Below are 114,249 nucleotides of genomic sequence, written 5' to 3'. Positions count from 1 at the left end.
ACCCGCAGTTGTCGAAGCCGACTGGCTCGCTCCCGGAAGGCTTCGCTGGTGGGTTCCAGCGGGTTGGTGCCACCGGCGTGGTGCACCATCACCGCAAGCAGCTCGGGGATGCGCTCAGTCAACTCTTCGTGGAGGGACTCGGTGATGTCCTCGCCGGGGTCGTTGTCTCGGCGTACTACGGAGACCTCGAACGTGGGGATGTCCAAAGCTTTCGCGATGTTGCCCTTGTCGCGGGCGAGCACCACGAAAGGTACCTGCCCGGCGAACCGCGCCCTGTAGCCGACGTAACGACCGTCGTCATGACGGCAATCGCTGCGATGACGGTGCACCAGGCGCGACCCCAGCTCGCACAGGACCTCGAAGTGGGCAGGGACCTGGTCGGCTGACTGCTGTCGTGCGAGGGACTCGTAGATCAGCCGGTGAAGACCGACAAAGGATTGGTGCGCTGTGCCGGTGGTCAGGTCGACCTCGCCACGCTCGAGTGCCGAGCGCAGGTCGTCGTGCAAGGAGAGCAGCCGCGATGGGTCGGCGTCGTCAAGGCTGTGAAGGTCGCACAGTGTTCGCAATGGCGTGGACCATCCGGTGACGTCGACCAGCGGCAGATGCTGCAGCGGGCTGGTTCGCATGGCGTGAGTGTCCAGGCCGCGGAGGTCCGCCCATGCTTGGTCGGAGCTGTGGCCGTCGACCGGTACGCCGGCGCGCGTGGTCGGCAGCCATCGTTGGCGCCGGAGTTGAAGCGCGAGGGTGCTCGGCCGCCGTTCTCCATCCCGAGTTCGATAGGTGCCCCGGTGACGGTTCCCCTGGTCAGTTGTGCAGCTTGGGCACAGCGCCGACGCCTGGGTCAGCGAGGTGTAGACGGGTGCACCGTCGGCCAGCGCAGCAGACATGTCGACTCGCGTCTGGTGGTCTCCCCGCTCAGGTCGCCAAAGCAGCCGTGCGTCTTCGGTCACCGTGATGTTGCAGTGGCCCGTGCCGCTCCACTGCCACACATCGAAGTTCCATTCAGCGTCGGCCTCCTCGGGCGCGAGGGACTCCCGGAGTTCCGGCCAAGGCCATGTCCGGTCGGACACGGCGCGCCCACTTTCGTGGCCCTCCAGCGGTGGCACCTCCCAGCAGCCGAGCCGCAGGAGGAAGGCGAACTGCTCAAGTGGTTCGCGTCGGGCGTCACTTGACTCGGTCTCTTGGGCCTCGTCGACGTCGCCCAACGGTTCGGTCGGTTCTGCCGAAGAATCGATCTCGTCCGTGTCCTCGTCCGTCTCATAACTGAGGGTGTCGGGGATCGACGTTGTCGGCAGGAGTGAGAGGACGGCCTCTGGAGGAGCCAGCAGCGAAGCATCGCTCGGCGCCAGTCGGTGGAGCCGCCGCAGTGCAGTAGCGCGCCGGGCGCCATCGGCGTACGAGAGATGGGCCTCCACCCAGTTCGCCCAGTCGGCCCCAAACGCCAACGTGCCGGCCGGTTGCCAAGTGCCATCCCGTGCCGGGAGAGGTACGCCGGCCAGGTTGCGTTCGCGGCGCTGCCGCTGGCGGGCGTTTTCGTCCTGGCGGGCCCGACCGGGCTGCAGCCAGAACCACTGGTGCGTGCCGAAAGTGAGTGAGTTGTTGCTGCTGGAAGCGGTGCTGAAGTCAGACCGTCGTTCGCGGGTGAGGAGGTCCCACAGGAACCGCACCAGCCGCTCCCGGTCGTGGTCGGTGGTGAGCGCGTCGTCGGGGATGTTGAGCCGGTCCAGCACCGCGTCGACGGTGAAGGGTCGGATCCCGAGCGCCTCTGCGCGGGGCCGAGTCTGGTCAGTCAGCAGCCCTTCGGCGAGGAACTCTACGTCGAGCACCTCCGGCGGGTCCAAAGGGGTGTCGCCGCTCGCTCCAAGTCGGGCCATGACCGACACCCCGCGCTTGCCCGCAGCCGAGCCTTCGGGATTGGGCACGGGGACGAACTCCCGCCGACCGTCGGGACGTGCCACCGGCACGAGGCGTGCCTCTTCGTCGCCGAGCAATTCCCTCAGGAGCTCGTCGGCCGGCTTCGGGTCGAACCGGCGCAACGCATCAGCGAGGTCAAGCAGCGCCAGGAAGTGCTGGTCGGCCTGTGCGTAGGTTGGCCAGGGGTGGTCCTGCCCCGGGCGGAGAACGACGTGCAGGGCCGGCCACAGGTCGTCAGCGCTCTCGCGGCGGTCCGCCAGGAAGCGATGCGTCTGCTCCGAGAGGTCGGGGTGGGCGATCTCCCGCTGTGAGCGTTCACGCAGGTAGGAGGCCGGGAAGACCCGGAGCAATGCTTGGGTCACTGCCTGGTTGGCTGGGAGCAGGTCTCGTGGCGCAACGGCGTGCGGAGCGTTCTCACCTGGGGCGCCGGGAAGCCAGGCGACATCGTCGAGACCGGCCAGGACGCGATCGTGGAAGTGTCGCGCCAGCTTCGCCTCAGGTGCAGGGGTGGCGGTGATGAGTTCCGTGAGGGCGACGAGGTCGATGTCAGGGCGGCTCGCGAGGTTGCCGACGGCGTGCACGACCAGGTCGGCGAGCGCGTCGAGGATGGCCCGATTGTGTTCGGCTGAGCCGGCAAAGAACCCGGTGCGAGCGGCGTCGACCTCGAAGTAGCCGTGCAGCAGGAACGGCAGGCCGGACCCGATCCTCGTAGGGAAGAACAGGTGGAACGGCGACGAGGACTCGACGTCACCGTGGGCGTGCACGGGTCGAGCAGAATCGTCGGCGTCCAACCGGATCGCGGTGGCGACCTCGGAGGCAAGCTCAGCGCCGTCAGCGTACTGCCGGTGGTAGCGCACCCACCGAGAGCTGCACACGCCGTTGCGCGTGATCGTGACCGTGTCGGCCGTAGTGTCGTTGCTGTGGTCTCCCGGCTCGGTGGTGACAAGGATGTCCTCGGCCGTCCCAGCGACGCGGTTCTCGATGCGGACACGGTCGAAGATGCCGAGAAGCACCAGGATCTGATCGCTGACGTCGCCGAGGGCGTCGCGCACCTTGGCCAACCAGACCTGCGTGTCACCTAAGGCGGGTGAGTGCGGGAGACGTACGACGGTGTCGTAGCCATGGCTGCCGAGTTCGGTCACGGCTGCCGGTGGTGAGTCCACCCAGGTGGGGTAGCGCAGGACGGGAACGGCCTGCAGGCAGTCCTGCTGGAACTCGTCCTGGTCGGCAACCCAGGTGTCCCAGTCAGGGGTCTGTTCGAGGATGAGCTCGCGCGCTCGAGCCGCGTCGAAGCGCACGGCCAACGTAGGTTCACCTTCGAAGAAGGTGGAGTAGATCTCCGGTGTGGCGGAGACCTCTAGGGTCGACTTGAAGCCGATGCCCTTGTGGCCGATGGCTTCGCCGGCCTCCTTCGGGGACAGGCCGATCTGGCCGAGCGACTCAAGGACGATCTGGGCGGGGAACGGGACGCCTCTGTTGGCGACGATGAGTGCCGGGCTCTCGTCGATCACCACGACCAGCTCGCACGTCGAGCCGTCAGCGTGTGCATCTCGCCAAGCATCGGCGGCGTTCTGCAGCAGCTCGATGAGGAACCGACCGTGGTACTCCTTGCCGAGGAGACGTTCTGCGCGGGCGAAGGACCAGGTGTCCTGAGCCTTGGACTTGGAGGTGTGCTGGGCACGCTCCAGGACAGCCTCCTCGATGGTCCGGCGCGCAGCCGCGCTCTCGCTGGTCCTCACGGCATTCCTCTCAGGACGCGGTTCAGTACTTCTGCTGAGACCGGGCCGTACCCTGATCAGCCCACGGCGAGGTGCCAGCGCCCACTGAGACCCTCAATCTGCCAGAGTCCGGCAGGTGAGGGGTCGGGGTGTGGGGCATCTCCCCTCCTACCGACACCGACAACACGCTCCGCCAGCGCCGAGTCCGGCCGCGCCAAGCGCAGCCTGCTGGAGCGCTACGACCACGAGTTCGCATTCCGCGTCACGGTCGCCGAGGCTGCCAAGGCCGGCGGCGAGCTCGTGCGCCCGCTCCACGTCAGCGAGTGCGGCTGGTGCGTGTGGCAGGAGTACTGCACCCAGATCGCCGGACCGGACGACGCCTCGTTCGCGATCCGCACCGGTCTGCCGACCGCGCAACAGTGGCGGTACCTGTACGACCTGGGTAAGTCCACCGTCGCCGACCTGGCCGCGTCCGGGGACGAGCTCCCGACGGGTTGGTCGGCTCGCGACACCCAACCTGGGGCGATGGCCGAGGAGAAGTACCGCCTCCTGGTGCGGCGGGCCCGGATGGCCCAGGCCGGTGTCGCGTTCGAACCGCGCGGTGAGTGGCCGCAGGTCCCGTCGGCGGACGTCGAGGTGGACTTCGACATCGAATGGGACTTCGAGAACCTCATCTACCTGTGGGGCCTACGCGTGCGGCAGGGCCAGGACGACACCACCGCCGTATTCGACCCGATCGTGTCCTACGACCCGCTGGACACCGAGGGCGCCGCGCACCTGGCGGAGGAGTTCGCTGCCCGCCTCGGCCGGGTGATCACGGACGCCGAGGCCGCAGGGAAGTCGGTGACGGTCTTCCACTGGTCGTACCCCGAGCGCAGCATGACCAGCAAGTACCCCAGCGTCGACGAGCTGCTCGAGGGGCGCTCCTTCGACCTGCACGCCTGGTTCGCGGGCCACTTCCTCACCCGAGACGGCACGTCCCTCAAGGCGGTCGCGCCGATCTTCGGCTTCCACTGGGCCGTGGACGACGCCGGCGGCGCCGAATCCCAGATCAAGATCGACCTCGCCCGCGCCGGCGGCGACGAGGGTCGGGCGGCTGTGCAGTGGCTCGCCGCGTACAACGAGTCCGACGTCTCGGCCCAGGCCGCGATCAGGGACGGGCTCCGGCGTGCATCCCCTGCGGCACGGGCTTAGGTGATCAGTTCCAGTTGGCTGTCGCGCTTGAGGACGGTGACCCGACTGGAAAGCTCCGAGAGCGCCGCGACCGTAGCCAAGTCCAGTTCCTTGGCGCTGTCGTAGGCGGTCACAATCTCGAACTGGCCCGGCGTGAAGGCGCCGTCCGCGAGGGCCTGCTCGATCGTGGTCGGGTAGATCCTCGCCACACTCGGGTACTTGCGGACGAGCATGTTGAGCATCGGCTGGCTCGGGTCAACGCCGGCGTACCGATCAGGTGTGGTCAGGCCCAGGTCCAACACGCGACCCGTCCCACACCCGACATCCAGGACGGACGTCGGGTACTCGCTCTTGAACGGAGCGACCACCTCGCTGAGCGCCCGGGCCTCGGCATCCTCGATTGGGTGCCACTCGTCGTAGCTGGTGGCGATCTCGTCGTAAGGGGTGCGGATGCAGGAGAGGGTCGAGGGCGCGTTCTGAACCCCATAGAGCCGCTCGGTGGTCGCTTGGTTGATCAGGGTGGTGTCGCTCAGATGCTTGTCCATGGTCCACCACTTCAGCCGCCCGTCGGGGCTGGTCAGGTAGATGCTGGTCATGGAGTAGAACTTCGCAGGCTGGCCGAACGTGTGAATCACGTGCGCCGCCCGGATGAAGTCTTCACGGGTCATGCCCGCGGTGCGGTTCAACACCACGTAGCTGTGCGGCGCGGTCGCGGCGTACGTGTTGGCGAACGTCCACTCCACGTTTGCTGCGAGGGTCAGCCACCAGTTCAGGTCGTCTTGGTTCGTCATCGGCTGTTCCATCTCCTTGCGCTGAGACCACCCTGCCCGCGACCACCGACACCACCCACCCGACTGGCCCCGCGAGCGAGGGACTCGCGCGTGCCTCATGTGGCCGGACGGACAGGAGTTGTCTCCTGCGTCACGGCAGCACCGGGGCGCTTCTCGACGGGGACTTGGCCGGTGACGCCGGATGGTGCACCGGAGACGTTGGCTTCATGGCGCGTTCCGAGCCTCGCGGTGGCGGCCATTCCCCCCGGAAGTGGGTCTCCTATTGGGCACATGTTGCGCACGGGCGGCGATGCAAAATGGCCCTTGACCGCGTTGTTGCAGTTCAAGGGCCCGTCTGCAACTGTCGGGGTGACAGGATATGAAGCTGCCACACGAGCGCGGCCCGACGAGCGGCTGACGCGCTCCGCGAAAGCCTGTCATGGGACAAGCCCCAACACTCCCTTGCGGAGGTCAGCCGCTCTGATCGTCCAGCGCGGCGTCGCCGGCGTTCTTGCGCACCGACTCAATGCCCTTCAGGGCGCTGGCTCGGGACTCGTACGCCTCGCCCGTGGCGATGATCTGCCCATTGCTGGCCTTGAGCCGGAACCGGAACTTCCCGGCAGCGTCCGTGTAGAGCTCGAACTTCCCTGCCATCACGTGCCTCCTTGCTCGAGATGAGGTGCCACGTCGAAGGCTAGAGGGATCCGCCGGCGCATCTCATGCGCCCCGCCGCGAGGACGTCCTGCGGTGTGTGGGGGTACCGTTGTTGGCGCTTGTTAGCAAAGTGTTAGCAAGCGCCAATTCGGAGGAGTCGCGATCGTGGTGCTGAAACGCCGTGGCCTGCGGTTTTGCTGGTGGCCAGGGGCGGGGTCGAACCGCCGACCTTCCGATTTTCAGTCGGACGCTCGTACCAACTGAGCTACCTGGCCGGACGAGACGACCAGCCGGATCTCTCCGACCGCTCCGCCTCGGAGCGACCCCGACGGGACTCGAACCCGCGACCTCCGCCGTGACAGGGCGGCGCGCTAACCAACTGCGCTACGGGGCCTCGTGAAAGGCCTTGCTACGTATCCCCAACGGGATTCGAACCCGTGCTACCGCCGTGAAAGGGCGGGGTCCTGGGCCGCTAGACGATGGGGACCCGACCTCGACCGGGCCTCAAGGTCGCGCGGCTCGCAGCGCTCGGATCCGTCGAGGACTCCGAAAGCATAGGGGACAGTCCGGCCACGGCCAAAACGAGGCCGGACCCACCCGGCATCCCCGCGAAGTCAGGAGCATTCCGCCCGCTCAGGGGCGGAACCGGCCCTGAGCCGACGGAGTGCTCCTGACTCCGCGCGGGGGTGGGGGGAGGGTCAGCCCAGGCGGCGGAAGGCGTCGCGAACGAACGCCACGGCATCCGTCTCAGGGATGCCGGCCGCGCGGGCGGTGCGAGCGAAGTCACCGGCCGCGAGCCGCACCTCGGCGTCAACCGCCCCCGAACCGGCATCCGGTGACACGACCGTGCCGAGCCGCCCCCGGGTGAGCACGAGCCCGGCCACCTCGAGCTCGCGATAGGCGCGGGCGACGGTGTTGACCGCCAGCGCGAGCTCGCCGGCGAGCGCCCGGATCGGCGGCAGCCGCTCGCCGACGGGCAGCCGCCCGTCCCCGATCGCCTCCGCGAGCTGCCGGCGCACCTGCTCGAAGGGCGGCTCGGCGGATGCCGGGTCGACCCGGAGCAGCCCACCCATCGCCTCGGTCGTCGGTCCTGCCATCGTTCCTCCACCCACCGTCAGGGGTTCGCCCACGCGAGGAGGCGGTCGGCATCCCACGTCGTCACGATGCGTTCCGCCGGGACGCCGAGCCGCTCCGCCCGCTCGCACCCGTACGCCTTCATGTCGAGCTGGCCGGGGGCGTGCGCGTCCGAGTCGATGGCGAAGAGGCACCCGATCTCGAGCGCGAGCAGCACGAGCTCGTCGGGTGGGTCGCACCGCTCCGGGCGGCTGTTGATCTCGACGGCCGTGCCGTGCTCGGCACAGGCCTCGAAGACCGCCCGGGCGTCGAACTCGGACTGCGGCCGGGTCCCGCGCGACCCCTCGACGAGCCGTCCGGTGCAGTGGCCGAGCACGTTGACGCGCGGGTTCGACACGGCCGTCACCATCCGTGCCGTCATCGGGCCGGCGTTCATCCGCAGCTTGCTGTGCACGGATGCCGTGACGAGGTCGAGGCGGGCGAGCATCGCCTCGGTCTGGTCGAGCCGGCCGTCGTCGAGGATGTCGACCTCGATCCCCTTGAGGAGGCGGAACGACCCCCCGAGGGAGCGGTCGATCGCGTCGACGATGCCGACCTGCTGGGCGAGGCGCTCGGCGGTGAGGCCGTTGGCGACCCGCAGCTGCGGGCTGTGGTCGGTGAGGACGAGCCAGTCGTGGCCGAGCTCGATGCCGGTGAGCACCATCTCGTCGATGGGGGAGCCGCCGTCGCTCCAGTCCGAGTGCAGGTGGCAGTCGCCGCGCAGCGCCGCGTACAGGTCGCCGCCACCCTCGACGAGCGGGCCGCCCGCCTTGTCCTGGAGCGAAGCGAGGTACGCGGGCAGCTCCCCGGCGAGCGCGGCCGTGATGACGCCGCTCGTCGACCTCCCGATGCCGGGCAGCTCCTGGAGGGTGTCGGCCTCGGCGCGCTCGACCAGATCGGCGCCGTCGAGGGTCTTGAGCGTCTTCACGGCGTTGCGGAACGCCTCGACCCGGTAGGTGCCGGCCCGCGTGCGCTCGAGGAGGAAGGCGACCCGGCGCAGGGCCTCGATCGGGTGGACCGGGGCCTCGAGCGGCTCGAGTATCGCGACCATGCGAGTCGGCCTGGCGCTCAGAGGATCTCGCGCAGGGCGGTGACGAGCCGGTCGATGTCGCCCTCGGAGGTGTACGGGGCGAGCCCGACCCGCACTCCGCCGGCGTCCCCGAGGCCGAGGTGGCGGGAGCACTCGACGGCGTAGAAGTGCCCGGCGGGGGCGTTGACACCGCGCTCGGCGAGGAGGCCACCGATCTCCTGTGGGTCCCGGCCCTCGACGGTGAACAGCAGGGTCGGGGTACGGGCCCCCGCGTTGCTGTGCACGACGACTCCCGGCAGCTCGCGCAGCGCCGGCTCGAGCACGGCGAGGAGGGCTCGCTCGTGCGTGTGGACGGCCCGCATCGCGCGCTCGATGCGTTCGCGCCGGCTCGGGGGACCGTCCGGGGCCGGCTCGTCGCCGAGGTCGGCCAGGCCGGCGATGAAGTCGACGGCCGCGGTGGCCCCCGCGAGGATCTCGTACGGGAGGGTGCCGAGCTCGAAGCGCTCGGGGACGTCGTCGGTCGAGGGCAGCAGCTTGTCGGGATGGAGGGTCTCGAGCAGGTCCGGGGAGGCGGCGAGCACCCCGCAGTGCGGGCCGAGGAACTTGTACGGCGAGCAGGTCCACACGTCGGCCCGCAGTGCGGTGAGGTCGACCGACGCGTGCGCCGTGGCATGCACGCCGTCGACCCAGTGGAGGGCGCCGACCTCGTGGGCGAGGTCCGCGACCTGGCACACCGGTGGGCGGGTGCCGATGAGGTTCGAGGCGGCCGTCGTCGCGACGAGTCGGGTCCGCTCCGAGAGGACGGCCGCGACGGCATCCTGCTGGAGCTCACCGGTCGTGGGGTCGAAGTCGACCCACCGCACGGTGGCGCCGACCGCCTCGGCGGCCTGCACCCACGGGCGGATGTTCGAGTCGTGGTCGAGACGGGTCACGACGACCTCGTCGCCCGGGCCCCACTCCTTGGCCAGCGCCCGGGCGAGGTCGTAGGTGAGCGCCGTCGCGCTGCGACCGTGGACGACTCCGCGCGGGTCGACGCCGAGGAAGTCGGCGTAGGCGGAGCGGAAGTCGCGCACGACGTCGTCCGCCCGCCGCTCCGAGGCGGTGACGGTGCCGCGGTTGGAGATGGCGCTCGTCAGGGTGTCGGCGACGGCGCGACCGACGCCCTCGGGCACCTGGGTGCCGCCGGGCCCGTCGAAGTGGGCGGCACCCTCGCGCAGGGCGGGGAAGTGGGAGCGGACCGAGGCGACGTCGAACGGCATACCGGCATCCTGCCCCACCCCGCGACGTCCGGCGGGTCGGGCCCTCCAACCCCCGACCTGCCGGACGCCCGGCTCGGCCCCGCCGGGCGTGCGGAGGGGGCGGGTACGGGGAAGGGGGTCACCAGGAGGTGTGCAGCGGGCGTCCCTCCGCGAACCCGGCGGTGCTCTGGATGCCGACCGTCGCCCGCTCGTGGAACTCCTCGAGGGTGCGGGCTCCGGTGTACGTGCAGCTGCTGCGCAACCCCGCGACGATCTCGTCGATGACGTCCTCGACGCTCGGACGCGCCGGGTCGACGTACATCCGTGCCGAGCTGATGCCCTCCTCGAACATCGCCTTGCGCGCTCGCTCGTAGGCCGTGTCCCCCGCCGTGCGGCCCCGCACGGCCCGCGACGAGGCCATCCCGAAGGACTCCTTGTACTGCCGCCCCGCCTCGTCGGTGTACAAGTCGCCGGGGGACTCGAGCGTGCCCGCGAACCACGAGCCGATCATGACGTTCGAGGCACCGGCGGCGAGGGCGAGGGCGACGTCGCGCGGGTGGCGCACCCCGCCGTCCGCCCACACGTGCTTGCCGAGCTCGCGTGCCGCCGACGCACACTCGAGCACCGCGGAGAACTGCGGCCGCCCCACGGCGGTCATCATCCGGGTCGTGCACATCGCGCCGGGGCCGACCCCGACCTTGACGATGTCGGCGCCGGCCGCAACGAGGTCGCGGGTGCCCTCCGCCGACACGACATTGCCGGCGACGACAGGGACCGGCGGGTCGAGGGAGCGCACCGCCTTGAGGACGTCGAGCATCTTCTCCTGGTGGCCGTGCGCCGTGTCGATGACGAGCGCGTCGGCGCCGGCGTCGATGAGGTCGGAGGCCTTGGCCGCGACGTCGCCGTTGATGCCGACGGCGGCGGCGATGCGCAGCGCCCCGGACGGGTCGGTCGCCGGCGTGTAGAGGTGGGCGCGCAGGGCGCCGGCCCGGGTGAGGATGCCGACGAGCCGGCCGTCCGCCGCGACGACGGGCGCGAGGCGGCGCCGTGCGTGCGAGAGGGTGTCGAACGCCGACTCGACGTCGACCCCGTCGTCGAGGGTCACCATGTCGCGGACCATGACGTCCTCGAGCTGGGTGAACCGGTCGACCCCCGTGAGGTCGGTCTCGGTGACGATGCCCACCGGGCGCTCGCCGACGGTGACGAGGGCCGCGCCGTGGGCCCGCTTGTGGAGCAGGACGAGGGCCTCGCCGACGGTCGTCGTCGGGTCGAGGGTGATCGGGGTGTCGTAGACGAGGTGGCGCGACTTCTGCCAGGCGATGACGTCGCGGACGATCTCCGCGGGGATGTCCTGGGGGATGACCGTGAGCGCGCCCCGCCGGGCTGTCGTCTCCGCCATCCGGCGGCCCGCGATCGCGGTCATGTTCGCGACGACGAGCGGGACCGTCGTGCCCGTGCCGTCGACGGTCGACAGGTCGACGTCGAGCCGGCTCGCCACCGACGAGCGGTTCGGGACCATGAAGACGTCGTCGTAGGTGAGGTCGAGCTGGGGTTGGAGGTCGTTGAGGAAACGCACGGCTCCCAGCGTAGGCGCGGCGGGCGTGGGAGGCGCGTGGCCGGCATCCGGTGGGGTGGGCCGCGCGGTGCTCGTCGCGCGGCGCCGACCGTCGAGGGCGGCCGGCGAGCCCTCACGCTGCCCGGCTCCCCGGCTGGCCCCCCGATGGGGGGGCGTACAGCACCCGTTTCTGACGTGAAGGGATTCCTTTCGTTCTGAAAGGAACGTTGGAAGGTGGTCCGGACGTCATTTCGCGCGATGCAATTCCTTTCGCTCCGAAAGCAGTACTGGCGGGTTACCCCCGAGGGCCGCGGCCGGTTGCGACGGGCAAGGCCTCGGCCGGCGCCCTGCGCCGCAGCCCGCGGTCGGCGAGGCGACAGCGTGCGTCGGTGCTTCCGCACGCGCGGCCCGGAGCGGCCGAGGGGATGGGGGAGGATCGGCGGGTGAGCCTCATGGTCCCCTCTCCCGCGGATGCCGCCCGACGGTCCGGGCTGCGCCGGATGCGCGTCGTCGCCCTCGCCCTGCTCGGCTTCGCCGCCGTCGTCTTCCTCGCGACACTGCGCCTCGACCACGACGGGGTCTGGGGCTACGTCAACACCGCCGCGGAGGCTGCGATGGTCGGCGCGCTCGCCGACTGGTTCGCGGTGACGGCCCTGTTCCGGCACCCGCTCGGGCTGCCCGTGCCGCACACCGCGATCATCCCCCGGCGCAAGAACGAGATCGGGCGCAACCTCCAGGAGTTCGTCACCGAGAACTTCCTCACCGAGGAGATCGCCCGCGAGCGCCTCGCGGCGGCCCGGGTGGGGCAGCGGGTCGGCGCCTGGCTCGGGGTGCCGGGCCACCGCCGTCGGGTGCGCACCGAGGTGGTGCGGGTGGCGCGAGCCGGCCTCGGCCGGATGTCCGACGACGAGGTGCGCGCCCTCGTGGCCGACTTCCTCGTGCCGAGGCTCGTCCGGGAGCCGGTCGCCCCGATCGCCGGCACGCTCCTCGAGGGGATCGTCGACGAGCAGACCCACCACGGCCTCGTCGACCTCGGGCTCGAGCAGCTGCGCGAGTGGCTCGCCGACAACCCGGGCACGTACGCCGCCGTGCTCGGCGAGCGGGCGCCGTGGTGGTCCCCGCCGTGGGTCGACGAGAAGGTCATCGGCTGGACGTACCAGCAGGTGCTCGCCTGGCTGCGCGACATCCACGACGACCCGCGGCACCCCGCGCGGCAGGCGTTCGACGACCTGCTCAGGCGGCTCGCCGCCGACCTCCAGACCGACCCCGAGGTCATGTCCCGGGCCGAGGCCCTCAAGGAGCGGCTGCTCACCCACCCCCAGGTGCCCGAGACCGCCCTCGGCCTCTGGCAGTCGTTCCGGGCCGCGCTCACCGCCGCCATGGACGACGAGGGCTCGTACTTCCACACCCGCGGCGACGAGCTGCTCGAGCACCTGGGCCGCCACCTCGTCGAGGACGAGGTGTGGCGCGGGCGGCTCGAGGCCCGGCTCGGCGAGGCCGTGTCGTTCTTCGTCAACACCTACGGCAGCGAGCTCGCCGAGGTCATCTCCGTGACCGTCGACCGCTGGGACGGCAAGGAGGCCGCCGAGCGGATCGAGCTGCACGTCGGGCGCGACCTGCAGTTCATCCGGATCAACGGCACGATCGTCGGGGCGCTCGCCGGCATCGGCATCCACGCGCTCGCCCAGGTGGCCGGGTGACGCCTGCGCGGACGGTGAGCCGGGCCGGGAGCAGCGCGTCGGATGCCGTCAGCGTGTCGGATGCCGTCAGGCCGAGGAGGGCTCGCCGCGCACCCGGCGCTCGCGGGCGGTCGAGGTCAGCTCGGCCACCGCACCGACGAGGTCGGCGCCGAGGTGGCGCACCCCGACCTCCTCGATGACCCGAGGGGTGGCCCCGCGCCCGGCGAGCCACACGGGGTACTCCTCACCGAGCCGGCGCAGCGCCGAGGCGTGCGCGCGGAACCCGGACGGACGGCGGCAGGCGAGGACGACGGCATCCGCGTGGGTGATCCGGGCGGCGGCGGCGATCGAGTGCAGGGGCGTGTCGGGGCCGAGGTAGCGCACCCGCCAGCCGGTGCGCCCGAGCAGCACGCCGAAGCTGAGGAGGACGATGTCGTGGAACTCGCCGGGCGGGCACGCGAGCACCGCGACCGGTCCGCTGCCGACGCCCCAGGTCAGGGACAGCGCCCCGAGCCGGCGGCGCACGAGGCTGCTCGCGAAGTGCTCCTGGGCGATGCCGATCCGGCCGAGCTCCCACAGCTCGCCGACCCGCGCGAAGAGGGGGAGGAGCACGTCGACGATGGCGCTCTCGACGGACCGTTCCGTGAACGCGGTGTCGAGCACGGCGTGGGCGCGGTCCTCGTCGAGGGCGGTGACGGCGTCGAGCAGCTGGGAGACGAGCATCGGCGGGGAGGCCCGCAGGGCGGCGGGGGCAGCCCCGTCGGTGGAGCCGTCACCGGATGCCGTGCGGTCGCCTCGGGAGCGGCCCTCGCCATCCGTGGTGCCGAACGCGGCTCCGGCGTCGTCGTGCTCGGACCCGTCGCCCGGCTCGCTCGCCCGCTCGGCGGCGAGCACCCTCCGGGAGGCCTCGACGGCGCTGACGCCCTGGTCGCGCAGGGCGATGACCGCGCGGACCCGCCGCTCGTCGTCGTAGCCGTAGAGGCGGTACCCACCGGCTGAGCGGACCGGTCGAAGCAGGCCGTAGCGGCTCTCCCACGCGCGGAGCACGTGGGTGCTCACGCCCACCTTGGCGGCGAGCTCACCGATCCGCATCGTCGGCGGTACAGAACTCCTCACGTCAGGTACGGTAGACCCGGCGACGTACTTTTGACAAACATTTGACGAAGGTGTCGAGGGGATTCGCCCCCCGGCACCGCCACCCCCACCCACCGGAAGGACCGAGCCATGACCACGACGACCGCTCCGGGGCCCCGGTGACCGGCCCCCGCCGCGCCCTCGTCACGGGCGTCACCGGCTACATCGGCTCGCGGCTCGTCCCGCGGCTCCTCGACGAGGGGTGGCGGGTGCGGGTCCTCACCCGGGACGCCTCGAAGGTCGCGGAGCGCACGTGGCTCGACCGGGTGGAGGTCGTCGAGGGCGACGCCGCGTCGGAGGGCACCCTCGCCCGCGCGCTCGCCGACGTCGACGTCGCCTACTACTTCCTGCACTCGATGGACGGCGCGGGCGGGTTCGTCGAGCGCGACCGGCGCCTCGCCGAGACCTTCGGGCGGTGCGCGCACGAGGCGGGCGTCGGCCGCATCGTCTACCTCTCCGGCCTGCACCCGCACGGGGAGGAGCTGAGCGACCACCTCGCTTCGCGGGTCGAGGTCGGCGAGATCCTCATGGCGAGCGGCGTGCCGACGGCGGTGCTCCAGGCGGCGGTCATCCTCGGCTCCGGCTCGGCGTCCTTCGAGATGCTGCGCCACCTCACGACCCGCCTGCCGGCCATGGTGACCCCGAAGTGGCTCGACAACCGGATCCAGCCGATCGCCGTGCGCGACGTCCTGCACTACCTCGTCGGTGCCGCCGACCTGCCCGCCGACGTCACCCGCACCTTCGACATCGGCGGCCCGGAGGTGCTGACGTACCGCGAGATGATCAACCGGTTCGCAAAGCTCGCCGGGCTGCGCCCGCGAGTCATCGTCTCGGTCCCGGTGCTCTCCCCCTACCTCGCGAGCCAGTGGGTCGGGCTCGTCACCCCGGTTCCCACCGGGGTCGCCAAGCCGCTCGTCGGCAGCCTCCTCCACGAGGTCGTGTGCACCGAGCACGACATCGACGACCTCGTCGGCCCGCCCCCGGGCGGGCTGCTCGGCTACGACCGGGCCGTGTCCGACGCGATCGCGGGCGACGGCGTCGTGCCGCGCCCCGAGCCGGGCACGACCGACCCCGCGCGGATCACCGCCGCCGACCCCGACTGGGCAGGGGGCGCCCGCCGGAGCGGGTCGTGAGCCGCACCACCCGGTGGAACGTCGTCTCCGAGCTGCGGTCCTTCTTCCGCGCGACCCTCGTCGACCCGGTCCCGCGCGACCACACCGAGACCGACGAGGCGTTCCGGCGCCGGCGGCTCGTCGCGGCCGTGACGCTGCTCGTGGGGGCCGTCGTCCTCGCCTTCGCGCTGCGCATCGAACCGGGCGACCCGACGTTCTACGGGGCGACCTTCGCGCTGGCGGGCGTCTGGGCCGGGGGCGCGTTCCTGTCCGGGCCGTTGCACCTCGGCCGAGCGCACACCCGCGACGGGTCCGGGTCGAGCCGAGCCGTCGTGCAGTCGCTCGCGCTCGGCACCATGCTCCTGGCCCTGTTCATGGCCGGCGCCGTCATCGTCGCCCGCATCCCCGTGCTGCGCGAGCCGGTCCAGGAGCTGCTCGACCACGCCCGGGTCGGCTCGCTCGCCCTCGTCACCGTCATCACGGTCGTCAACGGGGTCGCCGAGGAGCTCTACTTCCGCGGTGCGCTCTACGCCGGGGTCGGGCGCAGGCACGCCGTGGCGGTCACGACGGTCGTCTACGCCCTCGTCACGGCGGCGGCCGGCATCCCGCTGCTCGTCCTCGCCGCGGCCCTCGTCGGCCTCGTCGTCGCCTTCCAGCGGCGGGTGACCGGCGGCATCCTCGGCCCGGTCGTCACGCACCTCACGTGGTCGCTCGGCATGCTCTACCTGCTGCCCCCCGTCCTCGACCGCCTGTCGTGAAGGGCCTGCGATGACCTCCGTGCTGTGGATGCGCCGGGACCTGCGCCGCCGGGACCACCCCGCGCTCCTCGCCGCGCGCGACGCGGCGGGCGACGGCGACCTCGTCGTCGCGTTCGTCGTCGACCCGCGCCTGTGGGAGGGCGGCGGAGCGGCCCGGCGCGCCTGGCTGGCCGCGACGCTCGAGGCCACCGACGCCACCTTCGACGGGGCCCTGACGCTGCTCCACGGCGACCCACGGCGCGTCGTGCCCGAGCTCGCCGCCCGGGTCGGGGCGTCCTCGGTGCACGTCTCGCGCGAGACGACGCCGGTCGGCCGCCGGCGCGACGCCGCGGTCGCCGCACGGCTGGGCGAGGCCGGCGTCGAGTGGGTCGAGACGGGCACGCCGTACGCCGTCGGGCCGGGCCTCGTCGTCAACGGCTCGGGCGACCCCTACAAGGTGTTCACCCCGTTCTCGAGGGCGTGGCGGGCGCACGGCTGGCCCGACCCGGCGCCCACCCCGCGCGAGCTCCCGCTGCGGCACGCGCGCGACGACGACGACGCGACCGCCGCCGTGCGGGCCGCGCTCGCCGCCCCCGACCTGCCCGAGCCCCCGCCCGCCGGGGAGGAGGCCGCCCTCGCCCGGTGGCGAGCCTTTCGCGACGGCGCGCTCACGGCTTACGGCGACGACCGCAACCGACCCGACGTCGACGGCACCTCGCGGCTCTCGCCCTACCTCAAGCTCGGTGTGCTGCACCCGCGCACGCTGCTCGCCGACCTCGCCGGCCACGCCGACCCCGCCGGGCGTCCGGACCGGGGGAAGGGGGCGCACACCTTCGAGACCGAGCTGGCCTGGCGCGAGTTCTACGCCGACGTGCTGTGGCACCAGCCGCACACCGCGTGGCACGACCTGCGGCCCGAGATGTCGCGGATGCGCTACGACGAGCCCGAGGACGCCGTCGAGGCGTGGAGGGCCGGGCGAACCGGCTACCCGATCGTCGACGCCGGCATGCGCCAGCTGCTCGCCGAGGGGTGGATGCACAACCGGGTGCGGATGATCACGGCGAGCTTCCTCACCAAGGACCTCCACGTGTGGTGGCCGCTCGGAGCCCGGCACTTCCTCGAGCACCTCGTCGACGGCGACGTTGCGTCGAACAACCACGGGTGGCAGTGGGTCGCCGGCACCGGCACCGACGCCTCGCCCTACTTCCGGGTCTTCAACCCCGTCTCGCAGGGACGGCGCTTCGACCCCGACGGCGACTACGTGCGGCGGTGGGTCCCCGAGCTGGCCCACGTGCCGGGGGCGGCGGTCCACGAACCGTGGGAGGTCGCCGACGGGTACGCCCACGGCTATCCCGAACGGATCGTCGACCACGCCGAGGAGCGCCGCGAGGCCCTGGCCCGGCTCGAGGCCGCGAAGGCCTGACCGCCGCCCGGCATCCCCCCGACCCCGGCCCTGCCCCCACCCCGACCTCGTGCGAGTTGCGTACGGTTCTCGCACCCCGGGGGCCGCGGGAACCGTGGGCAACCCGCACGAGGTCGGATCGAGGCGGATGCCGTGTCCAAGGTTTCCGCCCGTCCCCGCACCCTCGGTTGTGGAAAGCGAAACGACCTCCCTACACTTCTTCGACGAGGGGAGTACTTCCCAAGCTCGCGCCGGTCAGTACGACCACCACGACGGTGGTTCCGGCGAGGCGCCGCCCGGCATCCCCGTGCGGTGAAGGAGACCTCAAGACCGTTGTCCTGTCTTGAGGAGCCCCATGTCCCCCCTGTCCGTCCTCGCTGCCGCGGAGCCCGCGGCCGCACAGCCGTCGATCGGCACCCCCACCCTGTGGGCTGTCACGATCGGCGCGGTGCTGGCCCTGTTCGCCCTCGACTTCGTGCTGACCCGCAAGCCGCACACCGTCTCGATGCGCGAGGCGGCCGGCTGGTCGGCGTTCTACGTCGGGCTCCCGCTCGCCTTCGGCGTCTTCGTGTGGCAGCGCTACGGCGGCGACCGTGGCCTGGAGTACTACACCGGCTACCTCGTCGAGAAGTCGCTGTCGGTCGACAACCTCTTCGTCTTCATGCTCCTGCTCGCGGCGTTCGCGGTGCCCGACCACCTCAAGCAGCGCGTGCTGCTCATCGGCGTCGCGGGGGCGCTGCTGCTGCGCGGTGTCTTCATCGCGCTCGGCGCCCAGCTCATCTCGATGTTCTCCTTCACCTTCCTCGTCTTCGGCGCGATCCTGCTGCTCACCGCCGTCAAGGTCGGGCGCGACGCCGTGACGCACCGCGACCACGCCGTCGACATCGGGCAGCTGCGTACCGTGCGCCTGCTGCGTCGCTTCCGGCCGGTCACCGCCGACTACCGCGGCACCCGGATGACCGTCATCGAGAACGGCCGTCGCGCCTTCACCCCGCTGGCCCTCGTCGTCGTCGCGATCCTCGGCACCGACATCGTCTTCGCCGTCGACTCCGTGCCCGCGGTCTACGGCATCACCGGCGACCCGTACCTCGTCTTCGCGACGAACGCCTTCGCCCTGCTCGGCCTGCGGGCGCTCTACTTCGTCCTCGAGGGCGCCCTGGGGTCGCTGCGGCACCTCGGCCACGGGCTCGCAGCGATCCTCGCGTTCATCGGCGTCAAGCTCGTGCTCCACTGGGCGCACGGTGTGTGGGCCTGGGTGCCGGAGGTCCCGACCCTGCTCTCGCTCGGCGTCATCGTCGGCATCCTCGCCCTCGTCACGACGACGAGCGTGCTCGCCAACCGGCGTGAGCGTCGGCGGGCGGATGCCGTGCCACCGGTCGAGCGCGCCGACTCGCCCGAGCCGGTGGGTGCGTCCGAGCGGGGCTGAGGCCCGGGACCGTGGAGGGGCCGGGTGCACGGATGTGCCCGGCCCCTTCCCGGGTGCACGGATGTGCCCGGCCCCTTCCCGGCGTCACGGATGTGCCCGGCCCCCTCCGGGCGTGCTCCGCGGCGGATCCGGAGGCCGGCGTGGGTGGTGCGTCGACGTCCGGCGTCCGTAGGTTGGAGGCATGACCGACGCCCTCCCACCGCCGCACGTCGTCGACACCGCAGCCTGCACCGCCGAAGTGCACGACCAGGGGGCGCAGGTCGCTCGCTGGGCGCCTGCCGGTGCGGGCCCGGTGCTCTACGTGAGCTCCGCGGCGACGTTCACCCCGGGCCGCTCCATCCGCGGTGGGGTGCCGGTGTGCTGGCCGTGGTTCGGGCCCGGACGCGGCGCCGCCATGGAGCCTGCGCACGGCTTCGTCCGCACCTCGCCATGGGAGCACGTCGACCGCGCCGACGACGGTGGCGAGGTCACCCTCACCCACCGCATCACGTCGGCGACCGCCACCTCACCGCACTGGCCGCACCCCTACAGCCTCGAGCTCCGCAGCCGTCTCGGCCACGCCCTCGAGCTCACCCTCACGACGACGAACACCGGCCCCGCCCCCATCGACCTCGAGGAGGCCCTGCACGCGTACCTCGCCGTCGGTGACGTGCGAGAGGCGACCGTCGAGGGCCTCGACGGCAGGTCCTTCTTCGACAAGGTGGCCGGCACCGAACGAACGCACCACGGCCCCCTGACCTTCGACGGCGAGACGGATGCCGTGTTCCGCACGAGCGAACCGGTCACCGTCGTCGACCCGGTGCTCCGCCGGCGCCTCGTCGTCACGACGGAGGGCGCAGCGAACGTCGTCGTGTGGAACCCCTGGGACGCCAAGGCCGCGGAGGTGCCGGACATCGGCGCGGGCGAGTGGACCTTGTTCGTCTGCGTCGAGGGGGCCAACGCGCTCGACAACGCCGTGACGATCGCACCGGGCGAGTCGCACACCATGACGTATCGACTGGAGGTCGAGCCGCTGTGACCGAGATGCACTCCGTCGGAACCGGATCCGCCGCTGCCCCCGCCCCCACCACGGCCTCGTGGCTCGACACGCCAGCGCACCGGTCCTGGCTGCAGGCACGCTTCGCCGACGTCCTCACCTTCGCCCTGCCGTCCATCCTGCCGGGCGGGGGCTTCGCCTACCAGGCCGTCGACGGCTCGCCGATGCCCGGACGACGGCCCCAGCTCTTCCTCACGGCGCGGATGGCGTACACCGCCGCCATCGGTGTGCGACAGGGCATCCCCGGGTCGGGTGAGCTCCTCGACCACGCCATGGACAGCCTCGCCGGCCTCCATGCCGACCCGGAGAACGGAGGCTGGCTCACGGAACCGGGCACGGTGACGCGCAAGGCGACGTACGACCACGTCCACGTCGGCCTCGCGTCGGCGACGGCCCTCACCGTCGGGCACCCTTCTGCCACAGCCCTTCTCGAGCAGGTGGTGGCTGTCGTCGACTCCCGACTCTGGGACCCGTCGACCCAGACGCTCCTCGAGTCCTTCGCCCCCGACTGGTCCGACTCGGAGGACTACCGCGGCGCCAACGCCAACATGCACGGCCTCGAGGCGTTCATCGCCATGGGGAACGCCACCGGCGATGCCGTGTGGCACGAGCGTGGCCTGGCGATCGCCGACCGGCTCATCAACAGGGCTGCCCGGGAGCGAGGCTGGCTGCTGCCCGAGCACTTCACCGCCGACTGGCAGGTGCTGCCCGACTACAACCGCGAGGAGCCGCTGCACCCCTTCCGCCCGTTCGGTGCGACGTTCGGCCACTCGCTGGAGTGGGCGCGCTTCCTCCTCCAACTCGACGCCTCACCACTCGTCGGCTCACCCGGCTGGCTGCTCGAGGGCGCCGACGCCCTGACCCGGCGCGCCCTCGACGGCGGCTGGGCCCTCGACGGCCGCCCGGGGCTCGTCTACACGGTCGACTGGGACGGCACCCCCGTCGCCGACGTCCGGCTGCACTGGCCGGTGTGCGAGGGCATCCAGACCTCCTCGATGCTCCTGCGCCGCACCGGCGACCAGCACTGGGAGCACTGGTACCGCCGGCTGTGGGACCACGCCGCCCGGTACTTCATCGACGAACGCGGCGCGTGGCGCAACGAGCTCGACGAGGGCATGCGCCAGGGCGACCGGGTGTGGCCGGGCCGCCCCGATGTCTACCACTGCGGAGGTGCCCTCACGACCCCGCTCGAGGCGTGACCGACGCCCGAGGCCGACCGCCGACGTCGCCGGTGACGGAGGGTACCTCGAGCGCCGAACGATCGGCACGGCATCCGACCGCCCGATGAGCAACGTCTCCGCTGCTGCGCCTTTCCAGCATCCACCCGCCACGAGACGATGGACGATGATCGGGCCGCTCCCTCCGGCCTGGGCGAGGACCGTCATCGTGGACCACGAAGCCCTGCTCTCGCGCCCGCGCGGCGCTGCGGTGGCGGCCGCCGCCGTGACTGCGGCCGGCTATGCCGCCCTCTACTCCCTCGGCCGCACGTCAGGGTCCACTCGCGCGGAGCAACGGCGCACCCTCCCGGGCGACGACCTCATCGACGGGCCGACCCTCGTGACGAACCACGCCGCGACGCTGCCCGCACCCCCGGATGCCGTGTGGCCGTGGTTGACCCAGGTCGGCTGGCACCGCGGCGGCTGGTACACGCCGCGCTGGGTCGACCGGCTCCTCTTCCCGGGCAACTGGCCAAGCGCGGACCACCTCGACCCAACCCTCCTGCGCGACCTCGCGCCGGGCGACACCGTTCCCGACGGCCCGCCGGGCACGGCCGAGTTCGTCGTCGAGGTCGCCGACGCCCCGCACGTGCTCGTCCTCCACTCGCGCACCCACCTGCCGCCCGGCTGGACCGTCGTCACCGTCGTCGAGCTGGTGATCGCCGTCGCCGCGCTGCTGCTCGACCTGCTCCTGCCGGCCCTGGTGCTCGCGGTGCTCGCGGGGATCTCCCTCTTCGTGCGCCGCGAGGGGCCGGGCACGCTCGGCTTCCACCACCTGCACCCGCCCCGCGTCGTCAACACCGTGGGGCTCTTCTTCTTCTACCTCGTCGGGCCGGCCCAGGCGCGCTGGTGACGGCGGGTCGCCTCGATGAGGGTCGTGAGGCGGTCGCGGATCTCCTCGAGCTCGGACAGCTCCAGGCCGAGGCGCTCGATGACGGCCGGCGGAATGCCCTCCGCCCGACGGCGCAGGCGTCGGCCCGTGGGGGTGAGCGAGACCGCGACGACGCGGTCGTCCCGGGGGTCCTTGCCCCGCACGACGAGTCCGCTCGCCTCGAGGCGCTTGAGGAGCGGTGAGAGCGTGGCGGGCTCGAGGCTGAGCCGGTCGGCGAGCTCGGACACCCGCAGCGGCTGCTGCTCCCAGAGGGCGAGCATGACGAGGTACTGCGGGTGGGTCAGCCCCAGGGGCTCGAGCAGTGGGCGGTACAGGCCGATGACGTTGCGCGAGGCCACGGCGAGCGCGAAGCAGACCTGGCGGTCGAGCGCGAGGAGGTCGGCGGCATCCGGGCTCGGTGGGCCGGTCGGGGTGGTCACGAATTTCATCCTAGCGACCGTACGCGATAAGTTCGTGCCCTAACCATTCGCGCACGAACCGTCTGGAGGCAGCCGTGGCAAGGGCCGACCGCGAGGGACTCTCGCTCGGGTACCGGATCATGTACCGCATCAAGTACGCCGGGCTCCACGTCTTCGGGCCGGCGCAGCTCGGCACCGAGGCCGACCCCCAGGCGCGCCTGAAGCGGCAGCGTGAGGCCAAGGTTGCAGCCGCGCGGGAGGCGAGGCTCCAGCGCGAAGCGGGCCGGCCACCGCGGGGCTGACGCGACGCGAGAGTGCACGGCGCGGGGTGCAGGGCGCGAGGGAGTGTCAGGGGCGCGGGGGAGCGCGCGTTCGGCACCGCCCGGGTTGAGAGACGGGCGCGTGGCCGGCGTCAAGGGTGCCAGGGGCGCGGGGGAGCGCGCGTTCGGCATCCCGGGTTGAGGAACGCGGAGGGTCTGGCCGGGGTCAGGGTGTCAGGGGCGCGGGGGAGCGCGCGAACGGCATCCCGTGTGTTCCGTGTGCGCCCCGGCGCTCGAGGCTCGGAGCCCTGGTCACGGCATACCCGAGCGACAGCCGGCGTTGGACCGGACCGTCCCCCACCCCCACACCGAGAGGTCGCCATGACCACCAGCACCCCCCAGCCCACCGCAGCGCCCCGTGAGGTGCGGCTCGTCTCGCGCCCCGTCGGGTGGCCGACGCACGCCGACTTCGAGCTCGCCGAGAGCCGGCTGCCCGACCTCGCGGACGGTCAGGTGAGGGTGCGCAACACGGTCATGTCCGTCGACCCCTACATGCGGGGCCGGATGAGCGCCGCGAGGTCCTACGCGGCGCCCTACGAGCTCGGTGAGGCGATGACCGGCGGGGCCGTGGGGGTCGTCGAGGAGTCGAGAGCGAAGGGGTTCGCCGTCGGTGACCACGTGCTCCACAGCCTGGGCTGGCGCGAGGTCGCCATCCTCGACGCGACGTCCGGGCGCAAGGTCGACCCGGCTCTCGCGTCCGACTCGGCGTACCTCGGGGTGCTCGGCATGACCGGCCTGACCGCCTACGTCGGCCTGACCCGGATCGCCGAGGTCCGGCCCGGCGACGTCGTGTTCGTCTCCGGTGCGGCCGGGGCCGTGGGCAGCGCGGCCGGCCAGATCGCCAGGGCGCTCGGGGCCAGCCGCGTCATCGGCAGTGCCGGGTCGGCGGAGAAGGTCCGCCACGTCGTCGAGGACCTCGGGTTCGACGCGGCGTTCAGCTACCGGGACGGCCCGGTCTCCACCCAGCTGCGCGAGGCGGCGCCCGACGGCATCGACGTGTACTTCGACAACGTCGGCGGCGAGCACCTCGAGGCGGCCATCGGCTCGCTCACCGTGGGTGGCCGGATCGCCGTCTGCGGGATGATCTCGGTCTACAACGACACCGAGCCGGCGCCCGGCCCGCGCAACCTGTCCCGCCTCATCCAGACCCGTGGGCGCATCCAGGGCTTCCTCGTCGGTGACCACTACGACCTTGCCGGGGAGTACGCCGGACGCGCGGCCCAGTGGCTCGCCACCGGAGCGCTGCAGTCGCGCGAGACGTTCGTCGACGGCATCGACCACGCTGTCGACGCCTTCCTCGGCGTCCTCAGGGGTGAGAACACCGGGAAGATGGTCGTCCGCCTCTGAGCGGGGGAGACCCCCTGCCGTCGACGGTGCGGTCATCGCCCGGCTGAGCCCCCCTGTTGGGGGTGACGATGACCTCAACGGCGAGGCCGGCACCTGGGGTGCTCGTGATCCTCGGCGTGCTTGTCTGCGCTGTCCGGGAGGGGGAGGTCGATCATGCCCCGGTGCTGGGTGCACCGCCCGCTCGCGCTTCCCGCTGCCCTGTGTCACTCTGCAAGGACTACCCGTTCGGGGGGTGACCAATCTCGGGGGGGACGCGGATGCAATCCTATTCACGACGAGCGGCGGGGGCGGTCATCGCCGCGCTTGCTCTCATTGCGGGGCCGGCCGTGCAGGGCGCGACCGCTGGCCCATCCGACCGGGCACTGGCCATGGTCGAAAAGCACACCGGCAGAACGGCTGTGACTCTTGAGGAGAGCGGCCTGTCCCTTGGGGGCCACGTGGTCAAGCCGGCCACGGACCGGCGCACGTTCGTGCAGTACGACAGGTCCACGGCCGAGGTGTCGCTCATCGCGGAGCTCGACGAAGGCCAGTCAACGGCGACGTTCGCTGACCTCGTCCCGGACGACTACTCGATCACCCTCAACGACAACGGCAGCGCCACCGTGACAGACGGGTCCGGCACCGAGGCGGGCACCGTCGAGAAGCCGTGGGCCTACGACGCCTCCGGCCGGTCGCTGCCGACCCACTACGTCCTGGCCGGAACCGGGTTGGTGCAGCACGTCGACACGGACGGTGCGACGTTCCCCGTCATCGCCGACCCTCGGGTCACCGCGGGCTGGTACTACATCTACCCGGTCTGGTTCGTGGAGATGTCCTGGTCCGAGACGTGGAAGCTCAAGTCCGCTGTCGAGAACAACTGGTCCGCCGCGCCGGCGCTGTTGTGCGCCTACATCCCCAACACCACCGCCAGGGTCGTCTGCGGTGGGCTGTGGATCGGAATACGCCAAGATGTGATCAACACCGTGAGGGCCGCGCTCAACGCGGGCAAGTGCTACAAGGCCCGGCTTCCCGCGCATGCCGGTGGGGCGGCGTTCGTCGCGTACGACTCGTACTACCTGACCTGCAAGAGCTAGGAGGGTTCCGGTGAAGAAGCTCGTCGTGGAGGCGCTCGTCCTCGCCGCGGTCATCGCCCTGTGGGTCATTATCCCGACGGCCATGGGCGGTGCCCCTCCAGCGGCGTACGTGCTCGTGCTGTTCGCGGCGGGGTGGGTAGCCATCCGGCTCTCGGTCGCGTGGTGGGTGGCCCACCGCCGGGCCGGTACCTAGGGGTTTGGACCGGGGTCCGGACCCGTTCGGCGACCGCGGGTGAACCGCCCCGGGTCCCAGCGCCGGTGCGACCGAGGCGGCCCGGCTGGGCGACTCCCAGCCGAGCCGCCCAGCCCGTCTTCCGGCCGCCTGCTACCTCACGGCGCCCAGCGCGGCCCCGGCACCTTCACCGGCGAAGGTGCCCTCCGGGCCGGCGGCCTCGGACAGCACGAACTTCGGACCGGGCACCCGCTTGCCGGGTACGCCGTTCACCGACTCGGTCGAGTACGCGAACGTCAGCATCGCGAACGCGATGAGGTCGCTGTTGACATCGAGCGCGTGCAGGTCGACGTTGGCGTAGGTGTCGCACGCCAGGTGGTAGCACGGGTCGAACTGCTCCCCGGCTTCTCCGCCCCAGATGGCTTCCTGTTCCGGCGTCTTGACCGTCTCCGCGCCGGTGAACAGCCCACTCGACGGGATGCCGGCGAGGATGAACGCCTCGTAGTCACTGCGACCCGAGAACTCAGTGTCGTCGTACGGCTCGCCGACCGCGGTGTAGTAGGACTCGTAGACGTCCTCGATCGCCTCCGATCCGGCCGGCACGGGCACTGGTGCCTCGAACGTGGACTCATCGGCGTCGTACACCATGAAGATGTAGTTGGGCGAACCCACCATGTCGTAGTTCATGTAGAGCGCGATGCGGTCCCGCTCGGCCTCGGACAGGCCGGCGACGTAGTCGGCGGACCCGACCAGGCCTTGCTCCTCCGCCGCCCACCACGCGAAGCGCAGGGTGTTCTCAGGGTTGAGGTTGGCCATCATGAGGGCGGTCTCGAGGAGTGCGGCCGACCCGGAACCGTTGTCGTTGATTCCCGGGCCCTCGATGACGCTGTCGAGGTGGGCGCCGGCCATCACGACGTTGTCCTTGTTCTTGCCGTCCAGCTCTGCGATGACGTTGTAGTCGGTTCGGGTCTCCGCTGGCAGCACCTGGACGTATGCCGTGGAGCCGGCCTGAGCGAGCGCGACGCCGTCCGCGAAGCTCGCACCCACGACCGGGATGTTGTGCTCGACGAACAACGCTGGGCCAGTGGGGTTCGCAGGATCGGTGCGGCTTGTGGCGTCCGCGACGATCAGGCCCTCGCGGTCAGGTGTGTTGCCCTGGTTGAAGATGATCACCGCTTCCGCACCGGCCTGCTCGGCGTTGTAGGCCTTGTCGCCGAAGAAGCAGGTGCCGCGCTGGACGAGCGCGATGTCGGCGTCGCCACTCCAGTCGATGCCGGCGAAGTCCGCCGCCTCGCAGCCACTCGTGTTCGCGCGGTCTCCAGTGAGGTTGATGTCCACCGGAATGACGTTGCCCTCCACCTCGCCCGAGCCGCTCCCCGTGAAGACGCCTGTCTCGTAGTCCGCGGTCACCGGGGTGAGCTGGCGCAGCTCCGCCGGGAAGTTGAAGGTGATCTCCACGGGATCCAGGGTCACCTGGTACCCCGCATCTCGGAGAAGTCCGGCGACGTACTCCACGCTCTCGGCGTAGCCCACGGTGCCGGCGGCTCGCGTCCCTGGGTACACCGGGTCGGTGCTGTTGTCGGCGATCTTCTGGAACGCCGCCTGGTGCTCCCGGACGCCCTCGAGCGTCACGCAGTCGAGGAGCTTCTGGTACGTGTTGTTGCTGCGGGTGTCGCATGCCGCGCTGGGTGCGGCGGACACGGCCTGCGGCGTCATCGTCAACAGGGCTGCAGTGGCGCCAACCGCAACGACGCGGAGCGCCTGACGGTTCGCCGGACGGATACCTTCCATGGGATCACTTCCTCGGGATCAGACGGGACGGGCTCTCCTGGGTTTTCCTGGACACTCTGTGCCGTGTGCCGCGGCGGGCGCACTCCCTCGAGCAGCAGCGCCGCAGGGGAGACCCGGCGCTGAGACGGTCGCGAAGCGTTCCAGACGAGCGGGCACTCTCGACCCTTGGGCGGGGATGCCGCCGTGGGGGTCAGCACAGCCTCGCACCGCCCCGCCTTCCGCGTCCAGAGGAAGATGGGGGCTTCCGCAGCGGAGCCTGCGCCGGCGCGGGCCGCGGGCCGCGGGGGGGGGGCGCAGCCGTGGCCCCACCGAAGCCGGTGGACCACGTGGGGCTCGACGCCGTGGTCCAGCGAGGACGGTGGGCCCCGTGGGGCTCGAACCCACAACCTACGGAGCATGAGGGCGGTCGGGCAGCGACGTCTTTCGAAGGAGCCTTCAGGCTGGGCCTTCGGGGATTGCTGGTGACCGTCTGCCATCGCTCGTGAACGCATGTGTCCCCCTATGTGTCCCCGAAGCCTCCGAGGGTCCTTGTCCGCGGCCCAAAGCGCCTCCGGAAGTTGCTCCTTGGCCCTGAGTGGCGTACAGGGTCTTGCCCGGCGCGGACCCGGCCATCTCTTGCTGCGCGAATCCTCCGAACTGATGCAGCAAGATGTTGGCCATGCCCATCCGCTACGACGTGTGGAACGACCTCATCGGCTTCGAACCCGGCCACCGCAAGAACCGCGGGTCCCTGGCCGCGCGTTGGGGGGACGACTCCATCGTCGAGTCTCTGATCGAGGCGGGCCACTTGAAGTTCGAAGGAGGTCGCGTCAGTCGGACCAAAACGTCCGTTGACGCGGCGGCGCTATGGGCGGTGTTGCCTGACGATGGCACCGCTTTGGGGAATCAGCGAGCCAGAACTGAACTCGGCTGGAAGAGTGAGCGACGCTACGAGGCCGCTAAGGCCCTGCTCATTGCCACTGAAGAGGTCGCCGTCGGCCGTGGTCGAGGTGGATCCTTAAGGCGCACTTCCAGTGGCGGTGTCACCGCAACGACGGCTTCGGCGACGCCGCGAACTCCTCGAGAAGCCGCGGCAGCGATACCGGCTCCCGCCACGGCGCAGAAGTCGACCCGTGCAGCGAACAGCCTCGAGAAGACACTCTGGGACGCTGCGGACAAGCTGCGCGGCAAGATGGACGCCGCGGTCTTCAAACACGTCGTGCTAGGCCTGATCTTCCTGAAGTACGTCTCTGACACCTTCATGGTCCGCCACGATGAATTGGCCCGGCTCGTTGACGATCCCCAGTCCGAATACAGCATGCCGAACGACGCGGCGAAGCGGTCCGTGTTGGAGGATCGCGACGAGTACACCGCCGAGGGTGTGTTCTGGATACCCGAGGGTCACCGCTGGGAGGACCTACGCAGTGCGGGGAAACAGCCGGACATCGGCAAGCGAGTCGACGCGGCCATGGACGCGATAGAGCGAGAGAACCCGACGCTCAAGGGGGTCCTGCCAAAGAACTACACGCAGAGGGAGCTATCGCCCGAGACTATCGGTGGGCTAATTGACACCTTTTCGCGCCAGGACCTCGCCGCCGAGGAGTTCACGGATCTCGACGTGCTCGGCCGGGTCTATGAGTACTTCCTTGGCCAGTTCGCTTCCAAGGAAGGCAAGAAGGCCGGGGAGTTCTACACGCCGCGGTCAATCGTGCAGCTCTTGGTCGAGATGCTGCAGCCGTACAAGGGCCGCGTCCTCGACCCCGCTTGTGGCTCTGGCGGCATGTTCGTGCAGGCCGACAAGTTCGTTCGCGCTCACGGTGGCACCCGCGACGATCTCTCCGTTTTCGGCCAGGAGTCGAATCCGACTACATGGCGATTGGCGAAGATGAACCTTGCACTTCGCGGCATCGATGGCAACCTTGGCCCGGAGTGGGGCGACTCGTTCCATGCCGATGCACACCCAGACCTCAAAGCCGACTTTATCATCGCTAACCCGCCCTTCAACATCAGTGACTGGGGCGGTGAGCGTTTACGGCAGGACGTTCGCTGGAAGTATGGCGTGCCGCCGCAGCAGAACGCTAACTATGCGTGGCTGCAGCACATGCTCTATCACCTGGCTCCGACCGGGACGGTGGCGTCGTTGCTTGCGAACGGCTCGCTATCCTCCAAACAGAATGGCGAAGGTGAGATCCGAAAGGCCATGATTGAGGGGGATGTGGTCGAGTGCATTGTTGCTCTGCCGCCGCAGCTGTTCTACGGCGTGCAGATTCCCTGTTGCGCGTGGTTTCTGACCAATAACAAGCGTGCGGACCTCAACGGCGCCACAACTCGTCGACGCGAGGGCGAGACCCTCTTCATCGATGCTAGCCAGATCGGCTTCATGGAGAACCGCACACACCGAGCATTCTCTGATGTCGACATCCTCAAGATCGCCGACACATATCACGCTTGGCGTGGCAGCGAGACCAGCGGGAGGCGTGAGTACGCCGACATTCCCGGGTTCTGTCGCGCGGTCACCACCGCGAAGATCGCCGAGGATGACTATGTGCTGACCCCTGGTCGTTACGTCGGCAGCCAAGCGGCGGAGGTTGACGATGAGCCACTTAAGGGAAGAATCGCTCGACTTTCGACCGAGATTCGGGACGGATTCAGGAGGCGCGAAGAGCTGCAGGCAACGGTGCTCGAGGCGCTTGACGCGTTGAGGCCTACAGATGAGTGAGTGGGCAACTCTGCCTTTCGGCGAACTGTATCGTGAGCCGTCGCGAAACGGGATCAGTGTCACAAAAGCGAGCCGCGGTGAGGGGGTGCCAATGGTGAATATGAAGGAGCTCTTTGCCAACGACTTCATCTCTGGCCAGTACTCCGATCTCGTGCCGCTCACACCAGCTCAACTGGAGAAGTGGGGCTTGGAGGATGGCGATCTTCTTTTCGGTCGACGCTCGCTCACTTTGGCAGGTGCCGGCAAAGTGGCCATCCTCAGGTCTCCGCCCCACCGCGCCGTCTTCGAGAGCTCGATGATCCGTGCCCGCCTGGACGGGAGCCGAGCCTGTCCGCAGTTCTACTTCTACCTGTTTAGATCGAGGCCCGGCCGGCAGATCATGGAGACTATCGTCGAGCAGGTGGCGGTCGCCGGCATCCGCTCGAGCGACCTGGCAAGGCTCAAGGTCCCTGTGCCACCCCTGGGCGAACAGCGCCGCATTGCTGCGGTCCTGGGTGCGATGGACGATCTGATCGAAAGCAACCGAGCTGCCATCGCGAACCTCCGAGCTATGGGCCTTGCTGCGTATGAGGCCGCAAGTGATGGTGGGGATGTCGTGCGCTTTGCAGAGGTAGCGGCGCTTGTCCGCGAGGGGGTTCGCGGCGATCAGTTGGAGGGTGGGACCCCGTACGTAGGCTTGGAGCACTTCGGCACCGAGGGTGCCGGCATCACGGATATCGGCGACGCCGCCAGTGTCGATAGTGGCAAGTCTCGGTTCCGGGCTGGAGACGTCCTCTATGGCAAACTGCGCCCGTACTTCCAGAAGGTCGACCGGCCGGGGTTTGACGGTGTCTGTTCAACCGAACTATGGGTGCTTCGTCCCACAGTGAGCTGGGGCGCGGCCACCCTTCATGCAATCGTCGCCCGTCCAGAGTTCACACGGTTCGCCATGGCCGGCAACACAGGGACACGGATGCCGCGAGCCAACTGGGCGCATGTTGCCTCCATGCCGGTGCCGGTGCCGCCAGCGGCCACCCGGACGCGCGTTGACCGCCACTTGGACGCGCTATGGCGCGGCGTCGTTGGCCTAAGCGCCGAGGTTAGTGAGATGACAAATATCCGTGACAGCCTCCTGCCGCTGCTGATCTCCGGCCAGGTGCAAGTGAACAGTGAGTGGTTGGGGGAGTGATGGTGCCGACCGAAGACGCCCTCGAGGTATGGGTTCTGGAGATTCTGGCGGAACTCGGCTGGCAATCCGTCTACGGTCCCGATATCGCACCTGGTGAGCCGCGCGCGGAGCGAGATGACTACCGGCACATCGTCCTCGAAGGGCGGCTGACCGCAGCCGTGAGGCGCCTCAACCCAACGCTGCCCCCAGAGGCGGTGGCTGACGTTGTTCGGACGGTGCAACGGACCGAGTCACCGCTGATCGAGTCTGAGAACTGGAATGCCTTCCGGTACTTGGTCCAAGGAGTGCCAGTCGATTACCGCGACGAAGGCGGCGGCCTCCGCACTGATCGGGCGTGGCTCATCGACTGGGAGAAGCCGACGAACAACGACCTCGCTGCGATCAACCAGTTCAGCATCGAGGGGGCCAAGAGAACCAGGCGCCCAGATTTACTGCTCTTCGTGAACGGGCTGCCGATGGCGATCTTTGAGCTAAAGCGTCCCGGCAAAGAGTATGCAACGGTTTCCGGTGGATATCGTCAGTTGCAGACTTACCGCAGCCAGATCCCGGACGTCTTCAAGTGGAATCAAGTAGCGGTCGTCTCGGACGGGATTCAGGCCCTCGCGGGGTCGTTTTCGGCGCCGTGGAACCACTGGGCGGCGTGGAAGACAATCGATGGGACGCGGCGCGACCCGAAGAACGCGGAGGGGCTGCGAATCCCGCAGATCGAGGTACTCACGCGAGGCATGTTCCAGTTGGACGTGTTCTTCGACTTGTGCCGCCACTTTGTCGCGACGTTCGGGGATGGTAGCGAGACCCGTAAAGCGGTCGCGAAGTACCACCAGTATTGGGCAGTGAATAGGGCGGTCTCGCAAACGCTGGAGTCAATCGAGACCGACGGTCGCATTGGCGTCGTGTGGCACACGCAGGGCTCAGGCAAATCGTTGGAGATGGCCTACTACGCCGGCAAGGTTATGACCCACCCGGGCATGGAGAACCCGACCGTCGTTGTCCTTACAGATCGCAACGATCTTGATGACCAGCTCTACGGCGAGACGTTTGCACCGTCGAAACCTGGCTCGCCCCTACCCGAGGCGCCGGTCAAGGCCGAGTCTCGTGCCCACCTCAAGGAGCTGCTCACCGGCCGGGGGTCGGGCGGCATCATCTTCACCACTCTGCAGAAGTTCGGGCTGTCCACAGAGGACCGCGAGTCTGGTCGCGGGTTTCCGCTTCTTTCGGAGCGCCTCAATATTGTGGTGATCGTCGACGAGGCCCACCGTTCCAACTACGACGTCATTGATGGATTCGCCCGCAATGTTCGCGACGCGCTGCCGCAGGCATCGTTCATCGGTTTCACTGGTACGCCGATCGATGAGAGGGACCGGTCGACCGCAGAGATCTTCGGCGAGTACATCGACGTCTACGACATGACCCAGGCGATCGAGGACGGGGTCACGGTGAAGGTGTTCTACGAGGCGCGACTGGCGAGGGTCGAGCTTCCCGAGGAAGCCCGCGAGGTCATCGATGACGAGTTTGAAGACGCCACACTGGGCGCCGAGGAGGAGATCAGCGAACGGCTCAAGGGCAAGTGGGCCAAGGTGGAGGCGATCGTGGGGTCCGACAAACGGATCAAGCAACTTGCCGCAGACATCGTCACGCACTGGGAAGCGCGGCGGGACGTGCTCGCAGGTAAGGCCATGATCGTCACGATGTCGCGGCGCATTGCCGTCGACCTGTATGCCGCAATCGTCGCCCTGCGCCCTCAATGGCACAGTGATGACGACGCGGACGGTGTCATTAAGGTCGTCATCACTGGCAACGCAACCGACCCGGGAACCTATCAGCCGCACATTCGCAACAAGCAAGAGCGGCGCGCGATGAAAGCCCGAGCGTCCAACCCGTCCGACAAACTCGAGCTGGTCATAGTGCGCGACATGTGGCTGACCGGGTTCGATTCCCCGCCAATGCACACGATGTACGTCGACAAGCCCATGCGATCGGCGGGCCTGATGCAGGCGATCACTCGGGTCAACCGGACGTTCAAGGACAAGCCCTCGGGCCTGATCGTGGACTACATCGGCATCGCCGAGAACCTCAGGGACGCACTGGCCACCTACACCGACCGTGACAAGCAGGACCGCGCGATTGGCGAGGACGTGCGCGAGGCGGCCATTCCTGAGCTACTGGTCGAGCACGCCATTGTGTCGGACCTTCTCCACGGCATCGACTGGGTCACGATCCTTGGCAGCGGTGACACCAAAGCATTCGTCTACGCAGTGACCGCGACCGTCAACCACCTCTTGGAGTCTGAGGGAGTCAGGGAGGACATCGACGACGATGTGAGCGAAGGCGAGTTCGACAGCGAGACGGGCGACGTCCCGTCCCTAAAGAAGCGGTTCATGGCGCACACTGCCCGACTCAAGCGCCTGTTCTCGCTTGTGCCCACGTCCCAAGAAGCGACCACCCTCCGTGACGACGTCGCGTTCTTCGACGCAGTGCGGCAGTCGATCGCCAAGATCGAAGCCGCCGACCGTGATCCCAACGGCGATGCCGCGCTGGACACCGCTGTCCGTCAGATCATCAGCGCGCACATGACGGGTACCGGCGTCATAGACATCTTCGCTGAGGCGGGAATCGAAAAGCCTGACATCTCAGTGATTGATGAGGAGTTCCGAAAGAAGTTCGAGGTGTCCGAGCAGAAGAGTCTTCAACTAGAGGCTGTCCGCCGCCTTATCTCCAGTGAGGTTAAGATCATCGGCCGGCGCAATGTCGTCGCGGGTCGCAGGTTTTCGGAAATGCTGTCTGAAGCGCTCAACCGCTACCAGAACCGGACCATCGATGCCGCTCAGGTCATGGCGGAGATCGTCGAGATTGCCAAGGCGATCCAAGAGCAGAAGCGCCGCGGCGAGCAGACGGGCCTGACCGAGAACGAGTTGGCGTTCTACGACGCCATGCTCACAAATGAGTCGGCCAGGCTGGCGATGCAGGACGCGACGTTGAGGGCTATTGCCCACGAACTCACAGAGATAGTCCGCAACGACGCAAAGACGGATTGGCAGGTAAAGGAAACTATTCGCGCTAAGCTCCGCACGAGGATCAAGCGGCTACTGCTCAAACACGGGTACCCGCCCGACCAAGAGCCAACTGCAACTGATCTGATCATCAGGCAGGCCGAGGTGATGGCGGAGTTCGGCGAAGCGGCCGCTTGAGGCGTTCGACCACAAGAGACCCGGAGCAAGGGAACGTAGACGGGGCTCCTCAACGGTTCACCCGCCGCGATCTGGTACGCCACAGTCTGGAAGCTAGCCGTCAGGTTCGGACGGGGCGCGTGTAGGGCGCGAAGCGCCCGGAGCGCGAGGCCCCGGCCGAGCGGCGCGAAGCGCCGCCTTGATCCAGTAGAGGCGAATTCGGCAGAGCATCGGTTGGGGTCGGTTCGGGTGCGCCGCAGCTCGCAGCCCACTTCGCCCACTTAGCCACGCGACCGTCTGCGCCCAAGTATGGGAGGTGATTCGCCACCCGAGTGGGTGCCACGACCCGCGTGATCCGCTACCGCGGCCCATGGATCTCAGCGGCCGCTTGACCAAGTGGCGCCTCTACCTGCCCTCTAGTGCAACCGTGGCCATGTAGAACTGAGTCATGACCGCGGACGATCGTGACTTCCTGCTCTTCGTTGGATCCGCAGACAGCGAAGCTGCCACCACCCGGTTGCGGGCCAGCGGAGCGATCTACCGCAAGAAGCTCTTGAGTTCCAACCCGTCCAACTGGGCCGGGATCGCCAGATTGATCGCGTCACCACGGAACCTAGGGACGCTCATGGTGCTGACTGGCGCCGACTACGCCCGCATCTGCAGTGAGAACTACCAACAGGTAGCGGTGGGCCTGTTGGACGCACTCATCGGCCGGCCCCACCTAATCTTCGTGCACGAGAACGTGTTCCTCACCGACGAGCAGCGAAGGGCTCAGGAGAGCGAGGACGTTGACCGGGCGTCCTTGGTCGACGTCACACCACGCTTCGACCACGAGGACTACTTCGGCATCACAAAGGACGACTACTTTGGGGAAATCCCGGAGGACCTACGTGAGCAGGTCAACTCGATGCTCCGCTCCCGGGGCCTCAACGTCACTCCCTACCGGACCAACGTAGAACGCTCCATCATCGCAAGCGGGTTCATAGAGGACCATGAGCGCCACCTGCTCTTCCGCCTCTACGTGCCCAGCGGGCGTCTTTACGCTCAGGAAGCAGAGACGCTATTGGGGCTATTTCGTGAGTGGTTGGGCCAGACCGGGCGCCGGGGAGTACGGCAAGAGGGCTACAACACGACTGCCGGGCAGGTCTTCGAGTTCTTCAGCGCTGAGGGCGCTCCAGAGGGTGGCCTGACCCGCTACTTCCAAGACTTCTCGGCGTTCCTCGACAGTTGCATGTCATCCCCAGACACCGCGATCGCGCAACTGACAATCACGGGTGTCGGGGAGTCCGCTGCTGCCACGATGGTGTCGAGGTTCGCGACGCAGGCCCGTCGCCTCACCCTCGACCTCAAGCAGCGGAGGGAGGAACGACTCCTGAGCCTTAAGCATCAGTTCGAGAACATATTGCTAGAGATCGGAGATGTCCAAGACGACGATCTCGAGGTCCTCCTGGACGCGTTGCTCCCGCCTGCGGTCGCGCAGGCGATCGTTCCTGGGCAGGCTGCTACGTCGCTCGCACCTATGACCGTGAACAACTACCAACCTCAGTTCGTGAATCAGGTTGCTGGGACGGTGCTCCAGAGCGTTGCAGGAACCGTCCACCTTGGGCCCGAGGCTCACCAACTCTTGGAACTAATCGCTACTTTTGGAGGCGACGAACGCGGGGAGCTAAGCACCGCAGTTCACGAGCTCGAAGACGATGGCGCGCGTGGGGGCGACCGGATAGTTGCGAGGGGCCGCCTAAAGCGGTTCCTCGCTGACTTGGGTAACCGCGGACTCGGAGTCGGCCTAAACGTGCTGCAGAAGTACGTCGAGCACAAGGTCGGCGTCTCATGACATTCGACGCCTGGGAACGCCAGCCGCGTGTGACCGCCGGTGCCATAGAGATTCGCTGGCGGCGCACCTCTGGGTCGCCTCGCCCACTGTTCACCGGCAGATGTGCCGGCCGGTGAACACCCTCCTGCGGAGGTGACGGTTCGGGGACGCCTTACAGCCCGGCACCCTTCCTCCCTGTCGGTGGAAAGTGCGGGTGTTAGCCGCATCCGCTTCGACGATCGCCGCGCTCTTGGCCGTGCGCAGAGTGCCCTATGACCAGCGTTCTTGTCGTGATCGGTTGGTTGGTTTCTGGCTCGTTGGGGTCGGTTGAGGTCGGCGCCCCCTGCAGACGGTGCCGGAGTGGGCGACATGCGGTGTTGTTGTCAGCCGACCACGATGCTCTGGCATGGAGCGAACGGCGCCTCGCGACCATCGCCTGATCGGGTCCTCTGAACGGCCGGCACATGTGTGCTCGCGGCCGCAGTTCATTGCGGCTGAACCCCTGCGCTCACTTGGAGGCGCCATCCTGTTCCAGAAGGTCAGCGAGCACAGCGACAGACTGCCCAACCTTCATCACGACGGCTTCGAAGGCCGCAATTGGGCCCAGTTCCGAGATGCCCAGTTGTACCAACACTGCCCGGGAAGCCGAGTTGCTGAGATGCGCCACGCCGCCACGGGATCGGACGGCATATAGATCCCGCAATACCTTAGAAGAGTCGGCCTCATCACCCAAAGAGGCCAACAACGACTTGAGTAAGGACAGGGACTGTTCTCCCTTGCCCGCCCCACCTCCAACCTCCTTGAGTAGTTTGGAGTCGAGACCATCAACAAACACCTTGGCGATGATCAACAACGGGCCAATCATAGCCGATGGGTCATCAGTTAGCGGACCCATGAGAGACCGGTATTGCTCCCCCAAGTCCGACGGGAGCTCGCGCCAGAGCGGGCGTCCGAACCGCTTTGCTGCGGCGTCGTTCGCTCTCTCACGTGCGCGCCGCAGGTCGCCAATTGGGTCGGGCGAGTCTGCCCACTGACCTAAGAAGTCGCGTCGGAATCGACCCTCCTCCATCTTCCCTTCCGGAGGTACGTTGTGACTTCGCCAATGCCCCCACTCTTCGTGAGGGATTTTGCGGCCGATATCGCCAAGATACACCTCGATCAGGCCCACGGAATTGATTGAGATGTCGACGCCCCACAGGCCCAGGCAGGACAGGTGGAAGGGTGTCACCTCATAACGCGATGGCTCTGCAACGTAGTCCTGAAGGACGGCCCTCCTGAAGTAGACGGGAGTTAGGTAATGGACTCTTGTGCTTGTTTCGTCGAAGTACGTCCCTAGCCTGTCGGGGTCACAAGTATGGGTTAGCAGTTGCCCCGTGTCCGGCGAGACGCCATAAATGAACTCGGGGTACTCCGTGGCAGACTGGAACTCTTCCCATCGTGGCCGCCGAGCTGTGTTTAGGCCCTTGACCACATATTGGCCGCACACCCGGGACATGGAGCGTCGATCGCTGGCCATAAGAAAGTCTGCAATGGCGTAGAAATCGAAGTGCGCCCAGTCGCTGTTGTAGTCATCATCGACGCGGGCAAAGTCGCCTTCCTTGACTTTCGTGACGTAATCGACCTGCAGCAAGGCTGACTTTCTATAGATCTTGAGGAATGTGCGGAGCTCCTGTGCCCGGACTTCGACTTTCCAAGACTGGTCACTCACTTCATAGCGGATCAGTTCATGTTCACGGCCGCTAGCGCTGACGTAGTGCCAGCCGTTGGCCACAGAAAATGCGTCCCAAAACCATAGAAATGGGAGACTCACGTCTACTTGGGGAACCGTGGAGCCGCTCGGCTGGCGTACTTGAACAAAGAACTCGGAGAGCACGCCGCCATCGTCATTGGTCAATCCATCGTCATACCCCGCCTCGCCATCCGACGTCGACCAGACACCGAAATCGCCCAGATCGCGTCCCACCCACGTCGTGTCCGCGAGGGCAGAGTCCTCTCTCCCCTGGTGGATGAGCACGCAACCACGACCGCATTGATTGGCGACACCATGGGCGTTCTCCTCGACGACCAACCAGCTTGAGGGGTCCGGATCGATCCCGACTAAGTAGTCCTGAGGCCAGAGCTGTTCTGGGTATTCGCCTGGTGGGCGCTTCCAGGAGGTGGCGAGGTTAGTGCGCTCGGGACCGGCCGTGTAGCCGGGAATGACGGGAATGCTCACGCCTGCACCGTAGGCCACGGGTCAGACACAGTGAGGGGGCGGCCGCCCAAGTCCGGTGTCGACCGGGGCGTCACCTTTTCGAAGTGATGTTGACAGCATGCTGCGCACATCCGTTCGCCGACTACTTGATGTCGCGCTCTTGCTGCGGAGCCAGTGGCCGGCCTACAGACGCTGCTTCACGGTTCCACGGAGATCACCATGAGCCCCCTCTGCCGTGAGGCGAGTAGCGCGGAGTCCGGCGGACGCGCATGGTGCGCTGCGACGCCGCTGGCGTCCTAGCAGGTCCTGAGTCGGGCCCGGCAGCTGCGGTGGTCTACGGCAGTCCCATCGACCTAGAGATGGCGGCCGCGGCCACCTCTACCCCGATGTCTCGGGCGGCCTTCACGCCGGCCGTTCCTGCCCGCTTCAGTCGGCCAACCGTTCTTGGGCCGTCCCCGCGCAGCGCTGTCTCCTCAGCTTGGCCGATCGCCTCACCTGCACGCGCCATCTCCGGGTCCGAGACAGCCTTGCTCTCCAAGTAGCTGCGCAATCGACCCAACTCCTGGGCCAAGGTGCGAAGGTCTACGTCGTCCAACGACTCGCTAGGTCCATCCAAGGCCGCGGCTATGACTCGGGGCTTCGGATCCTTGCCACTCCAAGAGAACTCACGTGTCTCCCGCACCGTCACTTCCGTGAGGTGCCCGTGACCGCACCTGGGGCAGTCCCCCTGGGGGCGCAAGAAAGACGCGTAGCCGCAACTTGGGCAACGCCACTCTGGCACCTCTCGGGTTACTCGTGCGACCACTTCACGAGTGTTGCACCGGTTAGGCCACGTAGCACGCGGAAGTCGGGACTGCTCCGCCCATCACTGCGTCAATACGCCGCCCGGATTCGCTCTCATATTCGGAACTGGGCGCGGCAGTGGCAGGCACCCCGACGGCAGGACGGGTCAGTTCTTGAAGAAGTCGGGAGCCAGTTCGGCGCCCCCATAGCTCTGAAGTGCCACGGCAGCGTCGTACGCCGCCTTGTCCCTCAGTTCGTGTTGTGAACCATCGTTCGTACTCATCAAGAATCGGCCGTTGTCCTCGCGGAACGTGGCCCCCTCCAAGGGGATGCTTTGACCTGCCATAAGGCGACTCTACGACTAGCACGGCGGCTGCGGGCTCGACCTACGAGGACCGACGCGAAGACATGGCCGAGCTCAGCCTTCTGTCCACCAGGGGCGATCAAGACCAACAGAGCGGCGAGCACTCGGTACAGGGTCGCGGAAGCCATGCGTATCGCCCACGAGGCCCCCACCCATGCCCCCAGCAGACTGCCTGCCAACAGGTTTACCACTGCTGGCCAATGCGCCATCACGTCGGCCAACGGCACCGCCCCCAGTCGCGCCGGGATAGCGGCGATCACCACCACCAGACTCATCGCCTTGTTCACGATGACCGCCGCGAGCGCCGCGAACCCGAAGGTGCCGATCAACAGCGGCAGGCGAAACTCGGCACCACCCAGACCGACAAGCCCGCCGAGCAAACCAACCGCAGCGCCCCCCGCGAACGCCGCGACCGGTGACCGTCGGACGGGAACTGCGACGGTGGGCTCGGGCACGAGCGTCAGGCTAGCCGTGAACAACGGAGCCGATCGATCACCTCAGTTGTGAATGGATCAGCCTGCGTCTCATCGCCGCCTGGAGGCGTGACCCCGGTCGCGAGAAGATGTCCTTCACCGCGTTACTGCAGGGCCCGGCTGTCGTTCAGCAGTGCCAAGATCTCGTCGCGCAGCCGATCGTCCTGGGGATCCAGACCATCGAGCACTTCTTGCATGGAAACTTCGGACTGGCGGAACTCCTTGGTGCTGTGCCGCCAGACGAATATGCGTGTGTAGTCGGGGTCCGAGAGGGGGTTCGGTGCCGACTCGTGCTGTGTGTGCCACGCGGAGGGCCCGAAGATGAGCTGTATGTCGTCAGCGGGACCGTCGCCGGTCTCCAGGGGCAGGATCACCTCCCATCGCCACTTGCCGACGTAGTTTGCAGCGACCTTCCGGACAACCGTGCGGGAAGAGGCGGCGTCGAGTTGCCTCGTCAGCACGGTGCTGCTGTACGACTTCAGTCGGTCTTTGACCTGTTGAAGGAGGACTCGTCCCTCGCCGAAGCGTGCACGCGCCTGCTCGTGCAGGTCGCTCGCGAACTGCTCTGCGACCCGGTCGATGTTGTTCTGCGAATACCGCACAGCTTCTCCGGTGTCGCACATGGCGACGACGAAGTCGAGCACCTTCCGCTCTTCCATGGGGCCTCGTCCCTTCACGTACTTGCGATGCATCTGGTCGATCAGCGAGAAGGCCTCGGGGCACTGCCGCAGGTACGTTCGGTCGTTGACCAGGGCCTGCCGGAGCGCCTCGAGGACCGATTGGTAGGTCACGACCGCGGCGTTCTCCCACCCTCTTGTGAGCCGAGATCGGTCGAGCTGGTGGCACAGCATCACAACGACACCGCGACGACTGTCGCGCTGGCTGTACCGCAGGTACTGCTCATAACCGTGCCCGTGGCCGTCCGAGGTGCCGTAGTTCTCGACAACGATCGTCGTGGACTTGCTCTCCAGGACGAGGTCTGCGATGTCCATCCCGCCGGCATCCTGGGCGGTATTGACCTCTTGACGCACCCAGTAGCCGCCGGGTTCCAGAGGCTCGCCGTCAGGAAGGCTTCGGTTCACCTCGCCAATGAAGATGTCCGCGAACGCCTCCCCCAAGCCGTGAGTTTCCTCCGCGTCCAACAACCACCGGAACACGTTCGAGATCTGCTTCTCGTGCGTGCCATGGTGCATGACGTCGAAGAGGTTGAACCCTCCGTCAAGGGACCGAGCGAGCGTCGGTAGAAGCTGAGTCACCAAGTCTTGTTCGCCCATGGCTCCTCCACGAACCGCCAGCACCTGCAAGCGAGCCTATGGCGACAACTGAGTCTGATGTGAGCCTTCAGAGAGTCCCGTGACCAGGTGTAAGCAACGACATAGCCCCCGTCACCGAGGCGCTTGACACCCGATGGCTGATCAGGAGTGCGGTGAGGTATTGGCCCAGGAGCAGGGACGCCACTCGGGAGGCTATCGGTGGCGTCGCCTTTGCCGGCGCCCAGGTCGTGGCGACCTTGCCCCGCCAGTCGGTCTTCACAGTCACAGCCGCGTGGAGGTGAGCAACACAGCGCCAATGGAACCGAGTCAGTCCCCGCTTCCATTCGAGGGCGGGTTCCTCATAGCGGAGCCTCTGTAGGGCCTGGCGGGTTGGGTCAAGGGTGGCCGCAGGCCATCACGAAGTGACGCCGTAGGCGCCCTTGACGCGTTCCGCCAGGCCCGGATGATGGCGAGCGGGGGAGCCAGCCCACACCCACGCCAGCCCCGCGAACCTGGCATATCGAGGCCGTGCGTCCTCGTCCCCCGCTCGTCGCGGGGTTATCCACAACTTGCGGCATCTCCTTGAACGACGATCGGGCCTCTGGCGGACTTGATGGCAGGGGACCTTCCGGCCTTCTGCCGTTCGATCAAGGGGACACCATGAACCAGTTCGTCGCGCTCGCCAGCGCCACCGGGGACACCGCCAACCTGCAGGCGTGGATCAAGGGCAACATCATCCCGCTGCTCCTCCTCCTCATCGCCGTCATGCTCTTCGTCTTCGCCCAGCGCGGGGACAACTCGAAGGCCATGCGCGTCGTCGCCGGCGTCATCATCGCGCTCGCCGTCCTCGGCGTCGCCACCACCGGCCGGGCCGACGAGGTCGGCACCTGGCTCGCGTCCCTGGTCATGGGCTGAGCCATGCGCCTCCCCGTCGATGACGAGATCTACAACGTCAACGCCGTCTGGCTCGGCCCCCCGGGCAAGACCCTGCCGTTCCGCGCCCGCTACGTCGCCTACGCCGTCGGCGCAACGGTCTTCGTCCTTCTTCAGATCGTGGAGCGCCGCCTCGGGATCGGGGTCAGCTTCTTCGCCCTTGCCTACACGCTCCTGGTCACGGTGGGGGTCACCAAGCTGGTCCTGGGAGTGGTCGACCACGACCGACCCCTCGGCGCGGTCCTTCGGGGGCTGGTCAACGAGGTCAACGCACCGCGCGCCCAGACGCGCGGGACAACCTCCACCATCCGTCCGGCCCGGGTCCGCGCAGTCCCCCCGCGCCCGGGCCGGGCCGCCCGTCGGGGACGCCACGCGGAAGCCGCGGCAGTGACCCACGGGGGGGCGGCATGAGCAGCCGGGGCCTGTCTGTGCGGCGGATTACGGGCCACTGTACGGTCGCTGCCGACCGAGTCACCGCCTGGTACCAGCTCGCACCGCAGAGCTGGTCGTTCCGCCCGGACAACGCGCGGGAACGGCTCATCGTCGACACCGCCGATGCCCTCGCGCAGCTGACCAAGCGCAACCTTCACCTTCGCGTGACGACACGTCCCTACCCGGTCTCGAGGTGGGCCGAGGCGCACCACGCCAATGCACCCGCCCCGCTGCCGGATTGGCCCGATCACGTCATCCGCGATCAGATGCAGCTCGCCAACAGCAGCATGGCCGACAAAGAGGTCTACCTCGGCGTCGACCTCGGGACGTCGCGCCGAGTCCTGCATGCACTCAGCGGTTTGACGGGGAGGGCCGCCGACCGGGAGGTCGCCGCGATGGCGAAGCCCATCCGCGAGATCGACGAGCTCCTGCGGCATCCGGGCTTCGAGGGCACGCCTGCCTCGCCCCGGCAGCTGGAGTGGCTGCTTCACCGCTCCTGCTCACTCGGGCTGCCGGCCTCCCTGACTCTGGGGGCGGCCGAGGACGCGGAGTGGGAGCGCGACGACCTCGGCGAGTTCACTGACCACGTCACGTGGACCGCCGTGCCCTACGGGCGAACGATCGTCGTTCGTGGGGAGGCGGAGGGCGCCGAGATCCAGCGGCATGTGTGCGTCCTGTCGGTGGGCCGGATGACGGACCTCGAGATCCCGCCGGGCGTGCCGTGGATCCAACGCACCGATCAGCTGCCGTTCCCGGTCGAGTGGTCGGCGCGGGTGACGATCGAGGATGCCGGTCGCGTGGGCCTGGCGATGCGGCGCAACATCCAGCGCATCCGCTCCCAGAAGGAGCACTACGAGCACGAGCACGCCGAACCAGCCCCCGGGGCTCTGGACCGGCAGGCGTCGAAAGCCCTGGTCGTGGAGGACGAGCTGTCGTCGGGGCTCTCCGGCCTGAGCACGCGCACCGCTGGCTGGTACCGCATCGCGGTCTCGGGAGCCACAGAGGAGGAAGCCTTGGATAGGGCCACCGCCGTGCGGCAGCTCTTCGCGCCGCAGGTGACGATCTCCCGGCCTGCCGACCAGTACGCCGTGGCCCGGGAGTTCATCCCGGGGGAGAAGCTGGGGACGACGGCATACAAGCGCCGGATGCCGGTGACGACGTTGGCAGCGGCGGTCCCGACCGCCACCGCCAAGGTCGGCGACCGGATCGGCATCCACCTGGGGGAGACATCGGGCACCTCCTCCCGTGTTGTCACCTGGGAGCCCTGGGCGGCGACCGAGCAAGCCGAGGAGTCCGGGCTTGCAGTGATTTGTGCGGGTCTGGGCGGTGGCAAGTCGACCGCCGGCGGCAACATCATCTACCGCACGGTCATGCAGGGCGTGTCGTGGACCGTCCTGGATCCGTCCGGTCGGCTCACGGCCTTGTGCCAACTGCCGCAGCTGGCTGCCGTGTCCAAGGCGGTCGACCTGCTCGACGCCGCACCGGGAGCGCTCTGCGCCTACCGGGTCATCGCGGAGCCGCGACGCGAGCACTTCTTCGGTGAGGTGGAGTGGCGCGTCGCCCAGGCGAACGCTCATGCCACGCGTCGGCTCCTGGCGAGCAGTGTGCTGCGCTCCGTCCTGCCGAGGCAGATGCAGGACCACGTGCTGACCGAGGTGGCCCTCATGCGTGCGGTCGGGGAAGTGTCCGCCGCGACGACGTCGAGCCTCAGCGACGTGGTCACCGCTCTCGGCCGAGTCGATGGTGACCCGGAGCTGCAGCGCCACGCGGGCTACATGCACGACTTCCTCGCCGAAGCTGCCCGGACCAGCCATGGGCGACTGCTCTTCCCGCCGGGGTATCGGAACGACTACACCGCCGACGAGTCGCTGCTCACGGTGTACTCCCTGCGAGGGCTGACCTTCCCCGACGACAAGGCCAAGGGAAGTGAGGACCTCGACGAGCGGCTCAGCATGTGCGTCCTCTACCTGGCTGCCTGGCTGGCCCAGCGAGCGATGTACATGGGCGACAGGCATGCCCGGAAGGGAATCTTCATCGACGAGGCCTGGGCCCTGTCCACCTTCACTACCGGTCGCCGGTTCATCGAGCGGGCGGGCCGGGACAGCCGGAAGCACAACACCCGCGTGCTGATGGCCAGCCAGAACCCGTCCGATCTGCTGCGGCTGGACCTGGCGAACCTCGTGTCGGCGGCGTTCATCGGTCGGCTCACCGACGAGAAGGCGCAGGAGGACGCGCTGCGGTTCATCCCCGGCATCCAGCCGGGACAGGGGTACGAGGCCATCTTCGAGTCGCTGTCGCGTCCCACTGCGACCGGTCGCCGTGGACCGCGGGAGTTCGTGTTCAGCGACGGTTCGGGCGGCGTCGAACGGATCCGCATGGACCTGTCCGCTCACCCCGAAGTGCTCGAGGCTCTGGACACCACCGCTGACCCGACGAAGACCCGAACCTACGGCGTTGGGCCGTCTTCTGCGCACGCGGTTGAGGGTGCCTTCGACGGCGCCGTGCGACGGAGTGCCTGAGATGAGAGCGCGCGCGAGGATGCTCGTGGCCATCGGCATCGGGATGGGACTCGTCGGCTTGGGTGTCGTTGCTGCCCCCGTCTCCTCAGCCACGCCGCAGGGCGAGGTGGGCACGGTTCGGGCGCATCCCGGCATCCCCGGGATCCCAGACTGCAAGGACGCGCCTGTCCCGGAGCAGCCTGGAACCGGCCTCCCCGGTGCGCTGGATCCGGCGCCGGATCCTCTCCCGGTTGCGGGGGATCCCTTCGTCCAGCAGCCGTCGACGAGCGTCTACGATCAGTACGGCTACGCCGGTCTCAGGTGGCACACGTACGACCTGGGATGCGGAGGCTCGGTGCGCGATCCTGCGGCGGCCACAGACACGATGATCGGCAACGTGCTGCTCTCCTGCGCGGTGTGGCTCACGGCCGCGACGAACGGGCTGCACAACAAGGTGGCACACCCGGCCTCCTACATGCGCCCGCTCGACAGCGTTGTCGAGACCGTCACGACCCGGCTGCACGAGTCGATCTGGAGCCCCTGGGGCGCGGTCGCAGTTCTGGGAGTTGCTGCCTTCCTGCTGTACCAGGCGATGCGCGGTCTCTTCCCCACCGTCGTCGCGGGGGCCGCGTGGGCCGCGCTCGTCCTCGCGGTCGTGGCGGCGATCACGCAGTACCCGTCGCGGGCCAGCAGCTTCTTCGACGACACCATCGCCTCGACCATCGGCTCCATCCAGTCGCGCACGGCAGGCATTGACGCATCGACTCAGCCGGGCGAGTCAAGCGCGCGCGCCCAGGGCGCCCTCACGGTGGACCGGGTTCTCTACGACGCATGGCTGCGGGGACAGCTCGGATCCTCCGATTCGGCGGCGGCCAAGCGCTGGGGGCCGACCCTGTTCCGAGCCAGCGCCGTGACCTGGTCGGAGTCGGCTGCGGCCTCCACGCCGGAGGCAATGAACCAGCTCAACGAGGAGAAGGGGAGTCAGTGGAAGGACACCGCTGACGAGATCGCCGAGCAGGACCCCGCCACGTATGTCGTCCTTCAGGGCAAGGCCGGCGGGCGGATGGGCACCGGCTTGATGGCACTCTTCGGCGCCGTATTCGTCGACCTGTTCCGGCTTGTAGCCGACGTCTTCCTGCTGGCGGGTCTTGTGATGCTGCGCCTCCTCGTCATGTTCCTTCCCGCTGCGGCAGTCATCGGTGTATTCGCCCCGTTGTCAGGGGTCGTCAAGCAGATGGCCAACATCGGTGGTGCCGCGGTCGTCAACGTCGTCGCCTTCTCGGCTGGCTCCGTCGTCTACACCGCGGCGATCTCGGCTGTCCTGAGCACGGCGGATGACATCGGTATGGGGATCATGGCCCTCGTCCTGTGCCTGGTCATCACGCTGGCTGCGTTCGTCCTGATGGCACCGCTGCTGTCGTTCACGCGGATACTCGGCCACTCGGGTCGGCGGATGCGTCGGCATCACCTCGGCCGGCAGCTCACGCGGTATGTGGTGACCCGCCAAGGTGTCAACGACGGTACGAAGAAGGCCATCGAGGACAGCCAAGATGACGAGCCCGAACCCACGGTCCCGGCGGACGACGGAGGGCGCCGGGCTGCCGACGCTCCGCCTCGAGCTGAGACCTTCGCGCGAGCGCAGGTGGTCTGGGACGTGACAAGTGACGGGGGTCTGAGTCGCACGTCAGCTTCGCCCCGTTCGCGCGTCGACCCGAGAGTCCTGACGACGCAGGGCGTACGGCCGACCTCGCCGGACGTCAGGCCCGAGCCGCGCGAATCTGCGCTTCTCCGCGAGGGTTCCAGCGACCGGCGGCGGCGCGAAACCCCGGCCCCGCCCGGGGACCGGCGCGCAGTCGTGGCCCCGTCCGGACTTGTTCACGCTCCCCAGCCGGCGGGAGGCGTCCTCCAAGGCGAGGTGCTCACCGGCAGCATTCATCGCGTCCACCAACCGGCTGTCGTTCCAGCGCACGACGCCAATGCGCCGCTCGCCGATGACGGCATCGGGTACTTCGTCTACGACCCACGAACCGGCGCGATGCTCCATCGTCGGCCCGGAGTCGACGACCTGGATTCGGATGCGTCATGAGCGGCATGCGTGAGGTCGGCTGGTGGCGGTGGCCCCTGTGGTCGTGGCGCAACATGGCCGTCACGGTGATGGCGGTGGTGATGCTGGTTGCTGGCCTGGGACGCGTCTCGGGCGGTTCCGAGCGCGTGGCACCCGAGGGGCGGGCGGTCGAGGCGGCGGCCAGCGCATCCGGCGTTCCCGCACCTTCCGCTCCGGCATCGGCCGCGTCCGCATCTCCAGCGCAAAGCGTCGCCCCGGCGACCCTTGAGTCGCCCGGGGATGTCGCGGTCGCCTTCGTGGGGATGTGGGCCCGGCCCGACGCCGAGGTTGAGGAGTGGCGGTCAAGCTGCAAAGCCCTTTCGACACCCCGCTTCGCGGCGATCTTGGAGGCCGCCTCCTCGGCTGCGGTCCCAGCGTCCCGCGTGGTCGGGGACACCGAGATCCTTGAGCGCAGCGAGGCCAGCGCACGAGTCCGTGTCCCGACGGACGGCGGGGCGGTACACGTCGCACTGGAACGAACGTCAGCCGGGTGGCTGGTCGATGGCATCGAGCCCGAGGAACTCACCGTGGCGTTGGCGTCGAGGAGCTGACCCATGGACCCTGTGACGGCGCTTGCGGCTGCCGAACTGAAGAGGCGTCTCTGGCGGATCCTCCGCCGCGTGCTGGCGGTCGTGATGCCACTCCTGCTCGTCGGTGCTTTGGCGATGGGTGTCTTCACGTCAGCGCTGTTCGCCGGCGACTCGAGCGGGGACCAGGAGAACGCGTCGTTGAGCTGCGGCCTCGTCGCGCGTCCCGCAGCCGTCGATATCGGATCGTTGGATGCCGAGCAGCTGGCGAACGCCCAAACGATCGTCGCGGTCGGCCGGGCTCTGGGTGTGCCGTCGAAGGGGTGGGTCATCGCGTTGAGCACTGCCCTGCAGGAGTCGACGCTGCGCAACCTGCCCTACGGTGACCGCGATTCCATCGGACTGTTCCAGCAGCGCGACGCCTGGGGTAGTCGGGCTGAGCGGCTCGACCCTGCCACCTCGTCCGAGATGTTCTTCCTGGGCGGCCGAGGCGGGCAGCGCGGCCTGCTGGCCATCCCCGACTACCTCAGCATGCCCGTGACTCGAGCTGCGCAGGCCGTGCAAGTGAGTGCGTTCCCTGACGCTTACGCCAATTGGGAGGGGCTCGCCCTCCAACTGGCCGGAAACCCCAGCATCTCGAGCGCCGCGTGCACGTCCGGTGCTGGCAGCGGTGAAGGCGCGAAGGTCATCGAGGTCGCCCTGACGCAACTGGGGATCCCGTACTCGTGGGGCGGTGGCACGTTGAGCGGACCCGGGCTCGGGTTCGGCAAGGGCGCCTCCACGGTTGGCTTCGACTGTTCGAGCTTCACGAGGTACGTGTGGTTCCAGGCCACTGGCATCACGCTGCCGCGGGTCGCCAGCGACCAGGCTGCCGCCGTGACGCGCGTGCCGCTCAGCGAGGTCCGAGCCGGCGACCTGCTGTTCTTCCACGACCCACGTGATCGGCCAGGTTTCTTCCACCACGTCGGTCTCTACGACGGGCAGGGCAACATCATCCACACACCCAGAACCGGCCGAACCGTCGAGGTGAAGCCCATCGACCTGACCGTGGCTCGTCCCTGGGGGGACACCGTCGTCGCTGGCCGCCCAGGCCCCGCCTCGTGAAGCTGCCAACTCCGTCCCACAGGGGCGTGAGGGACAGGCGGGCACGTAGCGTTGCGCCTCATGAGGACAGCAGACGCCCGGCGACTCGCAGAGGAGTGCCTGGCGACGTCTCACCCCGAACGGTGGTGCCACGTTCAGGCGGTGGCCGCGCGAGCTGTCGAGGTCTCGCAGACCGGAGCGGATGACGACCCTGTGGTCAGTGCGGCCTGGCTTCACGACGTGGGCTATGCCCCGCTGGCGCGAGATTCGGGTCTGCACGCGCTTGACGGGGCCAGGTACCTCGCCGGTCTTGGAGCAGACCCTGTGGTCGTCTCGCTCGTCGCGTTCCACACCGGGGCGGAGTACGAGGCCGACGAGCGAGGTCTGGCGCGCGAGCTCGCAGCCGTCCCGCGACCTGAGCAGGCCCTGCTGGACACATTGATCCTCTGCGACCTAACCGTCTCTCCGACGGGGGAGCAGGTGGCCGTGACCGCGCGGCTGGACGAGATCGTGGCTCGGTATCCGGCGTGGGACCCCGTCCATCGTGCGGTGCTGAGGTCGCGGCCGTATCTCGAGGCCTGCTGCGATCGGGCCCAGACGGTGCTGTCAGCCTAGGAACGGGGTGCTGCGTTCCTCGAGGGCGTGTTGGATTCGCATTCTCATGGAGGGGTGCATGTCCAAGCCATCGAGCTCCTCGGGACGCACCCACACGACCTCACTGCTCTCGCTGCTCGTACAAGCCTCTCCGCCCACGAGCCGGGCGCGAAAGGCGATCGAGAACTGCTGGCGTACTTCGCCGTCGTCGTATGCCATGACGTGACGGGGGTTCGTGTACGTCCCGGTGATGGTCTCGACCTCTACGTCGTAGCCGGTCTCTTCTTTGACCTCTCGAACGACAGTGTCGACGATCGACTCCCCGATCTCATGTCCACCCCCAGGTAGAGCCCACAGGCTATTGTCGGTCTTGTGAATTAGGAGTACCCGGGATTGTTCGTTCAGCACCACCGCGACAACGGAAGGCACAACACTATTGGCCTTTGGTGCATGTGGATCGTCGACGTAATCGATTCGCGTCATGCCTCGATCCTAACTCACAGGACAACTTCGCTGGGTCTTTGAGGGCCTTCACGTTGCCCTTCCCCTTTCGTCTGGATGCAGCCCGGCATGGGGCGATCAACCCGGCTCGTCCTAGTCAGCGCGAGCCGCCTTATGCTTGCTGCGCAGCCATGCGCCTACCCCCAAGACGCCAGCGCCCACTAGGGCCGCGAGGATCTCATGCCCCCAGTCCGCCTTCCAGCTATCTCCGACGTCAGTCGAAATCCAAGACATCCTCAATTCTTTATCTGCATCGCCTGAGCATGCGAACGTCCCTCTATTGAGTTCTTTGCTTTCGCACTCATAGGTACGAATCGCCATGCAATTAGGGCAGACGCTGACCTGAACAAATGACGCCTTGCCGGAGAGGCCCAATATCTCACGGACGGATCGCTCTCGCGGCGCGGTCTTGAAGAATTTCTCAATGTCGTCAACTTTTGAGACATATGGATAGCGGAAATTGCTCAAGTTCTCCCGGGGCTGCCATCGTATTGACGAGTAGTCCACTGGTACCCCGTTTTCGACTTCGCGACTAACGGCTAGTGTGTCCAGCGCGACCTGCACCTCGAAGGAATACCGAACGGGTCTCTTTGCCTTCTCGCCAGAATCCGTTGACACAACTATCGGAGCGGGGTTTATGCGGATGGCCTGCCCCGCCTTCGCCTCGACCCACTGCCTTGTGCAGGTTATCTTGCGTTCGTCCTTGTTATCCGTGCAATCCGCCCAATTATCTTGGTACTCGACATCGCGATTAATCCTCAATATCCAACTTTGATCCGCGGCTGGATCTTCGGGTGAGCGCGCCACTAGGTCTTGCGAAATCACTAGAAAGGATCTGGGCCGAATCCCAATCCAATTCCGAAGTCTTAGTCTTTCGGTCTGGACTACAATATGGGTTGGCTCCGCCACGGCATCTTCGAATGTGGCCGCATTAGCGGGTGCAAAGAACACTTCCACGGGTGAGGCCCGGTTGGGTTGATACCGCGTGAATTGAGGAAGTCCCCATGAAACGACCCAGCAAAGAACTAAGACGTAGACGGCCGCCCCGATGACCAAAGGTCCTCGCTTCTTGAGGCGAGCGATAACTCGGCTACGGCGAGCTCGCCGTAGCGAGGCGTCGCGTCGGTTAGCAACCTTCGCGTTTGGGTGTGGCGAGCGTGATACGGGCACGGAGTCAGGATTGCTGTCGCTTCGTCCGGAGTCCAGCAGCGACTCACTAGTGAGCCGGACGTTGTGCCTCTCGTGCCCTGGCATACGCGAGTTGCCAGACACGCTCGAATGAGGCTGTGTGGCTGTCGAAGTGCCGACCGCCGGTCAGGCGTCTCACATGTAGCACCGCCGAATGGTTGGCGGGGGCGCCGAAGAGGTGATGGTTGGCGAGCAGGTCGTTGTCAAAGCGGAAGATGGAGCAGTAGAGCGTGCTTGAGTGCGCACGCACCGAGATCTCGGGCTCCCTCAAGATTGGATCGAGGTACTTCCACGTGAGCCGGCACCGTTCCGCCAGCGACTCCCCAATACCCTCCTCTACCCCGCGAATACGAACGGCGTCGGAGTCAGGGTCGCCGAAGGCTAGGCGGACACGGACACCAGTTCGTGCCTTGGCGATCAGCACCTCGTCAACATCTGGCAGGGAGTCGTGGATGAAGCTTGCAGCGAACGCCAAGATGTCGATGGACTCGATGGCGTTGTCGAAGAGGCTGTGCCACAGCGAGGCTGGGATCGAACCGCGATTCGGGTAGACGGTCACCACCTCGGCCCGACTCGCTGCTGAGACATATGAATCGCCGTAGGCATCGGGCCACAGGTAGACCTCGTCCTGAGCGAGAGCAGCTGCCACTCTCTGCCGGTTGGAGCGGTGGGGCACGCGTCCGTTGGCGATCCAACGGTCGACGGTCTTCGGGTCGACGTCGATGTGCGCGCCGAGCTCGGCGGACGTCATCCCAGACGAAGCGAGAGCACTTCTGAGCCGGTCATTGGTCATTGCCCCTCCCCCAGGACGTTTTCGGCCCTTTCCTCAAATCTAGGACGTCCTGAGACGTCCCGCGAGGCGGTACCGAGGTCCTGTGGATAACGGTCTGCTGGTCGTAGCCAATTCGGCTATCCAGAGTCCTGGGAAGGGGACACAACCATGGCCATCGCCCGACGCTTCAAGATCTCGCACCACGAGGTGTTCCCTCACGGTGCGTACATCGTCTCGCCCGTGACCGCGGTACTGGACTTTGACCAGTCCACGCGCGACGCCAAGGTGCAGCAGACCGACAAGGACACCGGGGAGCTCATCTGGTCCATCGACGTGCTCGATGCCGACCCGGAGGCGCCGAAGAAGTCCAAGACCGTGAGTATCAAGTTCCTCGCCAAGGTGCAGCCGGTGCCGCCGGCGAACGACAGCACCTCGCCGTTCACGCCCGTCGAGTTCTCCGGCCTGACGGCCCTGGCGTACATCGACGACAACGGCAACCGTCCCCGGATCGCCTGGTCTTTCCGCGCGGAGTCCATGCACGCGCCCGGCAAGGCCACTCCGAAGGCGTCGGCGTCCGGCGAGGGTCGGGCGGCGTGACATGCGCGCCATCGACACGGTCGCCTGGACGGAGACCCTCGGCGTCGGGCGAAAGGAACTGCCGTGGGCGCTGAAGGCCAAGGCGCGTCAGGTCGCCGACCTCTACGAGGACGTGAACCGCATCCGGGCGACGCTCGCGCACGGCCCGGACGAGGAGCTTGTCATGATGCTCACTGCGGCCACCCGCTCGCTCGCCGCAGCCGGCACCCGCATCGCCGAGACCCTTGGCGACGTCAACAGGACGGCTTGACATGCAGCGCCGCCCTGTCATCGAGGCCTGGGCAGACCAGTTCGAGGTCGAGTCCGATGAGGTTCTGTCTCAGGTCCGCCTGCTCAGAAGGCTCATCGACGGCGTCGACGACCAAGTGCTGCGTCTGCGGTTGCACGTGTACGCCGGGCCAGACCACGAGCTGGACGAGTCCGTGCGGGTGCTGCACGAGCGCGTCCACGACTCGTCCCGCTGGATCCGTGACCTGCATGCGCAAGTCATTCGGGAGCGCCTGTGATGCGCACCGGGAGCCTGCTGGAGTGGGCCCAGCTCCTGGGCGTCGGCCCCGACGATCTCTCTGCACAGACGCGAGCGTTGGTGCGGGGTGTCGACATCCTCGACGAGGCCATCGTCGCTCTCCGCACGATGCTGCACACCTGCCCGGACCGCGATCTCGACCGGGCCGTCATGCAACTCGAGCGTCAAGTCGGTGAGGTGGCGAGCCTGCTCCGAGAGGTGCACCAGGACGTCATGAGGGAGTTGACATGAGAACACGCGGCGACGACCTCTACGTCGCACCCGATGACCCGCTGTCGATCGTCCTCGAGGCTGTTGTCCGCGCGGCGTGGCTCCTCGTGCGCCTGGCGATCGCGGTCGTGAAGGCCGTGGCTCCCAACGCCGGCAGCGCGATCGGGCTGGCTGTTGTTGGCGTGACGGTGTGGCGGTTCAGCCTCGCCGCGGCTGCCGGTCTGGTGGTGCTGATCGCTGTGGCACTCACGACATGGGGGTTCGCCCACCGCGACTCGTTCACGCGGCAGGCGGCGCCGCGGCTCATCCTGCTCTGGCGTGCCCCGCTCTATCGACTGCGGTGGCGGCACGTGGCGATGCGATGCGGGCTCGTGGTCCACCCGCACGGGGTGGTGACCTACGATCGCGCGACGAACCAGCTAGTCCCGCACATTCTGCGCGTCGTCGTCGACCGCTCGGGACGGGACCGGCTGCTCCTGCGACTGCCGGTCGGGATGACACCGGATGACGTGGCCGCCCACTCGGACGCGATCGGGCACGCCTTCGGCGTCGACGGCACGCAGGTCGTCAGAGAGCGACCTGGTAGGGCGTGGCTCGAGCTGCGCCGACGCGACCTGCTCCGCGAAGTGGTCCGCCCCGAACCAGCCACTGAGGTGGCGCTGACCGGCATCCCTGTTGGTCTTGGTGACGACGCCCGACTCTGGCGGTTCAGGGTGCAGGGGACCCACGCGTTGATCGCCGGTGCCACCGGGGCGGGTAAGGGATCGGTGCTGTGGAGCCTCGTCCACGGGCTCGCGCCGGCGATCCGGGAGGGGTGGGTTCAGGTGTGGGCGCTGGACCCCAAGGGCGGGATGGAGCTCGGACTCGGCCGCGGCGCCTTCGCCAGGTTCGAGGGCGGGGCGCCAGAGGCGATGTGCGACCTGCTTGAGGAAGCGGTCGACCTCAAGACCCGCCGCAGCCTCGACCTCGCCACTCACGGCAAACGACTGCACCAGCCGTCCGCGGAGAGCCCGCACCTCGTCATCGTCATCGACGAGCTGGCAACCCTCAGTGCCTTCGCCGAGCGAACCGTCGTGCGCCGCATCGAGCACGCCCTAGGTCTGCTACTCACGCAAGGCCGGGCCGTCGGCATCACGGTCATCGCCGCCGTGCAGGACCCCGGTAAAGACGTCGTCAGCTGGCGCGACCTGTTCCCCACACGTATCGCCATGCGCCTCGACAACCCGATCCAGGTCGACATGGTCCTCGGCGACGGAGCCCGGGAGCGAGGCGCTGAGGCCGACCACATCTCCGAGCTGACCCCGGGAGTGGCCTACGTCCGTGTCGAGGGCAGCCGCGACGTGCGCAGGGTCCGCTCCGCGTTCCTCACCGACGAGGACGTGTTGGCCCTGTCCACGTCCTTGGGCGACTCAAGAGCCGAGAGCGCGAGGGAGCAACACGTTATGGAGAAGAAGGGAGAGGCGGCATGAACGACAACGTCGTTCAGTCTCACAGGGTCGCATTCCGATCGTTCGGCATCCCACTGGCGCACGTGCGCACCACGGCGGCCGCGATCAAGGAGCTCGATGGAATCCGCTGGCGTCTGCGCGGCCGGTGCTCCAGCGACGAAAGCGGCGCCTGGTTCAAGGACCCGCGGACGCCTGCTGCTCGGACGGCCCGCTCGGTCTGCGCCTCTTGCCCGGTTCGGGCCCGGTGCCTGTCCGCCGCATTGCTGTACGGCGAGGAATACGGGATCTGGGGCGGTCTCGACCCCGAACAGCGCGCTGCCCTCGATCGCCGTCTGCAGCGAGGGGAGACGCTTCGTGCCGTGGTGACGTCCGCGCTTGCACTGCGGGTGATGGAGGATCTCGATGAAGCCGTCTGAGGTCCCGCTCGATGCCGTGCAGGAGTACGCGGTCAAGGAGCGCGTCTGCATCCGCCCCCTGCTGCGGCGGGTCATCGACCGGGAGACAGGTGAGGCTGTGCTCGTCGCTCTGCCCTGCCAGTCGACGCGCGAGTCCCGATGCCCCTCATGCGCCGCTCGGGCGCGGACGCTGCGCATGCACCAGTGCATCGCTGGGTGGCACCTCGAGGAGGAACCCGACGTCCCAGTCCGCCTCAAGGAGCCACCTGCCGAGCTGGAGACCAGCGAGGACGTCGCAACGACCCACCGGGGTCGAACGACCCGTCGGCGCACGGACGCTGCGGATCTGCCTCGCCGGCCCCAGGAGGACCGCACCATCGGCCAGGTCTTCCGCGCCAGCGACGGCAAGATGTACCGACCGTCGATGTTCATCACACTCACCCTTCCCGGCTACGGACGGACCGTGGCTGGCACCGGCACGCCGCAGAACTGGCGTGAGTACGACTATCACCGGGCAGCCCTTGACGCCCTGTACTTCCCGCGGCTCCTCGACCGCTGGTTCCAGAACCTCCGGCGGTGTGCCGGCTACAAGGTGCAGTACTTCGGAGCGGTCGAGGGTCAGCGCCGGCTGGCGCCGCACTTCCACGTCGCGATCCGTGGTGCCGTCCCCCGGGCGGTCATCAAGGAGGTGACTCGGGCGACCTACCACCAGATTTGGTGGCCGCAGATGAGCCGCCCGGTGTACGTGGACGAGCTTCCCGTGTGGGACGGCATGGACTACCTCGACCCGACCACGGGGGAGCCGCTGCAGACCTGGGCCGGCGCGTTGGCCCAGCTCGACCTCGACGAGGACGCGCAGCCCGCCCACGTGATCCGGTTCGGCCGCCAGATCGACGTGCAGGGGCTGCTCGCCGGCACCCCCGACGCAGAACGGTCCGTCCGTTACCTCACCAAGTACCTGACCAAGGCCGTCGGCGAGACGTATGCCGACCAGGCGCACGATGCTGCGTACGAGGCCCACATCGACCGGCTCCACGACGAGGTTCGCTGGCTTCCGTGCTCTCCGAGCTGCGCCAACTGGCTCCGCTTCGGAGTGCAGCCGAAGGAGGCTGGTCCGGGGCTCGTGCCGGGCTGGTGCTTCAGCAAGGCACACGACAGGGAGCACCTCGGGGTCGGCGGGCGCAGGGTGCTCGTCTCGCGGGGGTGGTCGGGGAAGACGTTGGCCGACCACAAGGCGGATCGCGCTGCCGTGGTTCGAGAGGCGCTCGAGGCCGCGGGGATCGAAGTCGAGTCGGCCGGTCGGATGGCTGCCGAGGTCGAGGCAAGCGACGGCGAGGGCCGGTTCGTTTGGGCGGCGGTCGTGAGTCATGGCGGAACGTCGGCCGAGGTGCTCATGGAGACGGTGCTCGAGCGGCGCCGCTGGCGTGAGCAGTACGAGTACGCCAAGTCGCGTGCTCGCGCAGATCCGCCTGTGGACAGTCGTTCGGCAACTGCAAGGACACCGGGGATGAGGGCAGCAGGATGAGCGACCAGGCACTCGCGGAGGACCGACTCTGGAGCATCGAAGACGCCAGCTACTACCTCGGCGTTCCGGTCCAGACCCTGTACTCGTGGCGAGGGCAGGGCATGGGGCCACCCGGTCGTCGCGTTGGCCGGCGTCTGCGGTACCGACCCGAAGATGTCAAGGCGTGGGTCGCTGGGCTGTCGACCGACGTGGCGTCATGAGACCGCTCGGCCTGGGGGAGCACGGCGACATCATCTACGGCAAGCAGGGTCGCAGCGTCGTCGCGATGGTCAACTTCCGCGACTTCTCGGGTCGGCGCCGCCGGATCAAGCGCGCCGGTCCCACGCGTGCCGCTGCACGCCGCGAGGTGATGAGGGCACTGGAGCTCGCCGTGACAGTGGGCGATGAACCCGGCTTCAGCGCCTCAGCGAAGCTCGGGGACGCAGCCACTGCGTGGTTGGTGGTGGTGGAGGAACGCGTGGAGCGAGGGACGCGCAGTCACACAACCCTGGATCTCTATCGTCATGCGGTCGAGAAGCATGTCGGCCCGGGACTTGGCGACCTCAGGCTTGGGGAGCTGACCGTGCCACGCGTCGACCGCTTCCTGCAGGAGATCCTGCGCACCAAGGGGTACTCCACGGCGAAGCTCTGCCGCACGGTTCTGTCGGGGATCTGTGGGTGGGTCGTTAGGCAGGGAGGCCTGCCATTCAACCCTGTTCGGGACACCGCGCCTCTCGAGCTCAATCGTGACCGGACGGCCAAGGCCATGACGCCGGCGCAGATTCAGGAGTGGCTGAACATCCTGGACACCGACGAGTTCGCACGACGTCATGACCTCGCCGACCTGGCGCGGTTCATCCTCGGTACCGGTCTTCGCCTCGGTGAGGCGCTGGGTGTGCGGTGGAGCGACATCGACTTCGACCGAGGGTCGTTGCGGGTTGAGCGCACGATCATTCGGGTCAAGGGGAAGGGCCTCGTAGCGTCGCGCCCGAAGTCCCGGTCATCGCTGCGTACCCTGGTTCTCCCGGGCTGGTGTTTCACCATGCTGGAGGCGCGGCGGGCACGGCTGGGTGTGCCGGATAGCCCGGTGTTTGCCGATGCGGTGGGCGGCTACCGGGACCGGAACAACGTCGGTGCCGCCTTCCGAAGGGTGAGGACAGGGACCGACTACGAGTGGGTCACCCCGCACACGTTTCGGAAGACCGTCGCGACCCTGCTGGACAGCAAGGGTGCCAGCGCCAGGATGATCGCCGACCAGCTCGGCCACGCGCGCATCTCGATGACTCAGGACGTCTACATGGGTCGGCGTGCGGTCTCACCAGAGCTCGCTGCGGCCCTTGAGTCGTTCGCCGATGACCAGCGCCCCCGAGCCGTTGTCGATGAGCCGTGATCAGAGCATGAGTGCCCACATGAGTGCCCACAGGCCATTTTGGTCGACGAGCCGAAGCGGGTGCAGGCCGCTGACCTGCGGTGTTGGTGGGCCCCGTGGGGCTCGAACCCACAACCTACGGATTAAAAGTCCGCAGCTCTGCCAGTTGAGCTAGAGGCCCTGGCGGGCGCACGGCATCCGGCCGTGGCGCGAACACTCTAACGGCGTCGGGTTCCTCGCGAACGTGGGTGAACATCCTCGTCCCCTCCCGACGGTCTTCACCCACGTTCGCGGAAGACCGCGAGCGCCGGCGCGCCCTCAGCGGGCCAGGAGGTACCACACGGTCGCGACGGCCAGGATCGCGACGCTCACGCCGGGCACCCACGCCCAGTGCACGTGCCCCTTCGGCGCCACCGGCACGCTCGTCGGCGTCGGCGTCGGGTCACCACCGCCGGTCCAGCGGGGCGGGGCCGAGGGCCGGTCGTCGAGCGCGGCCTCCTCCGCAGCGGCCGTGCCGACGACGTCCGCGGCATCCTCGCCGGCCTCGGGCAGGTCCTCCTCGGGTAGGCCGAGCCGCTCACCGAGCTCACGGGCGCTCGAGGGCCGGTCCGCGGGGCTCTTCTCGAGGCACTGCTCGATGAGCGCGCGCAGGCCCGGGGGGACGTGCGGGGGCAGCGACGGCGGCGGGTCGTTGACCTGGGCGAGCGCCGTCGCGACCGGCGTCCCCTTGTCGAACGGGCGCCGCCCGGTGAGCATCTCGTGCGCGACGATCCCGAGGGCGTACAGGTCGGAGGCGCCGGTGGCCGGCTCGCCGAGGGCCTGCTCGGGCGAGAGGTAGTGGGGGGTGCCGAGCACCTCGCCGGTCTGGGTGTGGCCCGAGCCGTCGACGGCGCGGGCGATGCCGAAGTCGGTGAGCTTCACGGTGCCGTCGGGCATGACGAGGATGTTCGCCGGCTTGACGTCGCGGTGGACGACGCCCGCCTCGTGCGCGGCACCGAGCGCGAGCGCCGCCTGGGCCATGATCTGGCGGACCTGGGCCGGCGGCAGCGCGCCCTCGCGCTTGACGAGGTCGGACAGCGGCTCGCCCGGCACGAGCTCCATGACGAGGTAGGCCAGGTTGTCCTCCTCGCCGTAGTCGAAGACGGTGGCGACGTTGACGTGGGCGAGGTTGGCGGTGTGCAGAGCCTCGTTGCGGAACCGGCGCGCGAAGACCTCCTCCTCGTCGAGGCTGGGGCGCAGGATCTTCACCGCGACGGGCCGCTCCAGGACGGTGTCGCTGGCCTCCCAGACGTCGCCCATGCCACCGGACGCGATACGCCCCGTCAGCGTGTACCGGTCGCCCAGGACGAAGCCCTCGTGGAACCGGTTCACCGGCGTGTCGTCGCAATCACCGGACAATGGTAGGTCACCGGCGAGCCCCGGGACGCCAGAGGTGCGCAGGTCACAGGCGGCTCCTGAGGGCCGGCTCAGGATCGGCGGGCGAGCTCGGACGGCAGCGGCTCGAGCTCGACGTCGGATGCCGTCGCGGCGCGAGCGGCGCCCGTGCGCCCGTGGCGTCCACGCCCTCGACCATTCCCGCTGGAGTCGGCGTCGCCCCCCGCCGAGGCCTCCGCCTCGAGCCGGAGCCGCCTCCCCTCGGCGACCCGCTGCTCCAGCTTGGAGGCGGCCTTGCGCGACACGGAGTCGTCGCGCGGGGGCAGCTGCAGCGTGCGCTCGGCGCGGATGCCGGCCTGCAGCTGCCGCGCCCGCTCCAGCTCTGCGTCGACCTCGGCCCCGAAGAGCAGGGCGAGGTTGGTGAGCCACAGCCACAGGAGGAAGACGATGACGCTCCCGAGGGAGCCGTAGAGCGAGTCGTAGCGGGCGAAGTTCGAGACGTAGAACCCGAACCCGAGCGAGGCGATGACCCAGATGCCGATGGCCACGGCCGCTCCGACCGACATCCACCGGAACTTGGGCTGCTTGACGTTGGGCGTCGCGTAGTAGAGCACCGCGACCATGACGACGACGACGCCGAGGATGACCGGCCACTTCGCGAGGTTCCACACCGCGAGGCTCTGCTCGCCGAACCCGACGGCCTCACCGATGGCCTGGGCGATCGGGCCACTCACGACGAGCCCCACGAGCACGATCGCCGCCATGACGACGAGGCCGAGGGTGACGAGGAGCACGATGGGCCGCAGCTTCCACACGGGGCGGCCCTCGTCGACCTGGTAGATGCGGTTGAGCGCCCTCCCGAACGCGCCGACGTACCCCGAGGCACCCCAGAGGGCGCCGGCGAGACCGATGGCGAGCGCCAGGCCGGCACTCTGCGCGCCGACCATCGCCGCGATGGGCTCCTCGAGCCGGTCGGCGATCTGCGACTGCCCGAGGTCGCGCAGGATCTCGAGCATCGCGTCGGTGGTCTCCTGCCCCCGCCCGAAGACGCCGAGCAGCGAGACGAGCGCGAGGATCGCCGGGAAGACCGAGAGCACCGAGTAGTACGTCAGGGCCGCCGCGAGGTCGGTGCACTGGTCGCGCTGGAACTCGGCGAAGGAGGCCTTCGCGGTGTACGTCCAGCTCGGGCGCTCGATCTCGGTCGGGGAGTCCGGCTTGCGCGCGTCGTCCGGTGGGGGCGCGGTCTGCGCCTTCGCCGCGGCGGTGTCCTGGTGTGCCATGCGTCCTCCCTACCCCGGTGGTCCGCCCAGCACACGGGCGGTGGATGCCGGTGCCTGCGGTGGTGACGCGGACAACCTAGCCCGCGCGACGGCATCCGATGGTGTGGGCCGCCGACCTGCCCCGTGCGGCCGGGTTTGACAGACTGGTGCGATGAGCAGCGACGGTGGGCGCCCCCTCCCGCGGCGGCCCCTGCCCTTCGCCCCGGACGCGTTGGAGGCGCACGGCGGCCATCTCCTCGGTCCGGCGGAGGTCACCGAGGTCGCGCACCAGACGGCGGCGATCCTCGTCGGCACCGGTCGAGCCGCCCACGACCCCGACGTGACGAGCCGCCTCGTGACGCTCGTCGACGACCTCGGCCTCTCGACCGTCGCCGACCTGTGGTCCGCCCGGCCGGCGCGCTCGCTGCCCGGGGCCCTCTGGCGGCTCTACGCGCTGCGCGAGTGGGTGCGGCGCAGCCCGGTGCAGGCGACCCGGGAGTACGCGGCCGGCATCCGCTTCACCGACGTCGCGCACGCCGTCGCCGGGATCGCCGAGCCGCCGCGGCCCGAGGAGATGCAGCGGGTCGCCGACCAGATCCTCGCGGGGATCTTCGAGGGCGACCTCGCCGTGGCGCTCGAGCGGGCGTCGGCGTTCTGCGCGGTCGTCTCGGCGGGGCGTGCCGAGCTCGCGAACGACCGCGACGGCGTCGACCCGGGGGGCGCGAGCGGCCTGACCCGCACCGCCGCCGCCATGCTCACGACCGGCGAGGACCTGCGGGCCTGCGCCCACCTGTGGCGGGCCGGCGAGCTCGACTGACGCGCCGTGAGTGCCGAGGTCGCCGCCCTGATGGCCCGGTCTGCGTCCACGAGGTTGCGGCTGGAGGGAACACGGTGGCCGGGGAAGGCGTTAGTGTCGTCCGTGGGTGCCGGGCCGCGGCAGCCCCGGGTCCCAACATCAGCCGCTACGAGCGGCCACGCGCCGTGAGGCGCTCCCGGTCCGGCACCCGCACTCGTTGCTCCTGCGCAGCGCCGTCTCGGGCAGCGAGCTCTCGGGCCGGTGCCGTCCGTCGGGCGAGATCCACCTGTGGACGACGCTCCGGAGGGTGCTCGCGGCCGTACCGTGGACGGGTGACGTCGGACCCGTCGCTGCACGACGAGCAGCTCGAGGAGGAGATCCGGCTCGTCGGCGCCCTCGTGCTCGCGGCCTCGCAGAGCTCCGGCCGGCTCACCCAGGCCGCGATCGACGGCATCCTCGGTGTCGGTGAGTGGCCGGCGGCGGACGGCGCGGGCGCTCCCGGTCGGTGACCCACCCGCCCCGGTGACGCCCTGGGTGACCCAGCCGCCGACGTCCCACCCGGCTCGCTGAACCCGCCGAGAACCCACCGGGCTCGGTGACCCGGCCGCCGACGGCCCACCCGAGTACCCGTCGGGCGGGCCGGGGCCATAGCCTGTACCCACTGTCCTGGCCGCCTTCCCCGGAGACCATCGTGGGCTTCCGCCTCACCCCGCAGGACCCCCGCTTCGTCGACCTGTACACCGCCTCGGCGCGGCACCTCGTCGACGGCGCGCAGGAGCTCACCGCGCTGCTCGGGGCCTCCCCGGAGGAGCGCGAGCTGACGCTCAAACGGATGCACGAGATCGAGGCCGCCTCGGGGGAGTCGACCCACGAGATCATCCGCAAGGTCAACGGCTCGTTCGTCACGCCGTTCGACCGCGCCGACATGCACGGGCTGGCGGTCGCCCTCGACGACTGCGTCGGGCTCATGGAGGCCGCGGTCGACCTCATCGTCCTCTACCGGGTCGACGAGGTGCTGCCGCGGGTCGCGAAGCAGGTCGAGGTGGTCTCCCGGATGGCCGAGGTCACCGCCGACGCGATGTCGAGGCTGCGCTCGATGAAGGACCTCACCGCCTACTGGGTCGAGGTCAGCCGCCTCGAGAACCGCGCGAACAAGGCCTACCGGCGGATGCTCGCCGAGCTGTTCAACACCCCCGGAGCCGACCCCATCACGGTGATGAAGCACAAGGACATCATCGACGCGCTCGAGGCCGCCGCGAACGGCTTCGAGCAGGTGGCCCTCAAGGTCGAGGCGATCGCGGTCCGGGAGTCCTGAGCGGGTGGACTGGATCCCCGTCGCGCTCGTCGTCGTGCTGGCGATGGGCTTCACGTACACGAACGGCTTCCACGACGCGGCGAACGCCATCGCCACCTCGGTCTCGACGCGCGCCCTCACCCCGCGGATCGCGCTCGCCCTCGCCGCCGTCATGAACCTCGTCGGCGGGTTCGCGGGGGTCCGGGTCGCCGAGACCATCGGTGGCGACATCATCGAGATCCCGATGGGGTGGACGGGAGTCGCGATCTGTGCCGGCGCGCTGATCGGCGCCATCGGCTGGAACATGCTGACGTGGTGGCGCGGCCTGCCCTCGTCGTCGTCGCACGCCCTCATCGGCGGCCTCGGCGGGGCAGCGCTCGCCGGCGGGGCGACCGTGAAGTGGCAGAGCATCCTCGACAACGTCGTCGTGCCGATGCTCCTGTCTCCGGTCCTGGGCCTGATCGGGGGCTTCCTCGTCATGATGGTGATCCTGTGGGGATTCCGCAGGGCCGCCCCCGGGCCGACCGCGCGCGGCTTCCGCTACGCCCAGACCGTGTCGGCGGCCGCGATGGCCTTCGGGCACGGCATGCAGGATGCCGCGAAGACGGCCGGCGTCGTCGCCCTCACCCTCGTCGCGAGCGGGCACCGCGCCCCGGAGGACACCTCGATCCCCGGGTGGGTCATCGCGCTGTCGGCAATCGTGCTCAGCCTCGGGACGTACGCCGGTGGATGGCGGATCATGCGCACCCTCGGCCGTCGGATCATCGCGCTCGACCCACCGCAGGGGTTCGCGGCCGAGACGACGGCCGCCACCGTGCTCTACCTCGCCACCGCGACCGGGGCCCCCATCTCGACGACGCACGCGATCAGCTCGGCGATCATGGGCGTCGGGGCGACCCGGTCGCGCAAGGCCGTGCGGTGGGGCGTGGCGCGCTCCATCGTCATGGCCTGGGTGCTCACCTTCCCCGGGGCGGGCCTCGCCGCCGCGGCGGCCTTCTGGCTCCTCGCCCTGCTCTTCCTCTGACCCCCACCTCCTTTCGACCTCGTGCGACTTCCCTTCGGTTCTACGCGGCCGACGGGGCGAATACCGCGCCTATGTCGCACGAGGTCACGGGGAGCTGGCAGCAGGTGCAGGTCAGGGACGCCCGGATGCCGCGTGGCTCGGTTCGCTGGACCTCGTCGCGCCACCTCACAGCGACGCGAAGCTGCTGCCGGGTGATCTCTTCCGTGGTCCACCGCACGACACCCAGGCCGCAGGAGCGGAGCGCGACCTCGCGGTTGCCGGCGGCCAGCACCCGCTGGGCCACGGCCGCCGGGCTGCGGTCGAGGGCGGGGTCCACGTCTCCGAGGTACTTGCCCCGCCCGTCGGCCTCGGCGACCACCCCGAGCTCGGGCCACAGGCCGTCGACCCGACCCACGAAGCGGCCGTGGGCGTCGTGCACGTCGACCTGAGGAACCCACCTCGGAAGCCCCATGCACTGGAACGCGGCAGCCGACCAGGACTCGAGCCACCCCTCGCGTCGGGGGTCGAGGAGGGCGAGCACGGCCTGCGTGCCCAGCGACCCGGGCCACCGGCGCTGGAACTCGCGCACGGCGCGCACGTCATCCACCGTGGTGAGGCCCGCGCGCACACTCGCGTCCGCAATGGCCAGACCGTCCCCCAGGGACAGGTGTCTTGCACAGTCGGCCACGGTTCTCGGCACGATGGTTCGGCGCACCCCGTCGACCACCTCGACGTGCCCTTCGGGTAGCTCCCCGCGGAACAACGTCATCCACGACCCCGGTGACCGGGACCGGATGCCGTCGTCGACGGTCACCGAGGGACGGGGGAGGGGTGTCCGCGGGTTCGGAAGGCCCATGACGAGGGCCGCGCTCACGTGGCTGAGGGCGCAGTCCTCGACGGCCCGATGCGCGGCCAGTGCCACGAGGCGGTGCCGCTCCACGGGGTCATCGGGCCAGCGGGACGGGTCGCCGTACACGCCTCGCCCCACCCGGATCACCCGGCCCCGGGCGACGGCGGTGCGCAGCCGGCGTGCGTCGAGGCGCGCGGTGGCCGCCTCGGAGGTGAGGAAGGCGGCAGGGAGGCCGGTGAGGTCGGCGTGCATCCCTCGACGATGGTGCGGCCGGCCCTGGCCGCGAAGCCCGCGCCGGCGTCGGTGGACGGCCACGGCATCCGGCAACGCCTGTGGACAACCAGCCCCCCCACCCGACTTCGTGCGATCTACCCACCGTTCTCGCAGGCCAGGGCCCTGAGAACCGTGGGTAACCCGCACGAGGTCGGGGCTGGTCGGGGGGGTCAGCCGAAGCGGCCGGAGATGTAGTCCTCGGTGCGGGAGTCGGCGGGGTTGCTGAAGATCTTCGTCGTCTCGTCGAACTCCACGAGGTGGCCGGTGCGGTCGCCGTGCCCCTCCGCGGCCTCGGCCGTGAAGAAGGCCGTGCGGTCGGCGACGCGCGCCGCCTGCTGCATGTTGTGGGTGACGATGACGATCGTGTAGTCGTCGCGCAGCTCCATCATGAGGTCCTCGATGCGCGCCGTCGCGATCGGGTCGAGCGCCGAGCAGGGCTCGTCCATGAGGATGACCTCGGGCTTGACCGCGATCGTGCGGGCGATGCACAGCCGCTGCTGCTGGCCGCCGGACAGGCCGTACGCCGACTGCTTGAGCTTGTCCTTGACCTCGTCCCACAGGGCCGCACCGCGCAGGCTCTCCTCGACGACGTCGTCCATGTTCGACACCTTCATCCCGGTGACCTTCGGGCCGTAGGCCACGTTGTCGTAGATCGACTTCGGGAAGGGGTTCGGCTTCTGGAAGACCATCCCGATCCGGCGCCGCACCTCGATGGGGTCGACGTCCTTGCCGTAGATGTCCTGGCCGTGGTAGGCGATCGTGCCGGTGACCCGCGTGCCCGGGATGAGGTCGTTCATCCGGTTGAGGGCCCGCAGCACCGTGGACTTGCCGCAGCCGGACGGACCGATGAGGGCGGTGATCTCGTTGACCCCGATGCCCATCGTCACCTGGTTGACCGCCCGGAAGTCGCCGTAGTAGCAGCTGACGTCGGTGCAGCTGAGGACCGCCCGCGGCGCCTCGGAGGCGACGATCCGCCCGGCGTCGATCGGGTCCATCCGCGGGATCGAGATGGTCGAGGTGCTGTCCACGGTGGGCTCTCCTGGTGCGTCGGGGGTCGTGGGGCTGGTGGGGGCCGCGGAGGCGCTGGGGGCGACGGGGCTGGCGGCGACGGGGCTGGTGGGGGCGGGGCCGGCGCCACCAGCCGCCGGGGGGCCGCCGGCATCCGGGATGCCGTGCGCCGGCCGGACGGAGGTGGGCTCGGTCATCGCGCGGTCGTGTACTTGTTGCGGATGATGATCGCGACACCGTTCATCGCGATGACGAGCACGAGGAGAAGGATGCTCGCCGCGGCGGCCAGCTGCTGGAACTCCTCCTGGGACCGGCTCGCCCAGTCGAAGATCTGGATCGGCATCGTCGTGAAGCCGCTGAGGATGCCGTTCGGGTCGAACTTGACGAACACGAGCCCGCCGAGGAGCAGCAGCGGCGCGGCCTCACCCATGGCCCGGGACAGCGCCAGGATCGTGCCGGTCGCGATGCCCGGGACGGCGGCGGGCAGCGTCTGGCGCTGGAGGGTCTGCATCGGGCTGGCGCCCAGGGCCAGCGACCCCTGGCGGATCTCCTGGGGGACGGCGCGCAGGGCCTCGCGGGTCGCGACGATGACGACCGGGAGGATGAGCAGCGCCAGGGCGATGCCGCCGGCGATGACGGTGTTGCGGGGGATGCCGATCGCGACCGCCGCCGCGGCCGCGAGCATGCCGTAGATGATCGCCGGGACCGCGGCGAGGTTCTGCACGTTGAGCTCGACGAAGTGCGCGAACCGGCTCTTCCTCGAGGCGAACTCCTCGAGGTAGGCGGCCGCCGCGACGCCGATCGGGATGGCGAGCAGGGCCGTGGTGCCGATGACCCAGGCGGTGCCGAGGATGGCGGCGCGGGCCCCGGCCGTCCCCGGGTCGATCTGCGAGGTGTAGTTCGTGAAGAGCGCGCCGTCCATGCGCGCCTGGCCCTCGAGGAAGGTCGTCACGATGAGGACGGCGAGCACGAGGATCCCGAAGGCGAGGCTGAGCCAGAGCAGGATGAGGAACGCCAGCGACCGGACGTTGCGCTCACCGTGGGATGCCGCGGTCAGTGGCCGCGCGGTGGTGGTCGGCTCGGCGGTGATGGCGGCCATCAGTAGATCTCCCGGAAGCGGTTGACGAGGCGGATGCTGATCACGTTGATGACGAGGGTGATGAGGAAAAGGGTGAGGCCGACCGCGAAGAGGGTGTTGTACTGCAGCGACCCCTGCACGCTGTCCCCGAGCGCCGCGGAAGCGATGAACCCCGTCATGGTCTGGCCGCCCTCGAGGGGGTCGGTGACCATCTTGGCCTGGCTGCCGGCGGCCATCGCGACGATCATCGTCTCCCCGACGGCGCGGCTGAGGCCGAGGACGATGGAGGCCGCGATGCCCGAGATGGCGGCCGGGAAGACGACCCGCAGCACGGTGCGCATCCGGTTCGCGCCGAGGCCGTACGACGCCTCCCGAAGCGCCCGGGGCACCGCCGACATGGCGTCCTCCGCGAGGGAGGCGACCGTCGGGATGATCATGACGCCGAGCACGAGGCCCGCCGCCAGCACGGAGAACGTGCCCACCTCGATGCCGAGCCACTCGTTGAGCACGACCGGGCCGACGAACGCGACGGCGAACAGGCCGTAGACGACCGACGGCACGCCGGCGAGCAGCTCGAGGGTGGGCTTGAGGACCTTGCGGGTCCGGGTCGACGCATACTCCGAGAGGTAGATCGCGGCGCCGAGGCCCACCGGGATGGCGAGGGCGAGGGCGATCGCGGTCGTCCACAGCGTGCCGGTGATGAGCGGCAGGACCCCGAAGGCGGCGTCCTGGAAGCGGGGGGTCCACGAGGTCCCGGTGAGGAACTCGACGACGCTGATCTCCCGGAAGAACTGGATGGCCGGCAGCAGCAGCGACAGCACGATCCCGACGGTGGTGAGGATCGAGACCCCGGCGGCGACGACGAGGAAGCCGTAGGCGACCTTCTCGGCCCGACGCGGCCGGCTGGAGCGCAGCGAGGTCGGTGGCTCCGGGGACGGGCGCAGGCCCCTCGAGGTCGTCGAGGGGCCTGCGCCGGCACTGATGGTGGACACGAGGATGGGCTCCTGTGGTGGGGTGGCGCCGGCCTCAGCCGAGGGCGGCGAGCTCGTCCTGGGCGGTCTTCTTCTGCTCGTCGCTCAGCGGGATGTACTGCGCCGCCTCGGCGACCTTCGTCTCGTTCTCGACGAAGAAGCCGATGAACTCCTTGAGCGCCGGGTTGGACGCGAACGCCTTCTTGTCGATGTAGATGAACAGCGGACGCGACAGCGGGGCGTAGGACCCGTCGCGCGCCGTCTCGGCGCTCGGCGTGATGCAGCCCGCACCGTTGTCGACCTGGACGGCCTTGAGGGTGTCGGCGTTCTCCTCGAAGTAGGTGAAGCCGAAGTAGCCGAGGGCGTTCTTGTCGCCGGAGACGCCCTGGACGATGACGTTGTCGTCCTCCGAGGGCTCGTAGTCGGTGCGCGAGGCGCCCTCCTCGCCGTTGATCTCGTCGGTGAAGTAGTCGAAGGTGCCGGAGTCGGTGCCCGGCCCGTAGAGCTTGATGTCCTCGGCCGGGAACGAGGGGTTGACCTGGTTCCACGTCATGACCTTGCCGGTGGCCTCGGGGCCCCACAGGGTGCTCAGCTCCTCGACGGTCAGGCACGTGAGGAAGTCGTTCTCCTTGTTCGCGACGATGGTCAGGGCGTCGTTCGCGACGACGATCTCCTGGTACTCGATGCCCTTGGCCTCGCAGGCCGCCGCCTCCTCGTCCTTGATCGGACGCGAGGCGTTGGAGACCTGGGTCTGCCCCTCGCAGAACTTTTTGAACCCGCCGCCGGTGCCGGAGGTGCCGACGGTGATGTTGACGCCGGGGTTCTCGGTCATGAACAGCTCGGCGGCGGCCGAGGTGAGCGGCCCGACGGTGCTCGAGCCGTCGGACGCGATCGTGCCGCTGAGGGCGCCGGCCGAGCCGTCGCCGGTCGAGCCGCTCTCGGTCTGCTGGCCGCCGCACGCGGACAGGGCGACGGCACCGGCCAGGACGAACGCGGCGGAGGCGCCGAAACGCTGGATCTTCACTGTGTGTACCTCTCGGAGGACATGGGTCAGGGGTGCGGGCCTCGCTGCCCGACGCCAGTGACGCTAAGGACGCCGGGTGACGCGCCGACCCGCGGCGGGTGAACGCACCGTGAACGGCACCCGGCCATTTCCCGTCCGCAGGGTCAGGGAATGGTGCACTGCGGCGCGCCCACGTGCGCCTGTGACCGCGCCCACGCGAGGACGGACGCCGGATGCCGGCCGCTCGCGGCCTCCCGGTCGCTCCGCGAGGCGTCAGGGCAGGTGACGCTCCACCGCGACGACGCGTGCGGCATCCCCGGTGCCGACGACGTGGCACACGAGGGCCTCGCCCTTGACGAGGCGCTCGTCGCGGGCCTCGGCGAACGCCTCGACGACCTCGACGGACGCCGGCTTCTCGACGTCGAGCCGGCGGGCGAGCTCGTCGAGCAGGTCGGGCAGCACCGGTCCGTGCGTGCACACGAGGGCGGGCTCGCCCCGCTCGAGCAGCCGGGTGAGGTGGCGGTGGGCCTTCGTGGGGTCAGCGGCGAAGCCCTCCTCGGACAACCCGCCCCTCGTGCGCAGCGGTACCCCGACCGCGTTGGCGAACGGCTCGACCGTGCGCAGGCACCGCTCCGAGGGCGAGGTGACGGCGAGGGTCACCCCGTACGCGGCGAGCACCGGCGCGAGGTCCGCCGACCGGGCGCGGCCGACGGCGGTGAGGGGGCGCAGCTGGTCGTCACGGGACCACTCGTTCCGGGCGACGGCGGAGGCGTGCCGCACGAGGACGAGCGGCCACGTGTCGAGCCGCTCGGTCTGCTGCAGGCGCACGAGGGCGAGGAGCTGGTCACGGTCCCGGGCGTAGTCGAGGCGGGCGTGCGCGGTGGCGACGTCGAGCCAGGCGACCTCGTCGATCTCGTTGACGAGGTGGCCGTGCCCGCCGGTGACCCGGGCCGTCCAGTAGCGCACGACCTTGTCGTCGGGGCTGCCGTCCCGGCCGAGCAGGGTGTAGCGGGCCTCCGGCAGGGGAGGCCCGAGGCGCACGACGAGCCCGGTCTCCTCCTCGGTCTCGCGCACCGCGGCGACGGCCCAGTCCTCGTCGTCGTCGAGCTTGCCCTTGGCCCAGGACCAGTCGTCGTAGCGGGGACGGTGGACGAGCGCGACCTCGAGGCCGCCCTCCTGCACGCGCCAGGGGACGGTGCCCGCGGCGGGGATCCTCATGTCCGCCGCCCGGAGCGTCGGGCCCCGCTCACCGCCGACGGGCCCTGCGGCGCCGCTTCGCGTGCATCTCGATCATCGCCGTCTGGATGTCGGTCCGGGGCGCGCCCGTCTCGTCGAGGTGGTGGCGGATCCACCGCCCGTCGGGTCCGAGCCGCCAGTGCATGTACTCGTCGCTCATGCCCCGTTCCATGAGGGCCTCGAGGTCGGCGAGGTGGCGCGGGTCGACGAGGCGCACGAGGGCCTCCACGCGCCGGTCGAGGTTGCGGTGCATCATGTCGGCGCTGCCGATGAGGGCCACCGTGTCGCCGCCACCGCCGAAGAGGAAGATCCGCGAGTGCTCGAGGAAGCGTCCGAGGATGGAGCGGACCTCGACGTTCTCCGACAGCCCTTCGACACCGGGGCGCAGGGCGCAGATGCCGCGCACCCACAGCTGCACCGTGACGCCCGCCTGCGACGCGCGGTAGAGGGCGTCGATGAGCTGCTCGTCGACGATCGAGTTGACCTTCCACGCGATGAGTCCGCTGCCCGGCTCGCGCTGCTCGTGCTCGATCTCGGCGTCGATGAGGTCGATGAGGCCCGAGCGCACCGAACGCGGCGCGACGAGGAGGCGCTTGAACCGGCTGCGCGGGGCGACGCCGGAGAGCTGGTTGAACAGGCGGGTGAGGTCCTCGCCGACCTGGTCGTCGACGGTGAGCAGGCCGAGGTCCTCGTAGAGCCGGGCCGTCTTCGGGTTGTAGTTGCCCGTGCCGACGTGGCAGTAGCGGCGCAGGCCCTCGGCCTCCTGACGGATGACGAGGGAGAGCTTGGCGTGGGTCTTCAGCCCGACGATGCCGTAGACGACGTGGACGCCGGCGTGCTCGAGCTTGCGGGCCCACGAGATGTTGTTCTGCTCGTCGAAGCGGGCCTTGATCTCGACGACGGCCAGGACCTGCTTGCCGGCCTCGGCCGCGTCGATGAGGGCGTCGATGATCGGGCTGTCACCGCTCGTGCGGTACAGCGTCTGCTTGATGGCGAGCACCTGCGGGTCGGCGGCCGCCTGCTCGATGAACGCCTGCACCGAGGTCGAGAACGAGTCGTAGGGGTGCTGGAGCAGGACGTCCTGCTTGCGGATCGCGGCGAAGATGTCGCGGGCCTTCGCGCTCTCGGTGGGCGCGAGGTCGGGGTTGGTGCGGGCCACGAACGGCTCGAAGTGCAGGTCGGAGCGTTCGAGGTCGGCGATGACGTTGAGCGCCCGCAGGTCGAGCGGCGCCGGCAGGCGGTAGACCTCGGACGAGGCGACCCCGAGCTCGCGCACGAGGAGGTCGAGGACGTGGGCGTCCATGTCCTCCTCGACCTCGAGGCGCACCGGCGGGCCGAAGCGGCGCCGGGTCAGCTCGCGCTCGAGCGCGGTGAGGAGGTTCTCGGCGTCGTCCTCCTCGACCTCGAGGTCCTCGTTGCGGGTGACCCGGAAGGTGAAGTGCTCTCGCACCTCCATCCCCGGGAAGAGGTGGTCCAGGTGCGCGGAGATGACGTCCTCGAGGGGCACGAACCGGGTGTCGTACATGTCGGCGAGCGGCGACTCGTCCGGGCCGGGCTCGACGCGCAGCATGCGGGGCAGCACCGGCGGCACCTTGACCCGGGCGAAGTGCTCCTTGGCCGTGCGCGGGTTGACGAGGACGACCGCGAGGTTGAGCGAGAGCCCCGAGATGTAGGGGAACGGGTGGGCCGGGTCGACCGCGAGCGGGGTGAGCACGGGGAAGAGGCGGTTCGTGAACATGCGGCTGAGCCGGTCGCGCTCGTCGTCGGACAGCTCGTCCCAGCGCACGATCGTGATGCCCTCGGTCTCCAGGGCGGGGCGCACCTGCTCGCGGTAGACGCGGGCCTGCATCGTCAGCAGCTCGTGGGCGACGAGGGAGATCTGCTCGAGGACCTCGCGCGGTTCGAGGCCGGATGCCGACCGCACCGCGATGCCGGTGGCGATCCTGCGCTTGAGGCCGGCGACGCGGACCATGAAGAACTCGTCGAGGTTGGAGGCGAAGATCGCGAGGTAGCGGGCCCGCTCCAGGAGCGGGACGTTCTCGTCGGCCGCGAGCTGCAGCACGCGCTCGTTGAACTGCAGCCAGGAGATCTCGCGGTCGAGGAAGCGGTCGGCCGGCAGCCCCTCCGCCGCCGCGGCCGCCGCAGCCGCCGCGGCCGCCGTCACGGGGGCGGCCGGGCGGACGACGAACCGCCCGTTGGAGGCGCGCGGCTGGTGCGTGCGCGTCTCGGTCGCCGAGGCGCTCGCGATGGACACCTCGCTGACGATGCTCGCCTCGGCCGCCGCGTCGGCGGCGGCGTCGCTCGCGCGGCTGCGCTCGGGGACCTCGACCTCGATCCCGACTCCCGTGTCTGCCGTCATGACCCAATCCTGTCAGGTGCTCGTGCGGGTGTACTGACCGTCGACCGCGGCATCGGTGAACCCGAGCCGCTCGTACGTGCGCCGAGCAGCCGTGTTGTCGCCGTCGACGTAGAGCTCGACCTCGTCCACGCCGCGCCGGGCGAGGTGGGCGAGACCGAGCCGGGTGAGCGGGCCGCCGAGCCCCCGGCCCTGGTACGCGGGGTCGACGCCGACGACGTAGACCTCGCCACGACCGGCCTCCACCTTGGTCCAGTGGGAGGCGACGACCGCCCCGGTGGTGTCGTCGACGACGAGGAGCAGCCCCTCCGGGTCGAACCACGGCTGGGCCATCCGCTCGCGCAGGTCCGCGACCGTGAGCCGGCCCTGCTCCGGGTGGTCCGCGAAGGCGGCCGCGTTGAGCCGCACCCAGGTCTCGTCGTCGGTGCCCGGCATGAAGGGGCGAACCGAGAAGCCCTCGGGGAGAGCGGGGTCCACGGCATCCGCCGGGCCGAGCCGGCGTGTCATCCGGTGCAGGCTGCGCGTCAGCACGAGTCCTGCGGCCCGGGCCAGGGCCTGCGCCGCGGGCAGCATCCCGTGCGCCCACACGCTGCGGGCACCCTCGGACAGGGCCGCTTCGAGCAGGGCCCGCCCGTGCCCACGCCGGCGCTGGGTCGGCTCGACGACGAGCTCGGCGACGGCATCCGCGGTTCCGGCTCCTGCCACCTGGGCGTACCCGACGAGCGCACCGGCGTGATCGAGCCGGAGCAGGTGCACCACCCCGTCCCGGGCGGGGCCGACGGCGAGCCGGAACGCCTCCGACACCGGGGCGACGCCGTCGACCGCGGCCGCCCGCCCGAAGAGGGCGACGAGCCCGGATGCCGTGGCGTCGGGGACGGCGGGGACGCGCTCGGTGCGCGCCACGTCAGGTCTCGATCTCGGAGAAGGAGTCGGCGACCTCGGGGACGAACCGGTAGCCGACGTTGCGCACCGTGCCGATGAGCACCTCGTAGTCGGTGCCGAGCTTGGCGCGCAGGCGGCGCACGTGGACGTCGACGGTGCGGGTGCCGCCGAAGTAGTCGTAGCCCCAGACCTCCTGGAGCAGCTGCGAGCGGGTGAAGACCCGCCCGGGGTGCTGCGCGAGGTACTTGAGCAGCTCGAACTCCTTGTACGTCAGGTCGAGGAGGCGGCCACGCAGCCGCACGGAGTACGTCGCCTCGTCGATGACGAGCGCCCCCGCCGTGATCGGCCCGCCCTCGTCGACGGTGGCCTCGGCCGTGCGTCCGAGCGCGAGCCGGAGCCGGGCCTCGACCTCCGCGGGGCCGGCCGTGTCGAGGATCACGTCGTCGACGCCCCAGTCGCTCGTCAGCCCGGCGAGCCCGCCCTCGGTGACGACGACGAGCAGGGGCGAGGAGATCCCCGTCGTGCAGATGACCCGGCACAGCGACTTGGCCATCGCGAGCTCGCGGCGGGCGTCGACGATGACGACGTCGGCCTGGGGGGCGTCGACCAGGGCGGACGCCTCCGCAGGCAGGATGCGAACATGGTGGCTCAGCAGTCCGAGCGCCGGGACGACCTCGGCGCTGGGCGCCAAGGTGTTCGTCAGCAGCAGCAGGTGGGCCATCACCCACGAGGATAGGCGGTCATGCACACGACACGTCCGGACGACGGTGCGCTCGAGACGGTCACCGTCCGCTACTGGGCCGGGGCCCGGGCGGCGGCCGGTGTCGACGAGGAGCGGGTGGCGGAGGTCACCACGGTCAGCGCTCTCGCGGAGCGGCTCGTCGCCGCGCACCCCGCCCTCGAGGCCGTCCTGCCGGTCTGCTCGCTCCTCGTCGGCGGGCGCGCCAGCACCGGGGACGACCCGGTCCCGGCCGGGGCCGTCGTCGAGGTCCTGCCCCCCTTCGCCGGGGGATGATGGGAGGATGCCGCGCGTGGACGACCAGCCGAGCGACGTGACCCCGGACTCGGGTCCGGTCGAGGTCCACGAGACGCGCGCCGCCCGCCGGGCCCGCCGTGAGGCCGTGCTCCGCGAGCCGGTCCTGCCGGCCCTGGCGACGGTGCGCCGCCCGGTCGCCGTCGTCGCGACGATCGTGCTCGCCGCCCTCCTCGTGCTCGCCGTGCTCGCCGACCCGGTGCTGCTCGCCGCGGGGCTCGCGTGGGCCGGCATCGTCCTCGCGTGGGGCTGGCCGACGCTCCACGGGTCGTCGAGCCGGTTCGGGTCCTCGCTCGCGATCGGCGTCACGGGGGTGCTCGCCCCCGCGGCCGGGGCCGTCACCTCGGACGAGCCGTACCTGCGGCTGGTGCCGCTCGCGGTCGTCGTCGGCCTCGCCGTCATGTTCGGCCACCAGATCGTGCGTCGCGACGGGCGCCCCCGGCTCACGGACTCGATCGGCATCACCTCGCTCGGCCTCGCCGTCGTCACGATCGGCACGACGTGGCTGCCCCTGTCACGCACGCCCCGCGCCACCGAGGTGGCCGTCGTCGGCTTCGTCGCCATCGCCGCGTCGGCGCCGGCCGACCTCGCGGCGGCCGCCGAGAAGGCGAGGCCGTGGATGATGCCCCTCGCGATGCTCCTCGGCGGGGCGGGCGCCGTCGTCGCGGCCGCGGTGCTCGGTGCCCCGGATGCCGCGCCGGCCGCCCTCATCGGGTTCGTCTGCGCCGCCGTCGCCCACGCCGTGCGCCGGGTGCTCAGCGTGCTGCCGGCCATCACGGCCGTGCGCGGACAGCTCTCGAGCGCCGCGGCGTCCCTGCTCGTGCCGGGCGTCGCCGCCTACGGCCTGGCGCTCGCCGTCGTCGGCTGAGCCCGGAGGGGCTCAGTCGGTACCCGGAGGGGCTCAGTCAGTAGACGAGCGCCCGCGTGCCGGGTGCGACGACCTCCTCGACGAACGCGGCCGCGCCCCGCACCGTGACCCCCGGGAGCAGGTCGTCGACGGTGAGGCCCCGTCGCTGCGCGCACTGGCCGCACACCGTGACCCGGGCCCCCTCGAGGAGGGCGTCGCGCAGCTCGGCGAGCGGAGCCGCGTGGGGCAGCGCGACGGCCTCGGCGCGACCGGGCAGCACGAGGAGGGTCGCGTCGCCGGTGAGCCACAGGCTGACGTCGAGGCCCGAGGCGAGGGCCGTCGCCGCGACGGTGAACCCCTGGTTGAGCCGCTCGAGCGCCTCGACCCCGCAGGTCACCTTGACGACGAGGGTGGTCGCGGGGGAGTCCATAGACTGCAGCGTATGGTCTTCCACCTCGACGCCACCCTCCACGCCGACCTCGCGCCCCTCGCCTGGCTCGTCGGCCGCTGGGCCGGAGCGGGGCTCGTCGGCTACCCGACGATGGAGTCCCAGCGCTTCGGCCAGGAGGTCGTGTGCAGCCACGACGGGCGCCCGTTCCTCGAGTGGCGGTCGCGCACCTGGCTGCTCGACGAGGACGGTCGCCAGGTGCGGCCGCTCGCGACCGAGGTCGGCTTCTGGCGGCCGGTGCCCGTGCACGACGACGGCAGCAACGTCGAGCTGCTGCTCACCCACCCCACCGGCTTCGTCGAGATGTACGCCGGGGTGGCCGACACCGCGAAGGTCGAGCTGCGCACCGACGGGGTCATGCGCAGCCCGTTCGCCAAGGAGTACACCGCCGGCCACCGCATGTACGGCTACGTCAACAGCAACCTCATGTGGGTCATGGACATGGCCGCCGTCGGGCAGCCCCTCCAGTCCCACGTCTCGGCGGAGCTCAAGCGCGTCGAGTGACGGCCCAGGGGGGTGACGCCCACGCCTCAGGGGGTGACGAACACGTCGAGGTACTCGTCCATCGTGTCGGTGCGCAGCGCCTCGCCGAGCTCGGCCATCTTCTCCTCGTCGACGACGTCGATCGACGCGCCGCCCGGCGAGGTGCCGAAGCCCGAGAACGGGGCGGTCGCGAAGACGACGTCCCCGCCGCGGATGTCGCGCAGCGACACGGCGTAGTCGGTCATCGCCCGGATCGACAGGCCCTGGTCGACGACGAGGTTCTCCGTCGCGGCATCCGCGAACCTCGCCACGGCGAGGGGGTTCGTGATGTTCTCCGGGCTCGTCGCCTTGAGGAAGAGCGCCTTGATGAAGGCGAGCTGGCGCCGGCCACGGGAGATGTCGCCCTCGCTCAGCGTGTAGCGCTCGCGGACGAAGGCGAGTGCCTGCTCCCCGTCGAGGTCGTTCCAGCCCTCGACGATGCCGTCGCTCCCGCCCTCCTCGGCATACACGCGGACGCCTCCCACGGCATCCGTCATCCTCTGGAACCCCTCGAAGTCGGTGCGGGCGACGTGGTGGATGCGGATGCCGAGCAGCTGCTCCATCGTCGCGACGAGGAGGGGCTCGCGACCGTAGGCGTACGCCGCGTTGATCTTGTCCTTGCCGCGGCCCGGGATGTCGACCCACAGGTCGCGCGGGAAGTGGATCATCTGGACCGTCGAGGCGTCCTCGGGCACGTGGACGAGCACGATGACGTCCGAGCGGCCGGCGTCGCCGGGCCGGGTGTCGGCGCCGAGGACGAGGAAGTTGGTGCCGATGCCGGTCTCGGGGACGTCGGTGCCGTCGGGGGCGGTCACCGGCGGGCGGTTCTCGGGGAGGAAGTCCTCCTGGGTGATGTTGTCGTTGACCCGGTAGCCGAGGTAGCCGACGAAGGCCACGATCCCGCCGAGGACGAGCGCCACGACGGTCGCGAGCACGATGAGCACGCGGCGCGTGCCCCGGCGGTTGCGTCGCCGCTCCTCGGTGGGGTTCTCCCCGGCGTCCGGGGCACCCTCGATCAGCGACTGCACTCCCTGCTCACTCACCCGGTCAGTGTAGGTGCGGCGTCTGGACGCCCGCTGGGACCGGCCTACATTGGTGGGGTGAGCGATCTGGGCGAGCGGCTGAGGGCACGGGGCAAGCGCCTCACGTCGCAGCGCGAGCGGGTGCTGGCCGCCGTCGGGCGGCTCGGCCACGCGACCCCGGACGAGATCGTGGATGCCGTCGCGGCGGACGGGGGCGGGGCGGTGCCGGCCTCGACCGTCTACCGGGCGCTCGACGCGCTCCAGGAGCTCGGCCTCGTCGGCCACACCCACGTCGACCACCGGGCGCCGAGCTACCACCTCGCCGAGCACGCGACGCACCTGCACGTCGTCTGCCGCGCGTGCGGCTGGGTCGGCGAGGCGCCCCTCGACGTGGCGGACGAGCTCGTCGCCCGCCTCGACGAGACCCTCGGATTCGCCTCGGACGTCTCCCACGCCGCGGTGCACGGCCTGTGCCGCACCTGCCGCGAGGCCACCCCATGACCGCCGGAGGAACCCCGATGAGCACGTCCACGACCAGCTCGCCGCTCCTGGCGCGGCCCGGCGCCGTCGAGGGGGAGGGCACCGACGCCGGCGTCGCGTCGCACTACGGCGACCCGGTGCGCGAGCAGCGGCTCCTCGCCGAGGGGATGGCGGCCGTCGACCTGTCGCACCGAGGGGTCGTCACGGTGACCGGGCCCGACCGGTTGTCGTGGCTGCACTCGCTGACGACCCAGCACCTCACGGGGCTGGCGCCGCGCACCTCGCGCGAGTCGCTCGTGCTGTCGCCCAAGGGGCACATCGAGCACGCCCTCCACCTCGTCGACGACGGCGAGACGACGTGGGTCACGATCGAGCCGGGCACGGCATCCGGGCTCGCGTCCTGGCTGGAGTCGATGCGCTTCATGCTGCGCGTCGAGGTCGCGGACGTGAGCAGCGACTGGGCGGTGCTCGGCGAGCCGGTGGGGGCGGAGTCGGCCTCGGGGGAGCCGCTGGCCTGGGTCGACGCGTGGCCGGGACCGGTCGGCGACACGGCCGTGTACGGGCCGGTCGAGGGCCACCCCGGGCTGGGTCGGGCCTGGCGCGAGCTCATCGTGCCTCGGCCCGGCCTCGAGGCCGCCGTCGGGGACCGGCCGCTCGCGGGGACGTGGGCGGCCGAGGCCCTGCGGGTGGTCGCGTGGCGGCCGCGACTCGGGTTCGAGACCGACCACCGGACGATCGCGCACGAGGTCGACTGGCTGCGCACCGCAGTCCACCTCCACAAGGGCTGCTACCGGGGCCAGGAGACCATCGCCCGCGTGCACAACCTCGGTCGTCCGCCGCGACGCCTCGTCTTCCTCCACCTCGACGGATCCGGGCACGTGCTGCCCCAGGCCGGGTCGCCGGTGCTGTTCGGCGGGCGCGAGGTGGGGCGGCTGACGACGGTCGCCCGGCACCACGAGGACGGCCCCGTGGCCCTCGCGGTCGTCAAGCGGTCGGTGCCCGAGGACGTGGATCTTCTCGTCGGCGAGACCTCGGCGGCGCAGACGGTCGTCGTCACCGGCTGACGGCCGCAGATCCTCCGGTTCGCGGCTGCCATGATGGGGGCATGGCCACCCCCGCCCCGTCCCCGACCGGCACCCTCGTCACCGTCGCCCCGACCGGCGCCGAGCACGCGAAGGTCGACCTGCCCCAGCTGCCCACGACGCTCGACGAGCTCGTAGAGACGGGGCGGCGGTGCGAGGCCGCGGGGGCCGCGCTCATCCACCTGCACATCCGCGACGCCGCGCACGCGCCGACGCTCGACCCCGGCCTCCTGCGCGCCTCCGTCGACGCGCTGCGCTCCGAGACCGACCTCGTCGTGCAGCTGTCGACCGGCGGGTCGGTGCACGACCCGCTCGAGTCCCGCCTCACCGTCCTCGACGCCGAGCCCGACTCGTGCTCCCTCACGTGCGGTACGACGAACTTCGGCGACGACGTGTTCCTCAACCCATGGGGGTTCATGAGCGACCTCTACGTCCAGGCCCAGGAGCGCGAGGTCGTGCCGGAGTTCGAGCTGTTCGACCTCGGGCACGTCCATGCGTTGCGCCGCCTCCTCGACACGCACGGGCTGCCGTTCGGCGCCCGGGTGCACGTCGACTTCGTCACCGGGGTCCCGGGGGGGATGCCGGCCACGACCGCCGCCCTCATGGCGGGCGTCGCGATGCTGCCCCCCGAGGTGACGTCCTGGTCGGCGACCGGCATCGGGCGCGGCCACCTCCCGATCATGGCGGCGGCGCTCTCGGCCGGCGGCCACCTGCGGGTCGGCATGGAGGACAACGTCATGTTCGCGCGCGGCCGGGTCGTCGAGCACAACGACGAGCTCGTCGCGCGGGCGGTCGAGCTGGCCACGCTCATGCAGCGCCCGCCGCTCACGACCGAGCAGGCACGTGAGCTGCTCGGGGTCAAGGACCGCCGGGAGCGTGCGGCGCGCTGACGGAGGGATCGTGGGCCGCCGGGAGCGTGCGGCGCGCTGACGGAGGGATCGTGGGCCGCCGGGAGCGTGCGGCGCGCTGACGGAGGGATCGTGGGCCGACCGGGTGACGGTCGACGCCGGCGCGGGTCAAGGGTGGGGGCGGTCCGCAGAACGGGACGGACCTGTCGGTCCGGGAATGCGAACTGCATAATCTTGGGTTATGGCAAGCGTGCGCATCTCTTTTGAGTTCCCGGCCGTCGTCAACGAGAAGGCGGCCCGGACCGTGGCCGGGGGCGTCGCGCTGGTCTCGGCCCTCGCCCTGGTCACGGGCTGGCTGTGGCTCGCCGCGCTCCTGGCCGTAGGGTTCGCCCTGCGCGTTGCCTTCGGCCCCCGGCGCAGCGTCATCGGCTGGATCGCAGCCGACGTCGTGGCACCGCGCCTCGGCACGCCGAAGCGCGTTCCCGGCCCGCCGAAGCGTTTCGCCCAGGCCGTCGGCCTCGCCCTCACCCTCACGGCCACCGTCTTCCTCGCCGCCGGGCTTCCCGTCGTGACGACCGCGCTGCTCGCGGTGCTCCTGATCTTCGCGAGCCTCGAGGCGGTCGTCGGCTTCTGCGCCGGCTGCTACGTCTTCGGTCTCCTCATGCGGGTCGGACTGGTTCCCGAGGAGACCTGCGCCGCGTGCAACGACATCTCCCTGCGTCGTCGCGAGACCGCGGCCGCCTGAGGGGTGCGGTGCGAGGGGCGAGCACCTCGAGACTTGCTTCGGGAGGGTATGCATCCGATACGGGCTGACCAGCCTCCGATACCGGCGGCCGCGCCCGCGGTCCGGGCGGGCGCACGGTGAGCCTCGCGGGTGGCGGCGCTCGGTGGGCTTGTGGGAGATGCGCGGGGTGGAACCGGCTCGACGGGGGGCCGCCGCCCTCCAGCGGATCGGGGCCGATGCCCGCCCGATTCTGCGCCTCGCCGCGGCTGGCGTAGGCTCTCCCGAGGGCTTCGCACGTGCCTCGCGCCCGCCTGTGAGGGGCTTCACGCTTGCTCTAGTTTGCATTTTGCTAACTAGAGCAAGCATACTGGAGGCGTGAGCAAGAATCCGCTGAACGACCTGGGCAGCAGCCTCGGCGAGTACCTGCGCGAGCAGCGCACGGCCGCCAAGCTCTCCCTCCGTCAGCTGTCCGAGCTCGCAGGGGTCTCCAACCCCTACCTGTCCCAGATCGAGCGTGGACTCAAGCGCCCCAGCGCCGAGATCCTCCAGCAGCTCGCGAAGGGGCTCGAGGTCTCCGCCGAGAGCCTCTACGTCAAAGCGGGCATCCTCGACGCCGAGGTCGCCCCGCTCTCCGATCCCCCGGACGTCCGAGGGGCCATCGCCGCCGACCCGGCCCTCACCGAGCGGCAGCGCAAGACCCTCCTGGACATCTACGAGTCCTACGTCGAGGACACCCCGCGGCAATGACGCCCACCCCGTACTCACGCACCACCACGAAGGAGACATCAATGTCCGTCATGGAAGACATCAGGAAGACCGTCGACACCACCCCGTTCTACGCCGCCGTCGGCGCCACCGACCTCGCGGTCGAGAAGGTCCGTGAGGCCCGGGTCCGCGCGGAGAAGGTCCGCGTCGAGATCTCGGCCGACCTGGCCCCCGCCAAGGTCCAGGCCCGTGCGACGACGATCGCCGACCAGGTCAAGGAGATCCCGGCCGTCGTCATCAACGAGACGATGGTCGTCGGTGGCAAGGTCGTCGAGGGCTACGACGAGCTCGCCGTGCGCGGCAAGAAGCTCGTGACCCGCATCCGCAACCAGAAGGCCACCAAGGACTTCGTCGCCCAGGCCGAGACCACCGTGGCCCAGGCCAAGGGTGCCGTCACCACGGCCCGCAAGGCCACCGCCGACATCGAGCGCTCGGCCAAGGCCACCATCACGACCGCCCGCCACGAGGCCGTCAAGGTCGCCAACGTCGTGACCGGTTCGGTCGCGGAGGAGGCCAAGGTCGCCACGACCGAGGTCAAGAAGTCCGCGAAGGCCACCCGCACGGCGGCCAAGCGCACCACGACGACCACGAAGAAGGCCGCGGAGCGCACCACCTCCTCGGCCAAGGCCGCCACGACGAGCGCTCGCAAGGCCGCCGTCGCCGCGGAGAAGGCCGTCGAGAAGACCGCCGACAAGGTCGGCGACCTGCCCGCCGCCAAGACCACGGTCAAGCCGGTCACCGCGACCGTCGAGACCCCCGTGGCCGAGGTCACCGTGAAGGCCACCGAGAAGAAGGCCTGACCGCAGCACCCGTCGCCGGCCCCGGCCGACGACACCCGTCACCGGACCCCCCTTTCCCGGTGACACCCCCGACGACCGGGGCCGGGTCACCGGCCCCGGTCGTTCGCGTGCCCATGGGGATGCCGTCCGCCCGCCTGCGCGCGGATAGGGTCGTCGCGTGCCCGCCGAGCCCGCCCCGCCCGTCACCACCCCGCCGGCCCTCGCCGAGGCCCCGGTCGTCGCGCACGTGACCCGGGGCGGCGTCGTCGAGTCGGTGCACCGGGCGAGCATCGCCGTCACGGGCCCTAACGGGGTGCTCACCGCCGCGTGGGGCGCGGCCGAGGACCCGGTGTTCCCCCGGTCCTCGAACAAGCCGCTCCAGGCGGCCGCGATGCTCCGCGCCGGGCTCGAGCTGCCCCCGCACCACCTCGCCCTGGCCAGTGCCAGCCACTCCGCCGAGCCCTTCCACCTCGATGCCGTGCGGGACATGCTCGCCGCCGCCGGGCTCACCGAGGCCGACCTGCAGAACACCCCCGACCTGCCCTACGAGCCGGGGGAGCGCGACGTGTGGATCGCCGCCGGTCGCACCGCGCGCCCGCTCGCGCAGAACTGCTCCGGCAAGCACGCCGCCATGCTCGCGACCTGCCGGGTCAACGGCTGGGACCTCACGACGTACCGCGACGCCGGCCACCCCCTCCAACGACTCATGGCCGACACGATCGCCGACCTCGCCGGTGAGCCGGTCGCCGCGACCGCCGTCGACGGCTGCGGAGCCCCCGTCATGGCGATCTCGCTCGCGGGCCTCGCCCGGGCGTTCGGGCGCATCGCCGCGGCCGGGCCCGACACGCCCGAGGGCACCGTGGCCGCCGCCATGCGGGCCCACCCCGAGTACGTCGGGGGCACCCGGCGCGACGTCACGGCGCTCATCCGCGGCACCGACGGGCTCATCGCCAAGGACGGCGCCGAGGCGGTGTACGCCGCCGGGCTCGACGACGGCCGGGGTGTCGCCCTCAAGATCACCGACGGCTCCCAGCGAGCCCGCCCCGTCGTCCTCGCCGCGGTCCTGCGGCAGCTCGGGGTGCGCTCGAGTGCGTACGACCGGCTCGAGGACGCCCCGGTGCTCGGCCACGGGCGCCCGGTCGGCTCGATCGTCGCGGTCGGGATCAGCCCCGAGACCCCGGTCGGAGGCCGTGCGTGAGGGCCGTGCTCCAACGCGTCGCCCGCGCCTCGGTGACGGTCGACGGCGAGGGCGTCGGCGAGGTGACCCGCCCCGGCCTGCTTGCGCTCGTCGGCGTCACCCACGACGACGGCGAGGAGCAGGTCACGACGATGGCCCGCAAGATCGCCGAGCTGCGCATCCTGCGCGACGAGCGCTCCGTGCGCGACGAGGGTGCCCCGGTGCTCGTCGTCAGCCAGTTCACCCTCTACGCCGACACCCGCAACGGCCGCCGCCCGTCGTGGAACGCGGCAGCACCCGGCCCGGTCGCGGAGCCCGTCGTCGAGCGGGTCGTCGAGGCGCTGCGGGCCCGCGGCGTCGAGGTGGCGACCGGCCGGTTCGGGGCCCACATGGACGTCGAGCTCGTCAACGACGGGCCGGTGACGATCGTCCTCGACGTCTGACGCTTACGCTTGACCCATGAACCTGCTCGAGGACCTCCAGGATTACATCGTCCTGGGGCTGTCGATCGTCGCCCTCGGCGTCGAGGTCTGGGCGTTCCTCGACTGCGTCCGCCGCCGGCCCGACGCCTTCGTCGCCGCCGGCAAGCGCACGAAGCAGTTCTGGATGCTCGTCACGGGCGTCGCCATGCTCCTCGGGTTCGTCGCGCTCGGCGGCGTGGGCTTCCTCGCGATCATCGCCATCGTCGCCGCCGGGGTCTACCTCGCCGACGTCAAGCCCGCTCTCGACCAGGTCATGGGCCGCGGCAGCGGCCGGCAGGGGCCCTACGGCCCCTGGTGAGGCGCGACGGCATCCCAGGCCAGCGTCAGCTCGCCGAGGCGCCAGCGTGAGGGTCCGTCGAGCAGCGGCCACCCGGCATCCCGCATCGACCTCGCGGCCGAGAGGAAGCGCTGCCGGATGCCGTACGCGGCCTGGGGGGCCTGCCGCGCCCACGCCTCGTCGAGCGAGGTGAGCAGCCGGTGCACGGGCTCGCCGGGCACGTTGCGGTGGATGAGGGCCTTGGGCAGGCGCTCGGCGACCACCCCCGGGCGGTCCAGGCCGCGCAGCCGCCAGCTCAGCGTCAGGCTCACCGGCCCCTCGGGGGTGACGGCCACCCACGACGCGAGGCGCCCGAGCTCGTCGCACGTGCCGTCGACGAGCAGCCCGTCGGGAGCCAGCCGCGCCGTCGTCGTCGCCCACGCGCCGGCGACCTCGGACGCGTCGTACTGCCGCAGCACGTTGAACGCGCGCACGACGACCGGCCGGCGGTCCCCGGGCAGGGGGACCTCGAACCCACCGACGGCGAAGCCGAGCCCGGGACGCTCGAGCGGCCGGGCCGCCGCCACTCGGTCGGGGTCGATCTCGATCCCGACGACCTCCACGTCGGGCCGCACCGCCCGCAGCCGGTCGTGCAGCTCGACGGCCGTGACCGGCGAGGCGCCGTAGCCGAGGTCGACGACGACCGGTGGGCCAGGGCTCCGGCGCAGCCGCCACGCCTGCGGGCCGGCGAGCCAGCGGTCGCAGCGGCGCAGGCGGTTGGGGTTCGTCGTGCCCCGGGTGATGACCCCGACGGGGCGCTGCTGCGTCACGGGCCCAGCGTAGGTGCCGGCCCGCGCCGTGGCCGGGGACGGCGGACCCACAGGGAGCCGACATACCCTGAGCAGGTGCTGGCGTGGTGGCGCAGACGTGCGCGAGACGGCCGGGTGAGCCTGTCGATGGTCGCCCTCGTCGTGTCGCTCGCGGCCGCCCTCGTGCTCGGCCTCACGAGCTGGGTGCCCAAGGTGCTCGCCCGCGACATCGGCGTCGCCGACGTCGAGCCCGGCCTGCTCGAGGTGGCCCAGGGAGCCCGGGGGGTGCAGTCACTCGGGGCGGGGCTGTCGGTCGCGCTCTACGACTCCGGCTTCCGGCTGTCCCGGGGCAGCACCGTGCTGGCCGACACCGTGACCCGCGGCGCACCCGTCACCGCCGTGCGCGGGTCCCTCGGCGAGGTCGACGACCACCCGCGCGAGGAGGTCTCGGCCGAGCTCATGCACGTGCGGGTCGACGGGGTCCGCAGGGTCGACGACACCGTCGAGTACACCGGCGTCGTCCACGACGGCGAGACGACCCTGCCGCTGCGGATCGGGTTCGAGCCGACCGACGGGCGGATCCGGATGGAAGCCGCGGTGCCCGGCGCCGACGCGCTCGCCATCCACCTCGACTGGCGACCCGCGACGACGGGGATCGCCCCGGCCCTGCCCGAGCGCAACCTCCGGGAGCGGGCCTACTGGGTCGACCCGTCCGTCGTCGAGCAGCCGGCGTTCACGTGGGTGCTCGGCACCGACGTCTCGATCGGGCCGGTCCAGGTGCCGCGGGCCGTCGACCTGCGCCAGGACGGCCGGATCGCCGTCCACGTGTGGTCCCCCCGGGCCGTGGTGACCGTCACGGACACGCCGAGGCCGGCGTGACACACTCGGAGCCATGAGCACGCCCCCCACCGGCCGACGGCTCCACCGCGTCGCCATGGTCACCGTGCACACCTCTCCCCTCGCCCAACCCGGCGAGGGCGACGCCGGCGGGATGAACGTCTACGTCCTCGAGGTCGCGCGCCAGCTCGCCCGGCGGGACATCGCCGTCGACCTGTTCACCCGCACGACGAGCGCCTCGCAGCCCGCCGTCGTCGAGGTGGAGCCCGGTGTCGTCGTGCGGCACCTCGCGGCGGGCCCGTACGAGGGGCTGTCGAAGGAGGACCTGCCGGGCCAGCTGTGCGCCTTCGCGGCGGGCATGATGCGCGTCGCGGCCCACGCGCCGCCCGGCTACTACGACCTCGTCCACTCGCACTACTGGCTCTCGGGCCAGGTCGGCTGGCTCGCGGCCGACCGCTGGGGCGTGCCGCTCGTCCACACGATGCACACGATGGCGCGGGTCAAGAACCTCCACCTCGCCGACGGCGACGTCCCCGAGCCGCTCGGTCGCGAGATCGGCGAGGCCCAGGTCGTCGAGGCCGCCGACCGGCTCGTCGCGAACACCGCCCGCGAGGCGCAGGAGCTCGTCGAGCTCTACGACGCCGACCCCGCCCGCGTCGTCGTCGCCGAGCCGGGGGTCGACCTCGCCCTGTTCCGTCCCGGCTCCACCCTCGAGGCCCGCGCGGCCGTCGGCGTGCCCTCGGATGCCGTCCTCCTCCTCTTCGTCGGCCGGATCCAGCCGCTCAAGGGCCCCGACGTCGTCGTGCGGGCCGCCGCCGAGATGGTCCGGCGCAGACCGGAGCTGCGCTCGCGGCTCGTCGTCGGCATCCTCGGCGGGGCGAGCGGCACCGGGGTGCGCAACCCGATGGGGCTCCCCGAGCTCGCCGAGCGGCTCGGCATCGGCGACCTCGTCCGGTTCGTCCCGCCCGTCGACCGCGCCACCCTTGCGCAGTGGTACCGGGCCGCCGACGTCGTCCCGGTGCCCTCGCACAGCGAGTCGTTCGGGCTCGTCGCCGTCGAGGCGCAGGCGTGCGGCACCCCCGTCGTCGCGGCCGACGTCGGTGGCCTGCCGACGGCCGTCGGCCCGGGCGGCGTGCTCGTCGTCGGCCACGACACCGCCGACTGGGCCACCGCGATCTCCGGGGTCGTCCTCGACCCCGACCGCCGGGCCGGCCTGGCGCGGGCGTCCGCCGAGCACGCCGCCGGCTTCGGCTGGGCCCGCACCGCACAGCGGCTCGCCGAGGTCTACGCCGACGCGATGACCCACCCCCGCGAGGCGCCGATCAGCGACGCCGAGCTGCTCACCGGCATCCCTTCGGCGGTCATCCCGTGACCGACCGCGCCACCGTCTGCGCGACGATCGAGTCGTACCTGCGTGAGAGCGGGCTCGAGTGGGAGCCCGGGTCCCGCGACGGCGAGTACGTCGTGACCCTGCCCGGTGAGAAGAAGCTCAGGACGGTCGCGTCGCTCGTCGTGGCCGACACCGCGGTCTCGGTCTCGGCCTTCGTCATCCGCAACCCCGACGAGAACCACGGCGAGGTCTACCGGTTCCTGCTCCGCCGCAACCTGCGCCTCCCGGGCCTCGCGTACGCCGTCGACCGGGCCGGCGACGTCTACGTCACCGGCCGCGTCCCGACCGCAGGGGTCGACGCGACGTACCTCGACCAGCTGCTCGGGGTCGTGCTCACCGCGTGCGACGAGCCGTTCAACGAGCTGCTCGTCATGGGGTTCCTGTCCTCGATGCGCAAGGAGTGGGAGTGGCGCGTCTCGCGCGGCGAGAGCCTGCGCAACCTCGAGGCGTTCCGCGGCATCCTCGCCCGTCCCGGGGACCCGGAGGCCGGCCAGCAGACCACCTGACCCCGCTCCCGGCGGGTGGCTAGGCTGGCGGCATGGCACACACGCTCATCCTCCTGCGACACGGCGAGTCCGACTGGAACCAGAAGAACCTCTTCACCGGGTGGGTCGACGTCGACCTCACCGAGAAGGGCCGTGCCGAGGCGGTGCGCGGGGGCCACCTCATGCGCGACGCGGGGCTGCTGCCCGACGTCGTGCACACCTCGGTGCTGCGCCGGGCCATCACGACGGCCAACCTCGCCCTCGACGCGTGCGACCGGCACTGGATCCCGGTGCGCCGCAGCTGGCGGCTCAACGAGCGCCACTACGGCGCTCTCCAGGGCCTGGACAAGGCGGCGACCCGCGAGAAGTACGGCGACGAGCAGTTCATGCTGTGGCGCCGCAGCTTCGACACCCCGCCGCCGCCGATCGAGACGGGCACCGAGTTCGACCAGACCGGCGACCCGCGCTATGACGGCATCGACGTGCCCCTCACCGAGTGCCTCAAGGACGTCATCCCGCGGATGATGCCCTACTGGGAGACCGACATCCAGTCCGACCTCCGGGCCGGCCACACGGTGCTCGTCACCGCCCACGGCAACTCGCTGCGCGCCCTCGTCAAGCACCTCGACGGCATCAGCGACGACGACATCGCGGGCCTGAACATCCCCACGGGCATGCCGCTCGTCTACCGGCTCGGCGACGACTTCATGCCGACCGGGCGCGGTGAGTACCTCGACCCCGAGGCGGCCGCCGCGGCCGCGGCCGCGGTCGCGAACCAGGGGCGCTGACCCCGGCGGGACGTCCGGCAGGTCGGGCCCCCAAGGCCCCAGAGTGCCGGACGCAACACGCCCCGGAGTGCCGGACGCAACACGGCCCAGAGCGCCGCACGCACCGTGGGTGCGGACGGCTCGGTCAGCGGGGCCGCACCCACAGGTCCCGAGGGTCGCCGCGGCGGAACACCTGCCGCCACGCCCCGAGCCGTCGACCCGACGCGTCCCACAGGACGAGGCGGTAGACCGACGCGAGCCGCGCGTCGACGACCTCGAGCACGCCGGTGCCCTCGTCGAGCGGGGAGACCCGCGACGTCGGGTAGACGTTCGAGGCGACGGCGACGAGCTGCGCGTGCGCCGCCCCGAGGCCGGGTGCGACGACGAGGAACCGTCCCGTGTTCGACCGGAACCACGGCAGCCGCACGGCGAACGGGTCGCCCGCCTGCTCGGCCGGGATGCAGCGCGCCGTCTCGACGTCGAGGGCAGCCAGACCGCCGCGCCCGTCGCCGGCGACCCGGACCGAGCGCAGCACCGCGCCCCCGGGCAGCAGCGTCTCGGCCACGACGACCCTGCCGCCGCGGGCCGGGTCGCCGTCGTCCGAGCCCACGCCGGTCCGTTCGGGTGCGAGGACGTCACCGCGCGTCCCGACGTCGTGGACGACCCGGCTGCGCACCGCGGCCGGAGCCAGCCCGGTGCACGCGGCGACGAAGGGGGTCAGGGCGGCGACGAGCGAGGCCCCGAGGGGTGCGGCCGGGTCGATCGGGCCGAGGCCGGGCACGGAGGCGGCGAGCGGCCCTCCCTCGTAGCCGTCGATCCGCACCCGCAGGGCCGGCGGGACACCGTCGCCGAGGGGGACGGTGGCGACGCCGTCGCGCAGGGCGACCTCGTCCCACGTGCGCTCGACGTCTCCCCCGGGCGTGTACCGCACGCGGGCAGAGTGCTCGGCGACGAGCACGGTGGGCCTGCCGAGCAGGAGCAGCCCGGCCGGCCCCCCTCCACGGGGCGCGGTCAGCACGAGCGGGACGACGTCGTCGGCGAACTGGAGGCGGTCGCGCACGAGGTGGCTCTGGAGGAGCAGGGCGGGGGCGACGCCCTCCGGGCCGGCCCACAGCAACAGCCGGCTCCCGCCCGGCCCGGCCACCGCTGTCGCCGCGACGACGACGCGCCGGCCGAGCACGTCGTCGGCGAAGAGGAGCCGGGCCGTCGTGGACGCCGACGTCGCCAACACCGCGAGCCGGGGGTCGCCCGCGAGGCGGCCGCGTGCCGGCCACGTGGCCGTCGTCGTCCACACGGGGTCACCCGGTTCCGGTGGTCGGGGAGGGGCGCCGGATGCCGCGCCGCGTGCGACCTCGCGCGCCCCCCACGTCGCGGCCGTGCCGACGGCGAGGGCGCCCACGGTGCCGAGGACGACCGAGCGCCGGTGCACCCGCCGGCTGCGGGCGGCGACGAGCTCCGCCGGGTCCGGCGGGTCGTCCGGGCCGCGCAGGACGAGGTCGAGGGCGGCCTCGAGGTCGCGGTCCAGCGCCCACTCGGCCTCGGGGTGCCCCTCGGCCGCGCGCGCCGCCCCGTGGGCGGCGAGCAGCCGGCCACGTACGGACTCCCGGGCCGTGCGGACGCGCTCGGACGGCATCCCCAGCAGGGCGGCGATCTCGTCGTCGCCGAGGTCCCAGGCGGTGCTGGCCACGAGCGCCGCACGCTCGAGCGGGGTGGCGCCGAGCAGGACCGGGACGAGGGCGAGGACGCTCGCGTCGGGGGGCGTGTCGCCCACCCCGGGCAGGTCCGCGAGACGCGTGGCCCCGGTGCGGGCGCCGCCCCGGCCCGGTCGCCGGGCCCCGCCGTCCGCCGCCTCGAGCGCCGCCAGGAGGACGGCCCGGCGGGCGCAGGCCGCGGGGGCGCCGTCGTCGCGGACGGCATCCCACGTCGACTGGAGCTCGGCGAGCACGTCCGTCGTGACCCGACGGGCCCGGTCGGTGTCGAGCAGGACGAGCCGGGCCGCCGGCTCGAGGTCGGGCCACCGGGCGGCGACGAACCGCCGGAAGTCCTCGTCGACGGTCAGGGTCACCGGTCCAGTGTCCGCCTCGGGCGCCCCCCCGACCAGAGGCCGGTACGGCTCGGGTGGGGCCCGGGCGGGGCTCGGGTGGGGCTCAGGCGGGGGTCGGGTGGGGCCGAGGTCGGGCTCGGGTGGGGCTCGGGCGGGGGCTCAGGCGGCGAACCGGGGCCACAGGTCGTCGGGGTCACGGCGCCCGAACGCCTGCCGCCAGGATCCCAGCCTGGCCCCCCGGTCGTCCCACAGGACGAGGCGGTAGATCGCGGCCTGACGGGCGTTGGCGACCTCGAGGACGCCGGTGCCCCGGCGCAGGTCGCCGACCCTGGAGACCGGGTAGGCGTTCGGTGTCACGGCGAGGAGCTGGGCCCGGGCCGCCCCCGGCGCGACGACGAGGAAGCGGCCGGTGTCCTCGCGCACCGGGGGCAGCGGCGCCGCGAAGGGCAGGTCGGCGTCCTGCACGGCGATCGGGCGCACCGTCTCGAGGTCGAGGTAGGGCGTCCAGCCCCGGCCGTCGTCGCGCACCCGCACCGAGCGCAGCAGGGCGCCCTCGGGCGTCGTCGTGTGGACGACGGCGACCCGGCCCTCCCGCGGCTGGGCCACGACGGCTCCCGGGTCGATGACGTCACCCGGCGCCGGCCCCTCGAAGGCGAGCAGGCTGAGGAAACCCGGTCGCGGCGGACCGGTCACGGCCATCGCGAACGGAGCGGCGGCGGCCATGAGGGTGTTGCCGACCTCGCCGCCGCTGCCGCTGCCGAGGGTGACCTGCTGCGGTCCGGCGGGGGCCCCGTCGAAGCGGCCCGCGCGCACGCGGACGGCCGGCCCGACCGGGAGCGGCACGAGCGACGCCCCGACGCCGTCGGCGAGGCCGACCTCGGTCCACCGGCGCCGCACGGCGCCGTCCGCGGTGAACACGACGGTGGCCGAGTACGAGCACCGCTCCTCCCCGGGCCGGGCGAGCACGACGAGCAGGCCGGTCGCCCCGGTGCCGTCGGGGACGACGACGGGGACGACGTTGTCGGTCCGGTCGATCTCCCGCACCGTGAGGGGCACCTCGGTCAGGGCCGGCGCGTCGGCGCCTCGCGGGCCGGCCCACACCGACACGACCGTCGAGTCGCGGGTGGACTCGGGGAGGCGCACGACGACGATGCGTCGGTCGCCGACCTCGTCGGCCCACAGCAGCCGGCTGCCGGGGCCCGACCGGGAGATGACGAGGGCCTGGATGCCGTCGTCACCGGCGAGCGCGCCGCGGGGCGTCCACGTGCCGGTCCCGGCCCAGCTGCGGTCACCGGGCGGCGGGAGGACCGGCCTCGCAGCCGTCGACGCGCTCGGCCCGGACGTGAGGCCGGTGCCGACGGCCCAGGCGCCCGCGGCCGCGCCGAGCACCCCGAGCCCGCCGACGACGAGCGTCCGGCGGCGCACCGCCCGGCTCCGGTCGGCGACGAGCGCGGCGGGGTCGGGTGGGTCGCCCTGGCCGCGCAGCAGCATCGCCACCGCGTCGTCGACGTCGGGGTCGAGGGCCCACGGTGCCGGGGAGAGCCCCTCCTCCCGGCGGGCCTCGTCGTGGGCCCGCGCGAGCCGGTCGCGCAGGGCGGCGACCTCGGCGCGGACGGCGGCGGACGGCATCCCGAGCAGGGCCGCGACCTCGTCGGGCTCGAGGTCCCACACGGCGCGGCCGGCGAGGACGGCCCGCTGCACCGGCGTGGCACCGTGCAGGGCCGTGGCCAGCGCCGCGACGACGGGGTCGGCGACGTCATCGTCGTCGGGGTCGTCCCAGGACGCCGCAGGCGCCGGGCCGGGGCTGGGGGAGGGCGGCGACGAGGCGGCCGCGGTGTCCCTGGTGGCCGAGGTGGCCGCCGTGAGGACGGCGCGGCGGGCGAGCTCGCCCGGGCGGCCCTCGTCGACGGTGGCGCGCCACCGCTGGTGCAGCCGGGCGAGGGCGTCGGTCGTGATCCGACGGGCGGCGGGCGCATCGAGGGTGACGAGGAGGGCCACGGCCTCGAGGTCGGGCCAGCGGGCGGCCACGAACTCGCGGAAGTCGTCCTCCACGGTGAGCGTCACCGCCCCAGTCTCACCCGGGAGCCCCGCCGCGGGGGAGACCTTCGACGCGACCACGGTCCGGCGCCGGACCCCGGCCGGGTTCAGCGGAGCGCGGGCGAGCCGTCCTCGGCGTCCTCGTGGCTCGCCTCGCTCGCCGGGTCGAACTCGCCGGTGACGAGCCAGATGACGCGGTGGCCGACGCTCACGGCGTGGTCGGCGAAGCGCTCGTAGTAGCGGCCGAGGAGCGTGATGTCGACGGCGGCCTCGGTGCCGTGCGGCCACGACCCGTCGGTGACCCGCGCGAACAGCTCCCGGTGCAGGTCGTCCATGGCGTCGTCGTCGCGCTCGATCTGCTGGGCGGCGACGACGTCGCGCGCGGCGATGACCGAGCCGGCCTTCTCGACGATCCCCTCCGCGACCCGGCCCATCTGCAGGATCGTCGAGCGCAGCTCGGGCGGCACCGCGGACAGCGGGTAGCGCAGCCGGGCGACCTTCGCGACGTGCCGGGCCAGGTCGCCCATCCGCTCGATGTCGCTGCTCATCCGCATGCTCGTGACGATGACCCGCAGGTCGGTCGCGACGGGCTGCTGGCGCGCGAGCAGGTCGAACGACATGAGGTCGAGCTCGGAACGGCGGGCGTCGATCTCGGCATCGGCCGCGATGACCGAGTCGGCGAGCTGGATGTCGGCGTCGAGCAGCGCGGTCGTCGCGCGGCCCATCGCCGACGACGCGAGGTGGGTCATCTCGACGAGCATCTCGGCGACGCGGTCGAGCTCCTCGTGGAAGGCCTTGCGCATCACGGTGGGGCGTCCTCAGGGTCGTGGTGGTGGGATGCCGTGCCGGGCGTCGGCGCGGTGCCTGCCGGAACCCTGACACCCGGGGGTGAACCGCAGGCGCACCCGAGGTGAACTTCTGGAGCGGGCCCACCGTGCGGCGTCGCGCGCGGCACGGTGGGCCACCGGCCGGGTCGTACCCTGACCTCGTGGATCCTGCGCTCGCGGCAACCCTCGGCGGGGCGGTCGGCCTCGTCATCGGGGCCGTGGCCGTCGCCGCCACCCGCTGGTCCGAGCGCAGCACCAGGGACCCCGTGCCGCCGGAGCCGCCACTGCCGCGAGGGGTCGGCGACGTCCTGTCCGTCCTGCGCTCGATCGCCGTCGTCCTCGACGAGAACGACGCGGTCGTCAACACCTCCGCCTCGGCCGTCAGCTACGGCCTCGTGCGGCACGGCGAGCTCGTCCACGACGAGCTGCGCCACATCGCGCGCCAGGTGCGCCGCGACGGCATGATCCGCGAGGCCGAGCTCGACCTCGCCCGCGGCCCGAACGCCCAGGCGAGCACCGTCATGCGGGTGCGGGTCGCGCCGATCGCGGTCTCCCACGTCCTCGTCCTCGCCGAGGACCACACGCACGCCCGCCGGGTCGAGGAGATCCGACGTGACTTCGTCGCCAACGTCAGCCACGAGCTCAAGACGCCCGTGGGCGGCATCTCGCTGCTCGCCGAGGCCGTCCTCGACGCCAGGGACGACCCGGAGGCGGTGGAGCGCTTCGCCCAGCGCATCATGGTCGAGTCCAGCCGCCTCAGCCGCCTCGTCCAGGAGATCGTCGACCTCTCCCGGCTCCAGGTGGCGGACACCCTCCACGAGCCCGAGCTCGTCGACGTCGGGGTGGTCGCCGCCGAGGCCGTCGACCGGGTCCGGGTGGCCGCGGAGGCGCGCCGGATCGACCTCACCCTCGTCAGCGAGCAGGGGCTGCGGGTCTTCGGCGACGCCGAGCTGCTCGCCACCGCCGTCGCGAACCTCGTGACGAACGCGGTCAACTACAGCGGGTCGGGCACGCACGTCGGCATCGGGGCCCGCCGGGTGGGCGACAGCGTCGAGGTGTCGGTGACCGACCAGGGTGAGGGGATCCCCGCCGCCGAGCAGGAGCGGATCTTCGAACGCTTCTACCGGGTCGACGCCGCCCGCTCGCGCGCGACGGGCGGCACCGGTCTCGGGCTCGCGATCGTCAAGCACGTGTGTGCGAACCACGGGGGGCGGGTGAGCGTCTGGAGCCAGGAGGGGCGCGGCTCGACCTTCACGATGACCCTTCCCGCGGCGGCCGACCGGCCGCGCGCGGTCGCCGACGAGCCCGGCCCGACCCGGCCGCGGACCGACGAGGAGAGAGCCCTGCATGACGCGCATCCTGATCGTTGAGGACGAGGTGTCGTTCTCGGACCCGTTGTCCTACCTGCTGAGCAAGGAGGGCTACGAGGTGTCGGTGGCCGAGAACGGGCACGACGCGCTCACGGAGTTCGACGCGGCAGGGGCCGACCTCGTGCTGCTCGACCTCATGCTGCCGGGGCTGTCCGGGGTCGACGTGTGCCGCGCGTTGCGCCAGCGATCCAACGTGCCCGTCATCATGCTGACCGCCAAGGACAGCGAGATCGACAAGGTCGTCGGGCTCGAGCTCGGGGCCGACGACTACGTCACGAAGCCGTACTCCTCGCGCGAGCTGCTCGCTCGGATCAAGGCCGTCCTGCGCCGGCTGTCCGAGCCCGAGGAGCTGCTGCCGACGACGCTCGAGGCCGGGCCGGTGCGCATGGACGTCGAGCGGCACGTCGTGACCGTCCGCGGCGACCAGGTCTCGTTCCCGCTCAAGGAGTTCGAGCTGCTCGAGATGCTGCTGCGCAACACCGGCCGGGTGCTGACCCGCATGCAGCTCATCGACCGCGTGTGGGGCAGCGACTACGTCGGCGACACCAAGACCCTCGACGTCCACATCAAGCGGCTGCGCGCCAAGGTCGAGTCGGACCCGGCGAAGCCGGCGCACATCCTCACCGTGCGGGGGCTGGGCTACAAGTTCGAAGCCTGAGCTCTCGGGGACTCAGCCCGTGGTGAGGCCCTCGTAGTAGCCGGTCGCGGGCAGGACGGGCACGGTGACGACGTTCTCGCCGGCCTGCGCGGTGGACACGACGAGCTCGACGTTGTCGCCTGGGGCGGCCGGCAGGCTCTCGATCTCGACCCTCGTCGTCGTGCCGGACAGTGTGTCGCCCGAGCTCGCCGGGATCGCGGCCGCCGCCGAGGTGGGGGCGCCCTGGACGGTGAAGGTGACGTCGACGGCCGAGGTGCCGGAGTTGACGGCCTGGCCGATGAGCACGGCGGTGCCGTTCTCCTCGGGGACGACGAGCGCGAGGTTGCGCAGCTCGAGCCCGTCGATCGACAGCCGCACACCGTCGCCGGCGGGGTAGTCGACGTCGGTCTGCACCGGTGAGAACACCGCGCAGCCCGAGGCGAGAAGGGTGGCGCCCGCGAGGGCGGCGGCGCGCAGGGCGTGGGCGGCTCGGATCGTCACGGGGGAAAGGATATCCATGCGCCTGCGCGCCGCGCGGGGACCCGCCCGAAAGCGCCGTCGGTGGCGGTGTCGTCACGCGCCCGCGGCGCGCGGCGCGCCCGCGCGAAGCATGCCGAACGACGTTCTGTCAAGACCCGATTCGCGCCTCGTGCACCCGGATTCCGGGGCTTGACCTGCGCAAACGCCGACCCGCTGCATTTCTGCGACACGCCGGTGCGTGGTATCCTGAACGTCGCGAAAGGGGCCAACAACACATGGTTTTCAAGGTCGGCGAGACGGTCGTGTACCCGCATCACGGGGCGGCACGCATCGAGGAGATCAAGACCCGCACGATCCGCGGAGAGGAGAAGCTCTACCTCAAGCTCAAGGTCGCACAAGGCGACCTCGTGATCGAGGTCCCAGCCGAGAACTGCGACCTCGTCGGGGTGCGGGACGTCGTCTCCAAGGAGGGCCTGGACAAGGTGTTCGAGGTGCTGCGCACCCCGTACGCCGAGGAGCCGACCAACTGGTCGCGCCGGTTCAAGGCCAACCTCGAGAAGCTCGCTTCGGGCGACGTCATCAAGGTGGCCGAGGTCGTGCGCGACCTGTGGCGCCGCGACAAGGACCGCGGCCTGTCCGCCGGCGAGAAGCGCATGCTCGCCAAGGCTCGACAGATCCTCGTGTCCGAGCTCGCGCTCGCCGAGAAGACCGACGAGGAGAAGGCCGAAGTCATCCTCGACGAGGTCCTCGCGTCCTGACGCCGGGCACCCGCCCACCCACACTGACGTGACCGACGCCGACGCTGCCCCCGGCAGCGTCGGCGTCGTCGTCGTCGCGGCCGGGTCCGGGTCGCGCCTCGGGGCCGGGGTGCCGAAGGCCTTCGTGCGCCTGCACGGCCGCCCCCTCCTCGCGTATGCCGTCGACACCGTCGCGCGGCTGCCGCACCTGCGGTCGGTCGTCGTCGTCGCGCCCCTCGACCACGCGGCCCCACGGGACGCGGCCGACCCCGTGTGGGAGGGGGTCGAGCTGCCGTCCGGTGCCGTGGTCGTGGCCGGCGGGGCCGAGCGCACCGACTCCGTGGCCGCCGGCCTGGCCGCGGTCGACGCGACCTGCGACGTCGTGCTCGTCCACGACGCCGCCCGCTGCCTCACCCCCCTCGACGTCTTCGAGCGGGTCGTCGAGGCGGTGCGCCGGGGCGCCGCCGGTGCCGTGCCGGGCCTGCCCGTCGTCGACACCGTGAAGTCGGTCGACGCCGAGGGCGTCATCACCGGCACCCCCGACCGGGCGAGCCTGCGGGCCGTCCAGACACCGCAGGGGTTCCGTCGGGAGGTCCTCGCCACGGCGTACGGCAGCGGGCTGCGGGCCACCGACGACGCCGCCCTGGTCGAGCGCTGCGGCCACCACGTCGTCGTCGTCGCCGGTGACCCGCTCGCCTTCAAGGTGACGACGCCCGACGACCTCGAGCGGGCCGAGCGCCTCCTCGCCCGGGCCGGTCGCCGGTGAGCGCGCTGCCGCGGGTCGGGGTCGGGGTCGACGTGCACGCCCTCGCGGCCGAGGGGTCCGACCGCGAGCTGTGGGTCGCGGGCCTGCCGTGGCCGGGGGAGCGCGGCCTCGACGGCCACTCCGACGCCGACGTCGCGGCGCACGCGGCCTGCGACGCGCTCTTCTCCGCCGCCGGCATCGGCGACCTCGGAGCCCACTTCGGCACCGCGCGACCGGAGCTGGCCGGCGCCTCGGGGGTCACGCTGCTCGCCGAGGCCGCCCGGCTGGTGCGCGCGGCCGGGTTCGACATCGGCAACGTCGCGGTGCAGGTCGTCGGCAACCGTCCCAAGGTCGGCACCCGCCGTGCCGAGGCGGAGCAGGCCCTCTCGGATGCCGTGGGCGCACCCGTGTCGGTGAGCGGCACGACGACCGACGGGCTCGGGCTGACCGGTCGCGGAGAGGGCGTGGCGGCGATCGCGACCGCCCTCGTCGTCGCCCGTCCCTTGGTCGACCGGTAGGTCACCCCGCGACGCCCGTGCCCCCGCCCCCTTCCCGTCGGTGGCGTCGGGAGCTAGCGTGACCACGGCACCGCCGGTCGCCCGAGGGGGACCGGCGGTGCGGCGCCCCGCAGCCGCCCGAACGCCATCCCGAACCGAGGAGACCCCGTGCCCCAGACCGTCCAGGGAGTCATCGCGCGCGCCAAGGGCGCCCCCGTCGAGCTCGTCGACGTCGTCGTCCCCGACCCCGGGCCCGGCGAGGCGGTCGTCCGGGTCGAGGCCTGCGGGGTCTGCCACACCGACCTGCACTACCGCGAGGGCGGGATCAACGACGAGTTCCCGTTCCTCCTCGGCCACGAGGCGGCGGGCACGGTCGAGGCCGTCGGCGAGGGCGTCACCGAGGTGGCGCCCGGTGACTTCGTCATCCTCAACTGGCGCGCCGTGTGCGGCCAGTGCCGCGCGTGCCTGCGCGGCCGGCCGTGGTACTGCTTCGCGACCCACAACGCGACCCAGCGGATGACCCTCACCGACGGCACCGAGCTGAGCCCGGCCCTGGGCATCGGCGCCTTCATCGACAAGACCCTCGTCGCCGCGGGCCAGTGCACGAAGGTCGACCGCGCCGACCCGGCGGCCGTCGGCCTGCTCGGGTGTGGTGTCATGGCCGGCTTCGGCGCCGCGGTCAACACGGGGGGCGTCGGGCGGGGCGACTCGGTCGCCGTCATCGGCTGCGGCGGCGTCGGCAACGCCGCCATCGCCGGCGCCCGGCTCGCCGGTGCGACGACGATCGTCGCGGTCGACGTCGACGCCCGCAAGCTCGCGGCTGCGACGGACTTCGGCGCCACCCACACCGTCGACTCGAGCACCGAGGACCCCGTCGAGGCGATCCGGGGGCTCACCGGGGGCCACGGAGCCGATGTCGTCATCGAGGCGGTCGGCCGCCCCGAGACCTACGAGCAGGCGTTCTACGCCCGCGACCTCGCCGGCACCGTCGTGCTCGTCGGCGTGCCCACCCCCGACCAGCAGGTCACCCTGCCGATGATCGAGATCTTCGGCCGCGGCGGGTCGCTCACGTCGAGCTGGTACGGCGACTGCCTGCCCTCCCGCGACTTCCCGATGCTCGTCGAGCTGCACCGCCAGGGCCGCTTCGACCTCGACGCCTTCGTCAGCGAGCGGATCGGCATCGGCGACGTGGAGGCGGCGTTCGGCCGGATGCACCGCGGCGAGGTGCTGCGCTCGGTCGTCGTCATGGGGGGTGGACGGTGACCGCCGACCTCGGGATGCCGGTTCCCGCCTCACCGGGCGCCGTGCGGGTCGAACGGGTCGTCACCTCGGGCGTCTTCGAGCTCGACGGCGGCTCCTGGGAGGTCGACAACAACGTGTGGCTCGTCGGCGACGACCACGAGGTGCTCGTCGTCGACGCCGCGCACGACGCCGAGGCCATCCTCGCCGCCGTCGGTGACCGCCGCGTCGTCGCCATCGTCTGCACCCACGGCCACAACGACCACGTCAACGCCGTCGGCGACCTCGTCGCCGCGACCGGTGCCACGGCATCCCTCCACCCGGCCGACCGGGTGCTGTGGGACCAGAGCCAGGCCGAGCCGCCCGGGGGCGAGCTCGCGGACGGGATGCCGTTCACCGTCGGGGACGTCGAGCTCACCGTCATCCACACCCCGGGTCATGCGCCGGGGGCCTGCTGCCTCCACGCACCGGCCCTCGGGGTGCTGCTCTCGGGCGACACCCTCTTCAAGGGCGGCCCCGGGGCGACCGGGCGCTCGTACAGCGACTTCCCGACGATCATCGACTCGATCCGCACCCGGCTGCTCGGCCTGCCCCCGGAGACCGTCGTGCTCACCGGCCACGGCGACCCGACGACGATCGGCGCCGAGGCCCCACACCTGCAGGAATGGGTCGCCCGGGGCCACTGACCGTCGCTCCGCTCCAACGGCGCCCGCGCACCGGACCCGACGAACCCCTTCGTTCCCGGACCAGCCTGGTCCGGCACGGTGGGGGTTTCTCGGGTGACCGATGAACCCGAGGCCGGGGTGGGGTGCGGGTGCGGGTGCGGAATCGGGGGTTGGCCCCTCCCGCCGGTAGCCTTGCCCGGTGACTCTCAGGTTGTTCGACTCCCTCACGCGCGAGCTGCGTGACTTCGTCCCCGTCGTGCCCGGCAAGGCGGGGATCTACATCTGTGGGCTCACGACCCAGGCCCCTCCGCACCTGGGCCACGTCCGGTTCGCCGTCGCGTTCGACGTGCTCCGGCGCTGGATGACCCGCGGGCACGGTTTCGACGTCACGCTCATCCGCAACGTCACCGACATCGACGACAAGATCCTCGCCAGGTCCGCCGAGTCCGGCGAGGCCTGGTACGCCGTGTCGTACCGCCACGAGGTCGAGACCGCCGCTGCGCTCGACGCCCTCGGGGTGCTGGCGCCGACCTACGAACCGCGCGCGACGGGCCACGTCCCGGAGATGGTCGACCTCATGGAGGCGCTCGTCGCCAAGGGTCACGCGTACCCGGCCGCGGACGGCAGCGGCGACGTCTACTTCGACGTCCGCAGCTGGCCGGAGTACGGCGCCCTGACCCGGCAGCGGGTCGACGACATGGTCGACGCCGAGGACGCCGACCCCCGTGGCAAGCGCGACCCCCGCGACTTCGCCCTCTGGAAGGGCCACAAGCCCGACGAGCCCGCGACCGCCGCGTGGCCCACGCCGTTCGGGGTCGGCCGCCCGGGGTGGCACCTCGAGTGCTCGGCGATGGCCCGCAAGTACCTCGGCGACACCTTCGACATCCACGGGGGCGGGGTCGACCTGCGCTTCCCGCACCACGAGAACGAGATGGCGCAGTCCCGCGCCGCCGGGCTGGGGTTCGCCAACTACTGGCTGCACAACGCGTGGGTGACCATGGGCGGCGAGAAGATGAGCAAGTCCCTCGGCAACTCGCTGCGGGTCAGCGAGGTCGTCAAGGAGCACCGCCCGCTCGCGGTGCGCTACTACCTCACCGCGGCCCACTACCGCTCGACGATCGAGTTCCATGTGGGCTCGATCGAGGAGGCCGGCACCGCCGTCGAGCGCATCGAGGGCTTCCTGCGTCGGGCGCTGCCCGGCGTCGTCACCGCGGTGCCGACCGGCGACGAGATCCTGCCCGACGAGTTCCGCGAGGCCATGGACGACGACCTCGGGGTCTCCGGCGCCCTCGCCGTCGTGCACGAGGCGGTGCGCACCGGGAACACGGCCCTCGACGACGGCGACCACGAGGACGCCGCGGCGGTGGCCCGCGTCGTCGTCGCCATGACCGACGTCCTCGGCGTCAACCCCCTCGACCCCGCGTGGTCGGCCGGCGACTCGTCGGCCGCCGACGCGCTCGCGAGCCTCGACGCCCTCGTCAGGGAACGCATCTCGGCCCGGGCCCAGGCCCGGTCCGCCCGTGACTACGACACCGCGGACGCCATCCGCGACGAGCTCGCCGCCGCCGGCATCGCGCTCGAGGACACCGCCGCGGGGGCCCGATGGTCCCTCGCGCGGGGACGGAGCGAGTGAGCCATGGCCGGTAACTCCCAGCGACGCGGCGCGGTGCGCACGACGAAGAAGAAGGGCCCCCAGGTGGGGTCCGGCGGACAGCGACGCCGTGGCCTCGAGGGCAAGGGTCCGACGCCCAAGGCGGCCGACCGGCCGAACCACAAGGCCCACAAGGCGGTCAAGGCCGCGGCCCGGCGTGGGGGCGGCGGTCAGTCGGGGCGCACGAGCACCCGCAGGAACAAGGCGAGCAGCGAGATGGTCGCCGGCCGCAACGCCGTGCTCGAGGCCCTGCGGGCCGACGTCCCGGTCACGACGATGTACGTGGCCGGTCGCATCGACTCCGACGACCGGGTGCGCGAGGCGCTCAAGATCGCGACGGAGCGGGCCGTCCCGGTCCTCGAGACCCCCCGCGGTGAGCTGGACCGGCTCACCGACGGCGCGGTGCACCAGGGACTGGCCCTCCAGGTGCCGCCCTACGAGTACGCCCACCCGAGTGACCTCATCGACCCCGAGGCGCCCGGCATCCCCCTCGTCGTCGCGCTCGACGGCATCACCGACCCGCGCAACCTCGGCGCCATCGTCCGCTCCGTCGCCGCCTTCGGGGGGCACGGCGTCGTCGTGCCGAGCCGACGGTCGGCGGGCATGACGGCATCCGCGTGGAAGACCTCGGCCGGCGCGGCCGCACGCATCCCGGTCGCCCAGGCGACCAACCTCACCCGTGCCCTCGAGGAGTACCGCAAGGCGGGGTTCTTCGTCATCGGCCTCGACATGGACGGCGACGTCGAGCTGCCCGACCTCGACCTCGCCTCGGAGCCGCTCGTCGTCGTCGTCGGGTCCGAGGGCAAGGGCCTGTCGCGGCTCGTGCGCGAGACGTGCGACCAGGTCGTCTCGGTGCCGATGTCCTCGGCGGTCGAGTCGCTCAACGCGGGCATCGCGACCGGCGTCACCCTCTACGAGATCGCCCGGCGCCGCCGCCGGGGCTGAGCCCGCCGGGCAACCGGACGACCCCCCTTGGGCGTGGACGCTCGGTGCCGCGGCCCGGACTGTGCGAGGATCGGCGCCGCCGGAGCACCCCGGCGCCGGGGGCACGGATCCCCCACACCGACGCAGAGAGGGAATCATGTCTGACTACGGTTCGACCCCACCGCCTCCGCCGCCGCCCGGGTCGGGCGACGGCGGCTACGGGGGCGGGTACGCCCCGCCGCCGCCGGCCGGAGGCATGGGCGGTCCGGTGGACCACCCGAAGGGGATGACGGTCCTCGTCCTCGGCATCCTGTCGCTCGTGTGCTGCTCGCCGCTGGGCATCGTCGCGTTCATCATGGGCAACAACGCCCTCAAGGAGATCGACGCCCAGCCGGGCCGTTACGGCAACCGCCAGATCGTCCAGATCGGGCGCATCCTCGGCATCATCGGCATGGTCTTCCTCGTCCTGTCGATCCTGTGGGTCCTGTTCTTCGGTGGCCTCGCCGTCCTCTCGGGCGACACGAGCAGCATGTGACATGACGCTCGCCAGCACGTCGGCGCGACCCGGTCCGGTCTCGGACCGGGTGCGCGCCCTCGTGCTCCCGGGGGCGGTGGGGGTCGCGGTCGCCGCCGGCACGGCCTACGTCGCGCTCGTCGACCCGAGCGAACCCGGCCACTACCCCCTGTGCCCGACGTACGCCATCTCCGGCATCTACTGCCCCGGCTGCGGCCTGCTCCGGGCCAGCCACGAGCTCGTGACGCTCGACGTCGCGGCGTCGGTCGCCTTCAACCCCCTGGCGCTGCCCCTCTACCTCGGGTGCGCCGTCCTCTTCGTGCGCTGGGTCCTCGCCCGCTGGCAGGGCCGAACGCTGCGGTGGGACCCGCCCACCTGGATGCCGTGGGCGCTCGCGGTCGCGTTCGTCGTGTTCACGGTGGCGCGCAACGTCCCCGGCTGGGCCTGGCTCTCACCCGCCTGACCCGACCCGGTCGCCCAGGTCCTGCACTCCTTGCAGATCACCCACGTCCGGGCGGGCGGAGAGGGCGCGCGAGCGTGGGTGATGTGCAAGGAGTCGAGGGGGACGTGGGGCGTGGGGCGGCCGGGTCAGGTCTTCGGCAGGACGATGACCGTCGAGTGCACCGCCTTGTCGCCGAGGGTCTGCTTGTCGGTGTCCCACAGCATCCACAGGTAGGACAGGTAGAAGACCTGGTTGACGATGCCGTGGACGACCTCGCGCAGGAACGACATCCCGGCCCCGATGGGCCGTCCCGTGCGGTCGTCGACGAGCTTGAGCCCGACGACCTTCTTGCCGACGCTCTGGCCGGTGCGACCCATCCGGAACACCCGGTTCCACAGCCACAGCACGAACATGACGAGGAAGCCGAGCCCGATGAGCAGCCCTCCGGTGACGGCGAGCCCGGTGTCACCCCCGGAGCGGGTCAGGTTGCCGTACTGGTCGTAGCTCAGCTCGCTCGGGCTGGCGAACGCGAGCATGATCCCGCCGATGACCATCGGGACGAGACCGAGCAGGATGAGCGCGGAGTCGACGAGGTAGGCGAGCACGCGCTTGCCGAAGTCGGCGACCGGGCCGAAGCTCGCCTCGACGTACCCGATCGACCCCGGCACGGCGGGGCCGCCGGCGTAGGCCGGTGCCGCGCCGTAGCCGCCGTACGGGTTCGGTGGTGCTGGTGGGAGGCCCTGGCCGTACGCCGGCTGGCCGTAGGGCTGTTGGCCGTACGCCGGCTGGCCGTAGGGCTGTTGGCCGGATCCCGGCTGGCCGTAGGCCTGCTGGCCGTAGGGCTGTTGGCCGGATGCCGGCTGGCCGTAGGGCTGTTGGCCGGATGCCGGCTGGCCGTAGGGGTCCTGGCTGCCCGGGGCGGGGGGCGTGCCGTAGGGCTGTGGCTGGCCGTACCCGGGTGCGCCGTAGGGCTGCTGCTGCTCGTACGCCGGTGGGGTGCCGTACGGCTGCGGCGGGCCGTAGGGGTTCGGCTGACCGGATGCCGCGGGCGCACCCTCGGGCTGCTGGGGCACCTGACCGGGTGGCGGGGCAGCCGCGGGTGGGGGTGTCACCGGGTCGGACGGGGCCGGGTCGGACAGGGCCGGGTCGGACGCGGTCGTGCCGGGCGCCTCGGGCGCGTCGGGTGCGGCGGTGGGCTCGTCGCGCGTCGGGTCGCTCGGACCCTCGGGCTGGTCGGTCATCGGGTCCCCCTGAGCGGGTCGGGTGGGTCGCCTCGATCCTAGGCGCGTCGCGAGGGCTTGGCGATGACGGGCAGCTCGCGGGTGTCGATGCCGAGGACCGCCTGCTCGTCGGGCTTGCCGGGAAGCACCGAGCGCACGTAGTCGTCGATGGCGTCCTCGATGCGGATGTCGTGCTGGGCGCGCTCGGCCATGTACCAGCGGTGCTCGAGCACCTCGTGGAACACCTCGGCGGGCTCGAGCTTGGCGACGAGCTCGCGCGGGACCCGCCGGGTCACCGGCTCGTAGACGCTGGTGAGCCAGTCGTTGGCGACGAGCTCCTCGTCCTCACCTTGGCGCCCGGTGCTGGCGGTGTACGCGTCGAGGTCGTTGAGCAGGCGCCGGGCCTGGTTCTCGCGCACGTCGAGCCCGGTGAGGCGCAGCAGCCGGCGCGAGTGGTGCCCGGCGTCGACGACCTTGGGCTGGATCTGGATCGACGTGCCGTCGATGTCGGTCGTGATCGCGAGCTCGTCGACGTCGAAGCCGAGGGCGTTGAGCCGGCGGATCCGGTCCTCGACGCGCCACCGTTCGTTGTCGTGGATGAGCTCGCTGCCCGTCAGGGCGTTCCACAGGGCGCAGTAGCGCTCGACGATCCGCTGGCTGACCTCGACCGGGTCGCGGTCCTCCTGGAGCAACCCGCCGGCCTCGAGGTCCATGAGCTCGCCGGCGATGTTGACCCGGGCGATCTCGAGGTCGTGGTCGCGCTGGCCGTCGCTGAGCCGCTGGCGCAGCTCGCCGGTCTCGGCGTCGACGAGGTAGGCCGCGAACGCCCCGGCATCGCGCCTGAACAGGGTGTTCGACAGCGACACGTCGCCCCACCAGAACCCGGCGAGGTGGAGGCGCACGAGCAGGACGGCCAGGGCGTCGATGAGCCGGGTGGCGGTGCCCTTGCGCAGGCTCTGGCTGTACAGGGCCCGGTAGGGGAGCGAGAACTGCAGGTGGCGGGTGATGAGGCAGGCGTCGAGCTCCTCGCCGTCGACCCCCACCCGGCCGCTCACGACGGCGAACGGCTCGACGCACGGCATGTCGAGGCGCACGAGGTTGCGCAGCATGTCGTACTCGCGCCGGGCGATGTCCGCCTTGATCTCCTTGACGGCGAGGACCCGCCCCGACAGGCGCACGAAGCGCACGACGTGGCGCGAGATGCCCCGGGGGAGGGCGGCGAGCAGCTCGTCGGGCCACTCCTCGAGGGGGATCCGCCAGGGCAGGTCGAGCAGCGCCGGATCGGGACGGGCGGCGGTGATCTCGAGAGCCATGGCGGAGCCTCCGTGGAGAGACGGTGGGCGGTGGTGAGCCTACGACGCAACGCTGGCGGACGGCATCCGGCCGGCGGTGCAGCACCACGTCGTGGCGGGGGAGGCGGTGGACGCGCGACGCCCCGGACGAGGCTCGTCCGGGGCGACGCGGGCGGTCCTGGTGGGAGCCGGCTCAGCCGAGCCGGGCGCCGCTGTCCTTGCTGAACACGTGCATGTGCTCGGGGTTGGGGTAGACGAAGATCTTCGCGCCCTTGTCGGGGACCCGACGACCGTCGACACGGGCGATGAACGGCTTGGCGAGGGCGTCGTCGCCCGCGCCCTCGAGCCTGATGTTCGAGTCGGCCGGGGTGGCGTAGACGTAGGCGTCGGCGCCGAGCTCCTCGACGACGTCGACGACGAGCTCGAGACCGTCCTCGTTCGTCGTCACCTCGACGTCCTCGGGGCGCACCCCGACGATGACGCTCGAGCCGGCGCCGGTCAGGTGCTGGCGCTCGAGGTGCAGGCGGTGGTTGCCGAACTGGACGCCGTCCTCGGTGACCGGCACCGACACGAGGTTCATGGCCGGCGAGCCGATGAAGCCCGCGACGAAGACGTTGTTGGGCCTGTCGTACATCTCCCGCGGGGTCGCGCACTGCTGGAGGATGCCGTCCTTGAGCAGGGCGATCCGGTCGCCCATCGTCATGGCCTCGATCTGGTCGTGGGTGACGTAGACGGTGGTGACGCCGAGGCGACGCTGGAGGCTCGCGATCTGGGTGCGGGTCTGGACACGCAGCTTCGCGTCGAGGTTGGACAGCGGCTCGTCCATGAGGAAGACCTGCGGGGAGCGCACGATGGCCCGGCCCATGGCGACGCGCTGGCGCTGGCCACCCGAGAGCGCCTTCGGCTTGCGCTCGAGGTACTGGGTGAGGTCGAGGATGCTCGCGGCCTCCTCGACGCGCTTGCGGATCTCGGCCTTGTCGACGCCGGCGATCTTGAGCGCGAAGCCCATGTTGTCGGCGACGGACATGTGCGGATAGAGCGCGTAGTTCTGGAAGACCATCGCGACGTCGCGGTCCTTGGGCGACAGGTCGGTGACGTCTCGGTCACCGATCCAGATCTTCCCGCCGTTGACCTCCTCGAGGCCGGCGAGCATCCGCAGCGAGGTGGACTTGCCGCATCCGGAGGGGCCGACGAGGACGAGGAACTCCCCGTCCGCCACGTCGATGTCGAGGCGGTCGACCGAGGGCGTGTCGTTGCCCGGGTAGATCCGCGTGGCCTGATCGAACTTCACAGTTGCCATGGCGTCATTGCCTTCCTTCACCGGCAGGAACGTGCCGGACGATCCGTTGTAAAGGTGGTGGAGCTCCCGCCACATCGGTGTAAGCGGTTACGCCAGTATGCCGTGCCGAGACGTCCGGGCACCACCCCCGACTCGGTCGCCTCGGCCACACCGCGTCGGCCACCCCCGGCCACACCCGCGAACGTGGGTGAAGATCGCCGTGTCGCCGACGATCTTCACCCACGTTCGCGAGGGCGCGTCCGGCGCCGTGGTTAGAGTGCGCCCCGTGAACGAGTCGAGGTCCGCCCGCCTCGCCGACATCGCCGCCCAGGCCGACGTCAGCGAGGCGACGGTCAGCCGCGTGCTCAACGCCCGGCCGGGGGTCTCCGACGCCACCCGGCAGGCCGTGCTCACCGCGATCGACGTGCTCGGCTACGACCGCCCGACGCGGCTGAAGCCGAAGTCGGCGCTGCTCGTGGGGCTCGTCATGCCCGAGCTCGTCAACCCGATCTTCCCGGCGTTCGCGCAGGTCATCGAGACGGCCCTGGCCGCCGAGGGCTTCACCCCGGTGCTGTGCACCCAGACGCCAGGCGGGGTCCACGAGGACGACTACGTCCAGATGCTCCTCGACCGCGGGGTCTCCGGGATCATCTTCCTCTCCGGCCAGCACGCCGACGCCACGTCCGACCCGGCCCGCTACCAGGCGCTGCGCGAGCGAGGGCTCCCCATCGTCCTCGTCAACGGGTGGCTCGCCGGCGTCGACGCCCCGTTCGTCTCCAACGACGACGTCGCGTCGATGGACCTCGCGGTGAGCCACCTCGTGCAGCTCGGGCACACCGAGATCGGGCTGGCGCTCGGCCCGGAGCGCTACACCCCGGTCGTGCGCAAGCTGCAGGGCTTCCGGGCCGCGATGCGCGACCACCTCGGGGCCGACCCCGCCCACCTCGAGCGACTCGTGACGCACACCGTGTTCAGCCTCGAGGGCGGGGCGGCGGCGGCGGGGCGGCTCATCGGCCGCGGGGCGACCGCGGTCATCTGCGGCTCCGACCTCATGGCCCTCGGCGCGATCCGGCAGGCCCGGTCGATGGGCCTCGCGGTGCCGCGCGACGTGTCCGTCGTCGGCTACGACGACTCGACGATGATGGGCTTCACGGACCCGCCGCTCACGACGATCCGCCAGTCGGTCGAGGCCATGGGGGATGCCGCGGTGCGAGCCCTGCTCGACGAGATCGGCGGCGAGGCACCGCCGAGCGCGGAGTACGTCTTCCGGCCCGAGCTCGTCGTACGCGGATCGACCGGCGCAGTGCCGCACCGGGCCTGAGCGGCGTGCCGCCGCTCAGGCCCGCGCCCGCCGCTTCCGCCGCGCCCGCCGCTCTTGCTGTTCCCGCCGCGCCCGCCGCGCCCGCCGCGCCCGTGGCCGACCTCGGAGCCGGCGCGGTCCTGACCCGTGGCCACCTCTGGCGCGTCGCCGGGGTCGCGCCTAAGGTCGGGGCATGAGGATCTCGGACGTCGTCAGGCGCAAGGGCGGGAATGTCATCACGGTGCGGACGGACGCCTCCGTCACCGAGCTGCTGAGCCTGCTGTCGGAGCACCGCATCGGTGCGGTCGTCGTGAGCGACGACGGTGAGACGGTGCACGGCATCGTCAGCGAACGCGACATCGTCCGGCACCTGCACACCGACGGTGCGGCGCTGCTCGAGGCGCCGGTCGCGCAGATCATGACCTCCGAGGTCCACACCTGCGCGCCCGAGGACAGCCTCGACGACCTCGAGTCGGCGATGACCGAGCGGCGGTTCCGCCACGTGCCCGTGCTCGTCGACGGCCGGCTGCACGCCATCGTGAGCATCGGCGACGTCGTGAAGAACCGCATCGACGACCTCCAGGCCGAGCGCGACCAGCTGCGCACCTACATCCAGTCCTGACCGGGCCTCCTCGACCTATTGCACACATCCCACCGCCACGGCGGCCCGGCAGCCGCCGGAACGTGGGTGATGTGCAATGAGTCGGTCAGGACGTGGTCGTCTGGGTCCAGCGCACACCCAGCAACACGGCATACCGTGGTGCGCATGTCCGCCGACGCGATCGCCGACGGCTCCCTGCCGGACGGCCCCGAGCCGCACCGTGAGCACGCGCGACTCGGGGAGTACCGGCTCGTCCAGCGGATCGGCGAGGGGGGGATGGGCGTGGTCCACCTCGCCCTCGACCGGCACGGTCGCGCCGTGGCCCTCAAGGTGCTGCGCACCCACGTCGCGCACGACCCCGACGCCCGGGCGCGCCTCGCCCGCGAGGTCGACACCCTCGGCCGCATCCGCAGCCCGTACGTCGCACCGATCATCGACGCCGACGTCGAGGGCCCGACGCCGTACATCGTGACGCGCTACGTTCCCGGCCCCTCCCTCGACGAGCACGTCACCGAGCGTGGCCTGCTGCCGCCCGCCGAGCTGCACCGCGTCGCGAGCGGGCTCGCCGAGGCCCTCGACGCGATCCACTCCGCGGGGGTCGTCCACCGCGACGTCAAGCCGGGCAACGTGCTGCTCGTCGACGGCGAGCCCGTGCTCATCGACTTCGGCATCGCCCACGTCGCCGACGACATCCGCCTCACGATGGCCGGCCTCGTCATGGGCACCCCGGGCTACCTCGCCCCGGAGGTCGTCGCCGGTGAGGACGTCACCCCGGCCACCGACTGGTGGGGCTGGGCGGCGACGACGGCCTTCGCCGCGAGCGGGACCCCGCCGTTCGGCAGGGGTGCGATGAGCGCCGTGCTCGCCCGGGTGGCCCGGGGCGAGCCCGACCTCGTCGCCGTCGACCCGCGGATCGAGCCCCTCCTGTACGCCGCGCTGTCGCCGGACCCCACGGAGCGGCCGCACCACGACGAGGTCGTCGCCGCGCTCGAGAGCTACGCGCACGGGGGCCCGGTCACCGAGGCCATCCGGGTCCGGCGGGTGCACCCGGACACCCGGGTGCTCGCGACGCCCGAGACCTCGGTGCTCCCGCTCGCCCCACCGGCGCCGTCGGCGGAGGCGGGGGCGGAGGCCGGGGCGGTCGCCGGCGTCGTGCTGACCGGCGGCGGGGGGGCCGGTGCCGCCGCGCCAGGCGGCGGGGATGCCGTGCCGCTCGGGTCCGCAGCCCCCTCACCTCCGCCTCCCCCTCCGACGGCGTCGCCCGGCGCCGCGCCCCCGGCCTCGGTGCTGCCGCCGCCGCCCGTGACGGCGGTGTCGTCCGGGCGCCCGGCCGGCCCGCCCGGCTGGGAGCTGGCCCGCCCGGCCGGCGAGCAGCCACCGCCACCCCCCGTGCGACAGCCGGCGGGTCCGGCATCGTACGGTCCGGCAGGTTCCGCGCCACCGGCACGACCGGCACCACCCGCGCCGCCGGGGTCGTACGGTGCGCCCATCCCGCGCCCGCCGGGCGGTCCCCTGCCGGAGTCGGAGTCCGACTGGGACGCCGCCCGCCTCGGTCACGGCCCGTACGGCGACCCCCGAATCGGGCGGCCGACCCGGTCGGGCACCCTCCTGGCCCTCCTCGCCGTCCTCGCCGCCCTCACCGCTGCCGCACCCGTGCTCGCGGGGCTCGTCCTCGTCGGCTGGGCGACCCTCGCCCGCACCGCGGACCGGTCGGTCACGTCCCTCGTCATGCGTCGCCACGAGCGGGGTGCCCGCGGCAGTGACGTCGCGGTCGCGGTCGCGAGCAGCCCGTGGCACCTCGTCGTCGGCCTCGTCGGGGCCGTCGTCACGGCCGTGCTGCCGCTCCTCGTCGGCGTGTGCGCGGTGTTCGCGACCGCCCTCGTGCTCAGCGCCCTCACGGGCACCGACGTGCGGGCCGACGACGTCCTCCCGCTGCTGTCCGCCGGGGTCTTCGCCGGCCTCACGGCGTGGTGGGGCCCGGGGGGCGCGAGCCTGCGCCGGGGCAGCCGGAGCATCGTGCGCGGCCTGACCCCCGGGAACACGACCCGGCAGGTCGTGGCGGCCCTCCTGCTCGTCGGGGCGGCCGGCATCCTCGCGTCGACCCTCACCGGGGACGGGCCGTCCTGGTGGCCGCGGACGACGCCCCCGGCGTGGGTCGACACGACGGTCCCAACGCCGTGACGACCCCGTCGAAGGGGCGCCCGGGCCGACGCGCCGACGGTGGTCGATCGCCCCGGCGACGCCGGTTCATGGTCGGCGACTCGCCCACCGAGCCGATGCCGATGGCCGACCTGCTTCGCCGGACTCCCTACCGCGACACCCGGATCCCCGGCGAAGCCGCCGAGGACGCCCAGGTGCGGTGGGCCCTCGACCTCGCCGCGCGCGTCGGTGAGCTCATGCTGCGATGCGGTGCCGGTGCCCCGCAGGTCGTCGGGAGCGTGGCCGCCGTCGCCGCATCGGCGGGGGTGGACGTCGTCGAGGTCGACGTCACGCTCCAGTCGCTCATCGTCCAGGCGACGAGCGCGACCGGGCGGCCGCACACCCTGCTGCGGGTCGTGCGTCGCACCCGTCATGACTACGCCCGGCTCGTCGCGGTCCACGAGCTCGTCGAGGCGCTCGCCGCGCGCGAGATCGACTCCGTCGAGGCCGACCGCCGGCTGCGGGAGATCAAGCGCCGACGGCGTCCGTTCCCGGTGTGGGCGGTCTCGCTCGCCAGCGCGGTGCTCGCGTCCGCCGTCGCGGTCATGATCGGCGCCAGCCCCACGGCCGCGGTCGCCACCGTGCTCGTCGTGCTCGCCGTCCTCGGGGTCGGCCGCCTCTACGCGGGGCTGGCGCTGCCCGAGTTCTACTCCAACGCCATCAACGCCCTCGTCGCGACGGTGCTCGCGGGAGCGGCGTACGCGGGGTCGACCGCCCTGGGGTCGCCGATGAGCGAGGACGACTTCGCCTTCATCGTCGCCGGCGGCATCGTCGCCATGCTGCCCGGCCGCTCGATGGCGTCGTCGATCGAGGACGTGCTGTTCGGCTTCCCGCTGACCGGTGCCGGGCGCCTGCTCGCAGTGCTCGTCGCCCTCATGGGTCTCATCATCGGCATCGGCGCGGGTCTGAGCGTCATGCTGCTGCTCACCGAGCTCGTCGACACGGCGTTCGTCTCGCCGTCGGTGCTCGAGCTGCGCACCGACCAGGCCTCCGTCGTCGCCGCGCTCGCCGGGGCCCTCGTCGTCGGGCTGAGCGGTGCGGTCACGGTGCAGAGCCGGGCGCGGCTCATCGTCCCGACGGGCCTGCTGTCCGTGGGGGCGGCGGCGATCGGGGCGACGCTGCAGCGGGGGGTCGGCATCGGGGTCATCGCCGCCACCGGCCTCGCGGCCGTCGCCCTCGGGTTGGTCGGGCGCGTCGTCGCCGCGCGGATGGACGCCCCGGCGATGGTCGTCGTCGTGCCGGCGAGCTTCGCGCTGCTGCCAGGTCTCACGATCTTCCGGGGGCTCTACGAGCTCGTCGCGGCCGGTGGCAGCTCGCCCGGGTCGCTGACCATCCAGTCCGGCCTCACGACGCTGCTCAGCGCCGGTGCGATCCTGCTGGCGATCGCCACCGGCACCGTGTTCGGCGAGATCCTCGCCTCCCGCTGGGACGGCTCGGTGCGCGGCGAGCGCCCCGCGGGTCGTGGGGGTGACCCGTGAGGATGCCGGGCGTCCGCGCCGCCCGCTCCGGGGCACGTAGACTCCGGGGCTGACCGGGCCCGGGCGGCCCGGGTCCGCTGGCGTGGCGCAACCGGTAGCGCACCTGTCTTGTAAACAGGGGGTTGAGGGTTCGAGTCCCTTCGCCAGCTCTCGCTCTTGATCTTGTCCCTGACCCCTCTGAACTGCGATAATGCCCTTGTTCACGTGCCCGACAACGTGGACGTAGGGGGTCAGGGATGAACACCTGTAGTCAGAGATATGGCACGCAGATGGCACGCGAACGCCGTCCCGAGCGGGTGTCATGAGCGGCCGCAAGGGCCGACGAGGATTCGGCAGGATCCGGAGGCTGCCGTCCGGGCGGTGGCAAGCGAGCTACATGGCCCCCGATCTTCGTCGGACCAACGCGCCGATGACCTTCCTCACCAAGGCCGATGCCGAGGGCTGGCTCGGCGTCGAGCGGCAGAAGATCGTCCACGGGGAGTTCGAGCGCCCCGAGCCGCCGGCGCCTCCGACCGCCGTAGTGACGTTCACCGACTACGCGACAACCTGGGTCGCAACCCGGGAGATCAAGCCGAAGACGCGTGAGGGCTACGAGCACGTGCTCAACAAGTACCTCGTGCCGCGGTTCACCAACCGGCCCATCGCCGACATCACGCCTGCTGAAGTCCGCACGTGGTGGGCGTCGATGAACCCTGACACCCCAACCGTCCGGGCGCGTTCCTACGCACTCCTCAAGGCTGTGCTGAACACGGCGGTCGCGGATGACCTCATCGACGCGAATCCGTGCCGTATCCGCGGAGCCTCGAACTCGCCGCGAGCTCGTGACGTCCGGCCGGCGTCGGTCGAGGAGCTGTCCGCCATCGTCGAGGCAATGCCCGAGCAGTATCGCGCACTGGTGCTGCTCGGCGCCTGGTGCGCCCTGCGCAGCGGGGAGCTGCTCGAGCTGCGTCGCCGCGACGTCGACATCGTCCACGGCACCGTACGGGTCGAACGCGCAGTCTCCTGGGTCCGCGGCAAGGCGGTCACCGGCACCCCGAAGTCGGCGGCTGGCACCCGCACGGTCGCGATCCCGCCGCACATCGTTCCAGTGGTGACCCACCATCTCGAGGTCTTCACCGGGTCTGCTGCGAACGACCTCCTCTTCCCCGGCGCCAACGGCGTCTCGAACCTCCAGCCGTCGACGCTGTACAAGTACTGGCAGCCGGCTCGGGTGTCGGCGGGTCGACCGGACCTCCGTTTCCACGACCTCCGACACACCGGCGCGACGATGGCCGCGATGGCCGGCGCAACCTTGGCGGATCTCCAGCAGCGACTTGGGCACAGCAGCGTCAACGCCGCCCTGCGCTACCAGCACGCGTCCCAAGACCGCGACCGGCAGATCGCCGAGGCGCTTTCCCGGATGTCCAACTCGGCCGGCCAGTAGGACCGTCGGTCCGCCCGTCGCGGGCGCGACCATCTCGCCGGCACCCGCACGCGCGACCCGCTGTCGGCCGCGTCCTGGGGCGAGTTCGACTTCCCGAGCACTCGGAGCACCACGAAGCGCCAAACACACCGCCGCCAGCACCACAGCAACGGCACCTGCGCCCCCACTCCGCGACTCACGCACCCGCCCTGCCTCAACTCGCCGACCTCCGCAACGTCCCCACCGCGAAAATCCAAAATGCCGTCAACTTCACACCCGATGCATTCCGGTTCTGCGGATGTTTCAGTGATGCGAATCGGGGGCTGTTTCGGTACCGTGGATTCATGTCGGGGGAAGAGCAGCGAGGATGCCCACAGTGTTGGGCGCCCCTCTCGTATGCGGGCCGTGGCAGGCGTCCCGTTTGGTGCTCCAGCCGGTGTCGGAACATCGCTGCAGTGACCCGTCGAGGAGCACGCGAGGCGGCCGTCCAGATCCGAATGATCGACGTACCCAAGGCGCCCAAGCCTCGTCCCGAGCGCACTTCGACGAGGGAGGAACGGGACGAGTCGGCGATCAATCGAGTGGCCCGGTCGTCGCGCCTGACCCGCGATCTCCTGGTTCGGCTTGAGCGCCGGCGGCTGGCGGGAGAGCTCGACAGCGAGGTTTGGGATGACATCACGGCGATGCTCGACAAGTTCATCCCCGGTTCGTCGGCCAGGCCCACGCCGTCACTCCAGCCACCGCTCGGTGGCTCGCAGCCCGCGTCGGCGAACACGTTGCCGGAGATCGTCCAGGCCCTCGACCGACTGTCAGCGGGCTTGGAGACGGGTCGGATCTACGACCGCGACGTCGTAACCCTGGGGCCGGCCCTCGATCGACTCGGCAGCGCCTGGGTCCGACGCACCTCGCGCTAGGGACAACCCGCGCCTCGGTCCGCTTGTTCAGCTTGCGGCGAGGATCGCTCTCCCCGCGGAGCGGGTCTGTCAGATCAACGGTGTAACCGGCAGTTCTCATTAGAGGTTCTCCGCTGCCGGCATC

106 protein-coding genes and 5 tRNA genes (1 of these 111 only partly in view) are annotated in these 114,249 nt (G+C 70.8%); 71 read left to right on the top strand and 40 right to left on the bottom strand.

From position 1 onward, the window contains the following. A protein-coding gene (locus tag ABD899_RS16155; protein ID WP_345207854.1) for a sacsin N-terminal ATP-binding-like domain-containing protein crosses the window boundary here: on the bottom strand, positions 1-3,653 show its 5' portion. The gene continues 2,011 nt to the left of window position 1, outside the view; only the first 3,653 of its 5,664 coding nucleotides appear in the window; its start codon is at positions 3,651-3,653; the stop codon falls past the left edge of the window. Positions 3,654-3,932: 279 nt separating this feature from the next. Here ABD899_RS16155 and ABD899_RS16150 point away from each other — a divergent pair, with 279 nt between their 5' ends. Next, positions 3,933-4,826, top strand: coding sequence for a ribonuclease H-like domain-containing protein (locus ABD899_RS16150; protein ID WP_345207852.1), 894 nt, complete (start codon positions 3,933-3,935; stop codon positions 4,824-4,826). Here the strand turns inward: ABD899_RS16150 and ABD899_RS16145 are convergent. From ABD899_RS16145 to ABD899_RS16105, 9 genes are all read right to left on the bottom strand, one after another. After that, positions 4,823-5,608 (bottom strand): methyltransferase domain-containing protein, encoded by a 786-nt coding sequence (locus tag ABD899_RS16145; RefSeq protein WP_345207850.1) that lies wholly within the window; start codon positions 5,606-5,608, stop codon positions 4,823-4,825. The two genes, ABD899_RS16150 and ABD899_RS16145, sit on opposite strands and share 4 nt — an antisense overlap. 438 nt (positions 5,609-6,046) lie before the next feature. Next, positions 6,047-6,229 carry a YegP family protein gene (locus tag ABD899_RS16140; protein WP_345207849.1) on the bottom strand — a complete coding sequence of 61 codons (183 nt, stop codon included), beginning with the start codon at positions 6,227-6,229 and terminating at the stop codon, positions 6,047-6,049. A 198-nt stretch (positions 6,230-6,427) separates the two neighbouring features. Further along, a tRNA-Phe gene (locus tag ABD899_RS16135) sits at positions 6,428-6,504 on the bottom strand. A 45-nt stretch (positions 6,505-6,549) separates the two neighbouring features. Next, positions 6,550-6,623, bottom strand: a tRNA-Asp gene (locus ABD899_RS16130). Positions 6,624-6,643: 20 nt separating this feature from the next. Continuing rightward, positions 6,644-6,716: transfer RNA gene (locus ABD899_RS16125), tRNA-Glu, on the bottom strand. Between the two features lie 211 nt (positions 6,717-6,927). Then, on the bottom strand, positions 6,928-7,326 hold the full coding sequence (locus ABD899_RS16120) for a GntR family transcriptional regulator (RefSeq protein ID WP_345207848.1): 399 nt from the start codon (positions 7,324-7,326) through the stop codon (positions 6,928-6,930). Positions 7,327-7,343: 17 nt separating this feature from the next. Further along, a complete protein-coding gene (locus tag ABD899_RS16115; RefSeq protein WP_345207847.1) occupies positions 7,344-8,393 on the bottom strand; it encodes a PHP domain-containing protein in 1,050 nt (349 codons plus the stop codon). Between the two features lie 17 nt (positions 8,394-8,410). Next, entirely contained in the window at positions 8,411-9,631 is a 1,221-nt protein-coding gene (locus ABD899_RS16110) for a cysteine desulfurase-like protein (RefSeq protein ID WP_345207846.1), read from the bottom strand. A 118-nt stretch (positions 9,632-9,749) separates the two neighbouring features. After that, complete coding sequence (locus ABD899_RS16105) at positions 9,750-11,186, bottom strand: GuaB1 family IMP dehydrogenase-related protein (protein WP_345207844.1); 1,437 nt, start codon at positions 11,184-11,186, stop codon at positions 9,750-9,752. Positions 11,187-11,617: 431 nt separating this feature from the next. Here ABD899_RS16105 and ABD899_RS16100 point away from each other — a divergent pair, with 431 nt between their 5' ends. Beyond that, positions 11,618-12,865, top strand: coding sequence for a DUF445 domain-containing protein (locus ABD899_RS16100; RefSeq protein WP_345207869.1), 1,248 nt, complete (start codon positions 11,618-11,620; stop codon positions 12,863-12,865). A 66-nt stretch (positions 12,866-12,931) separates the two neighbouring features. On the opposite strand, the gene ABD899_RS16095 is transcribed toward ABD899_RS16100, so the two are convergent. Next, positions 12,932-13,960 carry a B12-binding domain-containing protein gene (locus tag ABD899_RS16095; protein WP_345207842.1) on the bottom strand — a complete coding sequence of 343 codons (1,029 nt, stop codon included), beginning with the start codon at positions 13,958-13,960 and terminating at the stop codon, positions 12,932-12,934. Positions 13,961-14,097: 137 nt separating this feature from the next. Here ABD899_RS16095 and ABD899_RS16090 point away from each other — a divergent pair, with 137 nt between their 5' ends. From ABD899_RS16090 to ABD899_RS16060, 7 genes are all read left to right on the top strand, one after another. Next, the gene (locus tag ABD899_RS16090; protein ID WP_345207840.1) at positions 14,098-15,111 is read left to right on the top strand and encodes an NAD(P)H-binding protein; all 1,014 of its coding nucleotides are present in this window, start codon (positions 14,098-14,100) and stop codon (positions 15,109-15,111) included. After that, on the top strand, positions 15,108-15,848 hold the full coding sequence (locus ABD899_RS16085; protein ID WP_345207838.1) for a CPBP family intramembrane glutamic endopeptidase: 741 nt from the start codon (positions 15,108-15,110) through the stop codon (positions 15,846-15,848). Before ABD899_RS16090 ends, ABD899_RS16085 begins: the two co-directional genes overlap by 4 nt. 10 nt (positions 15,849-15,858) lie before the next feature. Then, positions 15,859-17,250 (top strand): cryptochrome/photolyase family protein, encoded by a 1,392-nt coding sequence (locus tag ABD899_RS16080; protein WP_345207836.1) that lies wholly within the window; start codon positions 15,859-15,861, stop codon positions 17,248-17,250. A gap of 334 nt (positions 17,251-17,584) precedes the next feature. Next, the gene (locus ABD899_RS16075) at positions 17,585-18,655 is read left to right on the top strand and encodes a TerC family protein (RefSeq protein ID WP_345207834.1); all 1,071 of its coding nucleotides are present in this window, start codon (positions 17,585-17,587) and stop codon (positions 18,653-18,655) included. Positions 18,656-18,836: 181 nt separating this feature from the next. Further along, a complete protein-coding gene (locus ABD899_RS16070; protein WP_345207832.1) occupies positions 18,837-19,673 on the top strand; it encodes a D-hexose-6-phosphate mutarotase in 837 nt (278 codons plus the stop codon). Between the two features lie 5 nt (positions 19,674-19,678). Next, positions 19,679-20,890, top strand: a complete 1,212-nt coding sequence (locus ABD899_RS16065) for an AGE family epimerase/isomerase (RefSeq protein WP_345207868.1) — start codon at positions 19,679-19,681, stop codon at positions 20,888-20,890. A 187-nt stretch (positions 20,891-21,077) separates the two neighbouring features. Next, a complete protein-coding gene (locus ABD899_RS16060; RefSeq protein WP_345207830.1) occupies positions 21,078-21,761 on the top strand; it encodes a hypothetical protein in 684 nt (227 codons plus the stop codon). Here ABD899_RS16060 and ABD899_RS16055 read toward each other — a convergent pair. Beyond that, positions 21,728-22,219 carry a MarR family winged helix-turn-helix transcriptional regulator gene (locus ABD899_RS16055; RefSeq protein ID WP_345207828.1) on the bottom strand — a complete coding sequence of 164 codons (492 nt, stop codon included), beginning with the start codon at positions 22,217-22,219 and terminating at the stop codon, positions 21,728-21,730. The genes ABD899_RS16060 and ABD899_RS16055 overlap by 34 nt on opposite strands. A 74-nt stretch (positions 22,220-22,293) precedes the next feature. Between ABD899_RS16055 and ABD899_RS16050 the strand changes: the two genes are divergently transcribed. From ABD899_RS16050 to ABD899_RS16035, 4 genes are all read left to right on the top strand, one after another. Next, positions 22,294-22,500, top strand: a complete 207-nt coding sequence (locus ABD899_RS16050; RefSeq protein WP_345207826.1) for a hypothetical protein — start codon at positions 22,294-22,296, stop codon at positions 22,498-22,500. A gap of 339 nt (positions 22,501-22,839) precedes the next feature. Further along, positions 22,840-23,865, top strand: a complete 1,026-nt coding sequence (locus ABD899_RS16045) for an NADP-dependent oxidoreductase (protein WP_345207825.1) — start codon at positions 22,840-22,842, stop codon at positions 23,863-23,865. A 437-nt stretch (positions 23,866-24,302) separates the two neighbouring features. Further along, entirely contained in the window at positions 24,303-24,938 is a 636-nt protein-coding gene (locus ABD899_RS16040; RefSeq protein ID WP_345207824.1) for a hypothetical protein, read from the top strand. A 10-nt stretch (positions 24,939-24,948) separates the two neighbouring features. Then, a complete protein-coding gene (locus ABD899_RS16035) occupies positions 24,949-25,131 on the top strand; it encodes a hypothetical protein (RefSeq protein WP_345207822.1) in 183 nt (60 codons plus the stop codon). A gap of 132 nt (positions 25,132-25,263) precedes the next feature. Here the strand turns inward: ABD899_RS16035 and ABD899_RS16030 are convergent, their stop codons facing one another. After that, positions 25,264-26,811: a M20/M25/M40 family metallo-hydrolase gene (locus tag ABD899_RS16030; RefSeq protein WP_345207820.1), complete on the bottom strand. Its 1,548-nt coding sequence runs from the start codon at positions 26,809-26,811 to the stop codon at positions 25,264-25,266. A 748-nt stretch (positions 26,812-27,559) separates the two neighbouring features. Here ABD899_RS16030 and ABD899_RS16025 point away from each other — a divergent pair. From ABD899_RS16025 to ABD899_RS16010, 4 genes are all read left to right on the top strand, one after another. Continuing rightward, positions 27,560-29,599, top strand: a complete 2,040-nt coding sequence (locus ABD899_RS16025) for a class I SAM-dependent DNA methyltransferase (protein WP_345207818.1) — start codon at positions 27,560-27,562, stop codon at positions 29,597-29,599. Next, positions 29,592-30,767 carry a restriction endonuclease subunit S gene (locus ABD899_RS16020; RefSeq protein WP_345207816.1) on the top strand — a complete coding sequence of 392 codons (1,176 nt, stop codon included), beginning with the start codon at positions 29,592-29,594 and terminating at the stop codon, positions 30,765-30,767. The genes ABD899_RS16025 and ABD899_RS16020 overlap by 8 nt, the downstream gene beginning before the upstream one ends. Then, complete coding sequence (locus tag ABD899_RS16015; RefSeq protein WP_345207866.1) at positions 30,767-33,955, top strand: type I restriction endonuclease subunit R; 3,189 nt, start codon at positions 30,767-30,769, stop codon at positions 33,953-33,955. The genes ABD899_RS16020 and ABD899_RS16015 overlap by 1 nt, the downstream gene beginning before the upstream one ends. A gap of 427 nt (positions 33,956-34,382) precedes the next feature. Further along, a complete protein-coding gene (locus ABD899_RS16010) occupies positions 34,383-35,768 on the top strand; it encodes a hypothetical protein (protein ID WP_345207814.1) in 1,386 nt (461 codons plus the stop codon). Positions 35,769-36,255: 487 nt separating this feature from the next. Here ABD899_RS16010 and ABD899_RS16005 read toward each other — a convergent pair whose 3' ends face one another. The 3 genes from ABD899_RS16005 to ABD899_RS15995 all read right to left on the bottom strand — a co-directional run bounded on the left by ABD899_RS16005 (position 36,256) and on the right by ABD899_RS15995 (position 40,859). Next, the gene (locus ABD899_RS16005; protein ID WP_345207812.1) at positions 36,256-37,962 is read right to left on the bottom strand and encodes a hypothetical protein; all 1,707 of its coding nucleotides are present in this window, start codon (positions 37,960-37,962) and stop codon (positions 36,256-36,258) included. 1,044 nt (positions 37,963-39,006) lie between these two features. After that, entirely contained in the window at positions 39,007-39,543 is a 537-nt protein-coding gene (locus ABD899_RS16000; RefSeq protein ID WP_345207810.1) for a TSUP family transporter, read from the bottom strand. A gap of 122 nt (positions 39,544-39,665) precedes the next feature. Next, the gene (locus ABD899_RS15995) at positions 39,666-40,859 is read right to left on the bottom strand and encodes a PD-(D/E)XK nuclease family protein (RefSeq protein ID WP_345207809.1); all 1,194 of its coding nucleotides are present in this window, start codon (positions 40,857-40,859) and stop codon (positions 39,666-39,668) included. 615 nt (positions 40,860-41,474) lie between these two features. On the opposite strand from ABD899_RS15995, the gene ABD899_RS15990 reads away from it, so the two are divergent. From ABD899_RS15990 to ABD899_RS15960, 7 genes are read left to right on the top strand one after another with little or no spacing between them, the layout of a single operon-like run. Continuing rightward, positions 41,475-41,729 carry a hypothetical protein gene (locus ABD899_RS15990; protein ID WP_345207807.1) on the top strand — a complete coding sequence of 85 codons (255 nt, stop codon included), beginning with the start codon at positions 41,475-41,477 and terminating at the stop codon, positions 41,727-41,729. 3 nt (positions 41,730-41,732) lie between these two features. Then, positions 41,733-42,158 carry a hypothetical protein gene (locus ABD899_RS15985; protein ID WP_345207805.1) on the top strand — a complete coding sequence of 142 codons (426 nt, stop codon included), beginning with the start codon at positions 41,733-41,735 and terminating at the stop codon, positions 42,156-42,158. Next, positions 42,155-44,698 carry an ATP-binding protein gene (locus ABD899_RS15980; RefSeq protein ID WP_345207803.1) on the top strand — a complete coding sequence of 848 codons (2,544 nt, stop codon included), beginning with the start codon at positions 42,155-42,157 and terminating at the stop codon, positions 44,696-44,698. Before ABD899_RS15985 ends, ABD899_RS15980 begins: the two co-directional genes overlap by 4 nt. Before the next feature lie 25 nt (positions 44,699-44,723). Further along, entirely contained in the window at positions 44,724-46,763 is a 2,040-nt protein-coding gene (locus ABD899_RS15975) for a hypothetical protein (protein ID WP_345207801.1), read from the top strand. After that, positions 46,760-47,332 (top strand): hypothetical protein, encoded by a 573-nt coding sequence (locus ABD899_RS15970; protein WP_345207799.1) that lies wholly within the window; start codon positions 46,760-46,762, stop codon positions 47,330-47,332. The genes ABD899_RS15975 and ABD899_RS15970 overlap by 4 nt, the downstream gene beginning before the upstream one ends. A 3-nt stretch (positions 47,333-47,335) precedes the next feature. Beyond that, a complete protein-coding gene (locus ABD899_RS15965) occupies positions 47,336-48,412 on the top strand; it encodes a C40 family peptidase (protein WP_345207797.1) in 1,077 nt (358 codons plus the stop codon). 60 nt (positions 48,413-48,472) lie between these two features. Then, a complete protein-coding gene (locus ABD899_RS15960; RefSeq protein ID WP_345207795.1) occupies positions 48,473-49,006 on the top strand; it encodes an HD domain-containing protein in 534 nt (177 codons plus the stop codon). Here ABD899_RS15960 and ABD899_RS15955 read toward each other — a convergent pair. Continuing rightward, on the bottom strand, positions 48,998-49,468 hold the full coding sequence (locus ABD899_RS15955; protein WP_345207793.1) for an NUDIX hydrolase: 471 nt from the start codon (positions 49,466-49,468) through the stop codon (positions 48,998-49,000). The genes ABD899_RS15960 and ABD899_RS15955 overlap by 9 nt on opposite strands. Before the next feature lie 1,234 nt (positions 49,469-50,702). Next, the gene (locus ABD899_RS15950) at positions 50,703-51,425 is read right to left on the bottom strand and encodes a phospholipase D-like domain-containing protein (RefSeq protein WP_345207791.1); all 723 of its coding nucleotides are present in this window, start codon (positions 51,423-51,425) and stop codon (positions 50,703-50,705) included. A 189-nt stretch (positions 51,426-51,614) separates the two neighbouring features. Between ABD899_RS15950 and ABD899_RS15945 the strand changes: the two genes are divergently transcribed. Genes ABD899_RS15945 through ABD899_RS15905 form a run of 9 tightly spaced genes read left to right on the top strand, consistent with a single transcriptional unit; the run spans position 51,615 to position 57,516 of the window. Then, positions 51,615-52,043, top strand: coding sequence for a plasmid replication, integration and excision activator (locus ABD899_RS15945; RefSeq protein ID WP_345207789.1), 429 nt, complete (start codon positions 51,615-51,617; stop codon positions 52,041-52,043). A gap of 1 nt (position 52,044) precedes the next feature. Further along, positions 52,045-52,293: a hypothetical protein gene (locus ABD899_RS15940; RefSeq protein ID WP_101395208.1), complete on the top strand. Its 249-nt coding sequence runs from the start codon at positions 52,045-52,047 to the stop codon at positions 52,291-52,293. A gap of 1 nt (position 52,294) precedes the next feature. Next, on the top strand, positions 52,295-52,549 hold the full coding sequence (locus ABD899_RS15935) for a hypothetical protein (RefSeq protein WP_345207784.1): 255 nt from the start codon (positions 52,295-52,297) through the stop codon (positions 52,547-52,549). Beyond that, positions 52,549-52,800, top strand: a complete 252-nt coding sequence (locus ABD899_RS15930) for a hypothetical protein (protein ID WP_345207782.1) — start codon at positions 52,549-52,551, stop codon at positions 52,798-52,800. Before ABD899_RS15935 ends, ABD899_RS15930 begins: the two co-directional genes overlap by 1 nt. Then, entirely contained in the window at positions 52,797-54,248 is a 1,452-nt protein-coding gene (locus tag ABD899_RS15925; RefSeq protein WP_345207780.1) for an FtsK/SpoIIIE domain-containing protein, read from the top strand. The genes ABD899_RS15930 and ABD899_RS15925 overlap by 4 nt, the downstream gene beginning before the upstream one ends. Then, a complete protein-coding gene (locus ABD899_RS15920; protein ID WP_345207778.1) occupies positions 54,245-54,643 on the top strand; it encodes a WhiB family transcriptional regulator in 399 nt (132 codons plus the stop codon). Before ABD899_RS15925 ends, ABD899_RS15920 begins: the two co-directional genes overlap by 4 nt. Next, positions 54,630-56,147: a replication initiator gene (locus ABD899_RS15915; RefSeq protein ID WP_345207776.1), complete on the top strand. Its 1,518-nt coding sequence runs from the start codon at positions 54,630-54,632 to the stop codon at positions 56,145-56,147. Before ABD899_RS15920 ends, ABD899_RS15915 begins: the two co-directional genes overlap by 14 nt. Further along, the gene (locus ABD899_RS15910) at positions 56,144-56,347 is read left to right on the top strand and encodes a helix-turn-helix domain-containing protein (RefSeq protein ID WP_345207774.1); all 204 of its coding nucleotides are present in this window, start codon (positions 56,144-56,146) and stop codon (positions 56,345-56,347) included. Before ABD899_RS15915 ends, ABD899_RS15910 begins: the two co-directional genes overlap by 4 nt. Continuing rightward, positions 56,344-57,516, top strand: a complete 1,173-nt coding sequence (locus tag ABD899_RS15905; protein ID WP_345207772.1) for a site-specific integrase — start codon at positions 56,344-56,346, stop codon at positions 57,514-57,516. The genes ABD899_RS15910 and ABD899_RS15905 overlap by 4 nt, the downstream gene beginning before the upstream one ends. Positions 57,517-57,600: 84 nt before the next feature. Here ABD899_RS15905 and ABD899_RS15900 read toward each other — a convergent pair. The 3 genes from ABD899_RS15900 to ABD899_RS15890 all read right to left on the bottom strand — a co-directional run bounded on the left by ABD899_RS15900 (position 57,601) and on the right by ABD899_RS15890 (position 60,149). Continuing rightward, a tRNA-Lys gene (locus ABD899_RS15900) sits at positions 57,601-57,676 on the bottom strand. A gap of 137 nt (positions 57,677-57,813) precedes the next feature. Then, positions 57,814-58,866 carry a serine/threonine-protein kinase gene (locus tag ABD899_RS15895; RefSeq protein ID WP_345207770.1) on the bottom strand — a complete coding sequence of 351 codons (1,053 nt, stop codon included), beginning with the start codon at positions 58,864-58,866 and terminating at the stop codon, positions 57,814-57,816. A gap of 95 nt (positions 58,867-58,961) precedes the next feature. Next, positions 58,962-60,149, bottom strand: a complete 1,188-nt coding sequence (locus tag ABD899_RS15890; protein ID WP_345207768.1) for a YihY/virulence factor BrkB family protein — start codon at positions 60,147-60,149, stop codon at positions 58,962-58,964. Positions 60,150-60,300: 151 nt separating this feature from the next. Between ABD899_RS15890 and ABD899_RS15885 the strand changes: the two genes are divergently transcribed. From ABD899_RS15885 to ABD899_RS15870, 4 genes are all read left to right on the top strand, one after another. Beyond that, entirely contained in the window at positions 60,301-60,945 is a 645-nt protein-coding gene (locus ABD899_RS15885; RefSeq protein ID WP_345207766.1) for a hypothetical protein, read from the top strand. A gap of 311 nt (positions 60,946-61,256) precedes the next feature. Then, on the top strand, positions 61,257-61,433 hold the full coding sequence (locus ABD899_RS15880; protein WP_345207764.1) for a hypothetical protein: 177 nt from the start codon (positions 61,257-61,259) through the stop codon (positions 61,431-61,433). A gap of 182 nt (positions 61,434-61,615) precedes the next feature. Beyond that, the gene (locus ABD899_RS15875) at positions 61,616-62,239 is read left to right on the top strand and encodes a DUF47 domain-containing protein (RefSeq protein WP_345207762.1); all 624 of its coding nucleotides are present in this window, start codon (positions 61,616-61,618) and stop codon (positions 62,237-62,239) included. 4 nt (positions 62,240-62,243) lie between these two features. Next, positions 62,244-63,242 (top strand): inorganic phosphate transporter, encoded by a 999-nt coding sequence (locus ABD899_RS15870; RefSeq protein WP_345207760.1) that lies wholly within the window; start codon positions 62,244-62,246, stop codon positions 63,240-63,242. Between the two features lie 40 nt (positions 63,243-63,282). On the opposite strand, the gene ABD899_RS15865 is transcribed toward ABD899_RS15870, so the two are convergent. The 9 genes from ABD899_RS15865 to ABD899_RS15825 form a co-directional block, all read right to left on the bottom strand. Further along, positions 63,283-64,323 (bottom strand): type IV toxin-antitoxin system AbiEi family antitoxin domain-containing protein, encoded by a 1,041-nt coding sequence (locus tag ABD899_RS15865; protein ID WP_345207758.1) that lies wholly within the window; start codon positions 64,321-64,323, stop codon positions 63,283-63,285. A 191-nt stretch (positions 64,324-64,514) separates the two neighbouring features. Continuing rightward, on the bottom strand, positions 64,515-65,339 hold the full coding sequence (pstB, locus tag ABD899_RS15860; protein ID WP_345207864.1) for a phosphate ABC transporter ATP-binding protein PstB: 825 nt from the start codon (positions 65,337-65,339) through the stop codon (positions 64,515-64,517). Between the two features lie 206 nt (positions 65,340-65,545). After that, complete coding sequence (gene pstA / locus ABD899_RS15855; protein WP_345207756.1) at positions 65,546-66,451, bottom strand: phosphate ABC transporter permease PstA; 906 nt, start codon at positions 66,449-66,451, stop codon at positions 65,546-65,548. Next, positions 66,451-67,422, bottom strand: coding sequence for a phosphate ABC transporter permease subunit PstC (gene pstC, locus ABD899_RS15850; RefSeq protein ID WP_345207754.1), 972 nt, complete (start codon positions 67,420-67,422; stop codon positions 66,451-66,453). Before pstC ends, pstA begins: the two co-directional genes overlap by 1 nt. Before the next feature lie 34 nt (positions 67,423-67,456). Further along, positions 67,457-68,425, bottom strand: a complete 969-nt coding sequence (locus ABD899_RS15845) for a PstS family phosphate ABC transporter substrate-binding protein (protein WP_345207752.1) — start codon at positions 68,423-68,425, stop codon at positions 67,457-67,459. A 252-nt stretch (positions 68,426-68,677) separates the two neighbouring features. Beyond that, complete coding sequence (locus tag ABD899_RS15840) at positions 68,678-69,622, bottom strand: NUDIX hydrolase (RefSeq protein WP_345207750.1); 945 nt, start codon at positions 69,620-69,622, stop codon at positions 68,678-68,680. A 28-nt stretch (positions 69,623-69,650) separates the two neighbouring features. Continuing rightward, positions 69,651-71,999: an RNA degradosome polyphosphate kinase gene (locus ABD899_RS15835; protein WP_345207749.1), complete on the bottom strand. Its 2,349-nt coding sequence runs from the start codon at positions 71,997-71,999 to the stop codon at positions 69,651-69,653. A 12-nt stretch (positions 72,000-72,011) separates the two neighbouring features. Further along, positions 72,012-72,899 (bottom strand): mycothiol synthase, encoded by an 888-nt coding sequence (mshD, locus tag ABD899_RS15830; RefSeq protein ID WP_345207747.1) that lies wholly within the window; start codon positions 72,897-72,899, stop codon positions 72,012-72,014. 1 nt (position 72,900) lies between these two features. Then, on the bottom strand, positions 72,901-73,599 hold the full coding sequence (locus ABD899_RS15825) for a winged helix-turn-helix transcriptional regulator (protein WP_345207746.1): 699 nt from the start codon (positions 73,597-73,599) through the stop codon (positions 72,901-72,903). A 21-nt stretch (positions 73,600-73,620) separates the two neighbouring features. On the opposite strand from ABD899_RS15825, the gene ABD899_RS15820 reads away from it, so the two are divergent. Together ABD899_RS15820 and ABD899_RS15815 are read left to right on the top strand one after the other, a co-directional pair. Then, positions 73,621-73,893 carry a MoaD/ThiS family protein gene (locus ABD899_RS15820; protein WP_345207744.1) on the top strand — a complete coding sequence of 91 codons (273 nt, stop codon included), beginning with the start codon at positions 73,621-73,623 and terminating at the stop codon, positions 73,891-73,893. A gap of 16 nt (positions 73,894-73,909) precedes the next feature. Next, entirely contained in the window at positions 73,910-74,779 is an 870-nt protein-coding gene (locus ABD899_RS15815; RefSeq protein ID WP_345207741.1) for a hypothetical protein, read from the top strand. A gap of 37 nt (positions 74,780-74,816) precedes the next feature. Here the strand turns inward: ABD899_RS15815 and ABD899_RS15810 are convergent, their stop codons facing one another. Further along, entirely contained in the window at positions 74,817-75,188 is a 372-nt protein-coding gene (locus tag ABD899_RS15810; RefSeq protein WP_345207739.1) for a DsrE family protein, read from the bottom strand. Between the two features lie 12 nt (positions 75,189-75,200). On the opposite strand from ABD899_RS15810, the gene ABD899_RS15805 reads away from it, so the two are divergent. After that, positions 75,201-75,710, top strand: a complete 510-nt coding sequence (locus tag ABD899_RS15805) for a heme-binding beta-barrel domain-containing protein (RefSeq protein ID WP_345207737.1) — start codon at positions 75,201-75,203, stop codon at positions 75,708-75,710. 26 nt (positions 75,711-75,736) lie between these two features. Here ABD899_RS15805 and ABD899_RS15800 read toward each other — a convergent pair whose 3' ends face one another. After that, a complete protein-coding gene (locus tag ABD899_RS15800; protein ID WP_345207735.1) occupies positions 75,737-76,771 on the bottom strand; it encodes an LCP family protein in 1,035 nt (344 codons plus the stop codon). Positions 76,772-76,828: 57 nt separating this feature from the next. Between ABD899_RS15800 and ABD899_RS15795 the strand changes: the two genes are divergently transcribed. The 9 genes from ABD899_RS15795 to ABD899_RS15755 all read left to right on the top strand — a co-directional run bounded on the left by ABD899_RS15795 (position 76,829) and on the right by ABD899_RS15755 (position 83,385). Further along, a complete protein-coding gene (locus tag ABD899_RS15795) occupies positions 76,829-77,251 on the top strand; it encodes a Fur family transcriptional regulator (protein WP_345207734.1) in 423 nt (140 codons plus the stop codon). Between the two features lie 17 nt (positions 77,252-77,268). Further along, positions 77,269-78,294, top strand: coding sequence for a CAF17-like 4Fe-4S cluster assembly/insertion protein YgfZ (gene ygfZ, locus ABD899_RS15790; protein WP_345207733.1), 1,026 nt, complete (start codon positions 77,269-77,271; stop codon positions 78,292-78,294). 41 nt (positions 78,295-78,335) lie between these two features. Continuing rightward, positions 78,336-79,202, top strand: a complete 867-nt coding sequence (locus ABD899_RS15785; protein WP_345207731.1) for a beta-keto acid cleavage family enzyme — start codon at positions 78,336-78,338, stop codon at positions 79,200-79,202. A 199-nt stretch (positions 79,203-79,401) separates the two neighbouring features. Further along, positions 79,402-79,905, top strand: a complete 504-nt coding sequence (locus tag ABD899_RS15780; RefSeq protein ID WP_345207729.1) for a DUF4395 domain-containing protein — start codon at positions 79,402-79,404, stop codon at positions 79,903-79,905. A 354-nt stretch (positions 79,906-80,259) separates the two neighbouring features. Continuing rightward, positions 80,260-80,631, top strand: coding sequence for a helix-turn-helix domain-containing protein (locus ABD899_RS15775; RefSeq protein ID WP_345207727.1), 372 nt, complete (start codon positions 80,260-80,262; stop codon positions 80,629-80,631). A gap of 41 nt (positions 80,632-80,672) precedes the next feature. Beyond that, positions 80,673-81,449 carry a hypothetical protein gene (locus ABD899_RS15770; protein WP_345207725.1) on the top strand — a complete coding sequence of 259 codons (777 nt, stop codon included), beginning with the start codon at positions 80,673-80,675 and terminating at the stop codon, positions 81,447-81,449. A gap of 157 nt (positions 81,450-81,606) precedes the next feature. Beyond that, positions 81,607-82,626 (top strand): asparaginase, encoded by a 1,020-nt coding sequence (locus tag ABD899_RS15765; RefSeq protein ID WP_345207723.1) that lies wholly within the window; start codon positions 81,607-81,609, stop codon positions 82,624-82,626. Then, positions 82,623-83,048 carry a D-aminoacyl-tRNA deacylase gene (dtd, locus tag ABD899_RS15760; protein WP_345207721.1) on the top strand — a complete coding sequence of 142 codons (426 nt, stop codon included), beginning with the start codon at positions 82,623-82,625 and terminating at the stop codon, positions 83,046-83,048. The genes ABD899_RS15765 and dtd overlap by 4 nt, the downstream gene beginning before the upstream one ends. 16 nt (positions 83,049-83,064) lie before the next feature. Then, positions 83,065-83,385 carry a DUF2516 family protein gene (locus ABD899_RS15755; RefSeq protein WP_345207719.1) on the top strand — a complete coding sequence of 107 codons (321 nt, stop codon included), beginning with the start codon at positions 83,065-83,067 and terminating at the stop codon, positions 83,383-83,385. Here ABD899_RS15755 and ABD899_RS15750 read toward each other — a convergent pair. Then, complete coding sequence (locus ABD899_RS15750; RefSeq protein WP_345207717.1) at positions 83,370-84,173, bottom strand: class I SAM-dependent methyltransferase; 804 nt, start codon at positions 84,171-84,173, stop codon at positions 83,370-83,372. The two genes, ABD899_RS15755 and ABD899_RS15750, sit on opposite strands and share 16 nt — an antisense overlap. Positions 84,174-84,287: 114 nt before the next feature. Here ABD899_RS15750 and ABD899_RS15745 point away from each other — a divergent pair, with 114 nt between their 5' ends. Genes ABD899_RS15745 through ABD899_RS15730 form a run of 4 tightly spaced genes read left to right on the top strand, consistent with a single transcriptional unit; the run spans position 84,288 to position 87,652 of the window. Next, positions 84,288-85,031, top strand: coding sequence for a hypothetical protein (locus ABD899_RS15745; protein ID WP_345207715.1), 744 nt, complete (start codon positions 84,288-84,290; stop codon positions 85,029-85,031). Between the two features lie 13 nt (positions 85,032-85,044). Continuing rightward, positions 85,045-86,361 carry a D-inositol-3-phosphate glycosyltransferase gene (mshA, locus tag ABD899_RS15740; protein ID WP_345207713.1) on the top strand — a complete coding sequence of 439 codons (1,317 nt, stop codon included), beginning with the start codon at positions 85,045-85,047 and terminating at the stop codon, positions 86,359-86,361. Then, positions 86,358-86,885, top strand: coding sequence for a type III secretion system chaperone family protein (locus tag ABD899_RS15735; RefSeq protein WP_345207711.1), 528 nt, complete (start codon positions 86,358-86,360; stop codon positions 86,883-86,885). The genes mshA and ABD899_RS15735 overlap by 4 nt, the downstream gene beginning before the upstream one ends. Before the next feature lie 32 nt (positions 86,886-86,917). Beyond that, positions 86,918-87,652, top strand: coding sequence for a phosphoglyceromutase (locus tag ABD899_RS15730; protein WP_345207709.1), 735 nt, complete (start codon positions 86,918-86,920; stop codon positions 87,650-87,652). A gap of 124 nt (positions 87,653-87,776) precedes the next feature. On the opposite strand, the gene ABD899_RS15725 is transcribed toward ABD899_RS15730, so the two are convergent. From ABD899_RS15725 to phoU, 3 genes are all read right to left on the bottom strand, one after another. Further along, on the bottom strand, positions 87,777-89,696 hold the full coding sequence (locus ABD899_RS15725) for a hypothetical protein (protein ID WP_345207707.1): 1,920 nt from the start codon (positions 89,694-89,696) through the stop codon (positions 87,777-87,779). Positions 89,697-89,834: 138 nt separating this feature from the next. Then, complete coding sequence (locus tag ABD899_RS15720) at positions 89,835-91,739, bottom strand: SigE family RNA polymerase sigma factor (RefSeq protein WP_345207705.1); 1,905 nt, start codon at positions 91,737-91,739, stop codon at positions 89,835-89,837. Positions 91,740-91,819: 80 nt separating this feature from the next. Beyond that, positions 91,820-92,515 (bottom strand): phosphate signaling complex protein PhoU, encoded by a 696-nt coding sequence (phoU, locus tag ABD899_RS15715; RefSeq protein ID WP_345207862.1) that lies wholly within the window; start codon positions 92,513-92,515, stop codon positions 91,820-91,822. Positions 92,516-92,700: 185 nt separating this feature from the next. Between phoU and ABD899_RS15710 the strand changes: the two genes are divergently transcribed. Both ABD899_RS15710 and ABD899_RS15705 read left to right on the top strand, forming a co-directional pair. Next, positions 92,701-93,909 carry a sensor histidine kinase gene (locus tag ABD899_RS15710; protein WP_345207703.1) on the top strand — a complete coding sequence of 403 codons (1,209 nt, stop codon included), beginning with the start codon at positions 92,701-92,703 and terminating at the stop codon, positions 93,907-93,909. Next, complete coding sequence (locus ABD899_RS15705; protein WP_345207701.1) at positions 93,887-94,567, top strand: response regulator; 681 nt, start codon at positions 93,887-93,889, stop codon at positions 94,565-94,567. Before ABD899_RS15710 ends, ABD899_RS15705 begins: the two co-directional genes overlap by 23 nt. A 12-nt stretch (positions 94,568-94,579) precedes the next feature. Here ABD899_RS15705 and ABD899_RS15700 read toward each other — a convergent pair whose 3' ends face one another. Beyond that, positions 94,580-95,047 carry a hypothetical protein gene (locus tag ABD899_RS15700; RefSeq protein WP_345207699.1) on the bottom strand — a complete coding sequence of 156 codons (468 nt, stop codon included), beginning with the start codon at positions 95,045-95,047 and terminating at the stop codon, positions 94,580-94,582. 254 nt (positions 95,048-95,301) lie between these two features. On the opposite strand from ABD899_RS15700, the gene ABD899_RS15695 reads away from it, so the two are divergent. The 9 genes from ABD899_RS15695 (at position 95,302) to ABD899_RS15655 (ending at position 102,461) form a co-directional block, all read left to right on the top strand. Further along, positions 95,302-95,784 (top strand): CarD family transcriptional regulator, encoded by a 483-nt coding sequence (locus tag ABD899_RS15695; protein ID WP_345207697.1) that lies wholly within the window; start codon positions 95,302-95,304, stop codon positions 95,782-95,784. Between the two features lie 28 nt (positions 95,785-95,812). Next, on the top strand, positions 95,813-96,529 hold the full coding sequence (gene ispD / locus ABD899_RS15690; RefSeq protein ID WP_345207695.1) for a 2-C-methyl-D-erythritol 4-phosphate cytidylyltransferase: 717 nt from the start codon (positions 95,813-95,815) through the stop codon (positions 96,527-96,529). Further along, positions 96,526-97,026 carry a 2-C-methyl-D-erythritol 2,4-cyclodiphosphate synthase gene (ispF, locus tag ABD899_RS15685; protein ID WP_345207693.1) on the top strand — a complete coding sequence of 167 codons (501 nt, stop codon included), beginning with the start codon at positions 96,526-96,528 and terminating at the stop codon, positions 97,024-97,026. Before ispD ends, ispF begins: the two co-directional genes overlap by 4 nt. Positions 97,027-97,173: 147 nt before the next feature. After that, on the top strand, positions 97,174-98,268 hold the full coding sequence (locus ABD899_RS15680; RefSeq protein WP_345207691.1) for an S-(hydroxymethyl)mycothiol dehydrogenase: 1,095 nt from the start codon (positions 97,174-97,176) through the stop codon (positions 98,266-98,268). A 14-nt stretch (positions 98,269-98,282) separates the two neighbouring features. Beyond that, positions 98,283-98,930: an MBL fold metallo-hydrolase gene (locus ABD899_RS15675; RefSeq protein ID WP_345207860.1), complete on the top strand. Its 648-nt coding sequence runs from the start codon at positions 98,283-98,285 to the stop codon at positions 98,928-98,930. 178 nt (positions 98,931-99,108) lie between these two features. Then, positions 99,109-100,542, top strand: a complete 1,434-nt coding sequence (gene cysS / locus ABD899_RS15670) for a cysteine--tRNA ligase (protein WP_345207689.1) — start codon at positions 99,109-99,111, stop codon at positions 100,540-100,542. Positions 100,543-100,545: 3 nt separating this feature from the next. After that, the gene (rlmB, locus tag ABD899_RS15665; protein ID WP_345207687.1) at positions 100,546-101,505 is read left to right on the top strand and encodes a 23S rRNA (guanosine(2251)-2'-O)-methyltransferase RlmB; all 960 of its coding nucleotides are present in this window, start codon (positions 100,546-100,548) and stop codon (positions 101,503-101,505) included. Positions 101,506-101,641: 136 nt separating this feature from the next. Then, on the top strand, positions 101,642-102,019 hold the full coding sequence (locus ABD899_RS15660) for a DUF4190 domain-containing protein (protein WP_345207685.1): 378 nt from the start codon (positions 101,642-101,644) through the stop codon (positions 102,017-102,019). 1 nt (position 102,020) lies between these two features. Next, a complete protein-coding gene (locus ABD899_RS15655; RefSeq protein WP_345207683.1) occupies positions 102,021-102,461 on the top strand; it encodes a DUF2752 domain-containing protein in 441 nt (146 codons plus the stop codon). A 125-nt stretch (positions 102,462-102,586) separates the two neighbouring features. On the opposite strand, the gene ABD899_RS15650 is transcribed toward ABD899_RS15655, so the two are convergent. From ABD899_RS15650 to ABD899_RS15640, 3 genes are all read right to left on the bottom strand, one after another. Next, positions 102,587-103,681 carry an RDD family protein gene (locus ABD899_RS15650; RefSeq protein ID WP_345207681.1) on the bottom strand — a complete coding sequence of 365 codons (1,095 nt, stop codon included), beginning with the start codon at positions 103,679-103,681 and terminating at the stop codon, positions 102,587-102,589. Positions 103,682-103,719: 38 nt separating this feature from the next. Continuing rightward, complete coding sequence (locus ABD899_RS15645) at positions 103,720-104,973, bottom strand: DUF4032 domain-containing protein (RefSeq protein ID WP_345207679.1); 1,254 nt, start codon at positions 104,971-104,973, stop codon at positions 103,720-103,722. Positions 104,974-105,145: 172 nt separating this feature from the next. Then, positions 105,146-106,252 carry an ABC transporter ATP-binding protein gene (locus ABD899_RS15640; RefSeq protein WP_345207677.1) on the bottom strand — a complete coding sequence of 369 codons (1,107 nt, stop codon included), beginning with the start codon at positions 106,250-106,252 and terminating at the stop codon, positions 105,146-105,148. 256 nt (positions 106,253-106,508) lie between these two features. Here ABD899_RS15640 and ABD899_RS15635 point away from each other — a divergent pair, with 256 nt between their 5' ends. The 7 genes from ABD899_RS15635 (at position 106,509) to ABD899_RS15605 (ending at position 114,125) form a co-directional block, all read left to right on the top strand. Continuing rightward, positions 106,509-107,552, top strand: a complete 1,044-nt coding sequence (locus ABD899_RS15635; protein WP_425474983.1) for a LacI family DNA-binding transcriptional regulator — start codon at positions 106,509-106,511, stop codon at positions 107,550-107,552. 172 nt (positions 107,553-107,724) lie between these two features. Beyond that, a complete protein-coding gene (locus ABD899_RS15630; RefSeq protein ID WP_345207673.1) occupies positions 107,725-108,153 on the top strand; it encodes a CBS domain-containing protein in 429 nt (142 codons plus the stop codon). A 144-nt stretch (positions 108,154-108,297) separates the two neighbouring features. Then, on the top strand, positions 108,298-110,313 hold the full coding sequence (locus ABD899_RS15625; protein ID WP_345207671.1) for a serine/threonine-protein kinase: 2,016 nt from the start codon (positions 108,298-108,300) through the stop codon (positions 110,311-110,313). Continuing rightward, complete coding sequence (locus tag ABD899_RS15620; RefSeq protein WP_345207669.1) at positions 110,310-111,809, top strand: threonine/serine exporter family protein; 1,500 nt, start codon at positions 110,310-110,312, stop codon at positions 111,807-111,809. Before ABD899_RS15625 ends, ABD899_RS15620 begins: the two co-directional genes overlap by 4 nt. Before the next feature lie 76 nt (positions 111,810-111,885). Continuing rightward, positions 111,886-111,958 (top strand) — tRNA-Thr (locus ABD899_RS15615). A 152-nt stretch (positions 111,959-112,110) separates the two neighbouring features. Further along, positions 112,111-113,232, top strand: coding sequence for a tyrosine-type recombinase/integrase (locus tag ABD899_RS15610; protein WP_487249869.1), 1,122 nt, complete (start codon positions 112,111-112,113; stop codon positions 113,230-113,232). 476 nt (positions 113,233-113,708) lie between these two features. Further along, a complete protein-coding gene (locus tag ABD899_RS15605; protein WP_345207665.1) occupies positions 113,709-114,125 on the top strand; it encodes a hypothetical protein in 417 nt (138 codons plus the stop codon). Positions 114,126-114,249: the final 124 nt, after the last annotated feature.

The sequence above is a fragment of the Fodinibacter luteus genome, assembly GCF_039541575.1.
Classification (GTDB): domain Bacteria; phylum Actinomycetota; class Actinomycetes; order Actinomycetales; family Dermatophilaceae; genus Fodinibacter; species Fodinibacter luteus.
The sequence above is the reverse complement of the archived record's forward strand: the minus strand, read 5'-3'. Positions and strand labels throughout refer to the sequence as shown.

What these genes read in the sequence shown, in the direction of transcription:
- ABD899_RS16145 (WP_345207850.1), bottom strand. Translation starts at nt 5,608, where the DNA reads ATGGAACAGCCGATGACGAACCAAGACGACCTGAACTGGTGGCTGACC.
- ABD899_RS16140 (WP_345207849.1), bottom strand. Translation starts at nt 6,229, where the DNA reads ATGGCAGGGAAGTTCGAGCTCTACACGGACGCTGCCGGGAAGTTCCGG.
- ABD899_RS16120 (WP_345207848.1), bottom strand. Translation starts at nt 7,326, where the DNA reads ATGGCAGGACCGACGACCGAGGCGATGGGTGGGCTGCTCCGGGTCGAC.
- ABD899_RS16115 (WP_345207847.1), bottom strand. Translation starts at nt 8,393, where the DNA reads ATGGTCGCGATACTCGAGCCGCTCGAGGCCCCGGTCCACCCGATCGAG.
- ABD899_RS16110 (WP_345207846.1), bottom strand. Translation starts at nt 9,631, where the DNA reads ATGCCGTTCGACGTCGCCTCGGTCCGCTCCCACTTCCCCGCCCTGCGC.
- ABD899_RS16100 (WP_345207869.1), top strand. Translation starts at nt 11,618, where the DNA reads ATGGTCCCCTCTCCCGCGGATGCCGCCCGACGGTCCGGGCTGCGCCGG.
- ABD899_RS16080 (WP_345207836.1), top strand. Translation starts at nt 15,859, where the DNA reads ATGACCTCCGTGCTGTGGATGCGCCGGGACCTGCGCCGCCGGGACCAC.
- ABD899_RS16075 (WP_345207834.1), top strand. Translation starts at nt 17,585, where the DNA reads ATGTCCCCCCTGTCCGTCCTCGCTGCCGCGGAGCCCGCGGCCGCACAG.
- ABD899_RS16070 (WP_345207832.1), top strand. Translation starts at nt 18,837, where the DNA reads ATGACCGACGCCCTCCCACCGCCGCACGTCGTCGACACCGCAGCCTGC.
- ABD899_RS16065 (WP_345207868.1), top strand. Translation starts at nt 19,679, where the DNA reads ATGCACTCCGTCGGAACCGGATCCGCCGCTGCCCCCGCCCCCACCACG.
- ABD899_RS16045 (WP_345207825.1), top strand. Translation starts at nt 22,840, where the DNA reads ATGACCACCAGCACCCCCCAGCCCACCGCAGCGCCCCGTGAGGTGCGG.
- ABD899_RS16025 (WP_345207818.1), top strand. Translation starts at nt 27,560, where the DNA reads ATGCCCATCCGCTACGACGTGTGGAACGACCTCATCGGCTTCGAACCC.
- ABD899_RS16020 (WP_345207816.1), top strand. Translation starts at nt 29,592, where the DNA reads ATGAGTGAGTGGGCAACTCTGCCTTTCGGCGAACTGTATCGTGAGCCG.
- ABD899_RS16015 (WP_345207866.1), top strand. Translation starts at nt 30,767, where the DNA reads ATGGTGCCGACCGAAGACGCCCTCGAGGTATGGGTTCTGGAGATTCTG.
- ABD899_RS16010 (WP_345207814.1), top strand. Translation starts at nt 34,383, where the DNA reads ATGACCGCGGACGATCGTGACTTCCTGCTCTTCGTTGGATCCGCAGAC.
- ABD899_RS15990 (WP_345207807.1), top strand. Translation starts at nt 41,475, where the DNA reads ATGAACCAGTTCGTCGCGCTCGCCAGCGCCACCGGGGACACCGCCAAC.
- ABD899_RS15985 (WP_345207805.1), top strand. Translation starts at nt 41,733, where the DNA reads ATGCGCCTCCCCGTCGATGACGAGATCTACAACGTCAACGCCGTCTGG.
- ABD899_RS15980 (WP_345207803.1), top strand. Translation starts at nt 42,155, where the DNA reads ATGAGCAGCCGGGGCCTGTCTGTGCGGCGGATTACGGGCCACTGTACG.
- ABD899_RS15970 (WP_345207799.1), top strand. Translation starts at nt 46,760, where the DNA reads ATGAGCGGCATGCGTGAGGTCGGCTGGTGGCGGTGGCCCCTGTGGTCG.
- ABD899_RS15965 (WP_345207797.1), top strand. Translation starts at nt 47,336, where the DNA reads ATGGACCCTGTGACGGCGCTTGCGGCTGCCGAACTGAAGAGGCGTCTC.
- ABD899_RS15960 (WP_345207795.1), top strand. Translation starts at nt 48,473, where the DNA reads ATGAGGACAGCAGACGCCCGGCGACTCGCAGAGGAGTGCCTGGCGACG.
- ABD899_RS15955 (WP_345207793.1), bottom strand. Translation starts at nt 49,468, where the DNA reads ATGACGCGAATCGATTACGTCGACGATCCACATGCACCAAAGGCCAAT.
- ABD899_RS15950 (WP_345207791.1), bottom strand. Translation starts at nt 51,425, where the DNA reads ATGACGTCCGCCGAGCTCGGCGCGCACATCGACGTCGACCCGAAGACC.
- ABD899_RS15945 (WP_345207789.1), top strand. Translation starts at nt 51,615, where the DNA reads ATGGCCATCGCCCGACGCTTCAAGATCTCGCACCACGAGGTGTTCCCT.
- ABD899_RS15940 (WP_101395208.1), top strand. Translation starts at nt 52,045, where the DNA reads ATGCGCGCCATCGACACGGTCGCCTGGACGGAGACCCTCGGCGTCGGG.
- ABD899_RS15935 (WP_345207784.1), top strand. Translation starts at nt 52,295, where the DNA reads ATGCAGCGCCGCCCTGTCATCGAGGCCTGGGCAGACCAGTTCGAGGTC.
- ABD899_RS15930 (WP_345207782.1), top strand. Translation starts at nt 52,549, where the DNA reads ATGCGCACCGGGAGCCTGCTGGAGTGGGCCCAGCTCCTGGGCGTCGGC.
- ABD899_RS15925 (WP_345207780.1), top strand. Translation starts at nt 52,797, where the DNA reads ATGAGAACACGCGGCGACGACCTCTACGTCGCACCCGATGACCCGCTG.
- ABD899_RS15920 (WP_345207778.1), top strand. Translation starts at nt 54,245, where the DNA reads ATGAACGACAACGTCGTTCAGTCTCACAGGGTCGCATTCCGATCGTTC.
- ABD899_RS15915 (WP_345207776.1), top strand. Translation starts at nt 54,630, where the DNA reads ATGAAGCCGTCTGAGGTCCCGCTCGATGCCGTGCAGGAGTACGCGGTC.
- ABD899_RS15910 (WP_345207774.1), top strand. Translation starts at nt 56,144, where the DNA reads ATGAGCGACCAGGCACTCGCGGAGGACCGACTCTGGAGCATCGAAGAC.
- ABD899_RS15905 (WP_345207772.1), top strand. Translation starts at nt 56,344, where the DNA reads ATGAGACCGCTCGGCCTGGGGGAGCACGGCGACATCATCTACGGCAAG.
- ABD899_RS15890 (WP_345207768.1), bottom strand. Translation starts at nt 60,149, where the DNA reads ATGGCACACCAGGACACCGCCGCGGCGAAGGCGCAGACCGCGCCCCCA.
- ABD899_RS15885 (WP_345207766.1), top strand. Translation starts at nt 60,301, where the DNA reads ATGAGCAGCGACGGTGGGCGCCCCCTCCCGCGGCGGCCCCTGCCCTTC.
- ABD899_RS15865 (WP_345207758.1), bottom strand. Translation starts at nt 64,323, where the DNA reads ATGCACGCCGACCTCACCGGCCTCCCTGCCGCCTTCCTCACCTCCGAG.
- pstB (WP_345207864.1), bottom strand. Translation starts at nt 65,339, where the DNA reads ATGGACCCGATCGACGCCGGGCGGATCGTCGCCTCCGAGGCGCCGCGG.
- pstA (WP_345207756.1), bottom strand. Translation starts at nt 66,451, where the DNA reads ATGGCCGCCATCACCGCCGAGCCGACCACCACCGCGCGGCCACTGACC.
- ABD899_RS15840 (WP_345207750.1), bottom strand. Translation starts at nt 69,622, where the DNA reads ATGAGGATCCCCGCCGCGGGCACCGTCCCCTGGCGCGTGCAGGAGGGC.
- ABD899_RS15835 (WP_345207749.1), bottom strand. Translation starts at nt 71,999, where the DNA reads ATGACGGCAGACACGGGAGTCGGGATCGAGGTCGAGGTCCCCGAGCGC.
- ABD899_RS15825 (WP_345207746.1), bottom strand. Translation starts at nt 73,599, where the DNA reads ATGGCCCACCTGCTGCTGCTGACGAACACCTTGGCGCCCAGCGCCGAG.
- ABD899_RS15820 (WP_345207744.1), top strand. Translation starts at nt 73,621, where the DNA reads ATGCACACGACACGTCCGGACGACGGTGCGCTCGAGACGGTCACCGTC.
- ABD899_RS15810 (WP_345207739.1), bottom strand. Translation starts at nt 75,188, where the DNA reads ATGGACTCCCCCGCGACCACCCTCGTCGTCAAGGTGACCTGCGGGGTC.
- ABD899_RS15805 (WP_345207737.1), top strand. Translation starts at nt 75,201, where the DNA reads ATGGTCTTCCACCTCGACGCCACCCTCCACGCCGACCTCGCGCCCCTC.
- ygfZ (WP_345207733.1), top strand. Translation starts at nt 77,269, where the DNA reads ATGAGCACGTCCACGACCAGCTCGCCGCTCCTGGCGCGGCCCGGCGCC.
- ABD899_RS15785 (WP_345207731.1), top strand. Translation starts at nt 78,336, where the DNA reads ATGGCCACCCCCGCCCCGTCCCCGACCGGCACCCTCGTCACCGTCGCC.
- ABD899_RS15780 (WP_345207729.1), top strand. Translation starts at nt 79,402, where the DNA reads ATGGCAAGCGTGCGCATCTCTTTTGAGTTCCCGGCCGTCGTCAACGAG.
- ABD899_RS15770 (WP_345207725.1), top strand. Translation starts at nt 80,673, where the DNA reads ATGTCCGTCATGGAAGACATCAGGAAGACCGTCGACACCACCCCGTTC.
- ABD899_RS15755 (WP_345207719.1), top strand. Translation starts at nt 83,065, where the DNA reads ATGAACCTGCTCGAGGACCTCCAGGATTACATCGTCCTGGGGCTGTCG.
- mshA (WP_345207713.1), top strand. Translation starts at nt 85,045, where the DNA reads ATGAGCACGCCCCCCACCGGCCGACGGCTCCACCGCGTCGCCATGGTC.
- ABD899_RS15730 (WP_345207709.1), top strand. Translation starts at nt 86,918, where the DNA reads ATGGCACACACGCTCATCCTCCTGCGACACGGCGAGTCCGACTGGAAC.
- phoU (WP_345207862.1), bottom strand. Translation starts at nt 92,515, where the DNA reads ATGCGCAAGGCCTTCCACGAGGAGCTCGACCGCGTCGCCGAGATGCTC.
- ABD899_RS15705 (WP_345207701.1), top strand. Translation starts at nt 93,887, where the DNA reads ATGACGCGCATCCTGATCGTTGAGGACGAGGTGTCGTTCTCGGACCCG.
- ABD899_RS15695 (WP_345207697.1), top strand. Translation starts at nt 95,302, where the DNA reads ATGGTTTTCAAGGTCGGCGAGACGGTCGTGTACCCGCATCACGGGGCG.
- ABD899_RS15675 (WP_345207860.1), top strand. Translation starts at nt 98,283, where the DNA reads ATGCCGGTTCCCGCCTCACCGGGCGCCGTGCGGGTCGAACGGGTCGTC.
- rlmB (WP_345207687.1), top strand. Translation starts at nt 100,546, where the DNA reads ATGGCCGGTAACTCCCAGCGACGCGGCGCGGTGCGCACGACGAAGAAG.
- ABD899_RS15660 (WP_345207685.1), top strand. Translation starts at nt 101,642, where the DNA reads ATGTCTGACTACGGTTCGACCCCACCGCCTCCGCCGCCGCCCGGGTCG.
- ABD899_RS15655 (WP_345207683.1), top strand. Translation starts at nt 102,021, where the DNA reads ATGACGCTCGCCAGCACGTCGGCGCGACCCGGTCCGGTCTCGGACCGG.
- ABD899_RS15650 (WP_345207681.1), bottom strand. Translation starts at nt 103,681, where the DNA reads ATGACCGACCAGCCCGAGGGTCCGAGCGACCCGACGCGCGACGAGCCC.
- ABD899_RS15645 (WP_345207679.1), bottom strand. Translation starts at nt 104,973, where the DNA reads ATGGCTCTCGAGATCACCGCCGCCCGTCCCGATCCGGCGCTGCTCGAC.
- ABD899_RS15640 (WP_345207677.1), bottom strand. Translation starts at nt 106,252, where the DNA reads ATGGCAACTGTGAAGTTCGATCAGGCCACGCGGATCTACCCGGGCAAC.
- ABD899_RS15630 (WP_345207673.1), top strand. Translation starts at nt 107,725, where the DNA reads ATGAGGATCTCGGACGTCGTCAGGCGCAAGGGCGGGAATGTCATCACG.
- ABD899_RS15625 (WP_345207671.1), top strand. Translation starts at nt 108,298, where the DNA reads ATGTCCGCCGACGCGATCGCCGACGGCTCCCTGCCGGACGGCCCCGAG.
- ABD899_RS15610 (WP_487249869.1), top strand. Translation starts at nt 112,111, where the DNA reads ATGAGCGGCCGCAAGGGCCGACGAGGATTCGGCAGGATCCGGAGGCTG.
- ABD899_RS15605 (WP_345207665.1), top strand. Translation starts at nt 113,709, where the DNA reads ATGATCGACGTACCCAAGGCGCCCAAGCCTCGTCCCGAGCGCACTTCG.